The organism is Demequina subtropica, from assembly GCF_000971235.1.
GTDB lineage: Bacteria > Actinomycetota > Actinomycetes > Actinomycetales > Demequinaceae > Demequina > Demequina subtropica.
Map to the genome: position 1 here is coordinate 115,837 of NZ_BBMB01000011.1, position 112,763 is coordinate 228,599.

Genomic DNA, 112,763 nt, shown 5'->3' on the forward strand with positions numbered 1-112,763 from the left:
GGCCGCGGTGCGGGACCCTCCGTCTGGGACACTGGTGCGGTGACTCCCGCCTCCACCGACCTCCCCACGCTCGACGTGCTGCGCCAGCGCGCGGCCGGGCTGTGGGCCGCGCTGCCACCCGAGATCACGCGTCTCGCGGAGTCCTTCGCCGCCGCGGGTCACGAGCTCGCGCTCGTGGGCGGGCCCGTGCGCGACGCGTTCCTCGGGCGCTCGAGCGCCGACCTCGACTTCACCACCTCCGCACGCCCCGACGAGATCGAGCGGCTGCTCAAGCGCTGGACCGGCGCGACCTGGGACATGGGCCGCGAGTTCGGGACCATCGGCGGTCGCCGCGGCGACCTGGTGGTCGAGATCACCACGTACCGGGCGGACGAGTACGACGGCGAGTCGCGCAAGCCGGTGGTGGCCTTCGGCGACTCGCTGGAGGGCGACCTCGCCCGTCGCGACTTCACCGTCAACGCGATGGCGGTGCGCCTGCCGTCGCTCGAGTTCGTCGACCCGTTCGACGGGCTCTCCGACCTCGCGGGCGGGCTGCTGCGCACGCCGATCGCCCCCGAGATGTCCTTCGGGGACGACCCTCTGCGGATGATGCGCGCGGCGCGCTTCGCCTCGCAGCTGGGCTTCGAGATCGAGCCGGGGACGTTCGCGGCGATGTCCTCGATGGCCTCCCGCATCGAGATCGTGTCCGCGGAGCGGGTGCGCGACGAGCTGGCGAAGCTGCTCCTCGGGGCCTCCGTGCGCGAGGGCCTCGCCGCGCTCGTGGACTCCGGCATCGCGGAGCACGTGCTGCCCGAGCTGCCCGCGCTCAAGCTCGAGGTCGACGAGCACCACCACCACAAGGACGTCTACGAGCACACCCTCACGGTGGTCGAGCAGGCGATCGAGCTCGAGACCGGTCCGGACGGTGCGGTGCCCGGGCCCGACCTGGTGCTGCGGCTCGCGTCGCTGCTCCACGACATCGGCAAGCCGCCCACCAAGCGGCTCGAGCCCGGTGGCGGCGTCTCCTTCCACCACCACGAGGTGGTCGGCGCGAAGATGGCCGCCAAGCGGCTCAAGGCTCTCCGCTTCGACAAGGACACCATCAAGGCGGTCGAGCACCTCGTCTTCCTTCACCTGCGCTTCCACGGCTACGCGGATGCGCGCTGGTCGGACTCGGCGGTCCGGCGCTACGTGGTGGACGCCGGCGCGGAGCTCGAGCGCCTGCATCGGCTCACGCGCGCGGACGTCACCACGCGCAACAAGCGCAAGGCGGACCGCCTGTCCTTCGCGTACGACGACCTCGAGCACCGCATCGCGGAGCTGCGCGAGCAGGAGGAGGTCGACGCGATCCGCCCGGACCTCGACGGCACGCAGATCATGGCGATCCTGGGTCTCGCTCCCGGCCGCGAGGTGGGCGCCGCGTACAAGCACCTGCTCGAGCTGCGGATGGAGCACGGCCCGCTGGGCGAGGAGCGCGCGGAGGCGGAGCTCAAGGCCTGGTGGGAGTCGCGCCAGTCCTGACCCACTCAGGGCTCGGGACACTCAGCACTCCTCGATCCTCGAGGACCCCGTCTCGCGGGACGGTGAGCTCCGCGCGGTGCCTCTCCACAGATCCCAGCGGCCATCTGCCGCGCATCGAGGATCCGCGCCAGCATCGGTCCATGCCCACCGAGGATCTCGCGACGCGCATGAGCCGTTCGCTCGCGCCCTTCACCTACCACCAGATGCGCACGATGAGCAGCGCGCGCGGGATCGCGGGCGCCCTGGCCGCCGGGACCATCGAGCGGGTGCTGCCGAACCACTATGCCGCGGCGGTCCATGCGCGCTCGTGGGCGGTGCGGGCCCGGGCGGCGCTGTCATGGGCCGGACCGGAGTCGGCGCTGGGAGGGACCTCGGCTCTCTATGTGTGGGGTGCGTGGGACCAGCCCGCCGCGGTGTCGATCGCGGCGCCGTGGGAGACGCGCCCACGCGGGCCCTCGTGGTTGAGGATCCGCCGATTCGTGACGATGCCGGCGGCTCACCAGGTCGCCGGGCATCGGGCCGTCGATCCTGAGCTTGCGGTGGTGCTCGCGCACGAGCAGGTCGCGCCGCGCGATCGCGCGGAGGCGGTCTACCGGCCGATCCGCACGGGCATCGTCACGGCCGAGTCCCTGGCGGCGACCGTTGCCTCGACGCGGTTCGTCCGGGCGCGGCCCGCGCTCCTCAGGAGGATCGCCGCCGCCGGTGCAGGTGCCGAGAGCTACCTCGAGGAGACGGCCGGCGACCGTGTGCTCACCGGCCCGGATCTGGCGCACCTGGCCCGCCAGCATCTGATCGCGGTGCGCGGCGAGCTCGCCAGGATCGATGCGTTCGACCCTGCGACCCTCACGGCGTTCGAGTTCGACGGCCACGCGGCGCACGGATCGCGGAGCGCGCGGCGAGCCGACATCGCGCGGGATGCGCTGCTCGCGACGGTGGGGATCCAGACGGTGCGATTCGACTACCGGGATGTCATGGAACGGCCGCACTGGTGCCGTGAGGTGGTGGTCGAGACCCTCCGCAGGCGGCGACTCGCGCCGCCTGCGGAGGTGGATGTCCCGCGAGAAGGGGTCCTCAAGGATTGAGGAGTGCTGAGTGTCCCGACCCGTGAGGTCAGGCGCTGATCGCGTGGGCCAGGTGCGGGAAGATCGCCGCCACCGGCTCGTGGACGATGCTGCCGCCCACCGTCGCGAGGCCGCGGGCGAGCGCCGGGTCCTTGGCGGTGGCGACCTCCCAGCCGTCATTCGCGAGGCGCAGCGCGTAGGGGAGCGTCGCATTGGTGAGGGCCAGGGTCGACGTGTTGCCCACCGCGCCGGGCATGTTCGCGACGCAGTAGAAGGTCGATCCCTCGACCGTGTACGTGGGCGCCGCGTGCGTGGTGGGGCGCGAGTCCTCGAAGCATCCGCCCTGGTCGATCGCGATGTCGACCAGCACCGAGCCGGGCTTCATGCGCGACACCAGGTCGCGCGACACGAGCGTGGGGGCGCGGTCGCCCGCGACCAGCACCGCGCCGATCACGAGGTCCGCCTCGAGGCACGCCCGCTCGACCTCGTAGGACGAGGACACCACCGTCTTCACGCGGCCCGCGTAGAGCGCGTCGAGCTGACGCAGGCGCGCGATGGAGAGGTCGAGCACCGTCACGTCCGCGCCCATCCCCACGGCCTGCGCGATGGCGTTCTGGCCGGACATCCCGGCGCCGAGCACCGTCACCTTCGCGGGACGCACGCCGGGCACGCCGCCGAGGAGCACGCCGCGTCCGCCCTGCGAGGACTGGAGCGCGAAGGCGCCCACCATGGTGGCCATGCGTCCGGCGACCTCGCTCATCGGGGCGAGCAGCGGGAGGGAGCCGTCGGCGAGCGCGACCGTCTCGTACGCGATGGCCGTGGTGCCCGAGGAGACCAGGGCGCGCGTGAGGGCCTCGTCCGCGGCGAGGTGGAGGTACGTGAACAGCAGGAGCCCGTCACGGAGGTAGCCGTACTCGGACGCGATCGGCTCCTTGACCTTGATCACCATCTCGCACGCCCAGGCCTCGTCGACGGTGCCGAGCGTGGCGCCGGCGAGGGCGTAGGACTCGTCGGAGAAGCCGGACCCGCCGCCCGCGCCGGCCTGCACCACCACGGTGTGGCCCGCGGCGACGAGCTCGTGCACGCCCGCCGGGGTCGCGCCCACGCGGCGCTCGTTGTCCTTGATCTCTGCCGGGATGCCGATGCGCATCGCCGCTCCTCCCTGGCGCCCGGGGGCGCCGCTCCTTCATGACCTGAGTGCCGCTGCCGTACGTTCTTCGTCCGACTCCTACAATTCTTGGAGGAAGTTCTCCCAGATCAAGCAATCGTGAACCCGGGGCCGGATTCGGCCGGAAATGGAGAAGGATCGATGGAGCAGAGCCTGCGAGAGGGCCTCCGGGCGAAGGGTGTTCGGCTCGACGACCTCGACGAGCGGATCCTCTGGGAGCTCATGCGCGACGCCCGCATCCCCAACGCCGCGCTCGCGGCCAGGCTTCACGTCGCACCGTCCACCACGCATACGCGTGTCAAGGCGCTCCGCGAGGCCGGCGTGATCCGCAGCGCCCACATCGAGGTCGACTACGAGTCGCTCGGGCTCGACGTGCAGGGCATCGTCTCGGTCCGCCTCCGCGCGCAGGCGCGCCCCCAGATCAAGAGCTACGCCGCGAAGGTCATCACGCTGCCGAACGTCCTCTCGGTGTTCTTCGTGGGCGGCACCATCGACTTCCTCATCCACGTCGCGTGCACCTCGACCGCGCAGCTGCGCGACTTCGTGGCGAGCGAGCTCAGCATGGACCCGGCGGTCGCCTCCACGGAGACGAACATCGTCTTCGACCACCTCATCGGCCACGAGCACCTGGGCGCCGGCGGCCTCGCCGCCATGCGCGACACCATCAGGTAGGGACGATGCCGGGGCCGGGCGGGCGCATCGTCCCCCGTCACGCCGGAGAGGGCACGCGCGGTGCGCGCGAGAACAGCGCTGCCACCGCGAGGTAGGCGACGCCGATGCCCGCCATGACAGCGCTCGAGTAGCCCGTCGGGGGGAGCAGCAGGGCGGCCACCGCCGCGCTCGACACGAACGCGACGTTGTAGGCGACGTCGTAGAGGGTGAAGGCGCGACCGCGGAAGTCGTCCGCGGTGTCCCGTTGGACGATGGTGTCGACCGCGATCTTGGCACCCTGAACGGCGATCGAGACGATCACCGCGGCGGAGAGCAGCGCCCAGCGGGCCGACGAGGCCGCGAGCAGCGCCTGGCCCCCGGCGCCGAGCAGCAGCGCGCCGACGATCCATCGGTGCGGGCCCACGCGCGGCGCGAGCCACGGCGTGAGGACGGCGGCGGTGCCGAAGCCGACAGCGGCGAAGCCGAGCACGGTCGCGAACTCGCCGATGGACTGCTCGGGGTGCGCGGGATCGCCCAGCACGTGCCGCGACATGAGGATCGAGGCGACGAACATCATCCCGTAGAGGAGCCGCTGCGCCGCCATGACGGACAGCGCCTGCAGGGGGGTCACGCGGCGGTGCAGGTAGCGGACCCCCGAGGCGAGCTCGGAGGCGAGCGCACGCAGCTGGGCAGCGAGGTGGAGGGCCGCGAGCGGTTCTGTCGGGCCAAGCTGGCGACGCGAGAGCAGCGTGGTCGCCCACGCGGAGGAGGAGAACGCGAGGGCCGAGCCCACGAGCGCCGCGAGGGCGAGCGACGAGTCCGTCGCGGTCGGCACCACGAGCGTCACCACGCCGCCGACGGCCGCACCCGCGGCCGCGGCGATGGTGCCGAGCGTGGGCATGATCGCGTTGGCGGCGAGCAGCTCGCGCGCGGGCACCACGTTGGCGAGCCCGGCGGACATCGAGGCGAGCAGGAAGCGGTTGACCGACAGCGTGAGCAGCGCGAGGCCGTACTCGATCCAGGACGGGCCGTCGAGGAGCACCACGGCGCCGATGGTCAGCGCCAGCGTGGTGCGGACCAGGTTGCCGATCAGCAGGATCCGCTGCCGCTGCCACCGGTCGATGAGCGGGCCGACGAAGGGCCCGACCAGCGTGAAGGGGGCCAGCAGGATCGCGAAGCCGAGCGCGATCTGGCCCGGCGTCGCCGCCTCGGTCGGGTCGAAGAAGAAGGCGGTCGCGATGCCCACCTGGAACATGCCGTCGCCGGTCTGCGACAGCAGCCGCACGAGCGTGAGGCGGCGGAAGCCGCGTGCGTGCCACAGCCGGGCGAGGTCGCGGGCCAGTGTCACGGCACCCAGCGTAGGGGGAGGTGCCGACAGCGCCCGACGGTGCCCGCGGGATGCGCCGGATTCGTGGGCGATCCGGGTTGCAGCGCTGCAAGCGTCGGGCCAGGGTGGAGGTATGAGCATCCCGGCGCGCGTGGCGATCGTCGGTGGGGCCGGCAAGGTCGCCCGCCGCCTCATCCCCATCCTTCTTCACCGGGATCACGAGGTGGTGGCGCTCGCGCGCAGCGACGAGCAGCTGCACGAGCTCGCAGGCATGGGCGCGGCCGCGCGTCACCTCGACATCGAGGCGATGGACGAGCCGGACTTCGCGGCCGCCTTCGGGGGATGCCAGGCGGTGGTGTTCGCGGCGGGCGGGGGACCGGACGGCAACGCCGCACGCAAGCGCACCGTCGACCTCGAGGGCTCGCTCAAGGCGCAGGCGGGAGCGAAGCTGCGTGGCATCAAGCGGTTCGTGCAGGTGTCGGCCATCGGCGTCGACGCCGATCCCGACCCCGCGCGCGGCGACGTCTGGACGGCCTACGTCTACGCCAAGCGCGAGGCCGACATCGAGCTGCGACGCTCGGGGCTGCAGTGGACCATCCTGCGGCCCGGGATCCTCACCGACACGGTCGGCACCGGTGCGATCAGCATCGGCGACATGGTGGTGCCCGGACCCATCCCGCGCATCGACGTCGCGCAGACCATCGCCTCGTGCCTGTCCCGACCCAGGACGGCCGGGCACCAGTGGGAGATCGTCACCGGGCCGCACCCCATCGGGACCGTGCTCGACGAGCTGACCGCGACGTAGACACGCGCCTCGCCGCCGCCGCATTACCAGGCACCCAACCTTTTCGGTGCTTGCATCCCTCCTAGGGCCAGAGCCGTGAGGGGGGAGTGGCCATGGCGGCATGGGAGCCGATGCTCCAGGAGCTGATGACGGAGAGGTATCCACGTCTGCTGGCGCGCGCAAGGATGCTCGCGGTGTCGCGGGCCGAGGCGGAGGACCTGGTGCAGGACGCCCTCGTGGCGACCTTCCAGCGTCCCCGGCGCTTCGAGTCGATCGGGCAGGCCGAGCAGTACGTGAGGCGGGCGATCGTGACGTCCTTCGCCGCGGCCGCCCGCAAGGGCGTGCTCGAGCGCCAGCGGTGGGAGCGGGTGGAGGTCGCCGAGGCGGCTCCCGATCCGGCCGTGAGCGTCGCGGGCGCGCTCGACGCGGCCTCCGCCGTGGCGGCGCTGCCCGCCCGGGTGCGCGCGTGCATCGTCCTGCGGTACATGGACGATGCATCGATCGCCGATACGGCGCGCCTCCTGTCGCTGAGCGAAGGAGCGGTCAAGCGGTACTGCGCGGATGGCATCGCGGCGCTCAACGCCGCGCTCGGCACGGCCGCGAGCGTGGACGGACCGGTCGGCGTGCCGGTCACGGTGACGAAGGGGGGTGCCCGATGACCGGGCACGAGCTGGAGCGGATGCTTCAGGAGGCCGAGGACGCGTATGCCGCCGACGAGCTCGGGGCGACGATGCCGGAGCTGCGGGCGCACGCCACGATGAGGGCGGCGCGCCTCGCGAGGACCAGGCGGCGCGCGGTCTCGATCGCGGCGGCATCGGTCGCGGCGATCGCGTTCGGCGGGGTGGTCTGGGCCTCGCCCGCGTTGCGGACCGCGCCGGTTCCTGCGGTGACGCCGTCGTGGTCGGAATCGCCGACGCCGGTGGCGACCGCTTCGCCGACGCCCGAGCCGTCGGGCACTGCCGAGCCGCAGGCGACGCCGACCGCATCGTCCTCCTCGACGCCGGTTCAGGGACCGGTCTTCGACGAGGTTGCGCTCGCGGACCTGGTCGCGGGGCTGGATGCCTCGCTGTACCCGGCCGGGCTCGCGCCGATGACCGATGAGGTGTGGGCGACGGTCGATGCGACGTGGGTGCTCGCCGGCTACGAGCCGTCCGTGCTGTCCGGCGAGCCGCAGGGCCCGCAGCTGGTCCTCGCGCTCTCGCCCGCCGGTGAGGCGTACGCGGTCACCGCGCTGTCCGACGACCTGGTGGTCGTGGTGACCGCGTGGACGCCGGGCGAGACCCGGGTGTACGCGCACACGTACACCGAGCGTGTGCGGCGCGCCGGCGCGGAGGGTGAACCCGCGGTGCTCGACCTCGCGACGGGGGAGCTGGCGGGACCGGACGGGGCGGAGCCCGCCATGTCGGTGCTCTCCCTGGTCTCGGACGACTTCACGCGGCGCGGCTTCCAGGCGCAGGCGGGTGCGTACGACTGCCTGGAGCTGGCGGCGCTCGACGGCGGTCGGCTGGCCTTCTGCCACGACTCCGACGCGAGCATCTTCGACTCCGGGGTGACGTACGAGGACCTGGATCCGTTCGTCGGGGTCGTGGCGTTCGACGCCGACGAGACGGTGACCCGCCTCTACGCCCTCGACCCCGACGGGCTGTGGCCGTCGGGAGCAGTCGCGGGCCCGACCGGCGAGGTGGTGGTGACCGGCGAGCCCTCCTCGGGGTGGACCTCGGGGTACTACTACGGGGACGAGGTCCCCATGGTCGGTCGCGTGACGGAGAGCGGGATCGCCACCCTGGGCCGCGCCGACGAGCTGGGCGGCCTCACGCCCGAGGAGTGCGGCTTCAACGGCCTCGGGGCCGTCGGGGTCGACGGCGGGATCTGGGTCATGTGCGGCATCGGCCAGGAGCCCATGCCCGCGCCGGTGTTCTTCCTGCCGGATGCCGGAGCCGCCGCGGTCGCGGTGCCGCTGCCGGCGGACCCCTCGGTCCGGCTCAGCACCCTCTGGATGACCACCGCGACGCGCTAGCCGCGACGCGCATCGTGCCGGGAACGGCGAAGGCCCGGATCCCCCTCAGCGGGGATCCGGGCCTCGTGATGCCTCAGCGGGCCTGAGCGCTTAGCGCTCCACCTCACCGGCGATGAACGACTCGAGCTGGTTGCGGCCCTTCGTGTCCTCCATCTGGACCGGCGGCGACTTCATGAAGTAGGTCGACGCGGACAGGATCGGGCCGCCGACGCCGCGGTCCTTGGCGATCTTCGCCGCGCGCATGGCGTCGATGATGATGCCGGCCGAGTTCGGGGAGTCCCAGACCTCGAGCTTGTACTCGAGGTTGAGGGGCACCTCGCCGAAGGCCGAGCCCTCGAGGCGGACGTACGCCCACTTGCGGTCGTCGAGCCACGCGACGTAGTCCGACGGGCCGATGTGCACGTCGCGGCCGTCCTTGATGCCACCGAGCGGGCCGGTGAGGTTCGAGGTGACGGCCTGCGTCTTCGAGATCTTCTTGGACTCGAGACGCTCGCGCTCGAGCATGTTCTTGAAGTCCATGTTGCCGCCGACGTTGAGCTGGTACGTGCGGTCGAGGCGCACGCCGCGGTCCTCGAACAGCTTCGCGATCACGCGGTGCGTGATGGTCGCGCCGACCTGCGACTTGATGTCGTCACCGACGATCGGGACACCGGCGGCCTCGAACTTCGCGGCCCACTCGGGGTCCGAAGCGATGAAGACGGGGAGCGCGTTGACGAACGCGACCTTGGCGTCGATCGCGCACTGCGCGTAGAACTTGGCGGCCTCCTCGGAGCCCACGGGGAGGTAGCAGATGAGGACGTCGACCTCGCGGTCCTTGAGGACCTGGGTGACGTCGACGGGGGCCTCGTCCGACTCGACGATGGTCTGGCGGTAGTACTTGCCGAGGCCGTCGAGGGTGACACCGCGCTGGACCTGGACGTCCGTCTTCGGCACGTCGCAGATCTTGATGGTGTTGTTCTCCGAGGACTGGGTCGCCTCGACGAGCTCCTTGCCCACCTTGAGCGAGTCCACGTCGAAGGCGGCCACGAACTCGATGTCCGAGACGTGGTAGTCGCCGAACTGCACGTGCATGAGGCCGGGCACGGTGTCCTCGGGCTTGGCGTTCTTGTAGAACTCCACGCCCTGGATGAGGGACGTCGCGCAGTTGCCCACGCCGACGATGGCGGCACGAAGCTTGGCCATGGTGTTTCTCCTTGACTAGTGGTCCGCTGGCGCGGAGCCGTTGTTCTCACCGCCGCGGGCGGATCGTTCATTCTCGATGAGGCGGTCGAGCCACTGGACCTCGCGCTCGACCTGCTCGAGGCCGTGGCGCTGAAGCTCTGCGGTGTAGGCGTCGTGGCGCTCGTGCATGCGCTTGAGCCCGTCCGACACCTCCTCGAGCCGTTCGGAGAGCCGGCTGCGCCGCCCCTCCAGGATCCGCAGCCGCGTCGCGGCGTCGGTGTGTGCGAAGAGAGAGAAGCGCACGTCGAACGCGTCGTCGTCCCACGACGATGCGCCGGCGTTCGCCAGCTCCTCCGACAGTCGGGCGCGCCCCGGGTCCGTGAGGCTGTACGCGATGCGCGCGCGCCGGGACGATGCGGACGACGAGCCCGCGGGCTCCTCGCCGGAGGCCTCGATGAGGCCCGCCTCGACCATGCGACGCAGGCACGGGTACAGCGACCCGTAGCTGAGGGCCCGGAACGGGCCCAGCTCGGCACCCAGCCGCTTGCGGATCTGGTAGCCGTGGAGGGGCTGGTCGCGGAGGATGCCGAGGATCGCGAGGGTCAGGACATCGGTCTTGGCCATGCCATGCTCCTCCCGGCTCGGGGCCCGCATAGCGAGCCGATCTCACGAACAGTTATATCGCTCCGATACATCGGGCACCGTACATCACGAGATCGTGATCCGCGAAACCGGCTCGCCGGGTCACGATGCGGCGTCGCCGCGCGTTGGGGGAGCATCCGGGGCGCCGCCCCAGCCGGCGGGACGCGCGCATCGTCCCGGATCGGGGCGTGCGCCCCCTCAGTCCTTAAGGTGGTCACGTGACCGAACGACCCAGCTCGCCTCAGCGCGTCCCCACGCGCCGCCCCGTCTCGACGTCCTCGCGGACCGCTTCCGCGGGTCAGCAGCCCACGCGGCGCAGCACTCGGGCGACGCAGCCGACCACCGGGTGGGCGGCCACGGGCGTGGCGGAGAGCGCCCCGGTGACGCAGGCCAAGGGGTCCGGCGCGGGGTCCGGCGGCTCCGGAGGCAAGGGCTCGGGTGGCAAGGGCAAGGGCGACCAGCCGCGCTGGAAGACGATCCTCAAGATCACGGGCCTGTCGATGCTCGTGGCGCTGTTCGTCACGATCGCCGCCGGCGCCATCCTGATGATGGTCATCTACTCGAAGCTCGAGGTGCCGGCCGCGTCCGACGTCGCGCTCGCGCAGTCCTCGACCGTGTACTGGTCCAACGGCACCACCGAGATGGGCAAGGTGGGCGAGGTCGATCGCGAGATCATCGACTGCGCGGACCTCAACGACTACACGTCGCACGCCGTGGTCGCGGCGGAGGACCGCACGTTCTACACCAACCCCGGCATCGACTTCGCGGGCACGGCCCGCGCGCTGTACAAGACCGTGGTCCAGGGCGACAAGCAGGGCGGGTCGACCATCACGCAGCAGTACGTCGAGCGCTACTACGTCGGCGAGACCACCACCGACATCCCGGGCAAGATCAAGGAGGCGCTCCTCGCGCTCAAGGTGGACCAGGAGCAGAGCAAGGACGAGGTGCTCTGCAACTACATGAACACCATCTACCTGGGCCGCGGCGCGTACGGCATCGAGGCGGCGGCGCAGGCGTACTTCGGCAAGCCCGCGTCGGAGCTCACGCTCTCCGAGTCGGCGATGATCGCCGGCGTGATCCCCGCGCCGAGCGCCTGGGACCCGCGCGTGTCCCCCGCGAAGGCGGAGCAGCGGTGGAACTACGTGCTCGACGGCATGGTGACCACCGGCTTCATCACGCAGGCCGAGCGCGACGAGCAGGAGTTCCCCGAGACGATCGAGTACGGCGCCACCAACACGTTCGGCGGCACCGACGGCTACCTGCTGCGCACCGCGCTGGACGAGGCGGTCGGCCACCTCGACCTCACGCAGGAGGAGCTCGAGATGGGCGGCTACCAGATCATCACGACCTTCCGCCGGGGCGACCAGAAGGCCGTGGTCAAGGCGGTCACGGACATGCCCGACGACCACGCCGACAACCTCAAGGTCGCGGCCACCACGGTCGATGCGCGCACGGGGGCGGTGACGGGCATGTACGGAGGCCCCGACTACCTCACGGTGCAGCGCAACGCCGTGACCCAGGACGTCGCGCAGGCGGGATCCACCTTCAAGCCGTTCGCCATGATCGCCGCGCTGTCCAACGGCTACTCGCTCGACACCACCTTCCTGTCGAACAGCGACATGGTGATCGAGGGCTTCGAGAACCCGGTCCGCAACTACGGCGGGACCAACTACGGGTATATCGACATGGTCGAGGCGACCAAGCGCTCGGTGAACACGTACTACGTGCAGCTCGGCGAGGCGGTGGGCCCGCAGACGGTCATGGACACCTCGATCACCGCCGGCCTGCCCGAGGACACGCTGGGCCTCAACGCGGAGCCCTCGAACGTGCTCGGCGCCGCGTCCCCGACCGCGGCGCAGATGGCGCACGCCTACACGACCATCGCGTCGGGCGGTATCGAGAAGGAGAGCTACACGGTCCAGGAGATCATCGGACCGGACGGCGAGCCCGTGTACGTCCACCGCGACGACTCGGAGCGCGTGTTCTCCGAGGACGTCATGGCCGACACCACCTACGCGATGCAGCAGGTGGTCCAGGGCGGCACGGGCTGGAAGGCCGCCGAGCTGGGCCGTCCTCTCGCGGGCAAGTCCGGCACGGCGAACGACAACAAGTCGGCGTGGTTCATCGGCTTCAGCCCGCAGATCGTGGGCGTGGTCTCGATGTACCAGGTGGGCGAGGACGGTTCGGTCGAGTCGATCACGCCGTTCGGCGGCTACCAGTCGATGACGGGAGGCTCCGTGCCGCTCGACATCTGGGTCGAGATGATGGGACCTGTGCTCGAGCGGTTCAAGGTCGAGGAGTTCCCGGACCGCGCCGACGTGGGCACGGAGCTGAGCACCAGCCCCTCGCCCGAGCCGAGCGAGACCGTGTCGGAGGAGCCGTCGGCGTCGCCCACGCCGGAGCCCTCGGAGACGAGCACGCCCAAGCCGAGCAAGACGAGTACGCCCAAGCCGAGCAAGACGAGCACGCCCAAGCCGTCGAGCACCACGCCGGAGCCGGTGGTCACGCCGTCCGAGACGACCGATCCCGATCCGGTGGTCACCCCGACCGCCGACGCCGGCGGCGGGGCGGCGGACGGCGGCACGTGAGCCGGTCCGCCGTGGGGCTCAGCGGGCGACGGCCCGCTTGAGCCTCAGGGCGGCCACCAGCGCGCGGTAGCGGAGGGGCTTGAGCGGCACGTCCCAAGCGCCGTCGCACTCGACGATCTCGCCGAGCTGCTGCTTGAACTCGCGCACGCCCATGAGCTGCGGTGCGCGCGCGGAGCCCACGCCGAAGAGGTCGTACTCGCGCACGCCCTCCGCCTTGAGCGTCATGAGGATCTCCCACTTGATGCGCAGGGCCGCGTTGGTGTCGCGCGCCTCGAGGTTGTTGGCGGCGTAGTAGTCGGTGCCGCCGTCCTCGTGCACCACCGCGAGCACCCAGGCCACCGCGCGACCCGGCGCGAGCGTGCCGTCCTCGCCCGCATCGTGCCGCCGCGCGACCCAGATCCGGGTGTGCGGCGCGAGCGCGTCGAGCATCGTGAGGTACATGTCCGCCGGGAAGATGCCGAAGCCGGCGCCCTCCGCCGTCTCGCGGTAGATCGCGTAGAGCTCCTCGAACTGCTCGGCGCTCAGGCCGGTCTCCTCGGTCACCGTCATGGCCTCGTCCTTAAGGGTGCGGCGGATCTTGTAGCGGCCGCGCTTGGAGAACGTGGACATGATCGTGTCGCTGTCAGGGGTGAGGTCGATGATGACGGTGTGGTCGAACGTCACCGTCTGGAGCAGCTCCCGAAGGTCGGGGGCGGCGTGGCGCGCGTGCATGCGCAGGAACGTCGCCCACGGGTAGCGCACCTTGAGGTCGGCGACCAGCGCGTCGCGGATGGCCTTCTCGTTGCCCGGGGTCCGCTCGACGAGCGGGATGGGGCCGTGCTTGGCCCACACGTACGGGAAGCCGCGGACCTCGTACCGCGACACGGAGACCACCGCGACGGGCGCATCGTCCGCCGCCAGGACCGCGAGGCGGTCCAGGTGCTCGCGCCCGGGCACCGCGGCGTCGTAGGCGTCCCACGCCGGGGCCTGCTCGATCGGGACGGGGTGGTCGGCGCGACGCGCGAGCTCCAGGAAGCGCTCGTCGGACACGACCTCGACGCGCAGCGGCGTGGGAAGGCTCATGGGCCGAGCCTAACGGCGCTAGAAGCCCGAATCCGTGGGCCGCGGGTAGTGCTCGAGGTACTTCTGCACCAGCCGCAGGTCGAGCGCGCGGACCCACAGGCGGCGCTTGAGGGAGCCGTCGCCGCGGTAGCGCAGCGGGTGCGCGACGCCGTGGCGGCGCTTCGCGGCCTTGACCTTCGCGCGCAGCGCGGGGTCCGCGACGTAGCGCAGCAGGAACCGGTACGGCACCACGGAGTAGAGCACCTGGTCCTGAGGGACCTGCGGCGCCACGGGGGCCTCGCCGGTCACGGTCTCGGGCAGCAGGTCGCGCGCGACCACCTCGGCCACGTTGACGCCGGCGGCGGTGACGTAGAAGTTGTTGCGGCCGATGCGCGGGTTCACCTCGAAGAAGATGCTCTCGCCGGTGCGCGACGAGACCTTGTAGTCGAAGTTGGCGAAGCCCTGGTAGCCGGCGTGGTCGAGGAGGCGCGCGGCGGCGTCGAAGGCCTCCTGGTCGACGTGGGTGAGGATCGCGGCGGGGATCCCGAGCGTGCCGGGGGTGTGCTCCTCGAGCAGGACCTGGCCGCCGCCCACGAGCGTGACCGCGCCCGTGCGGTCGCGGTAGGCCGTGAGCGAGCGCATGCACGTCTCGTCGCCCGGGACGAACTCCTGGAGCAGGAACTCGCTGGGGTACGCCGCCGCCTCGAGGTGGCCGAGCACCGCGGCGATCTCCTCCGCGGACGTGAAGTGGTGGATCTTCTGCTTGCCCGGGAACTCGACCTCGAACCAGTCGGAGCTGTCCGCGGGCTTGCCGATCACCGGCCAGTCGAGCCCCGCCGACTCGAGCCGCGCGAGGGCGTCGGCGGTGGTCACCGCGCCGGTGGCGAGGGCCTCCGGCGTGAAGCCGACCGGGATCGTCACGGGGGTGCGGATGCCCACCTGGTCGCACGCGGCGGCGAACGCGACCTTCGAGGACACGGCGTCGAACATCGCGAGGTCGGGCAGCGGCAGGACCCATCGGGGGTCCAGGCGGTCACGATGCTCCGCGAGCAGGCGGACATGGAAGTCGAGGTTGGTGAAGAGCATGAGCACGTGCTCGGGGTGGTCCGTGGCGATCTCGTCGAGGCGGCGCAGCAGAGTCTCGGGCTCGAAGACGTCGGGCTCGATGATCCAGCGCGCGAGCGTCGAGTGCTTGCCGAACGTGGTGACGCGCGGGCCCAGGACCAGCGACTCCCAGCCGAGGCGCTCATGCGCGGCCCGCTGGAACGCATACGTCCCGATGTCGCCGCCGAGGCCCACGACCAGTACCTGCTTCACCTGCACCCCAATCCGTTGCGCGAGCCAGTCTACGGGCGCGTCCGCCCGGCGCCTCGAGGAACCAGGACGAACGCGCTGGACCGTTGTCGGGCGCAGACGGTATCCTTGACCGTCGCGTTCGACCCGGCCACCCGGCAGGCGAGGCGCGCAGCATCAACCCTCCTGCCACGGAACGTCCGTGGCCGCATGAGTCCAGAGGAGGTGGGTATCGATGCGTCAGTACGAGATGATGATCATCCTCGACCCTGAGATCGACGAGCGCACGGTTCAGCCGTCGCTCGACAAGTACCTTCAGGTCATCACCGGTGACAGCGGCACCGTCGACAAGCTCGACATCTGGGGCCGCCGCCGTCTGGCCTACCCGATCAAGAAGAAGAACGACGGCATCTACGCCGTCGTGAACTTCACCTCGGAGTCCGCCACCGCGAAGGAGCTGGAGCGCCAGCTGGGTCTCAACGAGACCATCCTCCGCACCAAGCTGCTCCGTCCGGACGCCCGCTAAGGGCTGCTCTCTCCCGACTCTCACCAGCACTCACGCGAAACCAAGGGGAACACAACATGGCAGGCGACACTCAGATCACCGTGGTCGGCAACATCACCGGAGACCCGGAGCTTCGCTTCATCTCCTCCGGTGCGGCCGTCGTCAACTTCACGGTGGCGTCCACCCCCCGCACGTTCGACCGTCAGTCGAACGAGTGGAAGGACGGTGACACCCTGTTCATGCGGTGCTCCCTGTGGCGTGAGGCCGCAGAGAACGTCGCAGAGTCCCTCACCAAGGGCATGCGCGTGATCGTCACCGGGCGCCTCGTGGCGCGCTCGTGGGAGCAGAACGGCGAGAAGCGCACCGTCATGGAGATGCAGGTCGACGAGGTCGGTCCGTCCCTCCGCTACGCCACCGCCAAGGTCACGCGCACGCAGCGCGGCGGCCAGGGCGGCGGCTTCGGCGGCGGGGGCGGCGGCGGCTTCGGCGGCGGCAACCAGGGCGGTGGCTACAGCAGCTCGCCGGCCGGCGGCTCCTCGAACGACCCGTGGGCGACCGCCCCGGCGTCGGACGAGCCGCCGTTCTGATCAGGTACTTTTCTTCAGGAGTCTTCAACATGGCTAAGCACGACATCCGCAAGCCGCGCAAGAAGGTCAACCCGCTCAAGGCCGCCAAGGTCGACAAGGTTGACTACAAGGACACCGCGCTGCTTCGCAAGTTCATCTCCGACCGCGGCAAGATCCGTTCGCGCCGCGTCACCGGTGTCACCGTCCAGGAGCAGCGCGAGATCGCGCGCGCGATCAAGGTCGCGCGCGAGATGGCGCTCCTTCCCTACTCCGGCTCCGGCCGCTGATCGGGGGATCTCACATGGCTAAGGTCATCCTGACCCACGAGGTCTCCGGCCTCGGCATCGCCGGCGACGTCATCGACGTCAAGGACGGTTACGCCCGCAACTACCTGGTTCCGCGCAAGCTCGCCACCCCGTGGTCGGCCGGCGCCGAGAAGCAGATCGAGGCCCTCCGCAAGGCGCGTCGCGCCAAGGAGATCGCCACCATCGAGGGTGCTCAGGCTGCGCGCGACGCGCTGCAGTCCGCTCCCGTCACCGTGTCGGCCAAGGCCGGCGAGGCCGGTCGCCTCTTCGGCGCCGTGTCGCCCGCCGACATCGCGGACGCCATCGGCGACCGTGCGACCGTCGACAAGCGTCGCATCCACATCGCGCAGCCCATCAAGGCGCTGGGCGAGTACCAGGTGAAGATCTCCCTTCACTCGGACGTGGCCGCGAACGTCACCGTCAACGTGGTGGCCGCCAAGTAGTTCCTGGTTCGCCAGGTCGCGAGGCCCGGGTCCTCCTTCGGGAGGCCCGGGCCTTTCGCATGCCCGGGGCTTCCCCTGCCCGAACCACGCTGCCCCGGCGGCGCCGCCCGCAAACTGGTAGCCCTTGGTCGCTTCCGAACGATCGTCGCGCGGCAGTGGTCGATGGGTGTCGCCGCCCCGGGGCCGGCGACCATGGGCCACCACGGTGAGGGCGAGAGCGGCGAGAACCGACCCAGGGCTACCACGTCGGGATGGTGGCGCCGGGGCCGGCTCCGGGCATTCCGGCGGCGCGAGCCCGGCCGCGTCAGGCCGTCGCCGGCCGCCGCGTGGAGAACGTTTGCGCGGAGATGTCCGAATTCGGGCACCCTGAGACGCGACACGCCGGGAGGCGACACGCCGGGGACTTGGGTCCACCGACTTATCCACAGCATCATCGCGACCGACCATGCAGGTATTGCGTCAGATTCTCCGTTCTCGACTGAGTCATCCACACCGTTGTCCACATGCCGTCACGCCTGTTGTCCACGGGCCCTCCCCAGGCGCGGCGGAGTTGTCCACGGGGTTGTCCACGGGAGCGTTCACGTTCGATTTGTGGGGCCGCGGATCGGGACCTACATTCGCGTGTCTGAGCCGGCTGTCACACCCCGGCGGGACACTGGATGTGGACCGGAGAGAGGAGCGGGATGTCCGTCGACGAGCTGGAGGCCGCATACGGGCAGGACCCGGGATCGCGCAACTCGTTCGACCGCCTGCCCCCGCAGAACCTCGAGGCCGAGCAGAGCGTGATCGGCGCGATGCTGCTGTCCAAGGACGCGATGGCGGACGTCATCGAGGAGATCCGCGGAGACGACTTCTACAAGCCGGCTCACGAGACGATCTTCCACATCGCGGTGAAGCTCTACAACGCCGGCGACCCGGTCGACGCCCTCACCGTCAGCGCGGAGCTCCAGCGCCAGGGCGAGCTGTCGAAGATCGGCGGCGCCGAGTACCTCCACACGGTCATCGCGTCCGTTCCCTCCGCGGCATCCGCGGGCTACTACGCACGCATCGTCCGCGAGCAGGCGATCCTGCGCAAGCTCGTCGAGGCGGGCACGCGCATCGCCAACCTCGGCTACGACGGCGAGGGCGCGGAGGTCGACCAGATCGTCGACGCCGCCTCGTCCGAGATCTTCGCGGTGACCGAGCGCCGCAACTCCGAGGACTACCTCCCGATCGGCGAGATCATGGAGCGCACGCTCGAGGAGGTCGACGCGGCATCGTCGCGCGACGGCTCGCTGCGCGGCGTCCCGACCGGCTTCCGCGCGCTCGACGATCTCACCGGTGGCCTGCAGCCGGGCCAGATGGTCGTCCTCGCCGCGCGTCCGGCGGTCGGCAAGTCCACGCTGGGTCTGGACATCGCGCGATCCTGCGCGATCCACCACAACCAGACCGCCGTCATCTTCTCGCTCGAGATGAGCCGCGAGGAGATCACCAAGCGCATGCTCTCCGCGGAGGCGAGCGTCAAGCTCTCGAACCTCACCAAGGGTCCGATGGGGCCGAACGACTGGGAGCGCCTCGCGCAGACGGCCGCGACCGTCGCGAAGGCACCGCTGTTCATCGACGACAGCCCCAACATGTCGCTCATGGAGATCCGCGCGAAGTGCCGTCGCCTCAAGCAGCAGCACGATCTCAAGCTGATCGTGGTCGACTACCTCCAGCTCATGACGTCCGGCCGCAAGGTGGAGTCCCGCCAGCAGGAGGTCTCCGAGTTCTCTCGTGCGCTCAAGCTCCTGGCGAAGGAGGTCGAGGCGCCGGTCATCGCGATCTCGCAGCTCAACCGTGGGTCCGAGCAGCGCGGCGACAAGAAGCCGATGCTGTCCGACATGCGTGAGTCCGGAGCGATCGAGCAGGACGCGGACATCGTCATCCTGCTGCACCGCGAGGACGTGTACGACCGTGACAACCGTCCGGGCGAGGCCGACTTCATCGTCGCCAAGCACCGTGCGGGACCCACCGACACGATCGAGGTGGCGTTCCGCAAGGACTACGCGCACTTCACCGACATGGCGCGGGACCTCTAGGACCCATCCACCTCGGTCCTCGCTCCGAACGCCTGGCGCGACACCACCGCGACGAGGAGGATGAGCCCATGCGACGAGCGACGATGCTGGCGGCAGCCGGGATGCTAGGGGTCGTGGGAGCCCTCGCGGGCTGCGCGACGGACGCCGAGGACGATGCTGCGGGAGCCGGCACCATGCAGGCGGAGGCCGGTGCCTCATCGGACGCGGCCGGGCCTTCCGACGAAGGAGGGTCAACCCCCGAGGCCTCGGGCGAGGAGATGGTCGACGACGAGTCGGCGTCCGCGTCGTCCGACCCGGACAACGCCTTCGCCTTCACCGCGACGACGACCACCGGCGAGGAGTTCGACGGCCTCAGCATCGACGACCGCGACGTCATCCTGTGGTTCTGGGCGCCGTGGTGCCCCACGTGCTTCGCGGAGGCGGGGGAGATCTCCGCCGCGCTGCCGCAGCTGCCGGATGGCATCGAGGTGATCGGGATGGCGGGGATGTCGGACGACCTCGACTACATGAAGCAGTTCGTCGACGACGCCGACGTGGGCGGCATGACGCACGTGGTCGACCTCGACGGCGCGCTGTGGCGCCGGTTCGACGTGGTGAGCCAGGCGACGATCCTGGTGATCGACGACTCGGGCGACGCGTACACGCTCGGCGGCGGAGTCACGGCGGACGACCTGGTGGACTACGCGGAGAAGATCGCCGCCACCTGAGGGGTCTGCTCGGGTGCGCGGTCCCGGTCGGGACGCAATAGCCTCGGGACATGAACTTCATCTCCGGTGACCAGATCACCCTGACCTCGGGCGACCAGGTCGCCACCATCGCGACCCTCGGGGCCGCGCTCCGCGAGTACACGGTCGGTGGCCGCGAGGTCGTCATCCCGTTCCCGGCCGACGAGCTCCCCGCGGCGTTCCACGGCATGGTGCTCGCGCCGTGGCCGAACCGCCTGCGCGACGGCCAGTACGAGTTCGGCGGACGCGAGCTGCAGGTGCCGGTGTCCGAGCCCGGCCGCGGCACCGCGCTGCACGGCATGGTGAGCTTCGCGCACTGGACCGTCGAGTCGCGGACCGACACCGACGTCACCCTCGCCTACGTCCTCGCCGCGAGCCCCGGCTACCCGTTCCAGCTCTCGCTCGCGACCACCTACGCGCTCGGCGAGGACGGTCTCACCATCACCACGGTCGCGCGCAACGTCGGCGCCGAGCCGCTGCCGTACGGCCTGGGCTTCCACCCGTGGTTCGCCCCGGGCGGCACGCCGCTCGACGAGTGCACCCTCCAGCTCGACGCGGCGTCCCGCGTCACCGTCGACGACCGCCTGCTCCCCACGGGCAAGGTCCCGGTGGAGGGCGACTTCGACCTCCGGGCCGCGTGGCCGCTCAAGGACGTGGCGTTCGACGATGCGTGGCTGGACGTCATCCCGGACGCCGAGGGCCGCTCGTGGGCGCGCCTGGGCTGGGCCGATGGCCGCACCGTGGAGATCTGGGCCGACGCCGAGGCCAAGGCCTGGCAGATCTGCACGGGCGACGAGGTCGCGGGCGTGCGCCGCGCCGGCGTCGCCATCGAGCCCATGACGTGCATCGCGGACGCGTTCCGTACGGGTGACGATCTCATCACGCTGGAGCCGGGCGCCGAGCACGCGCTGTCCTGGGGCATCCGCCTGGTCTGATCACCGCCGGGGGCGGGGCGCGCCTGAGACGCGTGCGTGTTCCGCCCCGCGCTCCGCCCGTCGCGCGGCGACCAGGACCGCCGCCGCGGCGAGCGCGGCGAGCGCGACCAGCGCGACCAGCACCGGCGTGCCCCAGGAACGGATCGCCAGCGTCACCGCCGACTGCCACCGGGACGTCGCGAGCAGCACGCCGTCGAGGGTGTGCACGCCGTGGCGCGGCAGGATCTCGGCGAGCGCGAACACGGCGACGTAGACGCCTGCGAGCATCATGAGCACGCCGCCGATGCGCATCAGGGCCGGGGTGCGCCGTCGCACGGCGGCCGCGAGTCCCGTCCCCGCGATCGCGGCCGTGAGCGACACGAGCACGACCGACGCGCCCATGCCGAGGCCGTACGCGAGGAACGGCGTCACCGTCGCCACAGGTCCGGCGGCGGCCAGCGCCTGCGTCACGACCACGAGGAACAGCCCGATGGTGCAGCTGAGCGACGCCAGCGCGAAGGTCGCACCGTAGCCCGCCTGCGACCAGAGGGTGCGCCCCGGCGCCCGGCCGGCACGCGCGAGCGCGCCCAGTCCGGGACCGCGGAGCTCCCCGTGGCGCGTCATGACGATGCCCAGCACGATCACCAGCAGGCCGAGCACGAGCGTCACCCACGACATGGACGGCAGCACCGTGGCCTGCAGGCCCAGGCTCACCCCGGCGAACAGCAGACCGAAGCCGGTGAACACGGCGACGAAGCCGAGCGTCATCGCGGCCGCGAAGCCCAGGGCGCGGCGGAGCGCGATCGCGCGCGGCACGGCCGCCTCGTGCGCCCCCGCGCTGCCGGTGATCAGGACCGTGAGGTAGGCCGGCAGCAGCGCGAAGCCGCACGGGTTGAACGCGGCGACCGCGCCGAGGAGCAGCGCATACGCCGCGTCCGATGCCTCCATGAGCGACCTCCTTGGCCCACGTTCGGAGCGTAGCCGCGCCCGGACGGGTCGGGCGGGATCAGTCGTCCTCTTTCATGATGTTGATAATCATTCCCGTTATCGTCTAAGGTGACGGCATGCGCCCGGCTGGGCGCGTCCACAGCAGCTAGGAAGCCTCACTCTCATGACCCTTACCCCGCTCGGGAAGCGCGCCGCCACCATGGCGGGCGCCTCGGCCCTCGTCCTCGCACTCGTCGCATGCTCGCCCGAGGAGGTGGAGGTCGCGGCCTCCTCCGACGCGGTCGAGCACGAGGCCCACGACGACCACGACCACGAGGCGGAGGGGGCGACCGCGGCCTCGACCGAGATGGCCGCCCAGACGCCGCGCATCGTGGTCACGTACGACGGCGGCATCCTGGTCCTCGACGCCAACACGCTCGAGACCGAGGCCGACATCGCGCTCGCGGGCTTCAACCGGCTCAACGTCGCGGGCGACGGCCGCCACGTGGGCGTCTCGACCACCGGCGGCTTTCAGATCCTCGACGCCGGCACCTGGAGCCAGGCGCACGGCGACCACGCGCACTACTTCACGTCCGAGCCCGTCCTCACCGATCTCATGATCGAGGCCGAGGTCCCCGGCCACCTGGTGGTCCACGACGGCCTCGCCGCGTTCTTCGACGACGGCACCGGACAGGTCACCGTGGTCGAGGCCGACGAGTGGGAGCACATGGTGGAGGAGGGGCACCTCGACGTGGTCCGCTCGTATGTCACCGCTGCCGCCCACCACGGCGTGGCGGTCGCGAGCGACGGCGGCGAGCTCCTGGTCACCCTCGGCGACGAGGACGGCCGCACCGGCGCGATGCTCCTGGGTGAGGACGATGCGGCGCTCGCCTCGAGCGAGCGTTGCCCGGGCGTCCACGGCGAGACCGCCTTCACCACCTCCGACGGCGACGAGCTCTTCATGGTCGGCTGCGAGGACGGCGCGCTCGTGTTCCACGGCGACCACGTGCACAAGCTCGACGCAGGCCTCGACTACGCGCGTACCGGCAACCTCTTCTCGGTGGACGGCCACAACATCGTCCTGGGGGACCGCAAGACCGACCCCGAGGGCGGCATCAACCTCACGGAGATCGTGCTGATCGACCCCGAGGCGGAGACCATCGACGTCGTCGATCCGTTCGAGGGGGCGGACGCCGAGTACACGTGGCGCGGCCTGGTGCGCGGTACGGGCGGCGAGTCCCTGGTGCTCGGCACGGACGGTGCGCTGCGCGTCATCGACTCGGCGAGCGGCGAGGTGATCCGCAGCATCGACGTCATCGACGCGTGGGAGGCGCCCGAGGAGTGGCAGACCGCGCACCCGGCCCTTACCGTCCTCGCTGGCATGGCCTACGTGACCGAGCCCGCGACCGGCACCATCCACATCGTCGACTACGTCGGCGGCGAGATCTGGAAGTCGGTCGAGGTCGGCGTCGCGACCAACGAGATCGTGGGCGTCACCGGCTGACCTTGCTCGCCCGAGCAGGGGCCCGGATCGTGGTGGGACGCGCCGCGATCCGGGCCTTCGGCTTGCTGCGGGTCAGGCCGACGGCACGAAGGCGTGCGACCAGATCTCCGAGCCGTCGGGGTTGAGGTAGGTGTAGACCACGGTCGGGTCCTCGGTGACGTCGTAGAGCGCCATCTCGTCGAACACCACGCTGTCGCACAGCTCCTGGAGCGTCGAGACCATCGCGTCGAGGCCTTCGGCGCCGAGGGCCGGGTCGACCTCGTCGGCGAACGTGTACGTGTAGATCACGGTCCCGGGCGCCTCGCCGGTCACCTCGAGAGAGTCGTACACCCCTCCGAACGACTCGAGGATGCTCGGGACGGTGTCCTCGACCAGGCTGATGTAGGTCCCGAGCGACTCTGCGGCGGAGGTGCCAGTGTCGGCGACGTCCTCGACGGCGGGCTCGGTGGTCTCCTCTGCGGCGGGCTCGGCGGTCTCCTCCGGGACGGTGTCGACGGCCGGCGCGTCCTCCTCGGGCTCCGGGCCGCAGGCGGAGAGTGCGAACGTGAGCGCGGTGGTGGCGAGCAGCGCCGCGGCGGCGCGTCCGAACGTCATGGTCATGGTGATATCCCCCCAGGTCTGGTGGCCACACCCTAGCGGCAAGGCTTCCCGCGACATGGATGCGTCACGCGTCGTCGTCGAGCCTCGCGAGCAGGTCGACGGCCGCCTGGGCGTAGGCCCCGATCCACCGGTCGTGGATCCGCTTGATCGGGAGGGGCGACAGGGTCAGGTGGCGCTCCCGCCCGACCCGGCGCCCGGAGACGAGCGCCGCGGCCTCCAGGACCTTGAGGTGCTGGAGCACCGTGGTCCGGTCGAGCTCGGGGAGCGCGGCGCACAGCTCGCCCGTCGTCCGCGGCGCGTCGCGCAGTGCGTCGAGCATGCGTCGCCTGAGGGGGTTGGCGAGCGCCTTGAACACGCGATCGTCGTCGGAGGCCTTGTCGTCCCGGTCCGTCATGTTGTAAAACTACAACATGAACGATATGCCTGAGAAGCTCTCGTTCACCGTGTCCGGCAGGATCGCGCGTCCCGCCGCCGCCGTGTACGAGGCCATCGCCGATCCTGCACAGCTCTCCCAGTACTTCGCCACCGGCGGCGCGCGCGGCCGGCTCGAGCCCGGCGGCGAGGTCACCTGGGACTTCGCCGACCATCCCGGCCGCTTCCCGGTGACCGCGGTGGAGGCCGACCCTCCCCGACGCCTGGTCATCGCATGGGACGCGATCGCGGGCGTCGCAGACCAGACCACCGTGGTCTTCGAGCTCGAGCCGGTCGACGCGGGTGCCCGCACGCTCGTCACCATCACCGAGTCGGCATGGCGCAACACCCCCGACGGCTCGCAGGCCGCCTTCCGCAACTGCATGGGGTGGACCCAGATGCTCGACTCGCTCAAGGCGTGGATCGAGCACGGCATCGTCCTGCGCGACGGCTACTACTCCTGACCCCCGCCCGGACTGCGCATCCCTCCACCCATGCGCGACGATGGGGGGAGGAGGGCGACGATGCGTGCCACGGCGGTCGAACGCGCGATGCCGGGTCTGCGCATCGCCCGCGAGTACCGCCGCGCATGGCTGTGGCCCGACGTGCGCTCGGGCGTGGTGGTGACCGCGCTGCTCATCCCGGCGGGCATGGGCTACGCGCAGGTCGCGGGGCTGCCGCCCGTCACGGGGCTGTACGCGACCATCGTGCCGCTGCTGGTCTACGCGGCGTTCGGGCCGTCCCGCATCCTGGTGCTGGGCCCGGACTCGGCGCTCGCGCCCATCATCGCGGCGGCCATCCTGCCGCTCGCGGGCGGCGACGCCGACCGTGCGGTGGCGCTCGCGGGGCTCCTCGCGATCCTGGTCGGGGCGTTCATGCTCGTCGGCGCGCTCCTGCGGCTGGGGCTCGTGACCGATCTGCTGTCGAAGCCCGTGCGGGTGGGCTATCTCAACGCGATCGCCGTCATCGTGATCCTCACGCAGCTCCCGGCGCTGCTGGGCTTCACGATCGAGCGGAAGGGCCCGTGGGGCAACGCGGTCGCGATCGCGGACGCGGTCGGTGCCGGGGACGTGGCGCCGCTCGCCGCGGCCGTCGGGGTCGCGTCGCTCGCGACCATCCTGGTGCTGCGGCGCGTGCGCTCGCCGCTGCCCGGCGTCCTCGTGGCGGTGGTGCTCGGCATGGTCGCGGTCGCGGCGTGGGGCCTGGAGGACCGCCTCGCGGTGGTCGGTCCGCTTCCCCAGGGCCTTCCCGCCCCGGCGCTCGGGGGCCTCCGCTGGGACGATGCGCTGGCGCTGCTCGCGCCTGCCGCGGGCATCGCGCTGGTCGCCTTCACGGACAGCGCCGTGCTGTCGCGCACGCTCGCCGCCCGCCGCGGCGAGTCCGTGAGCGGGAACGCGGAGCTCGCCGGGATCGGCCTCGCGAACATCGGCGGCGGCCTGCTGGGCGGGTTCCCGGTGAGCGCATCGTCGTCCCGCACCCCGGTCGCTGACGCCGCCGGGTCGCGCACCCAGCTGACGGGCGTGGTGGGCGCGGCGCTCATCGTCGTCTTCATGCTCGCGGCGCCGGGCCTCACCCGGTACCTGCCCGAGCCCACGCTCGCCGCGGTGGTCATCGCCGCGGTCCTCACCCTGATCGACGCGCCGGCCGTCGTGGCGCTGTGGCGGATGAAGCGCGTCGACGCCGCACTGTCGCTGCTCGCGACGGTGGGAGTGCTGGTAGTGGGCGTGCTCGAGGGGATCCTGGTCGCGGTGGTGCTGTCCCTGCTGACCTTCGTCGACCGGTCCTGGCGGCCGTACCGCGCGCGGCTGGGTCGCATCCCGGGCAGGCGCGGCTATCACGACCTCTCACGCCACCCGGGGGAGGCCGTGCCGATCCCCGGCGCCCTGGTGCTCCGCTTCGACGCGCCGCTGTTCTTCGCCAACGGCGGCGTGTTCGCGGACTGGGTGCGCGCCGAGGTCGCCGAGGCCGGGCCCGAGGTGCGCACCGTCATCCTCGCCGCCGAGCCCATCACGGACGTCGACACCACCGCGATCGATGCGCTGCTCGAGCTCGACGACTCGCTCGCGGCGCAGGGGATCCGGCTCGTCCTCGCGGAGGTCAAGGGCCCGGTCAAGGATGTTCTGCGCCGCTATCGGGCCCTGGGGCGCTTCGAGCCGGACAGGCTCGCCCCCACGGTGGGCGCCGCGGTGGACGAGGTCACGGGAACGCTCCGGGGCGACCTCGGCGGGGCGCCCGGCGCCTAATCGGCGTTCTGTGCAGGGGTCGCCCGGTTCCCGCCGAGCGAGGAGCGGCCGCTCCTAATCTGAAGCCGCTCACGACGAGGTGAGCACCACTGATTGGACGGTCCCCCCATGACGTACTCTGCACCCCGCATGTCCCGGGCGAGCGGAAGGCGGCGCGCGGCCGTCTTCGCGGCGGCGATCACCGGGCTCGCGCTCGCGGCCTGCACCCCCGCCGGCACCGAGGAGGCCGGTCCCTCGGACTCCGCCACGGGCTCCGGCGGCGACGCCGGCGAGATGGAGACGATCACGATCGGCTACATCGCGCCCGCGACCGGAGCGCTCACCGGATTCACCGACGGCGACCCGTACATGCTCAGCGTGGTCCGCGAGCAGTTCGCGGACGGCATCACCATCGACGGCACCACCTACGCGGTCGAGATCATCGACCGCGACTCGGGCTCGGACGCGGCGAAGGCCGGCGAGCTCGCGCAGGAGCTCATCACGGAGGAGAAGGTCGACCTCCTCATGGCGACCTCGACGCCGGAGACGGTCAACCCCGTGGTCGCGCAGTGCGAGGCGCACGGCACGCCCTGCCTCACCGCGAACGCGCCGTGGCAGGCCGTCGTGTTCGGCGGCGGCTTCGGGCCCGACAAGCCGCTCGAGTGGACGCACCACTTCTTCTTCGGCATCGAGGGCTTCGGAGACGTCGACCCGCTCGCGTGGGACCAGGTCGAGACCAACAAGAAGGTCGGCGTGCTGTGGCCCAACGACTCGGACGGCGGCGCCTTCCGCGACCCCGACACCGGCTACACGCCGCTCGTCGAGGCTCACGGCTACACGGTGGTCGACCCGGGCGCGTACGAGAACGGCACGCAGGACTTCACGTCGATCATCCAGACCTTCAAGGATGAGGACGTCGAGATCATCGCGGGCATCCCGATCCCGCCGGACTTCGTGACGTTCTGGACCCAGGCCGCGCAGCAGGGCTTCGAGCCCAAGGTCGCCACCGTGGGCAAGGCGCTGTTCTTCCCGACGACGGTGCCGTCGATCCCCGACGACCTGGGCCAGGGGCTCGCGTTCGCGACCTGGTGGGGTCCCACCTTCCCGTACGAGTCCAGCTTCGACGGCACCACGCCCGAGGAGTGGATCGCGGACTTCGAGGCGAGCCCCGAGGGCGAGGGCCTGGTGTGGAACCAGGCCACGCCGCTCAACGGCTCGCTCTTCGAGGTCGCGAAGGTGGCGCTCGAGGCGTCCGGCGACCCGTTCGACAAGGAGGCGCTCGTCGCGGCCTTCGACGACATCAACATGATGACGCTGGGCGGCCAGATCGACTTCACCAGCGGGCCGTTCCCCGGCATCGCGACGATCCCGACCGCGATCGGCCAGTGGGAGAAGACCGACGACGGCGGCTGGGACTGGGTGGTGGTCGACGCGGGCACCGTCCCGGATCTCCCGGTCGACCGTCCGCTCGAGCTGCTCGAGTGGTGATGCCGGGCACGGTGGGGACCGGCGAGGTCCTCCTCGAGGTCGACTCGGTCGCGAAGTCGTACGGCGCGCTCGACGTGCTCACGGCGGTCGACCTGTCGGTCCCCACCGGGCAGGCGTTGGGCATCGTCGGCCCCAACGGGGCCGGCAAGTCCACCCTGCTGAGCGTCATCAACGGCACCGAGCGCGCCTCGGCGGGCACGGTCCGGTTCGCGGGCCGCGACGTCACCGGCCTCAGGGCCGATGCACGGGCCAGGGCCGGCATGGGCCGGACCTTCCAGATCCCGCGGCCCTTCACCCACCTCACGGTGTTCGAGAACGCCCTCGCGGGCGCGACCGCCGGCGCGGGCCTCCACGGGCGCGCGGCCGACGATCGCGCGCTCGAGGCGCTGGTGATGGCGGACATGCTCGACGTGGCGAACACGCCGGCGGGGGCGCTGCCGCTCCTCGGCCGCAAGCGCCTCGAGCTCGCCCGTGCGCTCGCGACCGATCCGCGGCTGCTCCTGCTCGACGAGATCGCGGGTGGCCTCACCGAGGCCGAGTGCGACAGCCTGGTGGAGACCATCCGCTCCCTCCATGCCGGTGGCGTCACCATCATCTGGATCGAGCACGTGGTCCGCGCGCTGCTCGCGGTGGTCGAGAGGCTCGTGTGCCTCGCATCGGGCGTGATCGTGGCCGACGGGGAGCCCGACGCGGTGATGCGCAGCGACGAGGTGCGCGCGGTCTACCTGGGAGGTGGCCTGTGACCGCCCTGCTGGCCGCCGAGTCGATCACGGCCGGATACGGCGACTCGCGCGCGGTGTCGGAGGTGTCGCTCGCGGTCGAGCGCGGCGAGGTGCTCGCGCTCGTCGGCGCCAACGGCGCGGGGAAGTCGACGCTCCTCCGCGTGCTCGCCGGCGCGCATCGTCCCACCGCGGGACGCGTGCACCTGCGTGGCGAGGACGTCACGGACGTGCGCGACTTCGAGCGCAGCCGCCGCGGCGTGTGCCTGGTGCCCGAGGGGCGCCGCCTGTTCGCGAGCCTCACGGTGCGCGAGAACCTCGAGGTGGGCGCGGGCTCGCGGCGCGCGGGGCGGTGGAGCGTCGACACGGTGGTCGAGGCGCTGCCGATCCTCGGACCGCTGCTGGACCGCAACGCGTCGCAGCTGTCCGGCGGGCAGCAGCAGGCCGTCGCGATCGGCCGCGGCCTCATGACCAACCCGGACGTGCTCCTGCTCGACGAGGTCTCGCTCGGCCTCGCGCCCATCGTGATCGACGAGCTCTACGCGTCGCTCGCCGGGGTCTGGGGAGGCGGGCTCGGCATCGTCCTGGTCGAGCAGGACCTCGAGCGCACCCTCGCCGTGGCCGACCGCATCGTGTGCATGCTCGAGGGACACGCGGTCCTCGAGGGCACCCCCACGTCGCTCACGCGCGAGCAGATCACCGACGCCTACTTCGGCCACGAGGTGGCGTCATGGTGATCGTCAACGCGCTCCTCCAGGGAGTGCTGCTGGGCGGCCTCTTCGCGATGGCGGCGCTCGGGCTGTCCATCGCCTTCGGGATCCTCCGCGTGGTCAACCTCGCGCACGGCGAGATCATGACCATCGGCGCCTACCTCGCGGCCGTCGGGCTGTCGAGCCTGGGCGTGAGCGTCTGGGTGAGCCTTCTCGCGGTGGTGCCGCTCATGGGGGTGGTCGGCTACTGGGTCCAGCGGCTGCTGCTCCAACGCGCGCTGACCCTGGGCGAGCTCGCGCCGCTGCTGGTGACGTTCGGCATCGCGATCATCATCCCCAACGCGCTCATCGAGCTGTTCACCACCAACAAGCAGGCCATCTCCACCGGCGACCTCGCGGTGCGCAGCATCAAGCTGGCGGACGGGCTCTACGTCGGAGTGCTCCCGCTGCTCACCATGGCGGTCGCGATCGCGCTCATCGCCGGCACCCAGCTGCTGCTCGCGCGCACCCGCATCGGGCGCCACATGCGTGCGGCCGCCGACGACTCGGAGACGCTGCGCCTTCTGGGCGTCGACCACCGCAAGGTGTACGCGGCCGCGATGGGCCTCGCCTTCGCGATCGCGGCGCTCGCGGGCGTCTTCTTCGGCATGCGTCAGGGAGGCGTGACGCCGTTCGACGGCCAGCTCATGGTGCTGTTCGCGTTCGAGGCGGTGATCATCGGCGGGCTCGGCTCGCTGTGGGGCACGCTCGCGGGCGGCATCGTCCTCGGCGTCGCGCAGACCCTTGCGGGCGTGGTGAGCCCCGAGCTGCCGCTGCTCGTCGGCAACCTCGTCTTCCTCGCGGTGCTGGTGCTCCGCCCGACCGGCATCGTCCGATCCAAGGTGGTGGTCTAGATGGCGGACCTGGTCCCCGGCGCGGTGCGCGTCGACCGGCTGCGCCGGCGCATGATCACGGTGCAGATCATCGGCGCGGGCGTGATCCTGCTGCTCGCGATGGCGCCGTACGTGTTCGAGCCGTCGGTGACGAGCCAGTGGATCAAGCTCTTCTACCTCATCACCCTCGCGACCTCGTGGAACCTGCTCGCGGGCTTCGCGGGGATGGTGTCGGTGGGGCAGCAGGCCTACATCGGCCTCGGGGCGTACGGGGTGTTCGTCTTCAACGACCTGGGCCTCGACCCGTACACGAGCGCGCTGGTCGCCTCGGTCGTGATCGGCGCGGTCGCCTTCGGGCTGTCCTTCATCGCGTTCCGCCTGCGCGGCGGCTACTTCGCGATCGGCACGTGGGTCATCGCGGAGGCGGTCCGGCAGATCGTCATCCGTTTCGACTCGCTCGGTGCCGGTCGCGGGCGGGGCATCGAGGACTACACGGCGGATCCCGTGCTGCGGAACCTCTTCACGTACTGGCTCGCGCTCGGGATCCTGGTGGCCACGCTCATCGGGAGCCTGTTCCTGCTGCGCAGCCGCATGGGGGTGGCCCTCCAGAGCATCCGCGACAACGAGGTCGCCGCACGCGCGGTCGGCGTCGACGTCACCCGGGCCAAGCGCATCGTCTTCGTGCTCGCCGCCGTCATGGCCGCGCTCGCGGGCTCGGTCATCTGCCTCCAGCAGATCGGCGTGCAGTCGCCCTCGCAGATCTTCTCGGTGAGCTTCTCCGCGTTCATGGTCTTCATGGTCCTGATCGGCGGCATCGGCACGCTCGAGGGCCCGATCATCGGCGCGGTCGTCTACTACGTGATGGACCTCTACTTCAGCCAGATGGGGCTCTGGTACCTCGTGGTGCTCGGCTGTCTCGCGATCGTCGTGACGCTCTTCCTGCCCCGGGGCCTCTGGGGCGAGCTGCGCGCTCGCTTCGACATCACGCTCTTCCCCGTGGGCCACCGCGTCGTCGCGCTGCCGCGCCCCGCGGAGCCGGACGCCTCGGCGTCGGCGCCGGCACCACGGACCTCTCCTCGTACGGACGCAACGGCCACCACGGCCTCGACGGAAGGATGACCATGGGCTTCTTCGCACAGCATGACTGGGAGGGCCGCACCTACCTGGGCGGCTGGATCGAGCTCGGCGCCACGGCCGATGCGGTGTCGCCGTCGACGGGCGAGAGCCTCGCCTCGTTCGCGGTCGCGTCGCCCGCGGACGTCGAGACGGCTACCGACCTCGCCGTGAGCGCGCAGCGGACGTGGGCGTCGACGTCGCCTGAGGAGCGCTCGGCGGTGCTGCGCCGCGCCGCGGCGATCCTCGAGGACCAGCGCGGCGTGCTCGAGCGGTGGCTCCAGGACGAGGCCGGCTCCGCACCCGGGAAGGCGGCCTTCGAGGTCGGGCTGGTCGCATCGGAGCTCCATCTCGCCTCGGCCACCGCGATGGTGCCGTACGGCCAGGTGCTGCGCAGCGGCCGTCCGCGCCTGAGCCTCTCGCGGCGAGTGCCGGTCGGCGTGGTCGGCGTCATCTCGCCGTTCAACTTCCCCGCGATCCTGGCCATGCGCTCCATCGCGCCCGCGCTCGCGCTCGGCAACGCCGTGGTGCTCAAGCCCGACCCGCGCACCACCATCGCGGGCGGTCTCCTGCTCGCGGCGGTGCTCGAGGAGGCGGGGCTTCCCGTGGGCGTGCTGAACGTGGTGCCGGGCGGCACCGAGGTGGGCGCGGCGCTCGTCGACGAGCCCCGCGTCCCCGTGATCTCCTTCACCGGGTCGACGCCGGCGGGGCGCGCGATCGCGGAGCGCGGCGGGCGGCTGCTCAAGCGGGTGCATCTCGAGCTGGGCGGCAACAACGCGCTCGTGGTCCTCGAGGACGCGGACGTCGAGGCAGCCGCCTCGGCCGGCGCGTGGGGCTCCTTCCTCCACCAGGGCCAGATCTGCATGACCACGGGGCGCCACCTGGTCCACGAGAGCCTCTACGACCGCTACGTCGCGCTGCTCTCGGAGAAGGCCGCGCGCATCCCCGCGGGGCCGCCCGCCTCCGGGGCGCCGCTCGGCCCGATCATCGACGCGGGTCAGCGCGACAAGGTGCACTCCGTGGTGACGCGCAGCGTCGACGCGGGGGCGCGGCTGACGGCGGGAGGCACCTACGAGGCGCTGTTCTACGCGCCGTCCGTGCTCGCCGACGTCGCGCCGGGTCACGCGGCCTTCGAGGAGGAGATCTTCGGGCCTGTCGCGTCCATCACGCCCTTCTCCACCACGGATCAGCTGGTGCAGCTGGTGAACTCCTCCCCGTACGGGCTGTCGATCGGGATCCTCACCGGCGACGCGTACGCCGCGTTCGAGCTTGCCGAGCGGCTGTCGAGCGGCATCGTCCACATCAACGACCAGACGGTGGACGACGAGGCTCAGGCGCCGTTCGGAGGGGTCGGCGCGTCCGGCACGGGCGTGCGGTTCGGCGGTCACGAGGCGAACATCGAGGCGTTCACGGAGACCCAGTGGGTGACCATGCAGGCGCGCATCGCCGAGTACCCGTTCTGAGCGGGTCTCGCTTCCGTCACAATGTTGCCAAGATTGTTGACAATGATGAGGGGCCGCCCTAGTTTGCGTGGAATCAGCGCAAGGAGGCGGTGATGGTCGTTCACTCCGTGGGCTCCGCGGACGAGTGGCAGGACGTGGTCCGGCGGTGCTTCGTGCCGATCAACTGCGGCGCGTTCGAGCCCGGCTTCCAGGGCCGGATGGACCAGCTCGAGCTCGACGACAGCATCTCGATCGCATGCGTCGCGACCGACGGCCACACGGTCGACAGGTCGGAGCGCCTGGCCGCGCGGGCGGAGGGCGACGCGCTCCACCTCTCCCTTCAGCTCGCCTCGCGGGGGACGGTGCGGCAGGGCCGTCGGATGGTCTCGGTGCGGCCCGGTCGCGCCTTCATGTACGCCACGGACGTGCCCTACTACCTCGACTACTCGGAGCCGGGTCAGCGCCAGCTCATCATCCAGGTGTCGCGCGCCGCGCTCGACGCTCCCCGCGCCGACATGGCCGACGGCCTCGGACGGCTCGCGATGCCCGCGACGGACGCGACGCGCGTGCTGTTCACGTATGCGCTCGATCTGCACCGGCACGGGGGGACGGTCGCCGACGGCGGGACCTCGGAGTCGGCGGAGGTGCTCAAGGACCTCGCCTCGACGATGATCCGCGCGGCTGCCGAGGGAACGCGCGTGCTGCCTCGCACCCGCGGGGGCCTCCTGCGCGCGATCGAGGACTTCGTGACGGTGAACCTGCCGCGCGTGCGGGTCGAGGACATCGCGGCGGAGTTCTTCATCTCACGGCGCACGGTCTATCACGTGTTCGAGGAGGTGGGGACGACCCCGAGCGACTACCTGCGCCGGCAACGGCTCGAGCTCGCCGCGCGGCATCTCGCGGATCCCGAGCACGCCGCGCAGTCGATCGCGGAGGTCGCGAGCGGGGCCGGCTTCGACGACGCGACCACCTTCACGCGCGCCTTCCGCCGCCAGCACGGCGTGACGCCGCGCGAGTGGCGGGCCGCCGGGGGATCCGGGGTGACCGTCGCGTCCTGACGCGGGGCGCATCGTGCCCATATGTTGGACTCGTGACGGTTCCTGGTGACCCTGCCTTCCTCGCGGCGCAGCGCGCGGGCCTGCTGCGCTTCATGACGGGGGCCGCGCGACCCGACGGGTTCGGGTGGCTCGACGAGGACGGCCGCGTGGACGTCTCGCGGCCCGTCGAGCTGTGGATCACGTGCCGCATGACCCATGTCGCGGCGCTCGGGTCGCTCGCGGGGGAGGCGCCGGCGGCGGACGGCCCAGCGGTGTCCGCGCTGCGTGGGCTCGCCGCGCACGGCGTGGCGGCTCTCGCGTCCGGGGCGCTCCACGACGACGCGCACGGGGGATGGTTCGCGGCCGCCGTCGACGGCGTGCCCACGGTGACCACCAAGCAGGCGTACGGCCACGCGTTCGTGGTGCTGGCCGCATCGTCCGCCGTGGCGGCGGGGATCGAAGGCGGCGAGGAGCTGCTGGTCGAGGCGCTGCAGGTCTCCCAGGACCGCTTCTGGGACGAGGCCGCGGGCCTGTCCGTGGAGGAGTGGGAGCGCTCGTGGACGGCGCTCGACGAGTACCGGGGCGTCAACGCGAACATGCACACGGTGGAGGCGTACCTGGCCGCCGGCGACATCACGGGCGACCGCAGATGGCACGAGCGCGCGGGGCGCATCGCGGACCGCGTGGCGGGCTGGGCCCGCGCGAACGCGTGGCGCATCCCCGAGCACTTCGACGCCGCCTGGGAGCCGATGCTCGAGCACCACCGCGACGAGCCCGCGCATCCGTTCCGTCCCTACGGCGCGACCGTGGGGCACGGGCTCGAGTGGGCGCGGCTGATGCTGGCGGTGGACGCGTCGCTCGGGCGGTCCTCGCTGCGTGACGCTGCGGTGGCCCTGTACAACCGTGCGGTCGACGACGGCTGGGACGCGGACGGCGCGGTGGGGTTCGTCTACACGACGGACTGGGCGGGCACGCCCGTGGTGCGCGAGCGCATGCACTGGGTGCTCGCGGAGGCGGTCAACGCGGCGGAGGCTCTACGGCAGGCGACGGGCGAGGCGCGCTACGCGGCGGACGCCGCCGCCTGGTGGGCGTACGCCGCGGAGTACCTCATCGACCACCACCGCGGCTCGTGGCATCACGAGCTCGACCCGCACAACCGTCCCGCCGGCACCGTGTGGCCGGGCAAGCCCGACGTCTACCACGCGTACCAGGCGGCGCTGCTGCCCGCGCTGCCGCTGGTGCCGTCCTTCGCGGTGGCGCTGCGCGACCGCGGCGGGCTGGGCGACAACCTGGGCGGATAGCGGCGCTGCCCTCGCCCCGATCCTCGCAACATGTGCGGATCGTGTCGTCTCCCGACCCCGTCGCAGCTCAACGCGTGCGGATCGTGCGGCCGGGGCGACGCGTCGAGGAGTGCGCGCTGGCGGGACATGAGGGTCGGATTCACGGAGAATCCAGCCCTCATGTCCCGCTGCGGCGCATGCCCCGGTGCGGTGCCGCGATGTCCGACCTATCCTCGAAGCGTCGCCGCAACGCTCGCGCACCAAGGAGACCCCATGGGCCGGATCAGCATCGACCTGTTCACCACGCTCGACGGAGTCGCGCAGGCCCCGGGCGCCCCCGACGAGGACCCCTCGGGCGGGTTCGCCTTCGGCGGATGGCAGGCGCCGCTCCCTGATCCGATGGTCGGGGAGAGCGTGATCGAGGGCATCCGCGGGCTGGACGCGCTGCTGCTCGGCCGGCGGACCTACGACATCTTCGCCGGGTACTGGCCGCATCACCAGGACGGTCCCGCCGGCGAGATCGGACGGAAGTTCTCAGCGGTGCCCAAGTACGTCGCCAGCCGCGGCGCTCCCGACCTCTCCTGGGAGGGATCCACGCGCATCGGCGCCGACCTGGTCCGCGAGGTGCGGGAGATCCGGGACCGGCACCAGGACGTGCACGTCATCGGCAGCATCGACCTGGTGCAGACGCTGCTCGCTCACGACCTCTACGACGTCCTCACGCTGTGGGTCTATCCCGTGGTCCTCGGGCAGGGACGCAAGGTGTTCCCGGACGGGGCGGCGCCGGCGACGATGCGGCTGCTCGAGCCGGCCGCGACAGGGGAGGGCGGCGCGGTGCAGCTGCGCTACGGGCCCACGGGTGCGCCGCCGGCGACCGGGGTGATGGGCGACTAGGCGTAGCGCTCGTCCGACACCCCTACAGCTCCCCGGTGCGCTCCAGGTACTTCATGGCCACGTACCCGAGCGGGATCCGCAGCCAGTAGGTGAGCAGGCGGTAGACCAGCGTCGCGGACACCGCGATCGGGTAGGGCACGCCCGCACCGGTGAGGCCCGTGGTGAGCGCGATCTCGACCGCGCCCAGACCACCGGGCGTCGGCACCGCGGCGCCCACGGCGTTCGAGACGAAGAACAGCACCGCGGAGTCGATGATCGCCATCTCGTAGCCGAAGGCGAGCAGCGAGGACTGGAAGGCGCCGACGAAGCCGATGGTGAGCAGCAGGTTGCCCGCGAGCCCCAGCGCGAGCCGCCACGGCTGGCCCAGCACCTGGGTGAGGCGCGGCCAGGTCTGGCGCAGCATGGGCATCACGCGCTGCAGGGCCCACGTGCGGACCCATGGCACCAGCAGGGCCGCGCCGATCACCAGGACCACTGCGGCGAGCGCGACCACGACGGCCGTCGACGGCAGCGCCGAGAGCGCGCCCTTCGACCCCGAGGCGAGCGTGAGCGCGAGCAGTCCCAGCACCGTCACCACCACGGCGCTCACCTGGACCAGCGCGACGGTCGCGACCGCGAGAGGTGTCGCGACCTTGCGCTTGGTCAACAGGCGCAGGTTCAGCGCCGCCGGTCCCACGCCGGCGGGCACCGCGACCGACACATACGCCGCCGCGACCTGCGTGAGGAGGACGCGGCTGAACGGCAGGTGCACCGGGCTGAACGCGGCGAGGGCGAGCGCCGCGCCCACGAAGGTGAGGAGCGCCCAGCCGAAGCCCGCGACCATCCACCCGGGGTTGGCCTGCTGCACGGCCTCGATGAACTTCTCGGTCTGGAAGCCCGCGAGGATGACCACGGCGGCGATGAGGCCGAGCGCGATGGTCATGATGGCGCGCCATCCGAAGCGCGTGATGTTCACCGAGGCGACCTCGGCATCGGGCGAGCGCTCGAGGATCTCCTCGCGCACCGCCTCGAGCACCTTGTCGTACGGGCTCGCCTTGACGGCGGCGCGCGTGATGGGCGGCAGCACCACCGTCTGGAGGACGGGCGCGGCCTGCTCGACGTGCTCGGCGCCGAGCGACCGGAACGCCGAGTCGACGGCCCGGTCCGGCCCCACCAGCGCCGCGGACATCGCGAGCACCTGCGCGACGTCGATGCGCTGGGCGATCACGCTCGTCGCGGCCTCCCCGAGCTCCCATGACGTCAGCCAGACGGTCGGCTCGTCCTCGGACGCATCGGTCCCCACGAGCACGGTGTCCGCGTCGAGATGACGATGCGAGATGCCGGCGCCGTGCGCGCGTCCCACCTCGGTCCAGATCGCGTCGAGGAGCGTGTCCGAGATCTCCGCGGGGTCCAGCGCGGAGAGCGGCATCGTGGCCGGTGGGCGCTGGTAGACCAGCAGCATCGTGTCGCGGATCTGCCCCATGCCCAGGACGCGGCCGGTGCGCACCCCGGCGACGCGTGCCGCATGCGACACGAGCGCGGTCGCCTCGGCGGTCTGGCGCAGCGAGACGTCGGCGCGGGTGTCGATGCCGCGCAGGCGCAGCGACGACCACAGCTTGGAGACGAAGCCCGCCGCCTGCTGGTCGCCGTCCATCGCGACCACGAGCAGCCGGTGGTGCTCGACCGTGGTGAGCGCGTACACGCGTCCTTGTCGCGTGCGGGCGAGTGCATCGGTCGCGGCGTCGAGCTCGGGGTACTCGTCCTCGTCGTGCTCGACGTCTGCCCTGATCAGGGACAACGGCTGGAAGCCCGCACGCCGCAGGCCCTCGACCAGCGTGTCGCCGTACGCGCGATCCGCGGTCGAGCCCAGCCAGTACCGCAGCGCGAGCCCTCCGAGGCGCCCGAGGAGCACGGTGAGCAGAACGGCGGGGATGGTCACGACGCCGAAGATCACGGCGATCGCGAGGCCCAGCCACATGATGTTCCACGACATCCCGAGGGAGCGCCGTGCCGAGCGGCGGCCCGCGGCGGTGAGCAGGCCCGAGATCGCGGCGACGTACGCCGGCAGCTGGATCTGGTCGAAGCCGCGGGGCGTGAGGCTCGCGGTGAGCTCCTCGGTCGCGAGGTTGAGGAGCGCGAGCGCCGCGACCAGCGTGAGGATCACGCCGATCACGCCGGCGGCGAGCGACTCGACGAGTCGGCGCGGCTCTCGGCGGACCAGCAGGTCGATGATCATGATCCCGGGGATCACGATCGCGAGGATCGCGGTGAAGAGGTTGACCGGCGCGACCAGGAGCTGCTGGAGGAACGGCGAGATCGACGAGATGTCCTGCGTCAGGCCCTCGGTGGTGCCGATGAGGAACTCGCCCACCAGCAGCACGGCCGCGATGCCGACCACGGTCGCGAGCATGCCGATGACATCGGTGAACCGACGGACGCGGGTCTCCGGCTCGTCGACGATGCGGACGGGCAGCGCGTGCTCGCGCGTCTCGTCCACCTCGGCAGCCATGCGGCGAGTCTACGGGCGCGCGCGGACCGGAACCGGGACTACGCGACGCCGAGCGACACGAGCCATTCGTGCGGCACCACCTCGGGGCCGATGAAGGCGACGGCGTCGAGCGTCCAGTGGGCGAGGACCAGGGGCGCGAGACGGCCCCGACGCACGTACACGTAGCCGAAGACCAGGCCCATCACCATGTTGCCCAGGGCCATGGGCCAGCCTTGGTAGAGGTGGTAGGCGCCGCGCAGGAGGGCCGCGAGCACGATGGCCGTCCACGGCGAGCGCCCCAGGTCCCGCAGACGCGTGAGCACGAAGCCCACCACCACGAACTCCTCGAGCACGCCGGCGGCGGCGGCGGACAGCAGCAGGATGGTCGCGGACCACCACATGTCCGGGAGCCCCGACGTGTCGACCGTGACGGTCTGGCCGAGCGCGCGCGAGATCGCGTACAGCGCGAGGCCAGGCAGGCCGATGCTCGCGGCGAGGATCGCGCCCCACCCGAGATCCCGCCACCACGCGCGCGCGGGCCCGACGAGGCCCAGCCGGGCGCGCCACGAGGCGCCGTGCTGGCTCAGCAGGTAGAGCGCCAGCGCCACCGGCACCAGCGCGAAGCCGATGCTCAGCACCTGCCGGATGAGGTCGATCACGTCGATGCTCGAGCGGCTCGGGTTGAGCGTCGTGGTCTGCGAGGAGATCGGCGTGGTGTCCAGGTACCGCTCGACGAGCCGCACCGCGGCGTAGACGGCGGTCTGCCCGAGCGACAGCCCGAGCACGATCCACACCTCGGCGCGCATGCGGCCCTTGCCGGGCAGGATCAGCCCGGGCTCGCGGGCGGGCGGCTCCGACGGGGGAGCGGCGGCTTCGGTGCGGGGCGCGGTGTCCATCGTCACGACACTCTAACGAGCGGGGGTTCCCGTCCTACGCTGGCGGCATGCGCATCGTCTCGCTGCACCGCTTCCCCGTGAAGGCCCTGGGCGGGGAGTCGCCGTCCTCCGTCGAGGTCGACGCACGCGGCCTGGTGGGTGACCGTGCGCTCGCGGTCGTCGACGCGGACGGGCTGTACGCCGCCGGCAAGCGCGGCAGCAGGTGGCGGCCCATCGAGCCCGTTCTCGCCTACGCCGCGGCGATGACGGACGATGCGGTGGTGGTGTCGCATGGCGAGCGGACCTGGGTGGCCGGCGGGGCGGCGTTGGATGCCGAGCTGAGCGGGGCGGCCGGAGAGCCCCTGCGCATCGTGCCCGAGACCCCGGGCGAGCGCCCGCACTTCGACTCGTCGCCCGTGTCCCTGGTGGGCACCGCGACCCTGGACTGGTGCCGTTCCGAGCTGGGCGCGGATGCCGACCCCCGGCGTCTGCGCGTCAACATCGTGGTGGAGACGGACGAACCGTTCGTCGAGGAGACCTGGCTGGGCTCGCGGCTCAGCCTGGGCGGCGTGGTGCTCGAGCTCACCAAGCGCAACGAGCGCTGCCGCGTGATCGACCTCGCGCAGAACGGCGTCGAGCAGACCACGCGCTGGCTCAAGCCGCTCGGTGAGCGGCGCGATGCCTGCGTGGCGGTCTACGCGCGGGTGGTCGAGCCGGGCCGCGTCAGCGTCGGCGACAGGGTCGCGCTTCCCTGACCGTTGCGGCTCCGCCACACCGATACGCGGCTCCGCCACACACTGCTCGGCGTGTCGTCGGTGTGTCGCGGCCGCGGAGGCCTCGCGGCCGATCGCCGCGGCCCCGCTGTGTGGCGGAGCCGCAGCCGCAGAAGGTCAGGCCAGGTACTCGTCGACCAGCTTCTCCGCGAGGCCCACATAGGTGCCGGGGGTGAGCTCCGACAGGCGCGAGGCGGTCTCCGCCGGCAGCCCCAGGCCGCCCACGAAGTCCCGGATCGCGCCGGCGTCGATCTGCTGACCACGCGTGAGCTCCTTGAGGCGCTCGTACGGGTCCTCCATGCCGGCCACGCCCGCGACGGCGGCCGCGCGCATCGCCGACTGGATCGGCTCCGCGAGCACCTCCCACGAGGCGTCGAGGTCCGCGGCGAGCGCGGCCTCGTTCACGGAGAGCGTCCCGAGCCCGCGGCGCACGTTGTCGATCGCGAGCATCGAGTGGCCGAAGGCGACGCCGATGTTGCGCTGCGAGCTCGAGTCCGTGAGGTCGCGCTGGAGGCGCGACGTCACGAGCGTCGCGCCGAGCGTGTCGAACAGCGCCGCCGAGATCTCGAGGTTCGCCTCGGCGTTCTCGAAGCGGATGGGGTTGATCTTGTGCGGCATGGCCGACGAGCCGATCGAGCCCTTGGTGGTCGCCTGCGCGAAGTAGCCGAGCGAGACGTACGTCCAGACATCGGTCGCGAGGTTGTGCAGGATGCGGCCGAAGCGCGCGACGTCCGCGTAGAGCTCGGCCTGCCAGTCGTGCGACTCGATCTGCGTGGTGAGCGGGTTCCAGGTGAGCCCCAGCCCCTCGACGAACGTCCGCGAGACCTCGACCCAGTCGGTGCCGGGCACCGCGGCGGTGTGCGCGCCGAACGTGCCGGTCGCGCCGTTGATCTTGCCCAGGTACTCCTGCGCCTCGACGCGGCGCAGCTGTCGCCCGAGGCGGTGCGCGAGCACCGCGAACTCCTTGCCCAGCGTGGTGGGCGTCGCGGTCTGGCCGTGCGTGCGCGACAGCATCGGGACGGCCTTGGCGGCGCGCGCCAGGTCGGCGACCTGAGAGACCAGCGACGATGCGGCGGGCAGCCACACGTCGCGCACGGCGCCCTGCACCATGAGCGCGTAGGAGAGGTTGTTGATGTCCTCGGACGTGCACGCGAAGTGCACCAGCTCGCGCAGCGGGTCCAGGGACGTGCCCTCGATGCGGCGCTTGATGTAGTACTCGACGGCCTTGACGTCGTGGACCGTGACCTTCTCGATCTCGGCGTGCTCGGCGATGCCGGCGGCGTCGAAGCCCGCGGGGATCGAGCGCAGCAGCGCGACCTCGTCCTCGGTGAGCGGGCGGGCGCCGGGCACGGCGTCGCGCGCGCACAGGTGGATGAACCACTCGACCTCGACGTGGAGGCGCATGCGGTTGAGCGCGGGCTCGGAGAGGTGGTCGACGAGCCCCGCGACGGCGCCGCGGTACCGGCCGTCCAGGGGTCCGAGGGCGATGGCGGGCTCGAGGGCGGCGAGGGAGGTCCAGTCGTTCACGCCGCACATTCTTCCACGCACGGGTGACGGCGGCTCCGGCGGCGGTGTCCACGGCCTCAGGGACGATGCGCGACCTCCCCAGCCCGCGCATCGTCCCCCGGCGCCGCACCGGGCGTCGCGCCTAGCGTCGCGGCATGGATGACGTCCCGACGCTCGTCGCGCAGGCCCGGCTCGCGATCGAGATCGCGCATGCGCGGCTCATCGCCGCGCGGCGCGCTCCTTGGCAGGGGATCCACGGCGAGGCCTACCGGGACGAGCTGTCCGCGGCCGCTGCGCGCGTGACCGCGGTGAGCGAGACGGTGCGGATCGCGGCGCTCGCGGGAGACGGCCTCCCGTGAGCGAGCCCGCGTGGACCCGGGGCGGACGCGGCGGGACCGCCGCGGTGCTGGGCGACCTCGAGGTGGCGGTCGGCGCGCTGCGCGAGGCGGCCGACTGGCTGGGCGAGGCCGCGCTCGCGCTCGCGACGGCCGCGCTGGTCGCCCCGCAGCGCGCGCCCTGGCTCCAGGACCCCGCGATGGCGTGCTCGCGCGAGGCCGAGGGGCTACGGGACCTCTCCCGGAGGCTCCGCGGTGCGGTCGATGCGTACCGTGCGGCGGAGTCCGGCGCGCACCACGGCGTGAGCGCGGAGACCTACGCGCTCGACGTCCTCGGCGACCAGCTGGGGCGCATGTGGCTGGGGGTGCGGGAGACGGTGCTCCACGGGCCCGCGGGGCTGATCGGCGCGATCCCGCGCATGCCGACCACGGGCACGGTCAACGAGGCGACCGCGAACGTCGGCCTGGGCCTCACCGGGGACGCGTACGGCACGGTGGTCGCGCATGTGCGCGCCGCGGTGCGCGCGGCGGAGCGCTCGCTCGAGCCCGCGCTGGCCGGGGTGGAGGTCGACGGCCCGGGCTTCTCCGCCGGCGCGCCGCGCACGGTCGAGGAGCTCATGGGCCGCCTCGACTGGCTCGGCGTCCAGGGAGGCGGCAGGATCGCGATCGAGACGGTGACCGATGCGGCCGGCACGCATCACCTGGTCTACATCCCCGGCACGCAGGATCCGACCCTGTGGGATGCGAGCCCCGCGGACCTCGAGGCGGATCTCGCGGCGGTCACGGGCGAGTGGTGCGACGCGGCCCAGGCGGTGGTCGAGGCGATGCGTGCCCACGGCATCGGCGCCGAGGAGCCGGCCATGCTCGTGGGACACAGCCAGGGCGGGATGATCGCCGCGGTGGTGAGCGCGACGCTCGCGAGCACCTACCGGATCACCCAGATCGTCACCGCGGGGTCGCCCACGGGGAGGATCGCGCTGCCGGCGACCGTCGATGCCCTCCAGCTCGAGAACCTGCGCGACGTGGTGCCGGGCCTGGACGGTCGCCCCAACCCGGCGACCCCGACGCGCACCACGGTCACGCACGACCGCCGCCACTCCGCGCAGGACGATGCGCCGGACGCGTCCCACACGGTGCTGCAGGCGCACGGGCTCCCGGGCTACGCCCAGACGGCGCGGCTGGTGGACGGGGGCCTCGACCCGTCGACGCGGGCCTGGGTCGAGGGCGCGGCGCCGATGCTCGCGGGCGGGAGCTCGCAGATGCGGCTCTACGCCCCGGTCACCGAGGCGGCCTCGGGTGCGTCGCGGTGAGGGTGGGGTTCAGCGGCGCGCGCCGGGGATCACCGCGGACAGCACCGACGAGATGATGCTGATGAGCAGGGCAGCGCCCAGGGTCTCCCAGAATGCGCCGATGGTGAGCTCGGCCCACGGCACGAGCGTGGTGAGCCAGGCGGTCACCCACAGCATGAACCAGCTCACCACCAGGGCGAAGAGTCCGAGCGTGAGGATCTTGAACGGCAGCGCGAGCGCGTCGACGATGGGCCGGATGAAGGCGTTCGCGGCGGCCATCACGGCACCGATGAGCAGGAAGACGCCCACACGCGCCCACGGGCCGGCGTCGCCGCCCGAGACCTCGACGTCGAGGGGGAGGAAGGTGACCAGCCAAACGGCGACGGCGGAGATCGTGGACGTGAGGACGAAGCGCATGGCCGTCATTGTTCCACGGGGGTGCCATCCTGGTTCCCATGCTCGATGCGCACCTTCCCGACCTGCCTGCAGCCCGCCCCGCGATCGCCGCCCTCCCCGCCTACGTGCCGGGCGCGCGCGGAGCCGCCGACGCCGCCCCGCCGGTGAAGCTGTCCTCCAACGAGAGCCCCGACGCGCCCCTGCCCTCGGTGGTCGAGGTGCTCGAGGGCGCGGCGCGCGGGATCAACCGCTACCCGGACATGGGCGCGACGGACCTCACCGCCCGGATCGCGCGCGAGGTCGGCCGCGAGGCGTCCGAGGTGGTCGTGGGTGCCGGCTCGGTCGCGGTGCTCGCGCACATCCTCCAGGCCTACACCGGGCCGGGCGACGAGGTCATGTTCGCGTGGCGCTCGTTCGAGGCCTACCCGATCCTGGCGCGCATCGCCGGTGCCGAGCCCGTCATGGTGCCGCTCACGGCGGAGGCCCGCCACGACCTCGGCGCGATGGCCGCCGCGGTGACCTCGCACACGCGCGTCATCATGCTGTGCTCGCCGAACAACCCGACCGGCCCGACGCTCAGCCAGGCCGAGCTCGACGCGTTCATGGCGTCGGTGCCGTCGCGCGTGCTCGTGGTCCTCGACGAGGCCTACCTCGAGTACGTGCGCGCCGAGGACGTCGCGGACGGCCCCGCCTCGCTCGACCGGTACCCGAACCTGGTGCTGCTGCGCACGTTCTCGAAGGCCTACGGCCTCGCGGGCCTGCGCGTCGGCTACGCCGTGGGCCCCGCCGCGCTCATCGCGCCGGTGCGCGCCTGCGTCACCCCGTTCTCCGTGTCCGGCCCGGCGCAGATCGCGGCGATCGCCTCGCTCGACGCGCGCGACGAGCTCGAGGAGCGCGCCGCGCGCGTGGTCGCCGAGCGCACCCGCGTGGTCGAGGCGCTGCGCGCCGACGGCCGGGACGTCCCCGACGCCCAGGGCAACTTCGTGTGGCTCGCGGTGGGCGACGCCACGGCGGACCTCGCGGGACACCTCGGCAGCGCCGACCCGGCCGTGCTGGTGCGCCCGTTCGTGGGCGAGGGCGTGCGCGTCACCATCGGCGCCCCTGCCGAGAACGACGCGTTCCTCGCGCGCCTCGCCACGTGGGAGCGCCCGGCGTGACCCCCGCATCGTCCGTGGCGCCGCTGCGCGCCTCGTTCGTCATGCCCGTGCTGAACGAGGAGGACTACGTCGCGACCGCCGTCGCGAGCGTGCTCGCGCAGGACGGCCTGGACGAGCGCGAGCTGCTGCTGGTGCTCGGCGCGTCGACGGACCGGACGGACGAGGTGGTCGCGGGGCTCGCCGCCGCGCACCCCGAGATCCGCGTGCTGCACAACCCCCGCAACGCGATCTCGATGTCGATGAACATCGGCATCACGGAGGCGCGCTTCCCCGTGGTGGTCCGCGTCGACGCGCACTCGGTGCTGCCGCCCGGCTACGCGGTCACCGCGCTGCGCTCGCTGCGCACGTCGGGCGCGGTCAACCTGGGCGGACGCATGCACGCCGAGGGGCTGACGCGCTACGAGCAGGCGGTGGCCTGGGGCTACAACTCGCCCGGCGGGCTGGGCGGCGCCGTCTATCACACGGGGGGCGAGGCGGGCCCCGCGGAGTCCGCCTACCTGGGCGTCTTCGACCGCGCGGCCGTGCTCGCGATCGGCGGCTTCGACGAGTCCCTCTCGCGCGGCGAGGACTGGGACCTCAACCGCCGCCTCATCGCGCGCGGCGGGCTCGTGTGGTTCGAGCCGGCGCTCGACGTCATCTACCGCCCGCGCTCGTCGGTCCGCGCGCTCGCCAAGCAGTTCCACGCGTCCGGACGCTGGCGCGGGGAGATCATCCGCCGCCTCAAGGGACGCGTCCCCGTGCGGTACTACGTGCCGCCGGTGCTGGTCGCGGGGCTCGCCTTCGGTGCCGCGCTGGTGCTGGCCGGCGCGATCACCGGAGGCGCCGCCGGCATCGTCCTGGCCGGGATCGGCCTGCTCCCAGCGCTCGTGTACGGCGCCTGGGTGGCCCTCACCGCGCTGCGCGCGGACGTCCCCGGACCCGTGCGCCTGCGGCTGCTCGGCGTGCTTCCCACGATGCACCTGTCTTGGGGTGTCGGATGCCTCTTGGGTATCCTCATGCCGAGCAGGGGGCACAACGCCTTCGCAGGACGTTGAGGCATCCACCCCGAGGAGACGTGTGACCGACATCGACTACCCCGCGCTGGCGCGGGAGGCGGGACTCAAGCGCGTCGGTGAGCGTCCGCCGCTGGGCGCCTACGTCGCCGAGGCCTGGCGCCGCCGCGACTTCGCGTACACGATTGCGAAGTACCGTATCCAGGCGAAGCTGGGCCAGCACTACCTGGGACTCGCCTGGGTGGTGCTGCAGCCGATCCTCACCGCGGCGATGTACGGCCTGGTGTTCGGCATCATCATGCCGAGCGACTCGCGTCCGGACAACTTCGTCCCGTTCCTGGTCGCGGGAATCTTCATCTTCCAGTACTTCTCGCACAACTTCCTGGCCGGCGCCCGGACCGTGCGCGGCGATGCGGGGCTGGTGCAGAGCCTGAGCTTCCCGCGCATCCTGCTGCCGCTATCGCTCGTCATCGAGAACACGCTGCTGCTCATCCCGCAGATGGCCGTGATGCTCATCATCCTCGTCGCGTTCGGCGAACCGATCACGTGGGCCTGGCTGCTGCTGCCCGTGCCGCTCGCGATCATGTCCCTGTTCTGCCTCGGGGTCGCGCAGATCAGCGCGCGTGCCGCGTTCAAGATCCCGGACCTCCTGAACGTCTTCCAGACGTTCAACCGCCTCGTCTTCTACGGCTCGGGCATCTTCTACTCGCTCGACCTCGTGCTCGCTGACCAGCCGAAGCTGCTGTTCCTCGTGCAGTTCAATCCGGTGCACGACTACATCTCGATCGTCCGCGGGCTAGTCGTCTCGGGCAATCCGATGTTCACCATCCAGTGGGTGATCGCGATCGCGGCGGCCGTCGTGACGCTCGTCGGAGGCACCATCTACTTCTGGCTCGCGGAGGAGGACTACGGAAATGTCTGAAGCCTCCCCGTCGAGGCCGCTCGGTCCGCCCACCGTCGTGGTCGACAACCTCCACATCAAGTACCGCACGTTCGCATCGGGCAAGGCGCAGAGCTCGCGCACCTCGTTCGCGACGCGCTCGCGCGGCGGCACGCGCTGGGTGCACGCGCTCAAGGGCGTCTCGTTCGTCGCCTATGAGGGCGAGTCGATCGGCGTGATCGGCTCGAACGGCTCGGGCAAGTCCTCGCTCATGCGGGCGATCGCGGGTCTCAACCCGCCGGCGGAGGGCGCGGTCTACGCCGCCTCGCAGCCCGCGATGCTGGGCGTCGGCTCGGCACTCATGCCCGGGCTCGCGGGCTCGAAGAACGTTATGCTCGGCGCGCTCGCGCTCGGCCTCTCGCCGCGCGACGTGCGCGAGAAATACGACGGGATCGTCGAATACGCGGAGATCGGCGACGCGATCGACCGCCCGATGAAGACCTACTCGTCGGGCATGAAGTCGCGCCTGCGCTTCTCGATCGCGATGGCCCGCGAGCACCAGATCCTGCTGGTCGACGAGGCTCTCGCAGTGGGCGACAAGGGCTTCCGTAAGAAGAGCGAGCAGAGCATCCGCGACCTCCGTGACACCGCGGGCACGGTGTTCTTGGTGAGCCACTCGATGAAGTCCATCCGCGACACCTCGACGCGCGTGATCTGGATCGAGAAGGGTCACCTCGTCATGGACGGCGACCCCGAAGAGGTGTGCTCGGCCTACGAGGCGTCGGAGTAGCGCGCGTGGCATCGTCCGGGGATGCGCGCGTCGCCTGGGTCGAGTCGCCGCTCCAGCTCCTCAACGCGATCGAGTGGGCGGCTGCGACCGGCGAGCCGCTCGACATCATGGCGCGCGCGGGACTGGTGCAGCTCGATCGCACGGTAGCCGCGCTCGTCGGGCATCTGCCGGCCGGCGTGACCATCGACTTGAGCGCGGGCTCGGCGGTCAACCCACGCATGCGGGGTGCGCACTCCTGGCTCCTGGGTGACGTCTACTCGGGACAGGTGAAGGCGATGCTCGCCGCGACCGGCGTGCGCGACACCGTGATCGTGGACGACGGCTCCGCCGCGACCTCGATGGCCGATGCGCTGGCGGCGCGTGCAGCGCTCAGCCGTCCGGGCGTCGCGGAGGGGCTCGGGCATCGTGCCCTGGGGTTGGCCGGCTCGGCGCGCCTGGCCGCGGCGGCCCGCCGCGGGCGGGTGGGCTTCTTCACCGCGTACCCCGACGCGCCAGGGTTCGTCGCGCTCGCCGCGGCCGGGGCTGACGTGCGCCGCAACGCCTACGCATGGACCCGCGCCACCCGACCCGTCGATGCGGTCTACGCGGAGCACGTTGTCGTGGGCACCGCCCTCATCGCGGACGGACATGTGAGCCGCGACGCCTATCGGGAATGGCTCACCGGACACGCGGACCCGTCCACGGTGTACATTCCGCACCGACGTGAGGATGCGGAGCTCGCGCTCATCGCGGACCTGGGCCTGACGGTCCTGCCGGTGGACGTGCCGATCGAGATCGCGCTCGCCGGCTCGCCCACCGTCCGCCGGGTGTCGACGCTGCCGTCGAGCGTGGTCGCGACGTTGAGGGTGATCCTGGACCCGGAGGTCGAACTCGACGTGGAGGTCATCCCGTCACGCTGGTGGGAGCCGGGCGTCGATCCGCGCTTGCGGGCGATGCTCGAGGCGCTCGCCGAGGACCGCTGAGCGGCGCGTCCCTGACTGCCATGAGATTCTGAGGAGACGATGACCGACCGACCGACCGCCGTCCCGCCGGGGACGCGCATCCTGCACGTGGGGATGCACAAGACGGCCACGACGGTGATCCAGAACGCCGCACGCGCCCATCGGGACGATATGTGGCGCCACGGCGCCTGGTATCCGGGCCACGGCAAGGACCACATCGACGAGACGCGCGCGCTGTGGCAGGACTCGGCGAGCGCCGAGGTCGAGGAGGCCAACGAGGATCGCTGGCAGGACTTCGCCGCAGAGCTGTCCCGCAATCCCGACCGCCGCACCCTCGTGAGCGCCGAGCACCTCGCGGGCCTGTCCGAGGCGAACCGCCGCCGCCTGGTGGCCGCCGCCGGCGGGGAGCCCCACATCGTCATCACCGCACGCCCGCTCGCCGCGATGCTCCCGTCGATCTGGCAGCAGATCGTCAAGGAGCGCCGCGAGGTGAGCTTCGAGACCTGGCTCGAGAAGATCTTCGCCGAGCCGCGCAAGCGCCACTTCGTGCGGGCGTTCTGGCAGCGGCACGACCTGGGCGCGCTCGCGGAGGGCTGGGCGCGGGTCACGTCGCCCGACCGGGTCACGATCGTCATGCTCGACAAGCGCCGACCGCAGCTGCTCTACGACGCCTTCGAGGGCTTCCTCGGGATGCCTGAGGGCTCGCTCGTGACCGAGGGGCTCGACGCCTACCGGTCGAACCGCGGCCTGTCTGTCGAGGAGGTCGACCTGCTCCGCCGCGTCAACCGTCAGCTCGACGGCGCCGCGAACGCGGGCGGCCACTACTACCGGCTGGTCCGCAACGGCATGGTCGGCGGGATGCAGCTCTGCCGTCGGCCGGGGCCGGAGGAGGGCGTGCTTGCCGTTCCCGAGCGCTTCATGGACCTCGCGACCGACGCCGCGCGCGACGCGATCGCCCAGATTCGAGCGACCGGCGTCCGCGTGATCGGGGACCTCGACACGTACGCCGAGCCGTCGAGGCCCGCGACGGTCGAGACGTTCGAGCCGCGCGACATCGGCACCGACGTGCTCGTCGAGGCGCTCGCCGGCATCGTCGCGTCGTCGACGCGCAGCGGCGTGGGCTTCGAGCGGGCGCCGATGCGGGAGGGCGCCGAGCGTTTCGTCGGGGCGAAGGCCCAGGCGGTGCCGATCGAGCCGCATGACGGCACGGTGACGCTCACCTTCGGAGGCGCCCCGGATGCGGTCGCGACCGCCGCTGATGCCGTGGCGGCCGTCGGCGACGCCGCGGCGGTCGCAATCGCGCTGCCGCATCTGTCCGACGAGGTCTTCGGCGCGTGGGAGCACGCGCTTGCACGCGGCGAGGAGCGACCCTTCGATGCGTGGCTCGCGTGGGCGGCGTCGCGTGAGGCGTGGGGCGCTCGCGGAGCGCTCGCGGACCCCGGGGCGCTCGCGTCCGTGGTCGCGGCGCTGCGCGACGCACGGCCGGACGCGGACGTCAGCGTGGGGCTCGTGCCCGAGGACGGTGGCTGCCTCCCCGGCCCGGTCGCGTCCGTGCTCGGCCGCGTGGGTGCGCGCTCGGCCCGTCGCGGCATCGCGGTCGACGAGTATGAGGAGCTGATCGCGGGCGCGCTCGCGTCGCTCAAGGCCGGCGATGGCGGTCGCAGCCCGCTGACCGAGCCGCTGACCGGAGGGTTGCTCGAGGACTACCGCGCCGCCCGTGGCGCGGCCCTCGCGCAGCTGCCCGACGGGCTCATGCCCGAGGAGGGTCAGGCCTGGGCGAAGCAGCAGGCGGTCATGCCGACCGAGGTCCCTACTGAGCGGATCCGCACGGTCGCGGCGGCGAGCCTGTGCGTCGGCGCGATCCTCGCGTCGCGTGACGCCTACGAGGCCGCGCATCGTCATCCCGACGATGCGCTCGCCGCCAGCGCCGCCCCCGGTGCCGCGCGACCGCGGTCCGTGCCGCAGCCGTCGCGGCTGCCGAGCCCGATCCGGCGCCTGCTGCGCGCGACCAGAGGACGATGAGCCACGGCGCGCACGCGCCCGCGAGAGGAGAACGATGAGCGAGACGAAGCCCCAGGTGGTCGCGGTGATTCCTGCGCGCGGCGGGTCGAAGGGCGTGCCCGGCAAGAACGTCGCGCCGGTGGGCGGTGTGCCGCTGATCGGCCGCGCGATCCGTGCCGCGCTCGCGGCCGGCAACGTCGACCGCGTCTACGTCAGCACGGACGATGCGGCGATCGCCGCCGTCGCCGCCGCCCACGGGGCCGCCGTGGTCGAGCGTCCCGCGGAGATCGCGGGCGACACCGCGAGCTCGGAGGACGCGCTGCTGCATGCGCTCGACGCGATCACCGACGGCGGGCAGGACCCCCGGATCCTGGTCTTCATGCAGGCGACGTCCCCGTTCATCGACCCGACGGCGATCCGCGACGCCGTCGATCGCGTGCGCGAGGGCGAGGAGGACGTGGTCTTCTCCGCGTTCGAGACGTATGCGTTCCTGTGGCGCCGCGGCGAGGCCGGTGCCGAAGGTGTCAACCACGACCACTCGTTCCGACCGCGTCGCCAGGACCGCGAGCCGCACTACCAGGAGACGGGCGCGTTCTACGTGCTCGACGTCGCGGGCTTCCGCGCCTCGCGCTTCCGCTTCTTCGGGCGCGTCGGCATCGCCCAGGTGGACGCGGCGACGGCCGTCGAGATCGATGAGCCTCGCGAGCTCGAGCTGTCGCGCGCGCTCGCGCCGTTCCTCGACGCCCCCGAGCCGATCGCGGCGAAGGCCCTGGTGATGGACTTCGACGGGGTCCACACCGAGGACCTCGTGACCGTCGACCAGGACGGGAAGGAGGCCGTGACCGTGAGCCGTTCCGACGGCATGGGCATCGGCCTGCTCCGCGCCGCGGGGGTGCCCATGCTGATCCTGTCCAAGGAGCGCAACCCGGTGGTGACCGCACGTGGCGCGAAGCTGCGTGTCGAGGTCCGCCAGGGCATCGACGACAAGGTCGCGGTGCTGCACGCATGGTGCGAGGAGCAGGGCCTCGACCCGGCGGATGTCGCCTATGTGGGCAACGACGTGAACGATGCGGGCCCGCTCGCCGCCGTCGGGTGGCCGGTCGTGGTGCCGGATGCGCACCCCGCGGTCGCCGGCCTGGCGAGGATCCGGCTCACCACGCCTGGCGGGCGCGGAGCGTTGCGCGAGCTCGCGGATCGCATCCTCGCGGCGGACCCAGCGGGATCTCCCGCGCGCTGAGACCCCGCTACCGCACGTAGGCTTGCCTCCGAGGGGCCTACAATCGAGTGCTTGCGCCGATGGCAGGAGCCGTCGCGAGAGGCGTGGCCGCGGCCCATGTGCGCGGCCGAATCCATGTGAGGAGAAGGTGGAGAACATGACCGATGCTGTGAAGATCGGTGAGGACTATGTCGGTGATGGTCACCCGGTCTATGTCATCGCTGAGATCGGCCTGAACCACAACGGTTCCGTCGAGAACGCCAAGAAGCTCATCGACGTCGCTGTCGAGGCCGGCGCCCAGGCCGTGAAGTTCCAGAAGCGCACGCCGGACATCGCGACGCCCGAGCACATGAAGGCGACCCCGCGCGAGACTCCCTGGGGCACGATGACGTACCTCGAGTACCGCTACAAGGTCGAGTTCGAGCAGGCCGAGTACGCCGAGATCGACGCTTACTGCAAGGAGAAGGGCGTCGTCTGGTTCGCCTCCCCGTGGGACGAGCCGAGCGTGGACTTCCTCGAGTCGATGGACGCGGTCGCGTACAAGATCGCCTCGGCCTCGGTCACCGACCTGGGCATGCTGCGCAAGATCAAGGCGACGGGCAAGCCCGTCATCCTGTCGACCGGCATGTCGACGATCGAGCAGATCGACACCGCGGTGGAGACGCTGGGCAAGGAGAACCTCATCATCCTCCACGCCACGTCGACCTACCCGCTGCCTCCTGAGGAGGCGAACCTGAACATGATCACGACGCTCAAGGAGCGCTACGGCGTTCCGGTGGGCTACTCGGGTCACGAGCCGGGTCTGCAGATCTCCATCGCCGCGGTCGCGCTGGGCGCGGTCGCCGTCGAGCGTCACATCACGCTCGACCGCACGATGTGGGGCTCGGACCACGCCGCGTCGCTCGAGCCCAAGGGCTTCATCTCGCTGTGCCGCGACATCCGCATCATCGAGAAGGCCATGGGCGACGGCGTCAAGAAGGTGTTCCCGGGCGAGCTCGCACCGCTGAGCAAGCTGCGCCGCGTCGACGGCTAGGAGCCGCCATCAACGCAGGAGTCGAGGGCGTGCGTGAGCGCGCTCAGAAGTCGGCGTCGGTGACCGTGATCGCGGTCGCCGACGCCGACTCCTACCTGAAGTGGGTCGCGCACACGGTCGCCCAGCTCCCGCAGGACTGGAGCACCACGGTGCGCGTCGTCGAGGGCGCCGCGACGCCGTCCGTCGCGCAGATGCAGGCTCAGCTGCTCGGCTCGGGCGTGGAGGCCGAGGCATGCGAGATGCGCACGCTCGACGCCCTCGCCGACGAGATCCGGGCGCTCGAGCCCGACGTGGTGCTGCTGGGCACCCGCGGACCGACCGCCTGGCTCGTCATGGAGCGCGCCATCGCGACGATGGAGCGTCGCCCCGTCGTGGTGACGGGGCTGCCGGGCATCTCGATCCCGGCCAAGCGTCTTGGTGTCACGTTCCGCTCCGGTGCCGACCTCTTCCTCCTGCACAGCCGCCGCGAGATCCGCGCCTACGAGGAGATCGCGGCTGACGGAGCGCTCGCCGGCACGTTCGCGCTCGCGACGCTGCCCTTCGTGGCCGATGTCGCCGAGGTCGCGGACGGCGCCGCTCCGCGAGGCAGCGAGGTCATCTTCGCCGCCCAGGCGCTCGTGCCGCGTCTCGCGTCCGAGCGCATGCGGATCCTCGAGTCGCTCATCCGGCTCGCCCAGGAGCGCCCCGACCTCACCGTGGTGGTGAAGGTGCGCGCGGCGCCGGGCGAGGCTCAGACGCATGCAGAGAAGGACGCGTACCCCGACCTGCTGGACCAGATGCGGGCCGAGGGCGTCGAGGTCCCGTCGAACCTCGTGGTGTCCGCCGAGTCCATGGGCGCGCACCTCGAGAGGGCCTGCGGACTGGTGACGGTCAGCTCGACCGCCGCCGTCGAGGCCGTCGCGAGCGGCGTCCCCACCCTGGTGCTCAGCGACTTCGGCATCCGGGACGCCGTCATCAACCCGGTCTTCTACCGGTCCGACCTGCTGGGCAACCTCGGTGACCTCGAGGAGGCACGGTTCTTCTCGGTGCGCCGCGACTGGTTGCAGGACAACTACTTCCATGACCGCGCCGACAATGACTGGGAGCCGCGCCTCGAGGCGCTCGTCGCGCGCAGGCGCGAGTCCGGGCTTCCGCCCGTGTCGGTGGTGGCGCGCGACGAGCTCACCGTGATGCAGCGCAAGCACGCCGAGGTGAGCGCGCTCGGCGCGACCGGCGGCCTCGGCTCTCGCACGGTCGCCCGCACGCTTCCGGTCGTCCGCGCCGTGGCATGGCGGCTGCGCGGGGTGCGAAAGCTCCTCTGGTAGCCGTCCGGTCGGGCTCGCACCCGGTCCGTCAGCCGGGAAGCCTGCGACGGAGGCCGCGCGCGATGCGCCGCAGCCCCCGGGGCCGAGGCACCGACGGGGTGGGCGGGGCCGTGCGCGCCGCGACGCGCTGCCGGTGCATGGGGAGCATGGCTGCGGCCGCCTCGTCGTCGATGTCGCGCATCATCACCGCATCGGTGTCGGCATCACGTACCGCGGCTGCGGCCCGCGCGCCAAGCATGGCGGTCGCCAGCAGCGCCGTCGAGCCCGCGCCGAGTGTGCGGACGCCAGGACGTGCCGCGGCTGCGAGGGCGCGGGGGCCCCAGCCGATCACGTCGACGTCGGTGCCCTGCGCGGCGAGCGCGAGCCTGACATCGGTGTGGCGCGAGTCGTGCCCCGGGTGTGCGAGAGCGACCGCGACCGAGGCGCATCCCGCGGCCGCTAGCAGGGCGGCCGCCGCCGCGGTCCGCTCGAGGGCGTCGGGCAGGAACGGATCCGTGTCGGCGATGACGAGGCCGTCGGGGTGGATGGACGCGTCATCCGGCACCGTCGCGGCAACGGCCGAGGCAGGGATCTCCTCCGGATCGAATTCGAGACCGAGCCGGGGCATCCTCGCGCCGGGCACGAGCGGGACCGCGAGGTGGCCGGTCACCCTGAATGCGACGGAGGCGGGCGCCGGCGGCAGGTCCCGTGTCCACGCCGCGACATCGCACGAGAAGAGCGTCACGGGCGAGGTGGTGAAGAGGTCGAGCAGCGTCGAGGCAGGGCGCGCAGTGAGGCTCGGCACCACGAGCCGCGTGACATCGTGCGCACCGAACGCCGCGACGATCGCGTCGACGAGGTCGTGCTTGTTGCGAGACGGCGGCGCATAGTGGGCCGGGTGGTACGGCTCCATGGCGGCGTTGAGGTCGAGCACCGCGCGGAAGCGTCCGTCGAGGAACGCGGGAGGCTCATCCGTCCACCAGTGCGCGACCTCGGGCACCTCGGCGCACGAGGCAACCAGCAGCACCCGGTCCGTGTCGACGTCCACCAGCCCCGCGTCGATCGCGGCGACCATGACGGCCGCCGTCCACGGTCCGTCGGCGAGCCACAGCTCCATGGCTACCCCCTGCCCGTCTCGATGAGCGCGCCCAGCAGGTCGCGCGCATGCGGGTCGAAGACGCGCAGTGCCCGGTCGACAGAGTCCTGCGGTGCGGCGGCGAGCATCGCGGCGGACCGCGCCCGCAGATGCTCCTGCAACTCGGGTGTGAGGCGCTCCTCGCGCTCGAGGTGGAAGTCGACGAGGAACATCGCGCTGTGGACGGCGCGATCGATCGCCCGCGGGTCCCCGCTCGCGAGGGCGAGCGAGGTGATCGACTCGCTCGCGCCGATGAAGTCGAGCGTGCTGACGTTCCCGGCCTGCGTGAGCGCCGTCGCGTTGGTGGTCTTGCGGTAGAAGTACGTGTTGAGGGGCACCACCGCGGTCGACTCGGCCTCGAGGTAGACCTGCCACATCCACGGACGGTCGCTCGCCGTCCGCAGGCGGGCGTCGAAGTCGAGCCCCGTCAGGTCGATGCGCTCGAGGTCGTAGATGCCGGCCCAGATGTAGAGATAGTTGAGCGCGCAGCGCTTACCCAGGAAGCCGAACGCGCTCGAGGTCGCGTGGGGGATCCGGCGCCTCATCTCGGGCACGCGCGAGAGGCGCCGCTCGTGGCCGTCGACCACCACGTGGTCGGTTCGGACGAAGTCGACCTGGAGGTCCTTGATCGAGGACACGAGGTGCTCGAGGTGGCCCGGCCCGTACCAGTCGTCTGCGTCGAGGTACGTGAGATAGCGGGCGTCGACGGCACGATGCGCACGGTTGCGTGACGCCGCGACTCCCTGATTGACCTCATTGGTGAGGACCGTGAGGTGCGGCACGGTCGCGGACGCGCGCTCGAGCTGCGCGGCAGTCGAGTCGGTCGAGGCATCGTCGACCACGATCCACTGGATGCCGTCGCGGCTCTCCCTCGCCATCGAGGCGAGGCTGGTGCGGAGGAACTCTCCCGCGTTGTGGGCAGCGATGACCACGGCGAGTTCGTGTGCTGGCACGTGCGGGTTCTCTCTTTTCGGCGGGCGTGGCGCTGCGCACCATGATGCCACGCCGCCGCCGGGACGCGGGTCCACGGCCCCGTGGGCGCCTCTCGCCTGTGGGAGAATCGACGTGATTCGCCTGATGAGGGAGGTGCTCGGCGTGACGCGTGACCGGGGAAGAGTGGAGATCCACGACCATCCGCAGCACTGGACCCTGGCCGAGGACGCACCGATCTTTCGGAACCCGCCGCGACCGCCCGAGAAGCGCGAGCCCGGCTACATGGAGCGCTACGACTCGCACACCGTCATCTACGACGCCGTGCTCGGCGAGCAGGAGATCCGCGTCATCGGACCGGGCATGCGGAACCTCGGACCGCTGGTCCGGGAGTCGCGATGGTCCCTCGACGGCGTCGAGGTCGAGCCGAGCATCACCGCGCGGCCCAAGAGCCTCCGCGTGGACGTGCGGCTGCCCGAGGGTTTCGAGCCTCGCGCCGAGGGTCACCGGCTGGAGATCGACGGTCCGCTGGGACCCGTGTCGCTCGGCTTGAGCCCGCGTTCGACCGGCATCTTCAAGGGGCGCCGCGTGCTGCTCACGCTCCAGAAGGACAACGACCTCCAGTGGATCCGTGACTGGCTGCGCTTCTACGCGCGCGAGCACGGGGTCGACGCGGTGCTCGTCTATGACAACGGCAGCACCGCCTACACGCCCGAGGAGCTGCGAGAGGCGATCGAGTCGGTCGACCAGATCGAGGCCGGCGTGGTCGCGGTCTGGCCGTTCAAGTTCGGGCCCGCGAGCTGGGCGGGCGTCCCTCACGACTCGAAGTACCTCCAGCTGGCCGTCATGGTGCACTCGCGATACACGTACCTGGCCGAGGCGGTCGGCGTCATCAATGCGGACATCGACGAGCTCGCGATCGTCGAGGGCCGGCGGACGCTGTTCGACCTCATGGAGGAGTCTCCCGACCGCGCGCTCCTGTACCAGGGGCGATGGATCGAGAACGCGAGCGTTGCGCCCGTCAGCGATCCCGCGCGCTTCACCGACTTCGCCTACTACGACCCGCAGGGCGAGCCCACGCGCAAGAAATGGGTGTCCGACCCGACCTCACGCGGCCCGGGCCGCTGGTACATCCACGGGATCAACGCGCTGAAGGTCAAGGACCCCGACCCGCGGGTGACGCTCTGTCACTTCCGCGGCATCAGCACCGGATGGAAGTACGACCGCAGCCAGGTGCCGCTCGAGGGGCTGGTGAGGGACGACGTCCTGGTCGAGGTCCTGCGCGAGCACTTCGGGCACCACTCGGCTGATGCGGCCGACGTTGCCCCGGCGGACCCCGCGCCGAGGCGCCGATGGTGGCGACCGGGCCGCTGACCGCGAGCGGCGATCGCGGGGAGACCGCCTCGCTGACGCGGAACGTCAGCGAGGCGTGACCGTCAGGGCGCCCGAGCTGATCGACGCCGTGACGTGCTGGAACACGCCCGTGCGCGTCGCGCCGCTCCGCACGCTGTCGCCCAACGGCCATCCCCACGGTCCGGTGGGACCGCCGCTCGCGAGGTACTCCTTGGTGAGGATCCATGATGCCGTGTAGTAGGAGACCTTGCCGGAGGAGGTGCGGAAGAGGTAGCCGTTCGTGAGCTGCTGGTAGGTGCCGCCTCCGGGCGTGATCGCGGCGGCGACCGCGCCGGTGGTGAGGTCGTAGTCGAACCAGGTCTGCTCGAGGGCCGAGGCGATGGGCACGGTCGAGGTCCGCACCTCGCCGGCGTAGGCGTAGGCCGTGAGCTTGGAGAACGGGATGCGGTAGATGCCGTTGGCCTTGGACGAGGGTCCGGTGGGCCAGCCCCAGGTGCCTGCGGGTCCGCCGGAGGCGAGGTAGGCCTGGACGATCACGCCGTTGGTGCCGAGCTCGATCTCGGTGCCGCTGGGGTTCATGAACAGGACCGAGCTGACGAAGGTCTGGTACTCGCCGGTGCCGACGGTGGTGGCGTTCGCGGTCGGGTAGCCGGGTCCGCTGATGCCGCCTGCGGCGGTCCACTGGTCGAGCATGTCGCCGACCACGGCGTGGAGGGTGCCGTTGCGTCCGAAGGCCATGGCGTCGTCGAACTCGTAGGTGTAGACGCCGTCGATGACCTGCTGGTCGCCGTGGGGCCATCCCCAGTCGCCTGCGGGTCCGCCCGCGGCGAGGTACGCCTGGGACAGGCGCCAGTCGGACGGGAAGTAGGCGCTCTCACCCGAGGCCGTGAGGTAGAGGTAGCCGGAGCGCAGACGCTGATAGGTGCCCTTCGCGGAGACCACGGGCTTGGCGATCGCCCCGCTCGCGTCGTCGTAGCCGTACCAGGCGGCCTCGAGCTCGTCCGCGAGCGGAACCCTCGCGGCCCGCACGTCGCCGTTGCGGTTGTAGGCGGTGATCTTGGTGAACGGCACGCGCCAGATGCCGTTGGCCTTGGTCGAGGTCGCGGTGGGCCATCCCCACGAGCTCGACGGGCCGCCCTCGGCCAGGTACACCTTGGTGAGGATGCCTGCGGAGGTGAGCTCGACCTTGACGCCCGACGGGCTGATGAACAGCACCGAGTTCTCGAACTCCTGGTAGACGCCGCCGTCGACCGACCTCATCGCCGAGGTCGGATAGCCCGGGCCGTCGTCCCCGCCGAGGCTCGACCAGTAGGACTTGATCGCGGTGCCGACCGTGAACACGGGCGAGCCGAACCAGTCGGAGTAGTAGGCGAAGAAGTTCCGGTTGCCGTAGGACGAGCACGAGTTCCCGGTGCCGTACCCGGCGTTCAGCGCGGCCTGGTTGGGCGTGTACGGCGTGTAGATGTAGAGCCCTGCGGTGGCCTGGTTGCGGATGTCGACGGACTTGCGGCCGCAGCTGCTCTTGGGGTGGTACAGGATCCGGTTCGTGTATCCCGCGACGTAGCCATAGCTGTTCGGATAGGCCTGGTAGATCTTGTACTGGCGGGCCGCGGAGTACAGCTGGTTGAAGAAGCCGTAGTACTGCGTGTCGCACGGCGCGGTGTCGGGGCACGCGAAGCCGGTGGCGCGGTCGTAACGCCACTCGCTCGGGTAGGTGTGCGTCACGAGGCCGGTCTCCTTCTGGAGGAGCACCAGGAGGACCTTCTGGCTCACGCCGCAGCTGCGCGCGACGCCGTTGATGATCTGCGCGGCTGTCTGGGTCTTGGCCGTGTAGCCGTCACAGAACGCATCCGCCGCCTTGTAGGTGGTGGTCTGCGAGTAGTTCTTGAGGCACACGATCGGGTCGTTGGCGCCGGCGGACCACTCCTCGTGGCACGTGGGGACCTTCCCATTCAGGAAGGACTGGACCTGCGCCGCGGTCATCGCGTCCGAGTCGTAGAAGTTCGCATCGGAGATGATGTAGCCGGGGTCGAAGTCCGACAGGTCCGCGGCGGCGGCCTCCGTGGGCGTCGCGACGATCGCGGCGAGCGCACCCACGGTGCCGGCGAGCACCGCACCCGCGAGTCCGAGGATCCGAAGGCTCGTGCGGCTCATCGGGCCACCTCCACCGGCTCGGAGCTGCCCTTGTAGGCGTCGGAGTCGTAGGCGAGGACGACGGTCAGCGTGCCCGAGAGCGCCGCGACGTCCACGTCGAGGCCCGAGCCGCACGCCATCGTCCCTGCGGACCGCGTCGCGGGCCCGCTCGCGGAGGCCGTGGCGGATCCCGTGCTCACCGTGAGGGTGCAGGTCCCGTCCTCTTCGACCACGTCATAGACCACGCCGCCGCCCGAGAGGGTATCGCCGGTGATCGCGTACCGCGTGAGTTCCACCTCGACGTCCGCCTGGGAGCCTCCCGTCGGCGCCGGCGTCGTGGACGGCTCACGCGTGGGGATGCCGGCGGCCTGGCTCGAGTCCGGGGTCGAGGACGCTGCGGGAGAGGTCGTGGACGACTCCTCAGGGGTGGCCGCGGTGCTGGCGGCGGCCGTGGCGGTCGGGTCCGGCGTCGGCGTGCCGGCCGCCGCGAGGTCGCCGTCGTCGCCTGTGCAGCCAGTCGCGAGCACAGCGATCAGGACGGCGCCGACGGTGCCGACAAGGTGACGCGCAACCTTCACAGGATTCCCCGCAATCTCCGCAGATAGTTTCGAACTCCGCGACATTCTCGCATGCGGGTAGGGGCGATCCCCGTTCCTGCGCGCGTGGCGAGGAAGCTCTGGGAGGGTGCGTCAGCGGCCCACGAGCGCCCGCGCGCGGCGGCGCGCCCGCCGCAGGAGCTCGCGCACGAGCGTCCCGCCCGAGGCCTGCCGCACCGTGGGGGCGGACGGCGCCGCAGGCGCTACGGCAGCCGGTCGCGCCGCCGTGGAGGCCTTCGCGGGCTTGCCGGCCGCAGGGGCGAGCGCCTTGCGCTTGGGCCCGTTCGCGGCCGCGAACATGCCCGTGAGGGCCTCCACGGCGATCGCGGTGTCCACGGTGGGCGCGGCGTCCAGCGCATCGTTCGGCATCGTGCGCGAGCCCTCGACCAGGCCGTCCAGGTCGCCTACCACACGAGCGCCGGAGGCGACGATGTCCTCGATGAGCAGGCGCCCTGCGTCCTGGCAGGCCGGCAGCGCCCACTCGGGCAGTGCGAGCCTTGGTTCGTCCTGCTGCGGCTCACGCCGTGCGAGGACCCGGTCGTATGAGCCCATCCACAGGAGCTGGCGCAGGTCGAGTCGCTCGGCCCCCTCGCCCTCGAGGTACCGGTTCACCTGGAGCGCGAACGCGGCCTCAGGGACGGTCATGCCGCGGTTCGTGTCATGGCCGTCCACCGGTGCCGAGGCGAGCAGCCCGTCGGGAAGCCCGAGCAAGGACTCGAAGGCTCCGAAGAGCGGGCTGGGCCCCGACGGCGGGAGCACGATCACCGTGACCTGGTCGGCGCCGAACACCTCGGTCCAACGGCTCACGAGCCCTCGACCGTCGGTGCGGTGGAACGCGTCGGAGCCGCCGATGCGCACCACGGGCTGCTCCCGGAGCGCATGGTGCAGGAAGTCGTCGAGCGATCCCGCGTAGCCGGTCTTGAGCCACTGCTGCCACATCGACGGGAGCAGGGAGGCGAAGCTGCGCACCACGATTACGATGTGGACGTCGCCATCCATCTCGGCCCGCACCTTGCGCACCGCATCGATGTCGGCCTCGCAGATGACCTCGAAGCTCACGAGCGTGCGGCGGTCCGGGTGCGCCCCGATCGCGGCTTTGAGGTCGAGCCACCACTCCTCCTTGGCGTGCGCCCCGCCCCACGCCTCGGCGGTGCGGCCGATGAGGTAGCTGGTGCCGCGCTGGTGGTTCAAGCCCTTGAGCGGGTAAGTGACGCCGGCGTCGGCGAGCTGCGGGCGCAGCTTCGAGGCGGCGCTCTGGAGCGCGGTGCTGCCGGTCTTGGGGGCGCCGATGTGGAGAAGGGTCGCGCCCTCGGGGATCAGCAGCTCGGAGGGGTCGGGCGCGGCCATCCCAGCAGTATAGGTAGTCACCGCGCGGCGTCCTCGATGGGATCCGGGAGGCCACGCTCGAGGCCGAGCAGCGCCGTGAAGCGGCCGCTGACGGTCAGCGGCCGATGGTCCTCGAGGAACGCGTCGAAGTCGGCGTCGGTGATCGCGTCGCGATCGAGATCGCCGAGGACGCGCGCGAGCGACGCCGCCCCCTCCGCACGGTCGAAGAACCGCACCCAGGCCTGATCGCCGAACTCGTCCACGAGGTGAGGGATGTCGGGCAGCACCACGGGCACGCGGTACGTCGCGGCGAGGTGGAGGCTGCCGCTGTTGAGTACGGCCTCGTACGGCAGCACCGCGACGTCCGCGGCGGAGTACCACGTGCCCAGATCCTCGTCCGAGATGCGCTCGAGCTGCGCGACCGTGCCGGGGACCGAGTCGACCAGCCGTCCGAGCTCGTCCAGATACTCCTCGTTGACCCCGCCGCCGAGCAGCAGCGTGCAGCCGCGTCCGGCCTGCACGGCACCCACGGCCTCCGCGAGCGTCCAGAGGCCCTTGTACGGGCGCAGGTGGCCGGCGTGGAGGACGGTGAGGCCCGTCGCCGGTGCGCCGAGCATCGTGCGCGCCTGCGCACGATCGAGCCGGGGAGCGTAGAGACCCTCATAGCTCGGGTGTGCGATGCGCGTGGTCTTCGCCGGGTCGATCGCGTAGAACTCGCCGACGACCTCGGCGGTGTGCGGCGACATGATGTGCACCGCATCGGCCTTGTCCGCGAGCATCCGGTGGACCGCGACCTCGGCGTCGAAGTAGTTCGTGTCATGCGACAGCGCGTTGTGCACGGTCCACAGCACCCGCACGCCGCGGGCCCGCGCCTCATCGAGGAGCGTCGCGACGGTGTCGATGTTCGCCCACGCCTCCTCCTCGGACTCGGCCGCGTCCACGATGGGTCGCGGCCAGTGGAGGTGCAGCACGTCACCGCTCGTGAGCTGGGGGACGCGGCGCACCAGGTCCCCCATGGTGAGCGCGGACTGGATATCCGCGCCGCCGAGCGTCGCGTCGAGGTAGACGATGTTGAGGAACGGGTTCGAGCGCCAGTACGGGAACACGAGCACGCGCGGGGCGGGCGCGTGCTCGATCGACCGCGGCACGGACTCGGACTCGACCGGCACGATGCCGAGCGTGTCCCCGCCCTCGAGGCGCAGCGTCGCGCGCATCTCGAAGGCCTGGACGGTGACCTCGGAGGCCGGCTCCACGCCCGCGACGGGCACATTGAAGCCACCGAGCTCGGGGTGCTCGATGCGGAGCTTGATGCCGGAGACGGCGGTTCCGGGACGGGCCGAGAGGCGCGCTCGCCACCGCCACTCGCCGTCGACCTGCCAGGCGGCGGCGGGGCTGCGGACCTCGGGGCCGTCGGCAGGACGGTGCGCGACGTGGATCGAGGCGCCGACCGCGAGCGCGACGCCGAGGTCGAGAGTGGAGGTGCCCGCGAGAGCGAGCTCGAGCCCCATCCCGGAGACGCGGACCGCCTGCGCGCGGTCGCCGGCCGCGCGGGCGGCCGCGACGAAGGCGCGCAGATCGGCCGCATCGTCCGTCCAGCCGCGCCAGTGCCACGCTCCGTAAGAGTTCAGGTCGCGCGGTCCCCAACCGCCGTCGGCGAGCGCCGCGAGCGCGTCGCGCGCCGCCTCACCGAGCTCGTCGGGGGCGAGGCTCGCGGAGTTGAGCACCCGCGAGTTGATGATGCCCGCTCCCATGCGTCGCAGCTCGGGGTCCTGCCGGTCGAGCGCGAGGACTCCCCGTGCGGCGTCCGCGATGGCGGACGCGGTCGCGAGGTCGGGCGCGAGCGGGCATGAGTCGAGGCCCAGCGAGTCCCATGCGGCGGGCAGCGTGCCGTCGAGCAGGCGGCGCGCCGCGGTGAGCTTGCCGGACTGCACGGGCACCTGCAGGTCGACGATCTGGGTCACCGCATCGTCGAGGAGCGCCTCGAAACGGGCCCGCTCCGCCGCGTCGTCGAACTCGGTGAAGCGCTGCAGGCGCGTCCACAGCTCGACGTTGAACAGCCGCCCGAGGTAGGTGGTGAGCACCTCAGGGTCACCGATCGAGCGCACGAAGCCGAGAGTGTCCTCGGTCTGCGTGAGCCAGTCGCCCATGATGCGGCCGCTGATCACCTGCTCCGTGATTGCGCCCGACCGGCGGCGGTGATGGTAGATCGGCGCCGGCACGACGTCGACGGACCGTGCGAGCGCGTAGGCGCGGGTCGTGTGCGCGACGTCCTCGCACAACGTGTCGACCGGGTAGTCGAGCCCGTTGTCCACGAGCAGCGCGCGGCGGAACACCTTGTTCCACGCCGTGTGGTCGAGGATCAGTCGCGGCTCCGAGGCCAGCGTGACGCCCAGGCGCGGCTCGTCGAACAGCGTGGTCGTGTGCGCCCAGTAGCGCCTCTCGCGGCCGTCCTCGAAGAAATCCGTCGCCGGCGCGGTCACGATGTCGGCAGCGGACTCGTCCGCCGCCGCCATGAGCAGGGCGAAGCAGTCGGGGGCGAGGACGTCGTCGGAGTCAGGGAAGATCACGTACTCCCCGGTCGCGAGCCGCAGCCCGCGGTTGCGGGCCCTGCCCAGCCCGCCGTTGTCGAACACGTGCACCACGATGCGCGGGTCGCGCGCGGCGTGCTCCCTCGCGATCGCCTCGCAGCCGTCGGGGCTGCCGTCGATGACCAGCACGGCGTCCCAGTCCTCGAAGCTCTGTGCGACGAGGCTGTCGAGGAACTCCGGGAGCCACCGCTCGACGCCGTAGATGGGGACCACGACCGAGAGTCGCGCGGCCCGGGGGGCAGGCTCGGAGGCCGAGGAGAGAGGGGTGATGTCCGATATCATCAGGGCACCATGATAGGCATCTCGACTCAGCGCTCGGCCCGTCCCGGAGCCGGCGGAGGGCCTGTCGAGGAACCCCTCATCTCGGTCATCGTCCCGACCTACAACGTGGCCGGGTGGATCGACGACCTGATGCGCAGCGTGCTGCGGCAGACGCACGGCCACCTCGAGGTGATCGCGATCGACGATCACTCGACGGATGGGACGTTCGAGACGCTCGAGCACTACGCCGCCGAGGACCCTCGGGTCCGCGTGATGCGCAACCCTGGTCGTGGAGGGGGTGCCGCGCGCAATGCCGGGGTGGCCGAGGCGAGCGGCGCGTATCTCGCGTTCGCGGACGGCGACGACATCGTCCCCCATGACGCGTACGCGACGATGCTGGACAGGCTCGAGGGCTCGGGCAGCGACATGGCCGTGGGCAACTTCGCGGTGTTCGGCCCGTCGCACCTCCGCACGCGCAGCAGGTCGGTGCCCACCTACGACGCGCCGCTGTCGCACGCCACGGTGGGCGAGGTCCCGTCGCTCCTGCGCGACCGCGTGTGCTGGAACAAGCTCTACCGGGCCGATTGGTGGCGCTGGAACGGCATCGAGTTCTCGACGTCGCGCCGCTCGAACGACATCTACGCCGGGACCCTCGCGTACGCGTGTGCGCAGGTCGAGATCCTCACCGAGGCGGTCTACGTGTACCGCCAGCGTGTCGGGGGCTCCTCGATGACATCGTCCAAGACGAGCGCGCCGTCGATGCTCGACCACTTCCGTGAGGAGCGCAAGTGCGCCGCCGCGGTGGCCACCATGAGCGCGCCGGCCGTGGCGTACTACTACGAGAACGTTCTGCGATTCGACTCGTGGGCGCACCTTCAGGGCCTGTGGGCGGCGCCGGAGGGTGAACCCGCCCCTGAGGTCTCCGAGATCCTCGAGATCATCCGCGGGCTGGTCGACGCGGCCCCTGAGGAGACGTTCGCGGGGCTGAAGAAGGCGCAACGGTGGGTGTATCGGCTGATTTCCGGCGGGGCGGTCGAGCTGCTGCGCTTCGGCCAGGCGGCGTCGGTGAGCGAGTTCTACCTGCTCACCATGACGGATCCCGACGGCTGGGACGCGGTGGACCAGGCGCTCGGGGACGACGCCGCGGAGTTCTTTGCGTACGTGATCCAGGACGAGCTCCCCGAGCTCATGCTGGAGACCGCCCAGTCGGGTGACGGGATCGAGGCGCTGATCGAGGCGATCGCGGCCGCGGATTGCCGCTACGGGCTCGCGCGACGCAGCGGACCACTCGGTGGGGAGATCATCCGTTCCGCGCACGCCTGCCACGTCGAGGACTCGCTCGCGCTGGCCGCCGTGCAGCGCCGACGCGCGAGCATCGTGGTGACCCGCGCCTCCGCCACGCACGTCGAGCTCGACGTGCTTCCCGTCGACGCGACCTTCGTGCTGCGCCACGAGGGCGGCGCGACCGTGGCCCCCATCGCGGGCGCGGCGGGCCGGCTCGAGATCGATGTCGAGCGGCTGGAGCCGGGCACGTGGAGGCTGCTCGCGACCGTCGCGCTGTCAGACCGCGTGGTCGAGTACCGTCCCCGTCTCAAGTCGCGTGACACGCCCAAGGTCGCGGGCGACCGCTTCCGCGTGATCGAGGGACGCCACGGCGCGATCGATGTCGAGGTCCCGCGTGAGCCCGGCACGCTCGAGGTCCTCGGACGTCGTGCCCGCAGGGCCGCCGGCGACCTGCGCCGCCGCCTTCGCGGCTAGCGGCGCCCGGGCCGGGCCCTCGCCCCCTCGACCGGGCCGTCAGAGGTGGAACGGCGGCTCGTAGCCGAGGACGCGGTAGTCCTCGCGGTAGAAGTTGGACACCAGCTGCTTCACGCGGTCGGAGATCTCGATGTCGGCGCTGCGCACGTTCGCGATCTTGCTGCTCTCGAGCGAGTGCTTGATGTCGGTGGGGACGTCGAAGCCGGTCGCCGCGCGGAGTCGCTCCATCGCCGTGCCCAGGCCGTCCTCGAACTTGTGGACGTGCGCGAGCGGGTGCAGGTACTCGACCTGCGGACGCATGTGGTTGTCGAGCACCCACGGGTTCGCGATCGCGCGACGGAGCGTCTTCTCGGCCCAGACCTCGAGCGCAGCCGCCGAGGTGTCGACCGTCTTGTCGTTGCGCATCGACCAGATGAAGTCCGACACGAACCGGCGCAGCGGGTCGCGCACCACGGTGAAGATGGCGTCGAAGCGTTCGAACATGAGCCAGCTCTCAAGGACCTCGGTGTGGAAGTGCTGCGGACTCACGCGGCGCACCCAGTTGGGGTTCGCCTTGCCGGAACGGCCGTCGCGAAGCTCGGTATTCCAGCCCGCCGCCTCGAACGCCCGCTCGATCGACGTGCCACCGGTCTTGGGGATGTGCAGGAACAGGACCGACGTGTCGCCGGTGCGGAAGATGGGCATCGTTCTCCAGGAGGGGCTGCGCCCGGCGGACCGGGATGGATGACATCAGTATGGCGCGCCGCGCGCGAGGCGCCGGCAGCGTCGGGCTGGGTGCCCGTCAGATCATGTAGCTGGGCTCGGCATGGAGCACCGCGCGCAGCACGGCCTCCGCGGCGTCCTCCACGCTCTCGTCGCGGTCGCCGACCACGACGTCGGCATCGGCGGGCGCCTCGTAGGGGTCGGAGATGCCCGTGAACTCCTTGATCTCGCCGGCACGCGCCTTCGCGTAGAGGCCCTTGCGGTCGCGGGCCTCGCACACCTCGAGGGGCGTCGCGACGTGCACGAGCACGAACCGGCCGTGCTCCTCGGCCATGGCGCGCATCTCGGCGCGCATCGTCTCGTACGGCGCGATGGGCGCGCACACCGCGATGCCGCCGTGGGCCGCGAGCTGGGCCGCGACCCAGCCGATGCGACGCACGTTGAGCTCGCGGTCCGCGCGCGAGAAGCCGAGCCCGGAGGAGAGCATCGCGCGGACCTCGTCGCCGTCGAGCAGGGTGACGCGCTGGTGGCTCTCGGCGCGCAGGCGACGCGTGAGCTGACGCGCGATGGTCGACTTGCCCGAGCCCGACAGCCCGGTGAGCAGGATCACCATGCCGGTGCCGCGCGAGCGGCCTCCGCCGCGGCGCGTGGCGACGGACGAGGCGAAGAGCACCTCCGCGAGGTGCGTGAGCAGCGCGTCCGCATCGTCGCCGACCAGGTGCGCGGCCGCGGGCCGCGGCAGCACGCGGACCTCGCGCGAGGCGCGCGTCGCGGCACCGACGGCGCGCGACAGGGACTCGGCGTCGCCGGAGTCGACCAGCACCAGGTCGCCGTCGCGGTCGCTCACGTCGTTGCCGAGCGACAGCGTGACGTGGTCGAGCAGCGGCAGGCCCGCGGAGGGACGATGCTCGGCGAAGGGCGCCGTCGCAGGCTCGCGCAGCATCGTCACCTCGCCGGCGACCCAGGTCCCCGCCGAGGTGGTGTGCGACTCGCGGACGTCGACCCGGGCGATGGGGGTCGCCTCGGTGTCGAGCAGCTCGATGCTCGCCGGCACGGCGATGTCGGAGACGCGAAGGGTCGCGACATGGGCGTCGCGCGTGGGGAGCTGGTAGCGGACGTCGGCGCCGTAGGCGCCCGCGCGCATGAGCTCGAGCTCGTTGAGCTGGGGTCGGGTCAGTCGCAGCTGCACGTCAGCCTTCCTTGCCGCCGGGTTCCGCCGCCTCCGCGCGCTTCGCCTGCTCCGCGGCCCTGGCGCGCTTGGCCTGCCAGATGAAGAGCGGGAAGCCCATCTGCCGGCGGATGAGCGCCCAGGCGAGCGTGCCGCCCACGAGCGCGAGCAGCAGGGCGGCGAGCGTGGCCTGGTTGGACACCCCGAGCATCTTGAGACCCGAGATGAGCAGCACCATGGCGAGGGCGCGGCGCACGAGGCCGCCGCCCACGCGCGAGGAGAGCTGCGCGCCCAGGTACGTGCCGGGGATCGACCCGAGGATCACCGGGATGGTGACCTCCCAGTCGACGTCCCCGAACATGAGGTGCGCGATCGCGGCGGACACCACGAGCGGGACCGCCTGCACCAGGTCGGTGCCGACCAGCTGCGAGGCCTTGAGCGCGGGGTAGAGCGCCATGAGCGCGATGATGATGAGCGAGCCCGACCCCACCGAGGTGAGGCCGACCATGACGCCGCCGATGACGCCGACGATGATGGTCGGGATCGGGCGGGGCACCACGTCGGGGCGCTCCTTGGGGAGCGGCGCCGCCGAGCCGTCACGGGCCCGCGCACGCTCGCGCAGGCGCATGTAGGCGCGCAGCAGCAGGCCCGCGGACGCGACGATGAGCGCGATGCCGAGCGCCTTCTTGGTGAAGGCCTCGACCGCCTCGGGGTTGCCCACCGCGTGCTGCAGCAGCACGCCGAGGAAGGCCGCTGGCACGGAGCCGTAGACGAGCAGCCGGACCAGCTGCCAGTTGACGGTCTTGTTGCGGATGTGCACCCATGAGCCGAAGGGCTTCATCGCCGCCGCCGCCACGATGTCCGAGGACACCGCGACGGGGGCGGGGATGTTGAAGAACAGCACGAGCGTGGGCGTCATCAGCGCCCCGCCGCCCATGCCGGTGAGACCGACCACGACGCCGATGGCGGCCGCAGCCGCCATCAGGCCGAAGCTGAAGTCCATCAGTGCTCGCGCACGAAGCCCGCGCCGACCGTACGGTTGGTCGCCTCGTCGATCAGGATGAACGAGCCCGTGGTCCGGTTCTCCGCGTAGTCGTCGACCAGCAGCGGGCTGGTGACCCGGAGCTTGACGCGACCGATGGAGTTGAGACCCAGCTCGTGCACCTCCGCGTTGCGGTGGAGCGTGTTGACGTCGAGCTCGTACACCACGTCCTTGACCATGGCGCGTGCCATGCGGGTGGTGTGGAGGATGCCGAGCTTGCGGCCCACCATGAGCGCGTCCTGATCCATCCAGCAGATGGTCGCGTCGATGTCCTGCGTGGGCTCCGGGTGGTTGCCGGCGCGGCAGATGACGTCGCCGCGCGACACGTCGATCTCGTCCTCGAGGCGCAGCGTGACCGACATCGGCGGCGCGGCCTGCTCGAGCGGGCCGCTCGGGCCGTCGATCGCGGCGATGCGCGACGTCATGCCCGAGGGCAGCGCCATGACCTCGTCGCCGACCTTGAGGATGCCCGAGGCGACCTGGCCCGCGAAGCCGCGGTAGTCGTGGACCTCGTTGCGCATCGGCCGGATGACGTACTGGACCGGGAAGCGCGGGTCCTGCAGGTTGCGGTCGGACGCGATGTGCACGTGCTCGAGGTGGTGCATGAGCGACGCGCCGCCGTACCACGGGGTGTTCACCGAGCGCTCGACCACGTTGTCGCCGAGCAGCGCCGAGAGCGGGATCGCGGTGAGGTCCGCGATGTCGAGCTTCGCGGAGAACGCCGTGAACTCCTGGTAGATCTCGTTGAAGCGCTCCTCGGACCAGCCGACCAGGTCCATCTTGTTGACCGCGAGCACGATGTGCGGCACGCGCAGCAGCGAGGCGATGGTCGCGTGGCGACGCGACTGCTCGGTGAGGCCCTTGCGGGCGTCGACCAGGATGATCGCGAGGTCGGCGGTCGAGGCGCCGGTCACCATGTTGCGCGTGTACTGCTGGTGGCCGGGCGTGTCCGCGATGATGAACTTGCGCTTGGGCGTCGCGAAGTAGCGGTACGCCACGTCGATGGTGATGCCCTGCTCACGCTCGGCGCGCAGGCCGTCCGTGAGGAGCGCGAGGTCCGTGTACTCGGTGCCGCGCGCCTTCGAGGCGGCCTCGACCGACTCGAGCTGGTCCTCGAAGATCGACTTGCTGTCGTAGAGCAGACGGCCGATGAGGGTGGACTTGCCGTCGTCGACCGAGCCAGCGGTCGCGAAACGGAGAAGATCCATCAGAAGTACCCTTCCTTCTTGCGGTCCTCCATCGCGGCCTCCGACACTCGGTCGTCGCCGCGGGTGGCACCGCGCTCGGTCAGCCGCGTCGCGGCGGTCTCGGCGATGATCTGGTCGATCGTGGCCGCGTCGGACAGCACCGCAGCGGTCAGCGTCGCGTCGCCGACGGTGCGGTAGCGCACCGTGCGACGCTCGATCATCTCGCCCTCACGCGGGCTGCAGAACTCGTTCGCGGCCATCCACATGCCGTCGCGGTGGAACACGTCGCGCTCGTGCGCGAGGTAGATCGAGGGCACCTCGATGCCGCGCGAGTTGATGTAGTCCCAGATGTCCAGCTCGGTCCAGTTGCTGAGCGGGAAGACGCGGATCGACTCGCCCATGTGGACGCGACCGTTGTAGAGGTTCCACAGCTCGGGACGCTGGTTGCGCGGGTCCCACTGGCCGAACTCGTCGCGGAAGGAGAACACGCGCTCCTTGGCGCGGGCCTTCTCCTCGTCGCGGCGGGCGCCGCCCATGCACGCGTCGAACCTGTTCTTCTCGATGGTGTCGAGCAGCACGGGGGTCTGGATGCGGTTGCGCGAGCCGTTGGGCTCCTCACGCACGAAGCCGCGGTCGATCGCCTCCTGCACGGAGCCGACCACCAGGTTGAGGCCGTACTTCTCGACCACGCGGTCGCGGTACTCGATGACCTCGGGGAAGTTGTGGCCGGTGTCCACGTGGACGAGCGGCATGGGAAGCCGCGCCGGGGCGAAGGCCTTGAGCGCGATGTGCAGCAGCACGATCGAGTCCTTGCCGCCCGAGAACAGGAGGGCAGGGCGCTCCATCTGCGCGACGACCTCGCGCACGATGTGAATGGCCTCTGCCTCCAGCGCGTCGAGCTGGCTGAACGAGGTTGCCGTCATCAAGAGTCTCCGTCGGTGTTCTCGGCGATCGCCGCGAGGATGCGCGGCGCCAGGCCCGGACGGCACGCGACCAGGTCCGGGAGGTACGGGTCCGGGCCATTGTAGAGGAGCGGCGAGCCGTCGACGCGGGACGTGAACAGGCCCGCGGCCCGGGCGAGCGCGATGGGGGCGGCCGAGTCCCACTGGTACTGGCCGCCGGCGTGGACGTAGGCGTCCACCTGTCCGCGGACCACCGCGGCGATCTTGACGCCTGCGGAGCCCATGGGGAGCAGCTCGGCATCGAGCGCGGCGCGGACGGGCTCGGTGACCGCCGGCGGGCGCGAGCGCGACACCGCGAGGCGCACCGGCGCATCGTCCGCCGCCTCGGGGGCGGGGGCGACGGTCGCGGACGAGAGCACGAGCTCCTCGCCGGGGATCCCGACGACGCCGAGCGTGAGCTCACCCTTCTCCCACAGCGCGATGTGGACCGCCCAGTCGGCGCGTCCCTCGGAGTACTCCCGCGTGCCGTCGAGCGGGTCGATGATCCAGACGCGGTCGGCGCTGAGGCGGGCCTCGGAGTCCTTGGCCTCCTCGCTCAGCACCGCGTCGTCCGGCCGGTGCTCGGTGAGCAGGCCCGCGAGCAGCGCCTGAGCGGCCGCGTCGCCTGCGTTCCCCAGCTCCTTGCCCTCGAGCCCGGACTCCCGGCGGACGCGGAGGAGCTCGTCCCCCGCGGCGCGCGCGAGCAGCTCGCCAAGAGCCGCATCGGTCAGCGCGTCAGTCATCGGTCCTCCAGTCCTCGTGCCCCGTCGAGCGGGCACGCGTGAGGCCAACGGTACAGGCTCGCCCCGAGGGGGTCACCAGCCCGATACGCTCCGATTGCTAACCTACGGTACCGTAGCCTACGCTGGCGTAGGTTATTCAGGGGCCCCCTCGCCCCGCTCGCAGGACGGAAGGAGGAGCGCGTGAGCACTCACGGTCCGCTCTCGGAGGAAGGCCTGGTAAGGCTGCTCAGCCACACCGGGGAGCGCCTCGATCATCCCGACTTCGGACGCTACGCCTCCGAGCTCGACGCGGCGCGGTTGCGCCGCATGTGGCACGACATGACGGTGGTCCGCGCGTTCGATCAGGAGGCGACCAGCCTCCAGCGCCAGGGCGAGCTGGGCCTGTGGGTCCAGGCGGTCGGGCAGGAGGCCGCTCAGATCGGCTCGGGGCACGCGCTGCGATCCTCGGACTTCGTCTTCCCGTCCTACCGCGAGCACGGCGTCGCCCACACCCGCGGGGTGGACCTGCCGGAGATCCTGCGCATCTTCCGTGGGCTCCAGCACGGCGCGTGGGATCCGGCGGCGCACGGCTTCCACCTCTACACGCTGGTCATCGGCGCGCACGCGCTCCACGCGACCGGCTACGCCATGGCGATGGCCCGCGACGGGCTCGTCGGCACGGGGCAGGAGACCGACGGCGCGGTGGTCTGCTACTTCGGCGACGGTGCGACCAGCCAGGGAGACGTCAACGAGGCGCTCACGTTCGCGGCCGTGAACGATGCGCCCATCGTCTTCTTCGTCCAGAACAACCAGTTCGCGATCTCCGAGTCGACCACGCGCCAGAGCCGTGTCCCGCTCGCGCAGCGCGGCGCGGGCTTCGGGGTGCCGTCCGTGCGAGTGGACGGCAACGACGTGATCGCCTCCTACGCCGTGACGCAGTGGGCGCTCCAGCACGCGCGCTCCGGAGCGGGGCCGGTGCTCATCGAGGCCTTCACCTACCGCATGGGCGCGCACACCACGTCCGACGACCCGACGCGGTACCGCTCCCACGCGGACGAGGCGTACTGGGCCGAGCGCGACCCGATCGCGCGGCTCGAGACCTACCTGCGGGGCATCGGCGAGCTCTCCGACGAGGCCGTCGAGGCGGCGCGCGCCGAGGCCAAGGAGCTGGGCCGGCGCACGCGCGAGACCGTCAAGGCATGGGGGCGCCCCGAGACCGCGACGATGTTCGACCACGTTTACGCCGAGCCGCACGCCACCGTGGCCGCCGAGCGCGCATGGTTCTCGCGCTACGAGAGGTCCTTCGCCGATCAGGGGGCGCACGCATGACCACGATGACGATGGCGGGCGCGATCAACCGCGGCCTGCGCGCCGCGATGGAGCGCGACCCCAAGGTGCTGCTCATGGGCGAGGACATCGGCCAGCTGGGCGGCGTGTTCCGCGTGACCGACGGCCTGTGGAAGGACTTCGGCGGCGACCGCGTCATGGACACCCCGCTCGCGGAGTCCGGGATCGTGGGCACGGCGATCGGCATGGCCATGCGCGGCTACCGTCCCGTGGTCGAGATCCAGTTCGACGGCTTCATCTTCCCGGCCTACAACCAGATCACCACGCAGCTCGCGAAGATGCACTACCGCTCGCAGGGCATGATCACGCTGCCGGTGGTCATCCGCGTGCCGTTCGCGGGCGGGATCGGCGCGGTCGAGCACCACTCGGAGAGCCCCGAGGCGCTGTTCGCGCACACCGCCGGGCTGCGCGTCGTCTCCCCGGCGACGCCGCAGGACGCGTTCGACATGATCCAGCAGGCGATCGCCTCGCCCGACCCGGTCCTGTTCCTCGAGCCCAAGGCCCGCTACTGGGACAAGGGCGAGGTGGACGAGTCCCGCGTCGCCGCGCAGCTCGAGGGCGAGCACGCGGCCTCCGCCGCGACCGCCGAGATGTCGCGCGGCCGCGTCGCGCGCGAGGGCTCGGACGTCACGCTCGTGGCGTACGGCCCGACGATGCGCCTGGCCCTGCAGGCGGCCGAGGTCGCCGGCGCGGACGGGACCAGCGTCGAGGTGATCGACCTGCGCTCGGTGTCCCCGCTCGACTCCGACACCGTCCTGCGGTCCGCCAAGCGCACCGGGCGCGTGGTCATCGTCCACGAGGCGCCCACCGCCTTCGGCCCCGGCGCCGAGCTCTCCGCGCGTGTGACCGAGCAGGCCTTCTTCCACCTGCATGCGCCGGTGCTCCGCGTGGGAGGCTTCCACGCGCCCTACCCTGGGTCGAAGCTCGAGCACGACTACCTGCCCAGCCTGGACCGCGTGCTCGACGCCGTCGACCGCGTGATGACGCACTGAGAGGGCCCGCATGCCTACCTTCGAGACCTTCCACATGCCCGACGCGGGCGAGGGCCTGACCGAGGCCGACGTGGTCACGTGGCGCGTCGCCGTGGGCGACACCGTCGAGGTGAACCAGCCGCTCGTCGAGATCGAGACCGCGAAGTCGCTCGTCGAGCTTCCATGCCCCGTGGACGGCGTGGTGACCGAGCTGCTGGTCGCCGAGGGCGACACGGTGGATGTCGGCGCTCCCATCGCGCGCTTCGACGTGGATCCCGGGGGTGAGCCGGAGGTCAGCGTCCCGGGAGAGGTGTCCGGAGCGGATTCGGGAGTGCTGAGCGTCCCCACCCCGGAGGCGGAGGCGGAGGCGGCGGCGCCCGCCGCATCGTCCCCCGCTCCGGTGGAGGAGGCCTCCGGCGCGGTGCTGGTCGGCTATGGCGTCTCGGCCGGGTCCGCGCGGCGACGTCCCCGCAAGGAGGGCGCGCTCGAGCCCGTCGGCGGCGCGGGCGAGGTGTCGGACTACCCGGTCCTCGCGAAGCCGCCCGTGCGGAGGCTCGCCCGCGAGCTGGGAGTCGAGATCACCACGGTGACGCCGTCCGGACCGGGAGGCCTGGTGACGCGCGAGGACGTCGAGCAGGCGGCCAAGGCGAAGTCGGCGCGCTCGCTCGCGACCTACGCGGGCGACGAGCAGCCGTGGCTCGAGTCGGGCTACACGGCGGACGGCGGCCGCTCGACCCGCGTGCCCGTGAAGAGCGTGCGCAAGCGCACCGCCGAGGCGATGGTGAAGTCCGCCTTCACCGCGCCGCACGTCACGGTGTTCCACACCGCCGACGTCACGGCGACGATGGACCTGGTCAAGCGCCTCAAGGTGGACCGCGACTTCTCCGACGTGCGCGTGACGCCGCTGCTCATCGTCGCGAAGGCGCTGCTGCTCGCGGTGCGACGCCACCCGGAGATCAACGCGAGCTGGGACGACGAGGCGCGGGAGATCGTCTACAAGCACTACGTCAACCTCGGCATCGCGGCGTCGACCCCGCGCGGGCTCCTGGTGCCGAACATCAAGGACGCGCACCGGCTGCCGCTGCACGAGCTCGCGCTCGAGCTCGGCGAGCTGACCGCGCTCGCCCGCGAGAACCGCACGCCTCCCGCCGCGCTCAGCGGCGGCACCATCTCGATCACCAACGTCGGCCCGCTCGGCATCGACACCGGCACGCCCATCCTCAACCCGGGCGAATCGGCGATCCTGGCCTTCGGCGCGATCCGCGAGCAGCCGTGGGTCCACGAGGGCGAGATCAAGATCCGCTGGGTCACGCAGCTCGCGCTGAGCTTCGACCACCGTCTGGTGGACGGCGAGCTCGGCGCGCGCGTGCTGGCCGATGTGGGACGTGTGATGAGCGACCCGGCGCAGGGCCTCGTCTGGGGGTGACCCCTCACCCCCGCCGACGCTGCGCACGGATCTCGGGGCGACACGCCGCCGTTCCGGGCGCGCGGCGCGCGTTCCCCCGGCGTGTCGCGCTCAACTCCGTGCGCGCTGTCGGGGTGGGGTGGCCCAGGTGACGGTGACCGGGAGTCCCACGAACGCACCGAACGGCGAGAGCGCCCGCTCGCACCGCTGTCGGTCCCGACGGGACAGGCCGACGATGTCGTGCGCCTCGACTTCGACGGAGTGCGCCCTCAGGGTGCGCCTCCACGTGCCGACGACGCGGCCGTCGAGCACGAAGGTCGAGCGGAAGACGCCGTTGCCTCCCGGCACCACGGACGGCTCATGCGCCTTGTCGAGCTGCGCGCTGCGATCGGCGTAGCCCAGCACTAGCTCGTCGAAGCCCGGCAGCGCGAGGTCCTCGAGGTCGACCGCCGGTTCCTCGAGCGCGGCGGGCGCCACGAGCATCGGCCCCGCCTCAGTCTCGACCGCCTCCACCGAGGCCTCCGCCCCCGCGATCCCCGCGCGGCAGTCGCGCAGCGGCAGGCCCGTCCAGCGCGCGAAGTCCCTCTCGGTGACCGGCCCGTGCGAGCGCACGAAGCGCGTGGCCAGGGTCGCCAGGCCCTCGTCGCGCGAGGGGTGCGCGGGATCGGGGGCCCATTCGTCGAGGCGCGCGAAGAGCTGCTCCTTGCCCTCCTCTCCCGCGAGGCACACCGCTCCGGACTGCGCCGCGTCGACGATCACGTGGTAGCCGCGCTGCCCCGCGGGCGAGACCCCTGCCTCGTCGAGCGCCGCGAGGCAGGCGGCGCGCGTGAGCCGCGTCCCGGTGAGCGCCTCCCGCAGCGCCTCTGTCCCGCGCGCGACGTCGGCGTCGGTGAGTCCGAGCGCGGCACGGCGTGAGGCGGCCGCTGCACGCGGTCGGCGGCTCATGAGCGCGGTCATCCACGCGGCGTCGCGGGACGGCACCAGGTGGATCGTGCCGCGCATGGGCCAGGTGCGCAGCACGTAGCCCCGGTCGATCGCGGCCACGACCTCGGCCTGCGGCGTGCCGGGAAGGCGTACGCCGAGCGACCAGCGGGCCGAGGCGACGTCCTGCGCCTGCATCGCCCCCAGGTGCTCGACCACGCACGCCACCGCGCTCGCGCCGCCGTCGAGGACCAGCCCGCGCGCGCCGGTGAGCAGCAACGCGCGGAGGCGCAGCGCTCGGACTTGTGCGAGCGTGAGAACGGTCACGGGGCCACGCTACGCGCCGAGGCGAGGTGCACTATTGTCAAGTCTCGGCAAAGTTGCGGCCAGGGAGGCGGAATGGAGCGATGGCTCGCGGATCACGACGGCGACCTCGAGCGGCTCGCGGAGGGCCTGCGCGCGTGGATACCGTTCGCCGCCGACTCGCCCCTGTACGACCTGCTCGCGCGCCGGATGGTCGATGACGCCGAGGTGCTCGCGGTGCTCGCCCGCATCCCGGCGTCGCCGCCAGTGAACGTGCTGCTCGCCGCCGTGCAGATGCTGGTCACCCCGGACGATGCGCTCGCGGCCTGGTACCCGAGTCGGGTCGCCGCGCCGCGGGAGCCCGACGCCGCGGCCTACCAGGCGTTCCGCGACTTCGTGCTCAACCGCGCGGGCGCGATCGAGGAGATCGGGCGCACGCGCACCACCCAGACCAACGAGGTGCGCCGATGCGCCGTTCTCATGCCCGCGGTGGCCGAGGCCATCGCCCTTCAGGGCTGGGAGGTCCCCGTGCACGCCGTCGAGATCGGCGCGGCCGCCGGTCTCCTGCTCGGCATGGACGCGCTCGCGTACCGCTACGGCGACGTGCGGCTCGGTGGCGGCGCTCTCGAGGTCGGATCCGACCTGCGCGGCGGGCTGCCCCTCCCCGCGCGGGTGCCGAGCCTCGCGACCCGCATCGGGCTCGACCTCGCGCCCATCGACGTCTCCGCGCCCGCCGAAGTGGCGTGGCTCGAGGCGCTCGTATGGCCCGAGCAAGCGGAGCGCCGCGCGCGGCTCGAACAGGCGATCGCGCTGCGGCGCACCCTTGACGTGCGGATGGTGGCCGGAGACGCCGCCGTGACGCTGCCGCAGGTCGCGCATGCCCTGCCCTCGGGGCCGCTCGTGCTGTGGCACTCGATCGCGCTTTACCAGCTCGAGGATGCGCGACTCGATGCGATCGACGATGCCGTCGCGGCGGTCGCGCGCGAGCGCCCCGTCACGAGGGTCGCGTTCGAGCCCGCGCCCGGCGGCGCCGCGGACGTGCGCATCGGCCTGCGGCCGAGGGAGGTCGAACCGATCGCCACCGCACATGCGCACGGTGCGTGGATCGACGCCCCCTGACTCGCGTCGGTCAGGCGGAGGAGCCGACCAGGAAGGCCTCGGGCGTGCGGTCGATCACCTCGGGCGTGAGCGTGGTGGCCCACAGCGGCGTCATGTGGCTCTGGTCGCGGTAGACGAGCACCCCGCCCACGACCGGCGAGCACGTGTCGTCGGAGCAGTAGGTGTCGGTGAGGTCGAGCACCGTGACCTCACCGGGCGAGAAGCCTGCCGCAGCATCAGCCTGCGGATCGAAGGGGAGCGCCTCGGAGCGGTCGTGCGCACAGCGCTCCGCGCCCTCGAGGCCGTGGATCGCGGCGCACTTCTGGACGTCCTCGACCGGATGGGGCAGGTCCGTGAACGCGAGGACCCGGGCGCCGGAGTCGACCGCCACCTGCCACGCCTCGGTGAGGCCCGCGACGCCCGCATCGTGCTGGTTGTCCGCGCCCGCGAGCTCCCACTCGACGCCCGAGAGCCCGCTCGTGATGATGAGGTCGTAGTCGCCGGTGCGGATCTCGTCGGCGGCGGCATGCTGCCACTCGGTGCACAGGCGGGTGGTGAGCGGTCCGAACGTGGTGCGCTGCGCGAACGTATAGGCGCAGCTCGCACGGAAGGACATGCTCACGTCCCAGTCGTATTCCTGGGCCAGTGAGTGGACGATGGGCTTGAGCTGGTTTGCGTGGGAGTCGCCCACGACGAACACCCTCGGGCCCTGGCCCGTGCCGCCCGTCGCGTGGCACGTGCTGAAGCCCTCCTCCTTGTAGGCGTAGAAGCAGTCCTGATCGCCGATCCAGCGATCGATCTCCTCGCCGCCTGCGCCGGTGTCGCCGAGCGCGGGCAGCAGCGCCGCCGGCTCGACCCCGGCGCACTCGGGGCCACGCGTGACCGCGGCGGCACCGAGGCAGTCGTCGCCATGCGAGACCGCGAGCTGGACGGCCTCGGCGTTGGCCTCGGCCTCGCGGTCGGCCCGCGCGATGGTCGCGACCGGCAGCGAGAGCACCGCGAGCGTGCCGATCAGCAGAATCGCGAGCGTGCGCCGGCCGGTGAACAGGCGGTCGCGCGAGGGGGCGAGGTAACGCTGCTCGACGAAGCGGTAGCTGATCGCGGCGCATGCGAGGGAGGCCGCGAGCTGCCCGGCCACGAGGAGCCTGTGGGGGGCGTCGGGGAACGCGTAGCCCGAGATGATGATGATCGGCCAGTGCCACAGGTAGAGGGAGTACGAGACGTCCCCGAGCCACTGGATCGGACGCGTGCCGGCGATGCGGACCGCGTCCCAGCGCAGAGCGGTGCTGCCTAGGCCGAGGATCAGCGCCGTCGCGACGGTCGGCACGAGAGTGGGGTAGCCGGGGTGCGCGGTGCCGGCGGTGAACATCACCATCGCGCCGATGATCGCGAGCCACGAGGCCCACACGAGCGGCGCGCGCACCATGTCGGGCACGCGAATGCGCACCCCGAGCGATGCCAGCAGGGCCGGCAGCAGGGCGACCACGCCGCCGAGCGCGAACTCCCACACGCGCATGGTGGTGGGGTAGAAGGTGTCGGTCTGCGCATCGGCGAGGCCGTGCAGCGCCCAGGCGAACGAGGCGACGAAGGCGACGACCAGCACGGTCGGGGCGGCGACCGCGAAGCGGCGCGCACGGCGACGGACCAGTAGCCAGAGCAGCACCATCAGCACGGGGATCGCGATGTAGTACTGCTCCTCGACCGACAGCGACCAGAAGTGGCGCGCCGGCGAGGCGGAGAGGTCCTCGCTGAAGTAGTCGGAGCCCGCCGCGGCAAGCTGCCAGTTCTCGACGTACAGCGTCGCGGCGATGGCCTCCTCGCTGAACTGGCGCCACATCGCGTGCGGGACGACGAGGGCGGTCGCGACCGCGGTCGCGAGCACGACGAGGAACGATGCCGGCATGAGCCTGCGCACGCGACGTCCCCAGAACGAGGCGAGGGAGAAGCGGTGCGCCGTGATGTCCCGCGCGATGATCCCAGTGATGAGGAAGCCCGAGATCACGAAGAACACGTCGACGCCGATGTAGCCGCCGGGGAGGCGCCAGCCGACGAGATGGTTGATCAGCACGCCGCCGATCGCGAGCGCGCGCAGGGCCTGGATGTCCTTGCGGTGGCCTCCGTGCGAGCGCGCCTTCGGCGACTCGGGGGCGCGCCCGGGTGTGACGCGAGCGTCCTCGATCGTGGTCGACGTGGCCATGCGGAAGCCTTCCCCCCAACGCCGCCGTTCAGATGGCGACGCTCAATGCCGAAATTCGGGGTCCATCATAGCGTGGACATGTTTCATTCACGCCGCACGCATCGTACCTGGCAGCCTCCTTGAGGGCCGCAAGGTGTGCCGCTAGGGTGGCGGCACCAGCACGGGGGGTGCCGATGCCGCACGAGGACACGTTCTATCCGGATCCGGACGACTCGTTCGCGTCGCTGCCGGTCGCAGCGGAACCGGAACCCGCCGCTGAGCCCGCACCCGATCCGACCTGGCCGCCGCAGACGCCGGCATCGTGGGACGAGCAGCCCGCGTACGAGCCCTACGAGCCGCCGGCGCGCCAGGAGAGCGCCCAGGAGCAGATCCGCGGGCGCGGCATCAGCATGGAGCTCAACCACTATGCGCACGCGTCGGTCGGGTTGGGCGGCGCCGCGCTCGTCGCGACCCTGATCATGTTCGTCGCGGGCGGCGTGCTCTGGGTCTACGTCGGCGCGGGTCTCGCGTCGGTCTACTACGGCGTGCGCGGGTGGAACGCCGCCGCGCGTCGCTTCGCCACGAACGGCCGGACCGCCGCCGTGGGCATCGCGCTGGGCTGCCTCACGCTCCTCGGCGCCGTCGCCTATGTGATCGCCTCCGTCCTGGAGGCCGCGGCCATCGTCGGGGAGGCGACCGGCGCGTAGCCGCAGCGCTCTACTCTGGTCCGCATGACGGTCGAGACGCTCGTGACGCTCAGCGCCGCGGCGAGGGACCTGTCCATCGCCGCGACCACCGGCGCGCTGCTGGTGATCGCGGGCGTCCTGCCCGCCGGCCACCGCGCGGTGGGGCGTGCGTCCCTGATCGCCCGGCTCGGCTCGATCGGCTGGGTGCTCGGCGCCTTCGCGCACTCGATGGCCACCTACGCGAGCATCCGCGGCACCCTGCCCGACGCGTCGCGCTTCGTCGAGGAGTGGTGGAGCTACTCGATGTCCGTCGACCTGCTCCAGGCGTACCTCCAGGTGCTCGGCGCGGGCCTCGTGGCCTCGGTGCTGTGCACGCTCGTGCGCACGCCGGCCTTCGCGGCCTGGTCCCTGGTCCCCGTCGCGTGGGCGCTCGCATGGCTCGCGCAGACCGGGCACGCCGCGGGTGCCGCGGACCACCACCTCGCGACGTCCGCGATGTTCCTCCACCTGGTCGGCGCGACCGTCTGGACCGGCGTCATCGGGGTGATGCTCGCGCTGCGGGGCGTGCTCGGCACGCTCGCCAAGGACGCGATGATCCGCGCCTCGCGGATGGCGATCTGGGCCGCCGCCGCGGTGGTGGTGTCCGGGCTCGCGAACGGCTGGATCCGGCTGTCCGCGGTCTCGGACCTGTGGACCACGCCGTACGGCCGCCTGCTGCTGCTCAAGACCGGCCTCATGGTGGTCGCGATCTCCCTCGCGGTGCTCCACCGCCGCGTCGCGCTGCCGCGCCTGTCCGAGCGCGATGTCGCGTCCCGATTCTGGCGGCTCATGATGGTCGACGTCGGCGCGCTCGTGGCGGTCATGGGGGTCGCGGCGGTGCTCGCGTCGACGGCGCCGCCCGTGCCGATCGTCGCTCTCGAGGAGCCGAGCCCCGCGTACCAGCTCACGGGCTACGAGCTCCCGCCCGCGCCGTCCTTCGCGAACTGGATCGGGCTGTGGCGGCTCGAGATCATCGCGGCGTTCGTGCTTGCGGCGCTCGCGGTGGTCTACGTGCTCGGCGTGACCCGGCTGCGCCGCCGCGGCGACGCGTGGCCGTGGCATCGCACCGCGAGCTGGATGGCGGGCATCGTGCTCATGGTGTGGATCACGCAGGGCGGTCCCACCGTCTACGGCATGACCACCTTCTCGGGGCACATGCTCGAGCACATGCTGCTCGTCATGGTCGCGCCGCTCGCGCTGACGTTCGGTGCCCCCATCACGCTCGCGCTCCGGGCGCTGCCGCCGCGTGGAGACGGGTCGATGGGGCCGCGCGAGTGGATCCGCACGGTGGTCGAGTCCCGCTGGATGCGATTCTGGGCGCACCCGATCGTGGCCGCCGTGAGCTTCGCGGGCTTCCTCATCGTCTTCTACTACTCGCCGCTGTTCGAGCTCGCGCTGCGCAACCACGCGGGCCACCTGTGGATGACCCTGCACTTCACGGTGGTCGGGTACCTGTTCGTCAACGCGCTCGTGGGGATCGATCCCGGGCCCACGCGGCCGGGCTACCCGCTGCGCATCGTGCTGCTGTTCGCCACGATGGCGTTCCACGCCTTCTTCGGTGTCGCGATCATGATGTCGACGGTGCTGCTCGCTCCCACGTACTTCGGCCTCATGGGCCGCGACTGGGGCCCCGACGCGATCACCGATCAGCAGTACGGCGGCGGCATCGCGTGGGGGATCGGCGAGCTGCCGGTGGTGGCGCTCGCGATCGGGATCATCGTCGCCTGGCGTCGCGCAGACGCGAAGGAGACCCGCAGGCGCGACCGCAAGGCCGACCGCGACGACGACGCCGAGCTGAGGGCCTACAACGCGATGCTCGCGGCGACGGCCGAGGAGGACGCGCGCACCGAGCGTTGAGCCCGTGCCGTGAGCGCGCGGCTCAGCCCTCGAGCACCGTCCCGTCGGGGATGGTCTCGGCCTTGCCGGTGTCCTCGAGCGTCACCTCGCCGCGGCACACGACCCCCGCGCCGAAGGTCCAGTCGCCGCGCACGGTCAGCGCCGTCGCGTCCCGGAGCGACGGGGCGCCGTGCGGGAAGCGCGCCTCGAACGCGGACATCGTCTTGTAGTGCTTCGAGTCGAGGTCCACGAGCGGGGCGGCCGGCAGCGCGAGCCGCAGGCCTCCGTCCTCGCCCAGGTCGTATGCGTCGGAGCGCAGGAGCAGCAGGTCGTTCGTGGTCTTCACCGGGAGGAACCTGTCGCGTCCGACCACGATGGACGTCGCGCCCTCGAACACCTCGATCGCGGCGCCCATGGCCGTCTCGATCTGGAAGACCTCGGGGCTGCTCGAGTCGGTGGGGTCCACGTTCTTGACGTTGCGGATGAGCGGCAGCCCCAGCACTGCGCCGCGCTCGGTGAGCGCCGCGTACAGCTTCTCGAGGTCGAACCACAGGTTGTTCGTGTGGAAGAACGGGTGGTGGTGCTCGTCCGTGAAGTAGTGCATCTCCTCCGCGGCGGTCTGCGCGGTGTCGCGCAGGATGAGCCGGCCGTCGGCCTTGCGGATCGCGAGGTGGCCGCCCTTGCGGTCGGCCGCCGTGCGGCGGCACAGCTCCGCGGCGTACGGGGCGCCCGAGGCCGCGAACCAGCCGGCGATGCGCGCGCTGGGGACGGCGCCCAGGTTGTCCGAGTTGCCTGTGGAGGCGTAGCGGTAGCCCGCGTCGAGCAGGGCCTTGAGGATCCCCGAGCCCAGGAGCGCGGTGTAGATGTCGCCGTGCCCCGGAGGGCACCACTCGAGCGTGGGGTCCTGCGGCCACTCGACCGGCATGAGGCCGTCGACCAGCAGCTTGGGCTCGGCGTTCTGGAGGAAGTCGAGCGGGAGCCCGTCCACGGCGAGGTCCGCGTACGGCGCGAGCGCCTCGAGCGAGTCCTCCTGGGTGCGGAAGCTGTTCATCAGCACGAGCGGCAGCGACGCCCCGGTCGCGGCGCGCGCCTGCTGCACCTGGGCGACGATGAGGTCGAGGAAGGATCGCCCGTCTCGCACCGGTAGCAGGGACTTCGCCTTGTCCATGCCCATCGAGGTGCCCAGTCCGCCGTTGAGGCGGATGATCGCGGTGCGAGCGAGCGCCTCGCGCGCCTGCGCGTCCGAGACCTCGACGCCCTCGAGGAAGGGAGGGTCGAGCAGCGGCTCGATGGTGTCCTCGCGGATGAGCCCGGTGGCGCCGGCCTCGAGCTCCCCGAAGTAGTGGGAGAACACGTCGATGGCGGTCTGGTCGACCCCGGCAGCGGCCATCTTGGCCTGGGCGGCGATGAGTCCAGGAGCGGTCGTCATGCCCCCGAGCGTACGGGTGGAGGGGCCTCGCGGCCAGGGCATCGTGCGAGGTTCGCGAGTTGCAGGCATCACATCGTTTCCACAGATTTCATCCACAGGTGTGGGTAAAACCTCGAGTCTCCGCACGATTCATGTGGATGAACATGTGGGCGCGCGGTGGACAGGAGAACCCTGTCCGGTACCCCTTGCAGTGCTCGCCGGACGCGAGTAGAAACGCGGTTAGCGAGAAGGTGCGACGCGCGCCGACGGGGGACGTGAGAGCGCTCCCCGAGGCCGTCGGACCTACCGGGCGACGGCGACGGCGTGCGGTGGGGGCGAGGGTGAGGCGCACGAGATCCTGATCGGACTCCTCGGACAACGGCGGCCCATGTCCGCAGCCTCGACGCGGCTGCGCGACCTGTGGGTGACGGCACAGGGCAGACGGGCCCGGGGAGTCGGCCGAGAGGTCGTCGCCGCGTTGCGGGTGCCCCCCTGCCGTGGTCTCTCGTGCTTCAGGCAAGGCCCCCCGGACCCGAATTCCGGGGGGCCTTCGCTTCTCCTCGTCGCCGCGCATCGTCCCCCGCGGCCCCGTGCGAGACTGTGCCGGATGCGAGGCGAGAGCGAGGACGGGATGGTCGACACGATCGAGCGCGAGGTCGCGGACGATGCGCCCGGCGCCCCACGTGACGGGATCGGCATCGCGGCGTTCGTGACGGGATGCCTGGGCCTGGGCCCCGTGGCGATCGTGCTGGGCGCGATCGGGCTGCGGCGCTGGGGCGCGGGCGCGGCGAGCCGTCGGTCCTGGCCGCTCGCGGGGCTGGTGCTCGGGGTCGTCGGCTCGCTCCTGTGGCTCGCGGGCTGGCTGATCCACGCCGGCACGGAGAGCTCCGACGGCACGGTGGTCGCGCACGCCCAGGTCGACGCGATCACGGTGGGCAACGCCGTGGTCGCGCGCTTCGCCGAGGACCCCGCCGCCACGGCGGTGGCGGTCGAGCTCACCGATGATGCCTACCTGGTCGACGGCGTCGCGGTCGCGCGCACCTCGCCCGACGTGGTGGCGGTGACCTACAGCGGCTCCACCGCCGCCGACTGGTGCCTGACCTTCGACACGGACGCGGCGGGCGAGCGCGCGGTCGCGTACGCGGCGACCGAGGGGCTCGTCGACTCCTGCGCGCCGTGACGCGCCGGGCGGCGCACCTGCGCCCGTGACGGCTGCCTGACGACTCCTCACACGCGTCGCCCCGGGGTCGATGGGGTGCCTGCGGACTGCAGTCCGCACCGCAGTCCGCAACGACCGGAGGGGGTGCCATGCCACGCGCGCCGATGCGCCCCTCGCGCCTCCACGTCTACATCGGCGTGATCATGGCGGCCGGTCTCGCGACGTTCGCTGTCTCGGTGGTCGCGACGCCATGGGACCAGGTGCTCGAGCTGAGCCCGCTCTGGGCGGTGGCCTTCCTGATGCTGAGCGCTCTCGCGGGCGAGGTCAGGCCCGTGGTGCTGCACGTGAGCGGCACGGAGAAGCGATCGCTCGGCACCTCGATGCCGTTCGTGCTCGCGCTCATCCCGGTCGCGGGGGCGACGACCGCGATGATCGCGCAGCTCGCCGCGGGCTTCCTCATCGCCGCCCGTCACCGGATCCCGGTCACCAAGCTGCTGTTCAACATCGGCCAGAACGTGCTCATGGTCGCCGTGGCCGCGTGGGTGTACGCGGCGATCGCGGGCACCGATCCGCTGGCACCGGGCGGGGAGATCGGCACGCGGCATGTGGCCGCGCTGCTCGCGGGCGGGATCGCCATGGTCGTCGCCAACCAGCTCATGGTGAGCGCGGCCGTCGCGCTCGCGGCATCGCGTCCGCTGCTCCACCTGGCGCGCCAGGACTTCGGGTTCCTGTCGCTGTCCCAGCTGGTCCTCATCGCGGTCGCCGGAGCGGCCGTCGACCTCGCGCACCACGGGCTCCTGGGGCTCGTCCTCCTCGGCGCCCCTGTGGCGGCCGCGCATGTCTTCGCCGCCATGGGCGCCCGGCATGCGCACGAGGCGCGCCACGATCAGCTCACGGGGCTCGGCAACCGCGGACGCCTCGGCGACGAGCTCCGTGCCGCGCTCTCGACCTCCCGTCACCGCGCCGACGCCGGTCCCGGGCTCGTGCTGCTCGACCTCGACAACTTCAAGGACTTCAACGATGCGCTCGGGCATGCCGTCGGCGACGGCATCCTGCGCGAGGTTGCGAAGCGGCTGGTCCTGGAGGCGCCGCCGTGCGCCTCGGTGCACCGGCTCGGCGGGGACGAGTTCGCGATCGTGGTGCTCGGCGGCCTGTCGGAGACCCAGCGCGTCGCCCGCGCCGTGCTGGCGTCGCTCGCCACCCCGCTCGCCGTGGACTCGCTCGAGCTCCTGGTGAGAGCCTCGGCGGGCGTGGCGGTCGCGCCGCTCCATGGGGGCGATGCCGCGTCGCTCATGAAGAACGCGGACATCGCGCTGTACCACGCCAAGCTCGAGCGCGATCGGGTGAGCACCTACTCGCCCGAGTTCGCCGTCAACACCGTCGAGCGCCTCCAGCTCCTCGTGGACCTGCGCGCCGCCCTCCACGAGCGCGCCCTTCACGTCGCGTACCAGCCCCAGGTGGACCTCGCGACGGGCCGCACCGTCGGCGTCGAGGCGCTCGCCCGGTGGAACCATCCCGAGCGTGGTGCCGTCGGCCCCGACGAGTTCGTGCCGCTCGCGGAGGACTCGGGGCTCATCTACGCGCTCACCGACATCGTGCTCGACGCGGCGCTCGCGGACCTCGCGCGATGGCGCGACGCGGGCCATGAGCTGCGCCTCGCGGTCAACATCTCGGCGCGCCATCTCTCCGACCTCGCGACGCCCTCGATCATGCGGGCCGCGCTCGACCGCCACGGGGTGCCCGCATCGTCGCTGGTGCTCGAGGTGACCGAGACCGCGATCTTCACCGACCCCGTGCGGGCCGACCTCGTGCTGGGGGCGCTGCGCCAGCTCGGCATCGCGATCGCGATCGACGACTACGGCACGGGCAACGCCTCGCTCAACTACCTGCGACGCCTCAAGATCGACGAGCTCAAGATCGATCGGTCCTTCGTACGCGGGGTGGGTGGCGACCCGCAGGACCTCATCATCGTGCGGTCGACCGTCGAGCTCGCGCTCGCGCTCGGCCTGCGCGTGGTCGCGGAGGGCATCGAGGACGCGGACGCGGGTGCGGCCGTGCGGGCGCTCGGCCCCGTGATCGGCCAGGGCTACCACTACGGACGTCCGATGTCGGCGTCGGAGATCGACCTCCGCCTCGGCGCGGAAGCCTCAACACCGGCCCTCGACCGTCGATAGGACGCCCGGAGGGCGTTCTCCTCAGCGTCGCCTCCCGGGGGAAGCTCGAGGGCCGCGACCGCGCCTCATGCCGATGACCCAGGAGGGATGACGATGCGACACCAGCCGCGCCGACGCCTGCTCCTCCTGTACATCACCGCCGTCTCGGTGATCGGCATCGGCGGCACCGCCGCGACGGCCCTGACGCGCGAGGCTCCCCCTGAGCTCAACGGCACCAGGATGATCTCGATCGCCTTCCTCGCGGCGTTCGCGATCGTCGGCGAGATCCGCCCGATCGTGATCGTGCGCAAGGGCGAGGAGACGCGCAAGCTCTCGCTCGCCACGCCCGCCGTGCTGGCGGTGCTCGCGGTGAGCGGGCCCGTGATCGCGATCGGGGTCCAGGTGCTCAGCACCCTGATCGACGACGTCCGCACGCGACGGCCGTGGCACAAGATCCTGTTCAACGGTGCGCAGTACGCGGTCTGCATCCTCATCGCCAACGGGATCTACGATCCGCTCGCACGCGACCTCGGGGGAGTCAGGACGCCCGGCGCCCACGCGCTCCGCATGGGTGCGCTCATGCTCGCCGGCCTGGTCATGATCATGCTCAACTGGGTGATCGTCGGGCTCGCGATCGCGCTGTCGACGGGCCAGCCCGTGCGCGCCCCCCTGCGCACCGAGGCCGGCGAGTTCATCGCGACCCATGCGGTGCTCATGACGCTCGGCTGCATCGCGGCCGACATCGCCCCGCACGGCATCGGCGTCCTCGTGCTGCTCATCCCTCCCGCCATCGCGGCGCGTCGGTTCGCCTCGGCCGGGGCTCGGCACGCGCATGCGGCCGCGCACGATCCGCTCACGGGCCTGCGCAACCGCAGCGAGCTCAACTGTGCGCTCGAGGACGCGCTCGGCGCGGGGCCCCGCCACGCGGGCCAGGGGCCGGGCCTCATCCTGCTGGACCTCGACCTGTTCAAGATCTTCAACGACACGCTCGGGCACCCGGTGGGCGACCAGATCCTGTGCGTGGTCGCCGACCGCCTCGCCGCGGCGGTGCCGGACGCGTCGCCGGTGCACCGCCTCGGAGGGGACGAGTTCGCGGTGGTCGTGGACGGCACGGTCGAGGACGCGCGAGCGCTGTCCGCGCGGATGCTCGCCGCGCTCGACGACCCGGTGCGCATCGACGATCTCGAGCTGCTGGTGCGGGCGAGCGCCGGCATCGCGGTCGCGCCGATGCACGGGGACGACGTCGCGGCGCTCATGAAGAACGCCGACATCGCGCTCTACCACGCGAAGCTCGAGCGGGACCGCATCAGCATCTACTCGCCCGAGTACGACGTCAACACGGTCGAGCGCCTGCGGCTGCTCGCCGACCTTCGCATCGCGATCGACCACGGCAGCCTCGACGTCGTGTACCAGCCCCAGCTCGACATCGCGGCGTCGCGTCTGGTCGCCGTCGAGGCGCTCGCGCGCTGGAACCACCCGACGCGCGGCCCCATCGGCCCCGATGTGTTCATCCCGCTCGCCGAGGACTCGGGCCTGATCTTCCGCCTCACCACCGTGGTGCTCGACCAGGCGCTCGCGCAGCTCGCGCAGTGGCGCACCAAGGGCCACGACGTGCGGATGTCGGTCAACCTCTCCGCGCGCCATCTGTCCGACCTGGGCGTGCCCCAGCAGGTCGCGCTCGCCCTCCAGCGCCACGGCGTGCCCGCATCGTCGCTGGTGCTCGAGGTCACCGAGACCGCCATCCTGTCCGACCCGGCACGCGCCAACCTGGTGATCTGCGGGCTGCGCGCGCTCGGCATCACCATCGCGATCGACGACTACGGCACCGGCAACGCGTCGCTGAGCTACCTGCGCCGCCTCGAGGTCGACGAGCTCAAGATCGATCGCCTGTTCGTGAGCAACATCCGTGCCGAGGGCCACGACATGATCATCGTGCGCTCGACCATCGCGCTCGCGCTCGAGCTCGGGCTCCGGGTGGTCGCCGAGGGCGTCGAGGACCAGCCGACGATCGACACCTTGCGAGGCTTCGGCGAGGTGGTCGCGCAGGGCTACCACGTGGGCCGCCCCGGCCCGGCCGATGCGGTCGAGGCGATGCTGATCCGTGTCAACGGTCTGCCGACGCAGGCCCATGCGTGAGCACCGGGTGCCCGCACCTCGCATAAGGTGTCGTGACCCGCACCACCCTGGCGGGCCTGCCGGTGATGGGCCAGAATGACCATCGACCGGGACCAATCCGGTCGACAACCAGGCAGGACGATGTCGTGTGTGGTGATCATCGGACATTTCGGACACCTCAGCCGTTCGAACGGTCCGTCTCTGCCAACGGCGTCGTCGACACAAGGGAGAGAATCATGAACAAGTGGACCAAGGTGAAGAACAGCGCGATCGTCAAGGCTTCGGCGGGCGCGGGCACCCTGATCGCGGTCGCCGTCGTGGCGGGCGCCGGATGGAAGTGGGCGTGACCCTAGACGGTCCAGACAGCGGCGCCGGGACGCGTGTCCCGGCGCCGCCGTCGCGCGTGACGGCGTACATCGTCGCCGTCTGCGTGCTCGGCTACGCCGGTGTGCTCACCATGCTCGTGGCGACCCCGTGGACGCACGCGGTGCATGCCGGCGCGGTGTGGCCCACCGTGTTCCTCGTCGCGGCGGCGATCGCCGGAGAGGTGAAGCCGATCCGTCTGCTGCATGGCTCGGGCGACGCGCGCACCCTCTCCACGTCCGCGCCCTTCGTGCTGGCCCTCGTGCCCGTCGCCGGAGTCGTCGTCGCGGTCCTCACGCAGGTCGCGGCGAGCCTTCTCGACGACGCGGTGCACCGACGCGACCCCAGGAAGTCGATCTTCAACACCGCGCAGTACGCGGTGAGCGTGCTCGTGGCCGCCGTCGTGTACGCGGCCCTGTCCGGGACGGCCCTGCTCGGCGCGCCCGACCCGGCGCATCCGGCGCACATCCCCTCGCTGCTCGCCGCGGGCCTGTGCATGATCGGGACCAACTGGGTCCTCGTCGCGGGCGTCATCTCGCTGTCGTCGGGGCTGCCCATCGGCCGGGTGCTGCGCGAGGACCTGCGCGACTTCCTCCTGATGAACATGGTTCTGCTCTGCGTCGGCGGCGTGGCGGCGGACGTCGCCGCGGACGGCGTCGCCGCGCTCGTGCTGCTGGGAGCGCCCGTCGTCGCGGCCCACATGTTCGCGGCCGCGGCCGCGCGTCATGCGCATGACGCGACCCATGACTCGCTGACCGGGCTGCGGAACCGCAGCCAGCTGTACTACGAGCTCGACCGCGCGCTCGAGGCGCGGGGGATCGTCGTCGCCCAGGGACCGGGCCTCGTCCTGCTCGACCTCGACCACTTCAAGGACTTCAACGACACCCTGGGCCATCCCGTGGGTGACGAGATCCTGCGGCAGGTCGCCGTGCGCCTCGTCGACGTCGCACCCGAGTCCGCCTCGGTCCATCGACTCGGCGGGGACGAGTTCGCGGTCGCGGTCCACGGCTCCGTCGTCGACGCGCGCCAGGTCGCCTCCGACCTGCTGGCCGCGCTCGACAAGCCGCTCCGCATCGACGGGCTCGAGCTGCTCGTGCGGGCCAGCGCGGGCGTCGCGGCTGCCCCGGTGCACGGCGATGACAGCGAGGCGCTCATGAAGAACGCGGACATCGCGCTCTACCACGCGAAGCTCGAGCGCGACCGCATCAGCACGTTCTCCCCGGAGTTCGACATCAACACGGTCGAGCGGCTGCGCCTGCTCGCGGACCTGCGCGGCGCGCTCGACTCCGGCCAGCTCCACCTGGTCTACCAGCCGCAGATCGCGCTCGCCGAGGGTCGGGTCGTGGGCGTCGAGGCGCTCATCCGTTGGCGGCACCCCGAGCGCGGGCTCGTGCGTGCAGACGAGTTCATCCCGCTCGCCGAGAACTCCGGGCTCATCTTCCCGCTCACCGCATTCGTCCTGGAGGAGTCGCTCGCTCAGGTCGCGCGTTGGCGCGCTGCGGGTCACGACTTCCGCATCGCCGTCAACCTCTCGGCGCGGCACCTGTCCGACCAGGGTCTGCCGCAGCAGGTCGCGCTCGTCCTCGCGCGTCACGGGGTGCCCGCCTCGTCGCTCGTGCTCGAGGTGACCGAGACCGCGATCCTGTCGGATCCCGCCCGCGCCGACCTGGTGCTGAGGGCCCTGCGCCACCTCGGGGTCGCGATCGCGATCGACGACTACGGCACCGGCAACGCCTCGCTCAGCTACCTCAGGCGCCTCGAGATCGACGAGCTCAAGATCGACCGCTCGTTCGTCAGCAACATCGGCGCCGACCACCACGACCTCATCATCGTGCGCTCGACCATTGCGCTCGCCCTCGAGCTCGACCTGCGTGTGGTCGCCGAGGGCATCGAGGACGCAGCCACCGTCGACGAGCTCCGAGGCCTGGGCGAGGTCATCGGCCAGGGCTACCACCTGGGCATGCCCGTCGTCGCCGCGGAGCTCGACGACTACCTCGGTGCGGTGATGTCCGTGCGGGCCGACGCGGGCGGTCCGGGCGAGGAGGCCTGACGTGCTCGTGATGGCGGCGTGCCTCCTCGCGGTGCTGTCGCCTCTCATCGCGCTGCGATGGCCCGCGGGACTGCTGCTGCGCAGCTGGCGTCTCCCCGTCCTCATCTGGGCGGCGCTGGTCGCGCAGATCGTCCTCATCGAAGTGCCTCTGCCCGAGGGTTTCGCCCCGGCCCTGCACCTCGCGACGTACGTCGCCGCGCTCGCCTTCCTGTGGCTCAACCGCGCCGTCCCCGGCGTTCTCGTCGTCGCCGCGGGCGCGGTCTCGAACGGCGTGACCATCGCGCTCAACGGCGGTGTGCTGCCGGCGAGCGCACAGGCGACCGCCGCCGCCGGCATCGACCCCGATCACGCCTTCGCCAACACCGCCGTGATAGACAACCCCGTCCTGCCGTGGCTCGGCGACGTGTTCGCGTGGCCCGAGCCGCTTCCGCTCGCCAACACCTTCAGCGTCGGCGACGTGCTCATCGTCGTCGGCGTCGCGATGGTCGCGTGGGCGGGCGCCCGCCCGCTGCGCGCGGGCCGTCCGGCGCGTTCCGAGGACGAGGCGGCGCCGGCCCCGTCGGACGGATGACCCCGCGCTCGCGGGGAGCCCTCGCGGCCGCGCTCGCGGTCTACCTGGTCGCGCTCGCGCTGCGCCCCGCGCAGACCGCGGTGGGCCCCGTGCTCGGCGACATCGGCGCCGATCTCGGCCTGGGCGAGGGTGCGCTCGGGCTGCTCGGCGCGCTGCCGCTGCTGGGCTTCGCTGCCGTGTCGCCTCTGGTCCACCGCCTGTCGCGACGGTGGGGGGCCGAAGGGACGCTCCTTGCGGCGCTCGTGGGCCTCGTCATCGGCGTCGTGGTGAGGTCGTGGACCGGCGTGCCCGGCCTGTGGCTCGGCACCGCGGCGATCGGTGCGACCGTCGCGGTCGGCAATGTGCTCGTGCCCGTCATCGTGAAGCGCGACCTCCCCGACCGGATCGCCGTCGCGACGGGCGCCTACTCGGCGGTGATCGCGGGCGCGGCGGCCGTCGGCGCGGCGGTCGCGGTGCCGCTCGCGGAGATCGGCACCTGGAGGCTCTCGCTCGGGGTGTGGGCCGCGCCCTTCGCCGTCATCGCCGTCGCGTGGTGGCTCCGCACGCGGGTCGCCCATGATCCCGCCGCGACCGTGGCCGAGGCGCACCTCGCCCATGCGAGCACGTGGCGGTCGGGAACGGCCTGGCTGGTCACCGCCTTCATGGGGCTGCAGGCGACCAGCTTCTACGTCATGGTGACCTGGCTCCCGACCATCGAGGCCTCCCTCGGCGTCTCGGCGCACACCGCAGGCATCCACCTGTTCGTCTACCAGATCGTCGGGATCGGAGGCGGGTTGCTGATCCCCTTCGCCATGCGCCCGAGCAGCCAGGCCGGCGCGGCGGTGACCGCCACCGTGCCGCTCGCCATCGGCATGGCGGGCCTGCTGGTCGCGCCCGGCGTCCCTCTGCTCTGGATCACGATCGCGGGTGTCGGGTCCGGCGCCTCGCTCGTGATGGCGCTGTCGCTCATGAGCCTGCGGGGGCGGACGTCCGCCGAGACCACGCAGCTGTCCGGCATGGCGCAGTCGATCGGCTACCTGCTCGCGGCGGCCGGGCCCGTGGCCGCTGGCGTGCTCGCGCAGGCGACCGGGTCCTGGACGCCCACCTTGGTGCTCCTGCTCGTGTTCGCCGCGGGGCAGCTGGCGGTGGGGGTCGCGGTCGGCGTCGATCGCCGGCCCGGTGCGGGCACATCCGCCGCGACTGCCTCCGAGAACGCGGAAGGCCCCTCGTAGGAGGGGCCTTCACCAGCGAGCGGGTGACGGGAATCGAACCCGCGCTATCAGCTTGGGAAGCTGAAGTTCTACCATTGAACTACACCCGCGTGCGCGGCCCGGAGGCCGTGCGTCACCCATTGTAGGGGGTCCCACGAGCGCCCAGCACGACGCCACGGCGGCTCCTCCGGGTATCGAGCCCCGGCTCGACGCGCCAGAATGGCTCCCATGCCGCCTCGTCCCACGCGCCGTGCCGCCCTGATCGTCGCGGCGGCCCTGCCGGTCCTCGCGGGCTGCTCCGGAGCGCCGGCCTACCCGATCCTCGCGACCACCGCGCCCGCCCAGGTGCCCGAGCACATCTACGCGACGCGCGCGCTCGAGGTCACGCTGAGCAACCCGTCGAGCGAGCCGGTCCTGGTCGAGGGAGGCACGATCTTCTCGCCGTACTTCGAGCGCGTCGACGCCGTCGGCATCGACGTCACGCTCACGCCGGGCGACGAGGCGGTGGTGACGCTCCCGCTCGGGGTGGTGACCTGTCCGGCGGGGGGCGGCGAGACCACCGCGCAGGTGGTCCTCGAGGTGGGCGGCGAGGAGCTGCTCCAGAGCGTGACTCTCGAGGCGAAGGGGCTCAAGGCGCTCAACCGCGAGGCGTGCGCGGTCATCGCCGACGACGAGGCGTGAGCGCCGCCCCTATTCCCGGCCGCACGCGATTGCATCCTCCCTGGTAGATCGGCCAGACAGACGGGGTGCCCCGACCTCCTCGAGGCTTCCTCCCTGGCACATGCGCGTTGTCGATCGTGGCGGGTCCGCGCTGAGGCGCCCCGCCGTCGGACCGTCCGGCGGCGCGGAGAGGGCTCGCGGGAGGAACTGAATCATGGCTCTGGGTACCGGAATCTTCCTCATCGTGGTCGGCGCGATCGCGGCGTTCGCGATCAACGACTCCGTCGACGCCGTCGACCTGGTGATGATCGGCTGGATCTGCATGGGCGCGGGCGTGGTCGCGATCATCGTGTCGCTCATCGCGAACCAGCAGCGCAGCAACACCACCCACCGCGAGATCCGCGACGAGCACGTCGACGAGCACCGCGTCGAGGGCTGATCGCGCCGCGCCCTTGACCCTCCCATGGGGGGAGGGTCCAGGGTGAGGGCATGCACTCGGATGAGCTCCTCAGCATCGGCGAGTTCGCCGCGCTGAGCCGCCTGACCGTCAAGGCGCTCCGGCACTACGACGAGCAGGGCCTTCTCGCCCCCGTGCGGGTCGACCCCGTCACGTCGTACCGCTTCTACGCCCCTTCCCAGGTGCGTCGCGCGAGCCTCATCGGCACCATGCGCCGCATGGACGTGCCCCTCGCGATCATCCGCGAGGTGCTCGACCACGCCGCCGGTCCCGAGGAGGCGACCGAGGCGTTCTCCGCCTGGTGGGCCGAGCAGGAGCGTCGCCATGGCGAGCGGCGGGCGATCGGCCGGTACCTCACCCGACACCTGCGACACCAGGGAGCCCCGATGGACATCTCGACCCGCACCGTCCCCGAGCGCACGCTCGCCGTGATCGGTCGCGAGCTCTACCAGCCCGAGCTGGAGGCCTTCATCATGGAGGCCTTCTCCACGCTCTTCCAGCACGCCGAGGCCCATCCGGGCCTGCGCGCGCTCGACACCACCGTCGACGAGCCGACCTACGTGCTCTACCACGGCAGCGTCACGCCCGACTCGAGCGCGCTCGTCGAGGCGTGCGTCGTCGTCTCGCCCGATGCGCGCCCCGCCCCGGGCATCCAGATCCGCCTCGAGCCCGCGCACGAGGAGGCCTACACGACCCTGACCTCCGCGGAGGTGGAGTTCCCCGACATCCTCGACGCGTACGACGCCGTCGCGGAGCACGTCCTCGCACACGGCTCGATGCGCGAGGACCTGCCGTCGAGGGAGGTCTACTTCGCCGACGTGATGGCGGCGGCGCCCACCGACCCGGTGTGCGACATCGCCTTCCCGTTCACGGGGCGCTGAGGCCGATCAGGCACGATGCCGCGGCCGGGACGATGCACCGTCCCGGCCGCGCGCATCGTCCCCGGCGGACGTAGCCTGGCCGGTGGCATCGTCGCCGCACCCGCACGGGAGGAAACATGGCCAGCGTCTCGACGTATCTCAACTTCGACGGCACGTGCGAGGAGGCCTTCGCCTTCTATCGCGACGTCTTCGGCGGGGACTTCGTGGACCCGCCCATGCGCATGGGCGACGCTCCCGCGGACCCCGCCATGCCGGCCCTGAGCGAGGAGGAGAGGGCCCGCATCATGCACGTCGCGCTCGACATCGTCGGCGGGCATCGGCTCATGGGCTCCGACATCATGCTGTCGATGGGGCATGTGCTGACGCCGGGCAACGCGATGTACGTCGCGGTCTCGTTCGACGACGAGGACGAGGCGCGCGACGCCTTCGCCCAGCTCTCCGAGGGCGGCACCGTCTCGGTCGAGCCGACGCCGATGTTCTGGGGGGACCTCTACTCGGACTTCGCGGACCGCTACGGCATCCAGTGGATGGTGATGGCCCCGCTCACCGAGGGCACCGGGCTGGCCTGAGCCGAGCGCCCCGCGTCAGCCGCGCGAGCGGTCGCGGTAGGTCGACTCGATCGCGTTGAAGAACGCGTCCGCGAGATCCTGGAACGAGTCGCGGTCGAGCTCGATCGCGTCGCCCGCCTCGAGGCCCAGCACCGTGGCGGCCGGGTCGAGCGCGGAGCCCGCGGGAGGCTCGAAGCGCCCGCCGTTGCCGTGGATCGACTCGGCCACGGCGCGGACCTCCTGGAGCGGCCCGCCGGGAGCCTCGAGGGCGCGGCGCCGGTACGCGAACATGCCCTCCATCTGGCCCACGAGCGCGACCAGGAGCTCCGCCTGGAACTCCTCGAGCTCCGCCTCGAACGCATCGTCCGACGGGGCCTGCGCCACCAGGCGGTCGAACGCCGCGAGCTCGACCTGGATGCGCCAGCTGCAGGAGTCGATGTAGGTGCCGCGGAACACGTCGATCTCTTCCATGGATGACCTCCTGGGGCCAGTATGGCCGCTGCGGCGGCCCCGGTCACGGTTGCGCGGAGCGGTCCTCGAGCTGCTGCGCGAGGATGTCCTCGGCGGCCCGGACGCGGGTCTCCTTCTCGAGCTCCTCCGGGGTGGGATAGCGCACGCGGACGAACGGGCGGCTCAGCTGGTAGCTCACGGTGAGCCGCGAGTCGCGGACCACCCAGGCGGCCGCCCCGAGCGAGACCGCGAGAGCGCCGACGGCGCCGACCCCGATCGACCAGCGAGGGCCCGCGTGCTCGCCGATCCACCCGACCGCGGGAGAGCCGATGGGCGTGGCCCCCATGAGCACCATCATGTAGAGCGCCATGACGCGGCCGCGCATGCGTGGCGACGTGGTGGTCTGGACCGTCGCGTTCGCCGAGGTCAGCATGGTGAGCGCGGTGAAGCCCACCGGCACGCAGGTCACCAGGTAGACCTCGTACGTGGGGGACAGCGCCATGAGCGTCGCGGAGACGCCGAAGGCGAAGGCCGCTCCCACGACGAGCCGGAGCCGCGGGCGCTTCCGGCGGGCCGCGAGCAGCGCTCCTCCGAGCGAGCCGATCGCGGTCACCGAGCCGACCAGGCCGTAGGCGCCGGCGCCCTTGTCGAACGCGTTGGCGGCCATGAGCGCGCTGGTCATCTGGAAGTTGAGGCCCACGGCGGACACCACGCCGACCACCACGAGGATCACGACGATGTCCGGCCGTCGCCTCACGTACCGCACGCCCTCGCGAAGCTGTCCGCGGCCGCGCCTCACCCGTTCCTGGTGCTGGAGCTCGCCGCCGCGCATGACGGCGAGCGCGATGATGGTCGCGGCGTAGGACACGGCGTTGAGCACGAAGACCCAGCCGCTCCCGATCACCGCGATGAGGAGCCCCGCGAGCCCCGGCCCGATGAGCCGCGCGGCGTTGAACGATGCGCTGTTGAGGCCCACCGCGTTGGGCAGGCTCGCCGGCGGCACCAGATCCGACACGAACGTCTGGCGTGCGGGGCCGTCGAAGGCGGACACGATGCCGAGCAGGAGAGCGAACACGTAGACGTGCCAGAGCTCGACGTGGCCGAGCAGGGTCATCGCGCCGAGCGCGAGGCTGAGCACTCCCTGCCCCAGCTGGGTGATGACGAGCAGCTTGCGGTGGTCCATCCTGTCCGCGACCACGCCGGCCCACGCGGACAGGAGCAGGAAGGGGAGGAACTGGAGCGCGGTGGTGATGCCGACGGCGAACCCCGAGTTGGCGCTCAGCACGGTGAGCACCAGCCAGTCCTGCGCGACCCGCTGCATCCACGTGCCGATGTTCGACACGAGCGCGCCCGCGAACCACAGGCGGTAGTTGAAGAAGCGCAGCGAGGCGAAGGTCTGTGACATGCCACCTGTTCAACCGGCTGACGCGGGCGGTTCTTCCGCGGCGTCGCGTCGGCACGTGCGCCCTCCTCACCCTACGCCCGCGCATCGTCCGTCCCGCCCGCGGGGGGACGGTGCTCGACCGCGCGCTCGGATGAGTCAGGCGCCCGCTGCGTCGAGCTCCTCGAGCTGCTCGGGGGTGAGCGCGACGTCGATCGCCTCGGCGCACTCGAGGTACTGGTCGAAGGTGCGGGCGCCGATGAGCGGCAGCACCGTCGGCGACTCCTGCGCGAGCAGCCACGCGAGGACCACCTGGTTCCCGGTCGCGCCCGTCGCCGCGGCGACGCGGTCCACCGTGGCCAGCCGCGCCTCGGCGTCGGGGCCCGCGTACGCGCTCATCGCCCAGAAGGCGGGGTCACGCCGCTCGGGTGCGGAGAACAGGCCCTTGAGCACAGGCGAGTACGCGACCAGCTGGAGGTCGGGGTGCTCCGCGAGGTAGTCGCGCTGCTCGGCGCCCACGATGCTGCGGCTGTCGAGCCCCGCGCGCGGCCGCAGGTAGCTGTGCTGCTGCTGGACGGCGACCGGCTGCGGCCAGCCCTCGGCGTCGCACAGGGCGCGGATCTCCGCGAGGCGCCATGCCGGCACGTTGGACCAGCCGTACGAGCCCACCAGCCCCGCCTCGACGGCGCTCGCGAGGAACCCGAGCGTCTCCCGCAACGGCGTCCGGCGGTCGTCGACATGGACGTAGTACAGGTCCACCGAGTCGAGACCGAGGCGCCCCAGGGATCCCGCGAGGGCGTCGCGCAGGGTGCTCGCGCCGGCGCCGACGTAGCGGGTGCGGGCCACCTCCCAGTCGGCGGCGCCGTCGACGAAGACCCCGTCGACGCTCGTGAGCATGGCGGAGCCCTTGGTAGCGAGGTGCACGCTCGGACGCGCCCCCGAGTCCGCGAGCCACTGGCCCAGGAGCCGCTCGGAGTGGCCGCCCGTCGAGCCCTCGTCCTCCCACCAGCAGTAGCAGTCGGCCGTGTCGATCATCCCGGGCACCGCGGCGCCGTCCGGTGCGGCGAAGCGCGGCACCACCTCGGTGACGAAGTGGTCGAGGATGCGCCGCGACTCGTCCTCGGGGGTCCGGGTGCCCATGAGCATCGCCCCCACGCCCAACGGCGCGACGTGAAGGCCCGAGCCGCCCAGGCGTCGCGACGTGCGGATCTCATCGGTCGAGGTCATGATCTCGACGCTACGTCGGTGCGCGCGCGGGCGCGCGGTGGGACGATGCGGGGGAGGGGCCCGCGCGCGGCGGGCGCCCGGGGGAGGTCGGCCATGAGGTACCTGCTGCTCGTCTGCACCGAGGAGATCGATGATCCCGCGGGCGGCCCCGACGACATCGAGCGGTGGGTGTCGACCCATGACGCGAGCGGCGCGCGCGTGTGGGGCGACCGCCTCGCCGACGTATCCGAGTCGCGTGTGGTCCGCGTCCGCCACGGCGGCACCACCGTGGTCCCCGGCGCGCTGCATCGCGACTTCGCGGCGATCGCGGGGATCGACATCCTCGAGTGCGCGTCGCTGGACGAGGCGATCGCGGTCGCGATCGACCACCCGATGGCGCGTCACGGGGTGCTCGAGGTGCGCCCGTTCTACGACTGGGACGGCGACGCCTGATCCCGCCGCTCACGCGGCGCGAGCCGCCCGATAGCCTGGCGGCATGACGGATCTCCTGGTGCTCGGCGGCACCGCCTGGCTGGGCCGCGAGATCGCCGCGCAGGCGGTCGCACGCGGCTGGGACGTTACGTGCCTCGCGCGTGGCGAGTCCGGCATCGTCGCCCCCGGCGCGACGCTCGTGACCGCGGACCGGGACCGGCCCGGCGCGTACCGGGAGGTCGCGGGCCGCGACTGGGACGCGGTCGTCGAGGTGAGCTGGCAGCCCCGGCAGGTGCGCGAGGCCGCCCAGGCGCTCGCCGCACGCGCGCTGCACTGGACCTACGTCTCCTCGGTCGCGGCGTACGCCCCGAGCCGGGAGGTGGTTGCGGAGGACGCGCCTCTGCGCGCGCCGGCGGGTCCCGACGAGCGCGTCGACGGCTCGCGCTACGACGCCGCGAAGGTCCGATGCGAGCTGGACACCCTCGTGGAGGCGCCCGAGGCGCTGCTGGTGCGCGCGGGCGTGATCATCGGACCGGGCGACCCGACCGAGCGCTTCGCGTACTGGCCGCGTCGGGCCGCGCAGGCGGGAGCGGAACCGATGCTCGTGCCCGCCGCGCCCGCCCATCCGTGGCAGCTCATCGACGTGCGCGACCTCGCGGCATGGAACCTCGACGCGATCGAGGCCGGCGTCGGTGGTCCTGTGAACGCGGTGGGCGAGCAGCGCGAGCTCTCCTACGTGGTCGAGCTCGCGCGCGAGGTCGCCGCGGCCGTGGGCCCGCAGGTCGACGTCGACGGCTCCTGGCTGGTCGAGCACGGCGTCGCACCGTGGAAGGGCCCCGGCTCGCTGCCCCTGTGGGTGCCCGACGATGGCGGCGCCGCGCGCACGGGCTACCACTCGGGCGCGCGGTTCGTCGCGACGGGAGGCCACCGGCGCTCGCTCATGGAGTCCATCCGCGACGTCCTCGCCGAGGAGCGTGCGCTGGGACTCGACCGCCACGTGGACGGCGGTCTCACGCGCGAGCGCGAGCTCGCGCTGCTCGAGGCGTGGGCGCGACAGGCGGTCTAGGAGGCTTCCCCGGCGACCGCATCGTCCACCCGCGGGACCGCGCCCGTTGGTGTCTGCCTCCCGGCTCCCAGGTAGAGGAACGTCGACCCGGGCAGCGGGAGGAACCGCTGATCGGGGGAGACCAGGCGGAAGGCGCCGGAGGCGTCGATCGCGCCGACCGGGATCGCGTCGGCGTCGCCGCCGAACCGCTGCGCGAGCTCGCGGAGCCCGTACTGCTTGGTGAGGTGGGTCGCGTGGATGCGCCATCCCTCCGCGACGCGGGCGTCGAGCGTCGCGAGATCGGTCCTCCCGTCGAACGCGTACGAGGCGCGGCGCTCGAACGTGAGCGCGCGGCGCTCGCCCGTGCCCTCCGCGGGCGCGAGCTGGAAGGACCGGTGGAAGCCGTACTCGGTGCCCAGGCTGCGCGCGACCAGCGCGTTGTAGTAGTCGTTGTCGGTGGCCGCGAGGACATGGCTCACACCTGACTCGGCGAGCGCATCGTCCGCGTGCTCGGAGAGCACCTCGCCGAAGTACGTGCGGATGCCGGCCATCCGCATCGGCTGCAGGCTCTGGTAGCGGCCGTCCGCGACCGTCACCTGGATGCCGCGCGCAGCAAGCGCCTCCGCGAGCTCGAGCGCGAAGCGCGAGGCCCCCACGAGCAGCAGGCCGTTGCGTGCGCCCATGGTCAGCCCGAGCCTGCGCGCGAGCGGCGCGAGCGTGAAGCCGTGCGCGACGACCGTGACGATGATCACCAGGAAGACCGTGGGCACCAGCTGCGCGCCGTCCGGGTAGCCCGCCTCGACCATGGCGGGCCCGAAGGATCCCGCGGTCGCGGCCGCGACGATGCCGCGGGGGGCGATCCACGCGAGCAGCTTGCGGTCGGGATCCGGGACGTCGGAACGGGTGGTGACGAGCCAGATGGTGGCGGGACGCACCACGAGCATGAGGACCGCGACGAAGGCGACGATGCGCCAGTCGAGCGCCCGGAGGTCGTCGGCCGTGAGGGTGGCCGGGATGACGATGAACAGCGAGCTCACCAGGACGACGGTGAGCCCCTCCTTGAAGTGCAGCAGCTGCTCGCGCTCGGCGAGGCGCATGTTGCCCAGCACCAGGCCCATCGCGGTCACCGCCAGCAGCCCCGTCTCGTCCTGGAGGTGGTTCCCGAGCCCCGCCACCAGCAGCACCGCGACCAGCAGCAGGGGCGACTTGAGGTGGGCGGGCACCCATCCGCGGCGGAACGAGACGCCGAGCAGCAGGCCCGCGGCCGCGCCCATGCCGCCGCCCACGATCACCGCGTAGAGGACCCCGCCGAGGATCGAGCCCACGCCGCCCTCGGACAGCGCGAACAGCTGGAAGGTGAGGAAGGCGAGCGTGACGCCGATGGGGTCGTTGACGATCCCCTCCCACTTGAGCAGCGCCGCCGAGTCGCGCCTCAGCCCCGCCTGACGCAGCAGAGGCGCGATCACCGTGGGCCCGGTGACCACGAGGATCGCGCCCAGGACCAGCGCGACGGGCCAGTCGAAGCCGCCGATCCAGTGCGCCGCGGCCGCGGTGAGCGCCATCGCGACCGGGGGCCCGGGGATGGTGAGCCGCCGGATGCCCTTGCCTACGCGCCGGAACTCCGCGAAGCGCAGGCTCATGCCGCCCTCGAACAGGATGACCGCGACGCCCAGCCCGATGAGCTCGGAGAGCTGCTCGGGCTCGAGGTCGACCGTCACCAGGCCCGTGAAGGGGCCCATGGTCAGGCCGACCGCGATGAGGATCACGATCGCGGGCACGCGGAGCCGCGCGGCGAGCAGCTGGGAGGCCATCCCGGCCGCGAGGACCAGCACCAGGCTGGTGGCGAGCGTCATGAGCCGATGCTAGAGGCGGGAGGCGGCCCGCCGTCAGTCCCAGAAGCCCTGGTGCGGCACGGCAGCCTCGTCCTCGAGGAGCGGACCGGTCACCGTGATCTCGCGCGCGCCCGCACCCAGCACCGTGCGGCACGGCAGCGCGAGCGTCGGGTTCTCGTCGTGCGCGCCCGTCATCGCGAGCAGGCTCGTCTCCGCGAGGCCGTAGACCACGGCGCCGATGCCGGACCAGTAGATCGCGCCCGAGCACATCGCGCACGGCTCGCAGCTGGTCACCAGGGTGGAGGACGCGAGCTCGTCGGGGTCGAGCTGGTTGCTCGCGAGCCTCACCAGGTTCGTCTCGGCGTGGCCCGTGGCGTCGCGATGCGTCACCACGGTGTTCTCCGCCTCGAGGACGATGCGTCCCTCGCCGTCGACCAGGACCGCGCCGAAGGGGTGGTTGCCGTGGTCGCGCGCGGACTGCGAGACGGCGATCGCGCGGCGCACGTGCTCGAGGTGGTCGCTCATGCAGCCAGCGTAGGTGGGCCGCCGCCCCTCGGATGTCGGGACGCTCAGCACTCCTCGATCCTTGAGGCCGCCACCTCGCGGGACGCTCACCTCTCGCCGCGACCTAGGCTGGTGGGCGGTTCCACACGTAAGGAGACATCATGACCCTGCCCACCATCACCCGCGACGCGAACGGCGCGCCGAGCATCGACTTCGCCGGCGCCGAGAAGCCCGAGGGCCTCGTCGTCGAGGTCCACGAGGCCGGCTCCGGTCCCGCAGTGGCCGAGGGCCAGCACATCACCGTCCACTACAGCGGCTGGCTGTGGGACGGCGCGAAGTTCGACTCGTCGTGGGACCGCGGCGAGTCCATCTCCTTCCCCATCGCGTACGGCTCGCTCATCGACGGCTGGGTCGACGGCATCGTGGGCCAGCCCGTGGGCTCGAAGCTGCTGCTCGTGGTCCCGCCGGAGTCCGGCTACGGCTTCCGCCCGATGGGCCCGATCCCCGCGGGCTCGACGCTCGTCTTCACGGTCGACGTCCTCGAGGCCCGCTGACCCACCCCTCCTGACAGTCGCAACGGATCTCGCGGCGACACGCCGCGATCCGGGCACGATGCGCGGGTGCGGCCCGGCGTGTCGGGACCAGCTCCGTTGCAACTGTCAGGAGGGGTGAGGGCTCAGACGCGGGCGAACGCCTCGATGTCCTCCGCGAACTCCGTGGCGGCGTCCTCCGACACCGTGGTCCGGGTCTCCGACGCGGCGGCAAGGTAGTCGACCGTGCCGGGACCGTCATCGTCCCCGCCGTCCACCGCCGACTCGAGCGCGGACTGGTTCGCGCGCCGTGCCGCGAACTCGATGTCCGCGGGAGTGAAGCCCGCCGAGGCCTCGACCAGCGCGCCCACCGAGACGCCCGCGGCGGCCGGCGGGATGAAGCGCGACCAGATCGCCGCGCGCGCCTCCGCATCGGGCAGGCCGATCGGGATGACGTAGTCGAAGCGGCCGTGTCGCAGGAACGCGCTGTCGAGCGAGCGGATGAAGTTGGTCGCGCACACCAGCAGCCGGTCGGGGCGCTCGCGGAACGCGGGGATGAGCTTGAGCAGCTCGTTGGTGACGCCCTGGAGCGGCGACGGCGGGTCGCCGCGGCGGTGCGAGGCGATCTCCTCGACCTCGTCGATGAGCACCACCGCGTGCTCGAGCTCCGCGATCCGGTGGAACGTGTCGCGCAGCGCCCCCGCGAGGCCGGCGGGGTCCGCCGCGAGGCGTGACGGGAACACCTCGACGAACGACCAGTCGAGGCGCGACGCGATCGCCTTCGCGAACGTGGTCTTGCCGGTGCCGGGCGGCCCGAACATCACCACCGCGCGCGGGGGAGCGACGCCGTAGCGATCCGCGAGAGCGGGCTCCGCGAGCGGCAGCACCAGGCGCTTCTCGATCAGCTCCTTCTCCCGCCGCATGCCGGCGACGGACTCCCACAGGCCGCGCGGCAGCACCCGTCCGCCCAGGTCCTCGAGCAGCGCCATCTCCTCGCGCTGCACGCGGATGCGGCGCTCGAGGTAGCGGACGGCCTTCTTCTCGGAGAAGCCCGCATCGCGGAAGGCGTCGAGGTGGGTCTGCTCGGCGGGCACGAGCGCGGACAGCGTGCTGGGACCCGCCTCCGCGACGCGCGACTCGACCGCCGCGAGCAGCCCGGGCCCGATGCCCTGGCCGTGCCACGCATCGTCCACGCCGTGGAACACCACCCAGGCCTGGTTGTGCGCGCGCCGGGCGACGGCCGCGCCCACGATCTCCTCGCCCGCGCTCGCGACCACCGCGATGTCCTCGGACGCGGAGGAGAGCACCTCGGCGAGCGCATAGACGGGCTCGACCCCGCCGGCGCGCGAGCCCTCCCACAGGCGCACGACCGCCTCGAGGTCCTCGGCGTGCGCGTCACGGATCCGCCACGTGGGCATGTCGGCCTCCTCGTACATCGGCGTACCGGGGTCGCCTCCGACGGTACCCCAGGGGGGTATGCCTGCGCCCGGTCGCGCCACCTGGCCGCCACGCTCACCGAGCCGGGACGCGCGTCTGTCCTTGTGCCGGGAGCCGCCCGGCGGCAGGGTGGAGGGATGGCGTCCGACGCATCGTCCGCACCCAAGGCCTTCGTCACCGTGCTGCACGTCGCCGCGGTCGGCGCCTCTCTGGCCTTCCTGTCCTCCGGGGTCCACACGTGGTTCGGCGGCGACCTGTCCGTCGCGACGCCGCTCCGCCGCACGCTCGTCGGGGTCCTCGCCGTCGTGTACCTGATCCGCCTGCTCGTCACGCAGTACGTGATGGTGAAGCGCCCGTTCCCCTGGCCCGAGGCGCTCGCGGTGGGACCGTGGGTGGTGATCCTGCAGCTCACGATGGCGTGGTTCGGCGGCACCACCGAGGCGCCCGTCGACTGGGTGGTGTGGGTCGGGGTGGGGCTTTACGCGCTCGGATCGTGGCTCAACACCTGGTCCGAGGAGCAGCGGCGGCGCTTCAAGAAGGACCCCGCGCACCGCGGCGTGCTCTTCACGGGCGGGCTGTTCTCCGTGGTGATGCACCCGAACTATCTGGGCGACACACTCCTGTTCACCGGCTTCGCGATGGTGGCCGGCGGGTGGTGGCCGCTGCTCGCGCCGGCGATCATGGCGGCGAGCTTCGCGTTCGGGCACATCGCCCGGCTCGACGCCCACCTCGAGGAGCACTACGGGGACGCGTTCCGCGCGTACGCCGCGCGGACAAGGAAGTTCATCCCGTTCGTGTGGTGAGCGGTTGCGGGGCGCGCGCTCCGGGCGTAACGTACAACCAAATGGTTGTAGATGAACTCTCACAAGCCGACGTGGACCGTATCTTCCACGCGCTGGCAGACGCGACCCGCCGCGACATCGTGCGGCGGACGCTCACCCAGGAGGCCTCGGTCACGGAGCTGGCCCAGGCCTACGACATGTCCTTCGCCGCGGTGCAGAAGCACGTGGCGGTGCTGGAAGGAGCGGGGCTCGTGAGCAAGCACTCCCGAGGCCGCGAGCGGATCGTCCGTGGCGACGCCGCGCAGATCGCGCGCGCCCGCACCCTCCTCGCCCAGCTCGAGGAGCTGTGGCGCTCGCGGTTCAGCCGGCTCGACGCCGTGCTCGCGGACCCGGACGCCCCCGCGCCTCCCCCCGCCTGACCAGGCATCGAAAGACGCCGTCCCCAAGGAGCAGCCATGCCTCTCACGTCCGTCGCCTCCGATCCCGAGGCCCTCACCATCACCGTCGTCGGCGAGTACGCCGTGCCCGTCGAGCGCCTCTTCGCCGCCTACCTCGACCCCCGCCAGCTCGAGCGCTTCTGGGGGCCCGTCGAGTGGCCCGCGACCTTCTCAAGGCACGATGCGGTGCCCGGCGGCCGTTCCGAGTACGTCATGACCGGCCCCGACGGCGAGCGCGCGGGCGGCTACTGGAAGTGGATCGCCATCGACGCGCCCCGCTCCTTCGAGGTCGAGGACGGCTTCGCGAACGAGGACGGCACCGACAACACCGACCTGCCCGCGATGCGGATGGTCTTCACCTTCGACTCGCTCCCCGACGGCTCGCGCTTCACCTCCGTCACGCACTTCGGCACGCTCGAGGCGCTCCAGACCGTGGTCGACATGGGCATGGAGGAGGGCCTGCGCTCCGCGATGTCGCAGATGGACGCGGTGCTCGCGGACCTCGAGTCCTTCGCCGCGGGCCGCGCCGTCGACGCACAGATCCTCTCCGACACCAAGGTCCGCGTGAGCCGCATCATCCGCGGCACGGTCGAGCAGGTGTGGCGCGCCCACCATGACGCGGAGCTGATGAAGCGCTGGCTCCTGGGCCCCGAGGGCTGGACGATGCCCGTGTGCGAGGTCGCCGAGAACGTGGGCGACACCTATCGCTACGAGTGGGCGCCGACCGTGGGCGGACCCGCCGACGGGGCGCCGCCGTTCGGCTTCACGGGCGAGCTGCTCGAGTCCGCCTCGCCGTACCGCGAGGTCACCACGGAGAACATGATCGGGATGGAGGGGCCGGGCACCACCAACGAGCTCACGCTGACCCCGGTCGTGGGCGGCACGCTCCTGAGCCTGGTCATCACCTACCCGAGCCGGGAGCTGCGCGACATCGTGCTCGGCACCGGCATGACGGACGGCATGGAGACCAGCTACGCGCGTCTCGAGTCCGAGCTCGTCGGGGTCTAGGCGCGCCGCGCGACCACGACGACGGCGCCGAGGTCCTCGTCCCGCTCGATGCCGGCCGCGAAGCCCGCGTGGGCCGCAGCGGCGAGCGTGAGCGGGGCGAGCGCCTCGCTCGTCTCGAGGATCACGACCCCGCCCGCGCGCAGCAGCCGGGACGATGCGGCCAGCACCTCCCGCTGCAGCGCGGTCCCGTCGGGGCCGCCGTCGAGTGCGAGGCGGGGCTCGTGGTCGCGCGCCTCGCGCGGCATCAGCGGGATCTGAGCGGTCGGCACGTACGGCGGACAGGCCGTCACCGCATCGACGCGCCCCGCGAGGTGCCCGAGCGCGCCGTCCATGTCGGAGACCATGCACGATGCGCCGAACGGCGCGAGCGTCCGGCTCGCCAGCGCGACCGCGGCCGGGTCGATCTCCGCGGCGGTCACCTCGAGGTCGGGGCGCGCGTGCGCCACCGCCGCCGCGATGGCCCCGGTGCCGCTGCACAGGTCCACCACGGTGCCGCCGGGCGGGCTGAGGGCGGCCGCGAGGCGCGCGACCAGCTCGGTGCGCCGCCGAGGCACGAACACCCCTGCGGCGGCGGGGATGCGAAGGCCGGCGAACTGGGCCCACCCGAGCACCACCTCGAGCGGCTCGCCCGCGAGGCGGCGGCGCAGCAGGGACTCGTGAACGCCGGCATCGTCACCTGCGGCGTCGGCGATCAGCCGCGCCTCCTCCTCGGCGAGCACGCAGCCCGCCGCGCGCAACCGCGCCACCGGATCGTCCACCGTCACGCTCGCACGCTACCGCTCCGGTTGCGCGCTCCGGGAGGGGAGGGACACTGGCAGTCATGGACCCGGACCAGCTCGACCCTGCCCACGAGGGGCACGTCCTCTCGCCCGACGACGGCGACTATCTGCGCTTCGAGCGCACCTTCGCGAGCCCGCCCGGCGAGCTATGGGCGGCGCTCACCGATCCCGACCGCACCGCCGCGTGGGGGTTCCGCACCGGGTTCGAGCCGCGCGCCGGAGGGGTCGTCACCATGTCCGACGGCGGTGCGGGCGAGGTGCTCGCGTGGGACGAGCCGCATGCGCTCGAGTACGCGTGGGAAGGCTACGGCGGCCGATGGCACGTGCGCATCGCGATCGCCGAGCTGCATGAGGGCGCGCTGCTCACATTCGATCACGTCGCGCCCGACCCCAACAGCCCCGACATCGCCGCCGGATGGCACTGGCACCTCGACCGCCTCGAGCTGCATCTGGCCGGGGGCACGCCTCCCGCGGTCGACTCCGACGCCCACTTCGAGGAGCTCCAGCGGCTGTACGCGCACGCCGAGGGCTGAACTCGCCGGCGTCACCCCAGCCGCGTGCGGGCGAACGCGCGCACCGAGGCCCACGCCGCCAGACCGGCGAACGCCGCGGCCGCGAGGAGCGAGGCGGGACCGATCGCCGCGGCCTCGGCGGGCCCGCCCGCGCCGGCCCACATCGCGGGGGCGATGTACGGCACCCATGCGCCCAAGCCGAGCATGGCGAGGATCTGGCTCGCGGCCGTGACGGCGATGATCGCGCCGGCGGCCCCCAGGTAGCCGCGGAAGCGCACCGCGACCCATCCGAAGCCGAGCGCGAGGGCCGCCATGAGCAGCCCGGCGACCCAGACCCGGGCGAGCTGCCCCGCCACGGCGCCGGTGAACGACCCGGGATCCGCGAGGGCGAGCGCGCCCGCCGTGAGCGCCATCGCGAGGGTGATGCACGCGGCCGACCACGCCGCGATCACGAGGAGCTTCGCGCGCGCGATCTGCCCGCGCGTCACGGGTAGCGCGAACAGCGAGCCCAGGGTCCGGTCCGCCCACTCGCGGCCCACGAGCCACGCGACAGCGAACCCGACGCCGATGAGCGCGACCACGCTGACCACCTGGCCGGAGAGCGCCGTGACGGCCTCGCCGATCGTGCCGTCGCGGTAGGGCGCCAGCTTCGCGGCCGCGGGTCCCGCCGCATCGGCCGCGCGCGCGATCATCACCATCCCGACCGACATGAGCGGCGGGAAGGCGACGAGCAGCACGGTCGTGAGCCGCGCGGTGAGCGAGCGCGAGAACGTCGCGACCTGCAGCGCCCACGCGGCGCTCATGCGTGCGCCTCCGCCCGGACGCGCGCATCGTCGCGGTGATCGGCGTCCCACGCGCGCACCACCTCGAAGAAGCGGTGCTCGAGGTCCGTCTGGCCGGGCTGAAGCGTCCCGACCACGCGGCCGGCGTGCACCACGGTGATGCGGTGGGCCATGCGCGAGACCTCGTCGAGGTGGTGGCTGGAGACCAGCACGCCCGCGCCCCGCGCCGCCGCGGCGACCAGCACGTCGCGCAGCAGCAGGACCCCGGCCGGGTCGAGCGCGTTCGTCGGCTCGTCGAGGATCAGCAGATCCGGGGCATGCGCCGCGATGCACGCGAGCCCGAGCCGCTGGCGGTTGCCGAGCGACAGCCCGCGCGCGCCGCGCCCCGCCCAGCGGCCCAGCTCGAGCCGGGCGATCCAGGACGATGCGGCGGCCTCCGCGTCCGCCCGGTCCAGCCCGTGCAGGCGGGCCGCGAGGACGATGTTGGCGCGCACCGTGAGCTCCGGGTAGCCGAAGGGCTGGTCGATCGCGAAGCCCACGCGGGCGAGGGTCGTGGGTGCGGCGTGCGCGACGTCCTCCCCGAAGATCCGCACGGTGCCCTCGTCGAGCGCGGTCTGGCCGACCATCGCCTTCATCGCGGTCGTCTTGCCCGCGCCGTTGAGCCCGATGATCGCGTGGATCTCGCCGGGCTCGACGCTCAGGCAGAGGCCGTCGAGCGCCCGCAGGCCGCCGTAGGTGCGGACCGCATCGCTCAGCTCGAGGGCGCTCATGACGCGGCTCCCGCGTAGGCGGGCACGGCCGCGTCGGAGAGCGCCGGGACCACCGTGGTCATCGCGTCGCCGACCAGCGCGCCGAGCGTGCGGCGCGAGCCGTCCGTCGACCAGTCGAGCAGCACGGCTGTGACCGCCGCGAGGCATGCGGCGGCGGCGATGCGCATCTCGGTCTCTTCGCCGGCCGGGGCGGCGGCCTCGACGATCGCGCGCTCGGTCGCCGCGGTGTTCGCCGCCATGCCGGCCTGCAGCTCGGGCTCGCGTGCGGCGATCGCGATCGCGCGCCGCGCCGACTCGGTGGGCTCCTGGTCCAGGAGGGGGACGAGCGAGAGGAGCCCGCGGGCGACCCGCTCGATCGCGGGCGTGCCGTCAGGCTGGGCCGCGACGGCGGCGGCGATGACGGGGTCGAACGGGTCGTCGAGCAGGACCCGCTCCTTGGTGGGGAAGTGCCGGAAGAACGTCATGTGGCTGACGCCGGCGGCGGCCGCGATCTCCTCGACCGTGACGGCGCGGTAGCCGCGCTGCTCGAACAGGTCGAGCGCGGCGGACTGGAGGCGGGCCCTGGTGGCCTCGGCGCGGGTGGTCATGCCACAAGTGTTAGTCACTAACATCTGTTGCGCAACCGGTGGCCGCGTTACCGTCGCCGAATGAGCGATTACCAGGTGCTGGAGATGGGCGCCCTCGAGGGATGGCGCGATCACCACGGCGGCTTCCAGCCGCACACGCAGCGCGACGGCCGCCGCGTGGTGGATCACGAGATCTCGATGCAGTACATCGGGATGACCGCCAATGCCTTCGTCCCCGGCGAGGAGGCGGGCTACTGGCACACGCACGCCGAGATCGAGGAGCTCTACGTCTTCCTCGCGGGCCGCGGCCAGATGGCGCTCGACGGCGAGATCGTCGAGGTCGGCCCCGGAACCGCGGTGCGCGTGGGCCAGGGCGTGTGGCGCACCTGGCGGTGCCTGCCCGACAGCCCCGAGGTGATGCGCTGGTTCTGCATCCGAGCGGGCGGCGGCGAGCTCCCCCACCTCCCGGACGATGCGACGCGCGACGAGGGCCGCCCCTCGCCCTGGTGACGAGGTCCGTCGCGGCCGGCCGTGCTTGGCGCGGTGGGCCGGACGGGTTCGTTCCCGCAACGAGCGCCTGGGCGCACCCTCGAAGGGTGTGTGACGGGGTGCTGGCACCTTTCCTGCACGAAGGGCTGGCGCGGGAGGAGCGGATTCCCGGCGTGTGAGCGGCCGCTCGTGCAGGAAAGGTGCGAGTACTGCGCAACGCACATGTCGATGGCGCGGGGCGCGGGGCGCGGGGCGCGGGCGTGGGCGTGGGCGTGGGGGCGCGCCGATCCGCCCGCCGCTCATGTGGCGACGGGCGGATGAAGGCGGCCTGGCTCAGGCGGGCACGAGCGTCGCGGGTGCTCCCGCCGCAGCGGGTGCGGGGGTCCCGCCGAGCTCCACGCGACGCGACGGCAGCAGCGTCGCCACGACCGTGGTGACCGCGAGGATCACCGCGCCCCACAGCACCGCCGTCTGCGCGGCGTCCGTGTAGCCGGTCGGGCTGAGCTCGCCGCCGACGCCGGTGAAGATCGCCGTGAGCGTCGCGATGCCCAGCGCGACACCGACCTCGCGGACGGTGGCGTTGGTGCCCGAGGCCTTCGCGTGGTCCTCGTCGCGCATGCGTGCCAGCACGGCCGTCGCGAGAGGCGCGAACACGAGCCCCATGCCCACGCCGCACGCGACGAACCCGGGGACCAGCTGCGCGTAGGCCACGTCGGGATCGAGCGACAGCCCGATCCACGCGAGGCCCGCCGCCTGCAGCCCCACCCCGCCGGTGATGAGGGCTCGCGTGCCGACCCGCGGCGCGATGAACCCCGTGAGCGGCGCGACGAACAGCGGCGCCATGGTCCACGGCATCGTCATCACGCCGGCCTCGAGGGGCGACCTCCCCTGCACCACCTGCATGAACTGGATGAGGATGAAGACCGCGCCGAAGATGCCGACGGAGAACATCAGGCCGACGGCGTTGGCCACGGAGAACGAGCGGTCGCGGAACAGCGACAGCGGCAGCAGCGCGTCGCGGCGTCCGCGCTCCCACGCGAGGAACGCGAGCAGCAGCACCCCGCCGCCGATCAGCCCGGCGAGCACCTGGGTCGAGGTCCAGCCCGCATCGTTGCCTCGGACGATGCCGAAGACCAGGCCGAACACGGCCCCCATCCCGAGTGCGAGCCCCGTGAGGTCGAGCCGCACCGCATCGCCGCGCGTCTCCGTGAGGAACGCGCGCACGAGCACGATCGCGAGGATGCCCACCGGCACGTTGAGCCAGAAGATCGCGTGCCACGTGAGGCCCTCGACCACCGCGCCGCCGATGAGCGGGCCGACGGCCACTCCGAGCCCCGCCACGCCGCCCCAGATGCCGATCGCCATGGGGCGCATCTTCGCCGACACGTTGGTGGACAGGATCGCGAGCGAGAGCGGCATGAGCGCCGCGCCGCCGATGCCCTGGAGCACGCGGGCGGCGATGAGCGCCTCGGCGCTCGGGGCGAGCGCGCACAGGATCGAGGCGACCGTGAACAGCGCGATGCCGCTCGAGAACACGCGGCGACGCCCGAACCTGTCGCCGAGCGCGACCGCCATGAGGATCATGCTCGCGAAGGCGAGCGAGTAGCCGTTGATGAACCATTGGAGCTGCTCGAGCGACGCGTCGAGATCGGTGGCGAGCACCGGCAGCGCGTTGGTGACGACGAGGTTGTCGAGGCTCGCCATGAAGGCCGGGATCGACGCCGCGAGGATCACGAGA

103 protein-coding genes and 1 tRNA gene (1 of these 104 running past the window's edge) are annotated in these 112,763 nt (G+C 72.0%); 64 read left to right on the plus strand and 40 right to left on the minus strand.

Annotation, left to right across the window (positions count from 1 at the left end):
- Positions 1-39 precede the first annotated feature (39 nt).
- Together AOM06_RS10195 and AOM06_RS10200 are read left to right on the plus strand one after the other, a co-directional pair.
- Complete coding sequence (locus AOM06_RS10195) at positions 40-1,500, plus strand: CCA tRNA nucleotidyltransferase (protein WP_062305454.1); 1,461 nt, start codon at positions 40-42, stop codon at positions 1,498-1,500.
- A gap of 140 nt (positions 1,501-1,640) precedes the next feature.
- Positions 1,641-2,582, plus strand: coding sequence for a hypothetical protein (locus AOM06_RS10200; RefSeq protein ID WP_062305456.1), 942 nt, complete (start codon positions 1,641-1,643; stop codon positions 2,580-2,582).
- Positions 2,583-2,610: 28 nt separating this feature from the next.
- On the opposite strand, the gene ald is transcribed toward AOM06_RS10200, so the two are convergent.
- Complete coding sequence (gene ald / locus AOM06_RS10205; RefSeq protein WP_062305459.1) at positions 2,611-3,711, minus strand: alanine dehydrogenase; 1,101 nt, start codon at positions 3,709-3,711, stop codon at positions 2,611-2,613.
- Positions 3,712-3,870: 159 nt separating this feature from the next.
- Here ald and AOM06_RS10210 point away from each other — a divergent pair, with 159 nt between their 5' ends.
- The gene (locus tag AOM06_RS10210; protein ID WP_062305461.1) at positions 3,871-4,401 is read left to right on the plus strand and encodes an Lrp/AsnC family transcriptional regulator; all 531 of its coding nucleotides are present in this window, start codon (positions 3,871-3,873) and stop codon (positions 4,399-4,401) included.
- A gap of 37 nt (positions 4,402-4,438) precedes the next feature.
- Here the strand turns inward: AOM06_RS10210 and AOM06_RS10215 are convergent, their stop codons facing one another.
- Positions 4,439-5,728 (minus strand): MFS transporter, encoded by a 1,290-nt coding sequence (locus AOM06_RS10215; RefSeq protein ID WP_062305464.1) that lies wholly within the window; start codon positions 5,726-5,728, stop codon positions 4,439-4,441.
- 112 nt (positions 5,729-5,840) lie between these two features.
- On the opposite strand from AOM06_RS10215, the gene AOM06_RS10220 reads away from it, so the two are divergent.
- The 3 genes from AOM06_RS10220 (at position 5,841) to AOM06_RS10235 (ending at position 8,508) form a co-directional block, all read left to right on the plus strand.
- Positions 5,841-6,512: an SDR family oxidoreductase gene (locus tag AOM06_RS10220; RefSeq protein ID WP_062305466.1), complete on the plus strand. Its 672-nt coding sequence runs from the start codon at positions 5,841-5,843 to the stop codon at positions 6,510-6,512.
- Between the two features lie 92 nt (positions 6,513-6,604).
- Entirely contained in the window at positions 6,605-7,150 is a 546-nt protein-coding gene (locus AOM06_RS10225; protein WP_062305469.1) for a sigma-70 family RNA polymerase sigma factor, read from the plus strand.
- A complete protein-coding gene (locus AOM06_RS10235) occupies positions 7,147-8,508 on the plus strand; it encodes a hypothetical protein (RefSeq protein WP_156163672.1) in 1,362 nt (453 codons plus the stop codon). Before AOM06_RS10225 ends, AOM06_RS10235 begins: the two co-directional genes overlap by 4 nt.
- A gap of 90 nt (positions 8,509-8,598) precedes the next feature.
- On the opposite strand, the gene AOM06_RS10240 is transcribed toward AOM06_RS10235, so the two are convergent.
- A complete protein-coding gene (locus tag AOM06_RS10240; RefSeq protein WP_062305476.1) occupies positions 8,599-9,690 on the minus strand; it encodes an inositol-3-phosphate synthase in 1,092 nt (363 codons plus the stop codon).
- Between the two features lie 15 nt (positions 9,691-9,705).
- The gene (locus AOM06_RS10245) at positions 9,706-10,293 is read right to left on the minus strand and encodes a PadR family transcriptional regulator (protein ID WP_062305478.1); all 588 of its coding nucleotides are present in this window, start codon (positions 10,291-10,293) and stop codon (positions 9,706-9,708) included.
- Between the two features lie 236 nt (positions 10,294-10,529).
- On the opposite strand from AOM06_RS10245, the gene AOM06_RS10250 reads away from it, so the two are divergent.
- Positions 10,530-12,899, plus strand: coding sequence for a transglycosylase domain-containing protein (locus tag AOM06_RS10250; protein ID WP_156163673.1), 2,370 nt, complete (start codon positions 10,530-10,532; stop codon positions 12,897-12,899).
- A gap of 18 nt (positions 12,900-12,917) precedes the next feature.
- On the opposite strand, the gene AOM06_RS10255 is transcribed toward AOM06_RS10250, so the two are convergent.
- Both AOM06_RS10255 and AOM06_RS10260 read right to left on the minus strand, forming a co-directional pair.
- A complete protein-coding gene (locus AOM06_RS10255; RefSeq protein ID WP_062305483.1) occupies positions 12,918-13,961 on the minus strand; it encodes a lipid II:glycine glycyltransferase FemX in 1,044 nt (347 codons plus the stop codon).
- 18 nt (positions 13,962-13,979) lie between these two features.
- Positions 13,980-15,257, minus strand: coding sequence for a carboxylate--amine ligase (locus AOM06_RS10260; protein ID WP_082105524.1), 1,278 nt, complete (start codon positions 15,255-15,257; stop codon positions 13,980-13,982).
- 211 nt (positions 15,258-15,468) lie between these two features.
- Between AOM06_RS10260 and rpsF the strand changes: the two genes are divergently transcribed.
- The 7 genes from rpsF (at position 15,469) to AOM06_RS10295 (ending at position 20,772) form a co-directional block, all read left to right on the plus strand.
- Positions 15,469-15,759: a 30S ribosomal protein S6 gene (rpsF, locus tag AOM06_RS10265; RefSeq protein ID WP_062305488.1), complete on the plus strand. Its 291-nt coding sequence runs from the start codon at positions 15,469-15,471 to the stop codon at positions 15,757-15,759.
- A gap of 56 nt (positions 15,760-15,815) precedes the next feature.
- Positions 15,816-16,325, plus strand: coding sequence for a single-stranded DNA-binding protein (locus AOM06_RS10270; protein WP_062305491.1), 510 nt, complete (start codon positions 15,816-15,818; stop codon positions 16,323-16,325).
- 29 nt (positions 16,326-16,354) lie between these two features.
- Positions 16,355-16,591 (plus strand): 30S ribosomal protein S18, encoded by a 237-nt coding sequence (rpsR, locus tag AOM06_RS10275; RefSeq protein ID WP_062290299.1) that lies wholly within the window; start codon positions 16,355-16,357, stop codon positions 16,589-16,591.
- Between the two features lie 14 nt (positions 16,592-16,605).
- Positions 16,606-17,052 carry a 50S ribosomal protein L9 gene (gene rplI, locus AOM06_RS10280; protein ID WP_062305495.1) on the plus strand — a complete coding sequence of 149 codons (447 nt, stop codon included), beginning with the start codon at positions 16,606-16,608 and terminating at the stop codon, positions 17,050-17,052.
- A gap of 683 nt (positions 17,053-17,735) precedes the next feature.
- Positions 17,736-19,112 (plus strand): replicative DNA helicase, encoded by a 1,377-nt coding sequence (gene dnaB, locus AOM06_RS10285; protein ID WP_062305498.1) that lies wholly within the window; start codon positions 17,736-17,738, stop codon positions 19,110-19,112.
- Between the two features lie 68 nt (positions 19,113-19,180).
- Positions 19,181-19,819: a redoxin domain-containing protein gene (locus AOM06_RS10290; RefSeq protein ID WP_062305500.1), complete on the plus strand. Its 639-nt coding sequence runs from the start codon at positions 19,181-19,183 to the stop codon at positions 19,817-19,819.
- Positions 19,820-19,869: 50 nt separating this feature from the next.
- Positions 19,870-20,772 carry an aldose 1-epimerase family protein gene (locus tag AOM06_RS10295; protein ID WP_062305503.1) on the plus strand — a complete coding sequence of 301 codons (903 nt, stop codon included), beginning with the start codon at positions 19,870-19,872 and terminating at the stop codon, positions 20,770-20,772.
- On the opposite strand, the gene AOM06_RS10300 is transcribed toward AOM06_RS10295, so the two are convergent.
- Positions 20,773-21,699 carry a cytochrome c biogenesis CcdA family protein gene (locus AOM06_RS10300; protein WP_062305506.1) on the minus strand — a complete coding sequence of 309 codons (927 nt, stop codon included), beginning with the start codon at positions 21,697-21,699 and terminating at the stop codon, positions 20,773-20,775.
- A 163-nt stretch (positions 21,700-21,862) separates the two neighbouring features.
- On the opposite strand from AOM06_RS10300, the gene AOM06_RS10305 reads away from it, so the two are divergent.
- Positions 21,863-23,182 carry a hypothetical protein gene (locus tag AOM06_RS10305; RefSeq protein ID WP_062305509.1) on the plus strand — a complete coding sequence of 440 codons (1,320 nt, stop codon included), beginning with the start codon at positions 21,863-21,865 and terminating at the stop codon, positions 23,180-23,182.
- A 72-nt stretch (positions 23,183-23,254) separates the two neighbouring features.
- Here the strand turns inward: AOM06_RS10305 and AOM06_RS10310 are convergent, their stop codons facing one another.
- Both AOM06_RS10310 and AOM06_RS10315 read right to left on the minus strand, forming a co-directional pair.
- Entirely contained in the window at positions 23,255-23,782 is a 528-nt protein-coding gene (locus AOM06_RS10310) for a hypothetical protein (protein ID WP_062305512.1), read from the minus strand.
- Between the two features lie 64 nt (positions 23,783-23,846).
- Positions 23,847-24,176 carry an ArsR/SmtB family transcription factor gene (locus tag AOM06_RS10315; RefSeq protein WP_062305515.1) on the minus strand — a complete coding sequence of 110 codons (330 nt, stop codon included), beginning with the start codon at positions 24,174-24,176 and terminating at the stop codon, positions 23,847-23,849.
- Positions 24,177-24,192: 16 nt separating this feature from the next.
- Here AOM06_RS10315 and AOM06_RS10320 point away from each other — a divergent pair, with 16 nt between their 5' ends.
- The 11 genes from AOM06_RS10320 (at position 24,193) to AOM06_RS10370 (ending at position 35,970) form a co-directional block, all read left to right on the plus strand.
- Positions 24,193-24,657 carry an SRPBCC domain-containing protein gene (locus AOM06_RS10320; RefSeq protein WP_062305518.1) on the plus strand — a complete coding sequence of 155 codons (465 nt, stop codon included), beginning with the start codon at positions 24,193-24,195 and terminating at the stop codon, positions 24,655-24,657.
- Positions 24,658-24,717: 60 nt separating this feature from the next.
- On the plus strand, positions 24,718-26,436 hold the full coding sequence (locus tag AOM06_RS10325) for a SulP family inorganic anion transporter (protein ID WP_062305520.1): 1,719 nt from the start codon (positions 24,718-24,720) through the stop codon (positions 26,434-26,436).
- Between the two features lie 108 nt (positions 26,437-26,544).
- A complete protein-coding gene (locus AOM06_RS10330) occupies positions 26,545-27,903 on the plus strand; it encodes an ABC transporter substrate-binding protein (protein ID WP_082105498.1) in 1,359 nt (452 codons plus the stop codon).
- A complete protein-coding gene (locus AOM06_RS10335; protein WP_062305526.1) occupies positions 27,903-28,646 on the plus strand; it encodes an ABC transporter ATP-binding protein in 744 nt (247 codons plus the stop codon). The genes AOM06_RS10330 and AOM06_RS10335 overlap by 1 nt, the downstream gene beginning before the upstream one ends.
- Positions 28,643-29,359 (plus strand): ABC transporter ATP-binding protein, encoded by a 717-nt coding sequence (locus AOM06_RS10340; protein WP_062305528.1) that lies wholly within the window; start codon positions 28,643-28,645, stop codon positions 29,357-29,359. Before AOM06_RS10335 ends, AOM06_RS10340 begins: the two co-directional genes overlap by 4 nt.
- The gene (locus AOM06_RS10345; RefSeq protein WP_062305531.1) at positions 29,353-30,225 is read left to right on the plus strand and encodes a branched-chain amino acid ABC transporter permease; all 873 of its coding nucleotides are present in this window, start codon (positions 29,353-29,355) and stop codon (positions 30,223-30,225) included. Before AOM06_RS10340 ends, AOM06_RS10345 begins: the two co-directional genes overlap by 7 nt.
- Positions 30,226-31,323, plus strand: coding sequence for a branched-chain amino acid ABC transporter permease (locus AOM06_RS10350; protein WP_062305534.1), 1,098 nt, complete (start codon positions 30,226-30,228; stop codon positions 31,321-31,323).
- A 2-nt stretch (positions 31,324-31,325) separates the two neighbouring features.
- Positions 31,326-32,780 (plus strand): aldehyde dehydrogenase family protein, encoded by a 1,455-nt coding sequence (locus AOM06_RS10355; protein WP_062305536.1) that lies wholly within the window; start codon positions 31,326-31,328, stop codon positions 32,778-32,780.
- Between the two features lie 92 nt (positions 32,781-32,872).
- Entirely contained in the window at positions 32,873-33,817 is a 945-nt protein-coding gene (locus tag AOM06_RS10360; protein WP_062305538.1) for an AraC family transcriptional regulator, read from the plus strand.
- 32 nt (positions 33,818-33,849) lie between these two features.
- Complete coding sequence (locus AOM06_RS10365) at positions 33,850-35,097, plus strand: AGE family epimerase/isomerase (protein ID WP_062305541.1); 1,248 nt, start codon at positions 33,850-33,852, stop codon at positions 35,095-35,097.
- A gap of 252 nt (positions 35,098-35,349) precedes the next feature.
- Positions 35,350-35,970, plus strand: coding sequence for a dihydrofolate reductase family protein (locus AOM06_RS10370; RefSeq protein ID WP_062305544.1), 621 nt, complete (start codon positions 35,350-35,352; stop codon positions 35,968-35,970).
- 22 nt (positions 35,971-35,992) lie between these two features.
- On the opposite strand, the gene AOM06_RS10375 is transcribed toward AOM06_RS10370, so the two are convergent.
- Both AOM06_RS10375 and AOM06_RS10380 read right to left on the minus strand, forming a co-directional pair.
- Positions 35,993-38,458, minus strand: coding sequence for a lysylphosphatidylglycerol synthase transmembrane domain-containing protein (locus AOM06_RS10375; RefSeq protein WP_062305547.1), 2,466 nt, complete (start codon positions 38,456-38,458; stop codon positions 35,993-35,995).
- A 38-nt stretch (positions 38,459-38,496) separates the two neighbouring features.
- A complete protein-coding gene (locus AOM06_RS10380; protein ID WP_082105499.1) occupies positions 38,497-39,333 on the minus strand; it encodes a CPBP family intramembrane glutamic endopeptidase in 837 nt (278 codons plus the stop codon).
- A gap of 47 nt (positions 39,334-39,380) precedes the next feature.
- Here AOM06_RS10380 and AOM06_RS10385 point away from each other — a divergent pair, with 47 nt between their 5' ends.
- On the plus strand, positions 39,381-40,067 hold the full coding sequence (locus tag AOM06_RS10385; protein WP_062305550.1) for an MOSC domain-containing protein: 687 nt from the start codon (positions 39,381-39,383) through the stop codon (positions 40,065-40,067).
- A 135-nt stretch (positions 40,068-40,202) separates the two neighbouring features.
- On the opposite strand, the gene purB is transcribed toward AOM06_RS10385, so the two are convergent.
- A complete protein-coding gene (gene purB, locus AOM06_RS10390; RefSeq protein ID WP_062305553.1) occupies positions 40,203-41,621 on the minus strand; it encodes an adenylosuccinate lyase in 1,419 nt (472 codons plus the stop codon).
- 125 nt (positions 41,622-41,746) lie between these two features.
- On the opposite strand from purB, the gene AOM06_RS10395 reads away from it, so the two are divergent.
- Together AOM06_RS10395 and AOM06_RS10400 are read left to right on the plus strand one after the other, a co-directional pair.
- On the plus strand, positions 41,747-41,950 hold the full coding sequence (locus tag AOM06_RS10395; RefSeq protein ID WP_062305557.1) for a hypothetical protein: 204 nt from the start codon (positions 41,747-41,749) through the stop codon (positions 41,948-41,950).
- Positions 41,947-43,236 (plus strand): alpha/beta hydrolase family protein, encoded by a 1,290-nt coding sequence (locus AOM06_RS10400; protein WP_062305563.1) that lies wholly within the window; start codon positions 41,947-41,949, stop codon positions 43,234-43,236. Before AOM06_RS10395 ends, AOM06_RS10400 begins: the two co-directional genes overlap by 4 nt.
- Positions 43,237-43,245: 9 nt before the next feature.
- On the opposite strand, the gene AOM06_RS10405 is transcribed toward AOM06_RS10400, so the two are convergent.
- Positions 43,246-43,632: a phage holin family protein gene (locus AOM06_RS10405; RefSeq protein WP_062306025.1), complete on the minus strand. Its 387-nt coding sequence runs from the start codon at positions 43,630-43,632 to the stop codon at positions 43,246-43,248.
- A gap of 38 nt (positions 43,633-43,670) precedes the next feature.
- Between AOM06_RS10405 and AOM06_RS10410 the strand changes: the two genes are divergently transcribed.
- The 9 genes from AOM06_RS10410 (at position 43,671) to AOM06_RS10450 (ending at position 53,925) form a co-directional block, all read left to right on the plus strand.
- Complete coding sequence (locus tag AOM06_RS10410) at positions 43,671-44,768, plus strand: histidinol-phosphate transaminase (protein WP_062305565.1); 1,098 nt, start codon at positions 43,671-43,673, stop codon at positions 44,766-44,768.
- Positions 44,765-45,802: a glycosyltransferase family 2 protein gene (locus tag AOM06_RS10415; RefSeq protein WP_228372927.1), complete on the plus strand. Its 1,038-nt coding sequence runs from the start codon at positions 44,765-44,767 to the stop codon at positions 45,800-45,802. The genes AOM06_RS10410 and AOM06_RS10415 overlap by 4 nt, the downstream gene beginning before the upstream one ends.
- Before the next feature lie 22 nt (positions 45,803-45,824).
- On the plus strand, positions 45,825-46,682 hold the full coding sequence (locus AOM06_RS10420; RefSeq protein ID WP_062305569.1) for an ABC transporter permease: 858 nt from the start codon (positions 45,825-45,827) through the stop codon (positions 46,680-46,682).
- The gene (locus tag AOM06_RS10425) at positions 46,675-47,430 is read left to right on the plus strand and encodes an ABC transporter ATP-binding protein (RefSeq protein WP_062305571.1); all 756 of its coding nucleotides are present in this window, start codon (positions 46,675-46,677) and stop codon (positions 47,428-47,430) included. Before AOM06_RS10420 ends, AOM06_RS10425 begins: the two co-directional genes overlap by 8 nt.
- A 5-nt stretch (positions 47,431-47,435) precedes the next feature.
- Complete coding sequence (locus AOM06_RS10430; RefSeq protein WP_062305572.1) at positions 47,436-48,392, plus strand: hypothetical protein; 957 nt, start codon at positions 47,436-47,438, stop codon at positions 48,390-48,392.
- A gap of 39 nt (positions 48,393-48,431) precedes the next feature.
- Positions 48,432-50,393 carry a hypothetical protein gene (locus tag AOM06_RS10435; protein WP_062305573.1) on the plus strand — a complete coding sequence of 654 codons (1,962 nt, stop codon included), beginning with the start codon at positions 48,432-48,434 and terminating at the stop codon, positions 50,391-50,393.
- A gap of 34 nt (positions 50,394-50,427) precedes the next feature.
- Complete coding sequence (locus AOM06_RS10440) at positions 50,428-51,609, plus strand: acylneuraminate cytidylyltransferase (protein ID WP_062305575.1); 1,182 nt, start codon at positions 50,428-50,430, stop codon at positions 51,607-51,609.
- Positions 51,610-51,745: 136 nt separating this feature from the next.
- Positions 51,746-52,621 carry an N-acetylneuraminate synthase family protein gene (locus AOM06_RS10445; RefSeq protein ID WP_062306030.1) on the plus strand — a complete coding sequence of 292 codons (876 nt, stop codon included), beginning with the start codon at positions 51,746-51,748 and terminating at the stop codon, positions 52,619-52,621.
- 29 nt (positions 52,622-52,650) lie between these two features.
- Positions 52,651-53,925: a DUF6716 putative glycosyltransferase gene (locus AOM06_RS10450; RefSeq protein WP_062305577.1), complete on the plus strand. Its 1,275-nt coding sequence runs from the start codon at positions 52,651-52,653 to the stop codon at positions 53,923-53,925.
- Positions 53,926-53,953: 28 nt separating this feature from the next.
- On the opposite strand, the gene AOM06_RS10455 is transcribed toward AOM06_RS10450, so the two are convergent.
- Together AOM06_RS10455 and AOM06_RS10460 are read right to left on the minus strand one after the other, a co-directional pair.
- Positions 53,954-55,021: a hypothetical protein gene (locus tag AOM06_RS10455; RefSeq protein ID WP_062305582.1), complete on the minus strand. Its 1,068-nt coding sequence runs from the start codon at positions 55,019-55,021 to the stop codon at positions 53,954-53,956.
- A gap of 2 nt (positions 55,022-55,023) precedes the next feature.
- Entirely contained in the window at positions 55,024-55,992 is a 969-nt protein-coding gene (locus AOM06_RS10460; RefSeq protein ID WP_169747758.1) for a glycosyltransferase family 2 protein, read from the minus strand.
- A gap of 142 nt (positions 55,993-56,134) precedes the next feature.
- On the opposite strand from AOM06_RS10460, the gene AOM06_RS10465 reads away from it, so the two are divergent.
- Entirely contained in the window at positions 56,135-57,343 is a 1,209-nt protein-coding gene (locus AOM06_RS10465; RefSeq protein ID WP_156163674.1) for a hypothetical protein, read from the plus strand.
- 45 nt (positions 57,344-57,388) lie between these two features.
- On the opposite strand, the gene AOM06_RS10470 is transcribed toward AOM06_RS10465, so the two are convergent.
- The 4 genes from AOM06_RS10470 to AOM06_RS10485 all read right to left on the minus strand — a co-directional run bounded on the left by AOM06_RS10470 (position 57,389) and on the right by AOM06_RS10485 (position 64,247).
- Complete coding sequence (locus AOM06_RS10470) at positions 57,389-59,476, minus strand: LGFP repeat-containing protein (protein WP_062305593.1); 2,088 nt, start codon at positions 59,474-59,476, stop codon at positions 57,389-57,391.
- Positions 59,473-60,033 carry a hypothetical protein gene (locus tag AOM06_RS10475; protein WP_062305597.1) on the minus strand — a complete coding sequence of 187 codons (561 nt, stop codon included), beginning with the start codon at positions 60,031-60,033 and terminating at the stop codon, positions 59,473-59,475. Before AOM06_RS10475 ends, AOM06_RS10470 begins: the two co-directional genes overlap by 4 nt.
- Before the next feature lie 111 nt (positions 60,034-60,144).
- Positions 60,145-61,398 carry a hypothetical protein gene (locus AOM06_RS10480; protein WP_062305600.1) on the minus strand — a complete coding sequence of 418 codons (1,254 nt, stop codon included), beginning with the start codon at positions 61,396-61,398 and terminating at the stop codon, positions 60,145-60,147.
- 17 nt (positions 61,399-61,415) lie between these two features.
- The gene (locus tag AOM06_RS10485) at positions 61,416-64,247 is read right to left on the minus strand and encodes a glycosyltransferase (protein ID WP_062305603.1); all 2,832 of its coding nucleotides are present in this window, start codon (positions 64,245-64,247) and stop codon (positions 61,416-61,418) included.
- 9 nt (positions 64,248-64,256) lie between these two features.
- Here AOM06_RS10485 and AOM06_RS10490 point away from each other — a divergent pair, with 9 nt between their 5' ends.
- Entirely contained in the window at positions 64,257-65,984 is a 1,728-nt protein-coding gene (locus tag AOM06_RS10490; protein WP_062305608.1) for a glycosyltransferase family 2 protein, read from the plus strand.
- Positions 65,985-66,023: 39 nt separating this feature from the next.
- Here AOM06_RS10490 and AOM06_RS10495 read toward each other — a convergent pair whose 3' ends face one another.
- The 6 genes from AOM06_RS10495 to AOM06_RS10520 form a co-directional block, all read right to left on the minus strand.
- Entirely contained in the window at positions 66,024-66,668 is a 645-nt protein-coding gene (locus AOM06_RS10495) for a sulfotransferase family 2 domain-containing protein (protein ID WP_062305611.1), read from the minus strand.
- Between the two features lie 97 nt (positions 66,669-66,765).
- Positions 66,766-67,875: an adenylyl-sulfate kinase gene (gene cysC / locus AOM06_RS10500; RefSeq protein ID WP_062305614.1), complete on the minus strand. Its 1,110-nt coding sequence runs from the start codon at positions 67,873-67,875 to the stop codon at positions 66,766-66,768.
- Between the two features lies 1 nt (position 67,876).
- Positions 67,877-68,857 carry a sulfite exporter TauE/SafE family protein gene (locus AOM06_RS10505; RefSeq protein ID WP_082105503.1) on the minus strand — a complete coding sequence of 327 codons (981 nt, stop codon included), beginning with the start codon at positions 68,855-68,857 and terminating at the stop codon, positions 67,877-67,879.
- Positions 68,857-70,104 carry a sulfate adenylyltransferase subunit 1 gene (locus AOM06_RS10510; protein ID WP_062305615.1) on the minus strand — a complete coding sequence of 416 codons (1,248 nt, stop codon included), beginning with the start codon at positions 70,102-70,104 and terminating at the stop codon, positions 68,857-68,859. Before AOM06_RS10510 ends, AOM06_RS10505 begins: the two co-directional genes overlap by 1 nt.
- The gene (cysD, locus tag AOM06_RS10515; protein ID WP_062305618.1) at positions 70,104-71,006 is read right to left on the minus strand and encodes a sulfate adenylyltransferase subunit CysD; all 903 of its coding nucleotides are present in this window, start codon (positions 71,004-71,006) and stop codon (positions 70,104-70,106) included. The genes AOM06_RS10510 and cysD overlap by 1 nt, the downstream gene beginning before the upstream one ends.
- Positions 71,006-71,767 (minus strand): 3'(2'),5'-bisphosphate nucleotidase CysQ, encoded by a 762-nt coding sequence (locus AOM06_RS10520; protein WP_062305621.1) that lies wholly within the window; start codon positions 71,765-71,767, stop codon positions 71,006-71,008. Before AOM06_RS10520 ends, cysD begins: the two co-directional genes overlap by 1 nt.
- A 180-nt stretch (positions 71,768-71,947) precedes the next feature.
- Here AOM06_RS10520 and AOM06_RS10525 point away from each other — a divergent pair, with 180 nt between their 5' ends.
- From AOM06_RS10525 to AOM06_RS10535, 3 genes are read left to right on the plus strand one after another with little or no spacing between them, the layout of a single operon-like run.
- Positions 71,948-73,075, plus strand: a complete 1,128-nt coding sequence (locus AOM06_RS10525; RefSeq protein WP_062305624.1) for a thiamine pyrophosphate-dependent enzyme — start codon at positions 71,948-71,950, stop codon at positions 73,073-73,075.
- Positions 73,072-74,085 carry an alpha-ketoacid dehydrogenase subunit beta gene (locus tag AOM06_RS10530; RefSeq protein ID WP_228372928.1) on the plus strand — a complete coding sequence of 338 codons (1,014 nt, stop codon included), beginning with the start codon at positions 73,072-73,074 and terminating at the stop codon, positions 74,083-74,085. The genes AOM06_RS10525 and AOM06_RS10530 overlap by 4 nt, the downstream gene beginning before the upstream one ends.
- A gap of 10 nt (positions 74,086-74,095) precedes the next feature.
- Entirely contained in the window at positions 74,096-75,490 is a 1,395-nt protein-coding gene (locus tag AOM06_RS10535) for a dihydrolipoamide acetyltransferase family protein (RefSeq protein ID WP_062305631.1), read from the plus strand.
- A gap of 90 nt (positions 75,491-75,580) precedes the next feature.
- On the opposite strand, the gene AOM06_RS10540 is transcribed toward AOM06_RS10535, so the two are convergent.
- Positions 75,581-76,717, minus strand: a complete 1,137-nt coding sequence (locus AOM06_RS10540; RefSeq protein ID WP_062305634.1) for a winged helix DNA-binding domain-containing protein — start codon at positions 76,715-76,717, stop codon at positions 75,581-75,583.
- A 72-nt stretch (positions 76,718-76,789) separates the two neighbouring features.
- Here AOM06_RS10540 and AOM06_RS10545 point away from each other — a divergent pair, with 72 nt between their 5' ends.
- On the plus strand, positions 76,790-77,812 hold the full coding sequence (locus tag AOM06_RS10545; protein WP_062305638.1) for a DUF2332 domain-containing protein: 1,023 nt from the start codon (positions 76,790-76,792) through the stop codon (positions 77,810-77,812).
- A gap of 10 nt (positions 77,813-77,822) precedes the next feature.
- Here the strand turns inward: AOM06_RS10545 and AOM06_RS10550 are convergent, their stop codons facing one another.
- Positions 77,823-79,988, minus strand: a complete 2,166-nt coding sequence (locus AOM06_RS10550; protein ID WP_062305641.1) for an acyltransferase family protein — start codon at positions 79,986-79,988, stop codon at positions 77,823-77,825.
- A 173-nt stretch (positions 79,989-80,161) separates the two neighbouring features.
- Between AOM06_RS10550 and AOM06_RS10555 the strand changes: the two genes are divergently transcribed.
- Together AOM06_RS10555 and AOM06_RS10560 are read left to right on the plus strand one after the other, a co-directional pair.
- Positions 80,162-80,674: a hypothetical protein gene (locus AOM06_RS10555; protein WP_156163675.1), complete on the plus strand. Its 513-nt coding sequence runs from the start codon at positions 80,162-80,164 to the stop codon at positions 80,672-80,674.
- 24 nt (positions 80,675-80,698) lie between these two features.
- A complete protein-coding gene (locus tag AOM06_RS10560) occupies positions 80,699-82,549 on the plus strand; it encodes a bifunctional copper resistance protein CopD/cytochrome c oxidase assembly protein (protein WP_062305647.1) in 1,851 nt (616 codons plus the stop codon).
- Between the two features lie 22 nt (positions 82,550-82,571).
- Here the strand turns inward: AOM06_RS10560 and AOM06_RS10565 are convergent, their stop codons facing one another.
- A complete protein-coding gene (locus tag AOM06_RS10565; RefSeq protein ID WP_062305651.1) occupies positions 82,572-83,957 on the minus strand; it encodes a UTP--glucose-1-phosphate uridylyltransferase in 1,386 nt (461 codons plus the stop codon).
- Positions 83,958-84,543: 586 nt separating this feature from the next.
- Here AOM06_RS10565 and AOM06_RS10570 point away from each other — a divergent pair.
- The 6 genes from AOM06_RS10570 (at position 84,544) to AOM06_RS10595 (ending at position 93,558) form a co-directional block, all read left to right on the plus strand.
- Positions 84,544-85,116, plus strand: a complete 573-nt coding sequence (locus AOM06_RS10570) for a DUF4190 domain-containing protein (RefSeq protein WP_156163676.1) — start codon at positions 84,544-84,546, stop codon at positions 85,114-85,116.
- Positions 85,117-85,244: 128 nt separating this feature from the next.
- Positions 85,245-87,269, plus strand: coding sequence for a putative bifunctional diguanylate cyclase/phosphodiesterase (locus tag AOM06_RS10575; RefSeq protein WP_156163677.1), 2,025 nt, complete (start codon positions 85,245-85,247; stop codon positions 87,267-87,269).
- Positions 87,270-87,356: 87 nt separating this feature from the next.
- Positions 87,357-89,384, plus strand: a complete 2,028-nt coding sequence (locus AOM06_RS10580; protein WP_062305660.1) for a putative bifunctional diguanylate cyclase/phosphodiesterase — start codon at positions 87,357-87,359, stop codon at positions 89,382-89,384.
- A 322-nt stretch (positions 89,385-89,706) separates the two neighbouring features.
- A complete protein-coding gene (locus tag AOM06_RS10585; RefSeq protein WP_169747759.1) occupies positions 89,707-91,776 on the plus strand; it encodes a putative bifunctional diguanylate cyclase/phosphodiesterase in 2,070 nt (689 codons plus the stop codon).
- Positions 91,777-91,786: 10 nt separating this feature from the next.
- Positions 91,787-92,347: a DUF5317 family protein gene (locus AOM06_RS10590; RefSeq protein ID WP_228372941.1), complete on the plus strand. Its 561-nt coding sequence runs from the start codon at positions 91,787-91,789 to the stop codon at positions 92,345-92,347.
- Complete coding sequence (locus AOM06_RS10595; RefSeq protein WP_062306033.1) at positions 92,344-93,558, plus strand: MFS transporter; 1,215 nt, start codon at positions 92,344-92,346, stop codon at positions 93,556-93,558. Before AOM06_RS10590 ends, AOM06_RS10595 begins: the two co-directional genes overlap by 4 nt.
- Positions 93,559-93,576: 18 nt before the next feature.
- On the opposite strand, the gene AOM06_RS10600 is transcribed toward AOM06_RS10595, so the two are convergent.
- Positions 93,577-93,647, minus strand: a tRNA-Gly gene (locus tag AOM06_RS10600).
- A gap of 118 nt (positions 93,648-93,765) precedes the next feature.
- Here AOM06_RS10600 and AOM06_RS10605 point away from each other — a divergent pair.
- The 4 genes from AOM06_RS10605 (at position 93,766) to AOM06_RS10620 (ending at position 96,104) form a co-directional block, all read left to right on the plus strand.
- A complete protein-coding gene (locus tag AOM06_RS10605; protein WP_062305669.1) occupies positions 93,766-94,218 on the plus strand; it encodes a hypothetical protein in 453 nt (150 codons plus the stop codon).
- A 193-nt stretch (positions 94,219-94,411) separates the two neighbouring features.
- Positions 94,412-94,636, plus strand: a complete 225-nt coding sequence (locus tag AOM06_RS10610) for a DUF6458 family protein (protein WP_062305671.1) — start codon at positions 94,412-94,414, stop codon at positions 94,634-94,636.
- 50 nt (positions 94,637-94,686) lie between these two features.
- Positions 94,687-95,535, plus strand: coding sequence for a MerR family transcriptional regulator (locus tag AOM06_RS10615; protein ID WP_062305675.1), 849 nt, complete (start codon positions 94,687-94,689; stop codon positions 95,533-95,535).
- 116 nt (positions 95,536-95,651) lie between these two features.
- Complete coding sequence (locus AOM06_RS10620; RefSeq protein ID WP_062305677.1) at positions 95,652-96,104, plus strand: VOC family protein; 453 nt, start codon at positions 95,652-95,654, stop codon at positions 96,102-96,104.
- 15 nt (positions 96,105-96,119) lie between these two features.
- Here AOM06_RS10620 and AOM06_RS10625 read toward each other — a convergent pair whose 3' ends face one another.
- The 3 genes from AOM06_RS10625 to AOM06_RS10635 form a co-directional block, all read right to left on the minus strand.
- Positions 96,120-96,554, minus strand: coding sequence for a hypothetical protein (locus AOM06_RS10625; protein WP_062305681.1), 435 nt, complete (start codon positions 96,552-96,554; stop codon positions 96,120-96,122).
- 43 nt (positions 96,555-96,597) lie between these two features.
- Positions 96,598-97,938, minus strand: coding sequence for an MFS transporter (locus tag AOM06_RS10630; RefSeq protein WP_062305683.1), 1,341 nt, complete (start codon positions 97,936-97,938; stop codon positions 96,598-96,600).
- 135 nt (positions 97,939-98,073) lie between these two features.
- Positions 98,074-99,141, minus strand: coding sequence for an aldo/keto reductase (locus tag AOM06_RS10635; protein ID WP_062305686.1), 1,068 nt, complete (start codon positions 99,139-99,141; stop codon positions 98,074-98,076).
- Between the two features lie 93 nt (positions 99,142-99,234).
- Here AOM06_RS10635 and AOM06_RS10640 point away from each other — a divergent pair, with 93 nt between their 5' ends.
- Entirely contained in the window at positions 99,235-99,573 is a 339-nt protein-coding gene (locus AOM06_RS10640) for a YciI family protein (RefSeq protein WP_062305689.1), read from the plus strand.
- Positions 99,574-99,616: 43 nt separating this feature from the next.
- Positions 99,617-100,618 (plus strand): NAD-dependent epimerase/dehydratase family protein, encoded by a 1,002-nt coding sequence (locus tag AOM06_RS10645; protein WP_062305693.1) that lies wholly within the window; start codon positions 99,617-99,619, stop codon positions 100,616-100,618.
- Here AOM06_RS10645 and AOM06_RS10650 read toward each other — a convergent pair.
- Complete coding sequence (locus AOM06_RS10650; protein ID WP_062305697.1) at positions 100,615-102,450, minus strand: cation:proton antiporter; 1,836 nt, start codon at positions 102,448-102,450, stop codon at positions 100,615-100,617. The two genes, AOM06_RS10645 and AOM06_RS10650, sit on opposite strands and share 4 nt — an antisense overlap.
- A gap of 33 nt (positions 102,451-102,483) precedes the next feature.
- Positions 102,484-102,954, minus strand: a complete 471-nt coding sequence (locus AOM06_RS10655; protein ID WP_062306036.1) for a nucleoside deaminase — start codon at positions 102,952-102,954, stop codon at positions 102,484-102,486.
- A 140-nt stretch (positions 102,955-103,094) separates the two neighbouring features.
- On the opposite strand from AOM06_RS10655, the gene AOM06_RS10660 reads away from it, so the two are divergent.
- On the plus strand, positions 103,095-103,487 hold the full coding sequence (locus AOM06_RS10660; RefSeq protein ID WP_062305700.1) for an FKBP-type peptidyl-prolyl cis-trans isomerase: 393 nt from the start codon (positions 103,095-103,097) through the stop codon (positions 103,485-103,487).
- A 122-nt stretch (positions 103,488-103,609) separates the two neighbouring features.
- Here the strand turns inward: AOM06_RS10660 and AOM06_RS10665 are convergent, their stop codons facing one another.
- Positions 103,610-104,881 (minus strand): ATP-binding protein, encoded by a 1,272-nt coding sequence (locus AOM06_RS10665; RefSeq protein ID WP_062306038.1) that lies wholly within the window; start codon positions 104,879-104,881, stop codon positions 103,610-103,612.
- Positions 104,882-105,037: 156 nt separating this feature from the next.
- On the opposite strand from AOM06_RS10665, the gene AOM06_RS10670 reads away from it, so the two are divergent.
- From AOM06_RS10670 to AOM06_RS10680, 3 genes are read left to right on the plus strand one after another with little or no spacing between them, the layout of a single operon-like run.
- A complete protein-coding gene (locus AOM06_RS10670) occupies positions 105,038-105,703 on the plus strand; it encodes a methyltransferase family protein (protein WP_062305703.1) in 666 nt (221 codons plus the stop codon).
- Between the two features lie 41 nt (positions 105,704-105,744).
- Positions 105,745-106,101, plus strand: coding sequence for an ArsR/SmtB family transcription factor (locus tag AOM06_RS10675; protein ID WP_062305707.1), 357 nt, complete (start codon positions 105,745-105,747; stop codon positions 106,099-106,101).
- Between the two features lie 36 nt (positions 106,102-106,137).
- Positions 106,138-107,127, plus strand: coding sequence for an SRPBCC family protein (locus AOM06_RS10680; RefSeq protein WP_062305710.1), 990 nt, complete (start codon positions 106,138-106,140; stop codon positions 107,125-107,127).
- On the opposite strand, the gene AOM06_RS10685 is transcribed toward AOM06_RS10680, so the two are convergent.
- Positions 107,124-107,891, minus strand: coding sequence for a methyltransferase (locus AOM06_RS10685; RefSeq protein WP_062305712.1), 768 nt, complete (start codon positions 107,889-107,891; stop codon positions 107,124-107,126). The two genes, AOM06_RS10680 and AOM06_RS10685, sit on opposite strands and share 4 nt — an antisense overlap.
- A gap of 56 nt (positions 107,892-107,947) precedes the next feature.
- Between AOM06_RS10685 and AOM06_RS10690 the strand changes: the two genes are divergently transcribed.
- Positions 107,948-108,439, plus strand: coding sequence for an SRPBCC family protein (locus tag AOM06_RS10690; RefSeq protein ID WP_062305715.1), 492 nt, complete (start codon positions 107,948-107,950; stop codon positions 108,437-108,439).
- A gap of 11 nt (positions 108,440-108,450) precedes the next feature.
- On the opposite strand, the gene AOM06_RS10695 is transcribed toward AOM06_RS10690, so the two are convergent.
- Genes AOM06_RS10695 through AOM06_RS10705 form a run of 3 tightly spaced genes read right to left on the minus strand, consistent with a single transcriptional unit; the run spans position 108,451 to position 110,557 of the window.
- A complete protein-coding gene (locus tag AOM06_RS10695) occupies positions 108,451-109,221 on the minus strand; it encodes an ABC transporter permease (RefSeq protein ID WP_062305718.1) in 771 nt (256 codons plus the stop codon).
- Positions 109,218-109,970, minus strand: a complete 753-nt coding sequence (locus tag AOM06_RS10700) for an ABC transporter ATP-binding protein (protein ID WP_062305722.1) — start codon at positions 109,968-109,970, stop codon at positions 109,218-109,220. The genes AOM06_RS10695 and AOM06_RS10700 overlap by 4 nt, the downstream gene beginning before the upstream one ends.
- The gene (locus AOM06_RS10705; protein ID WP_062305725.1) at positions 109,967-110,557 is read right to left on the minus strand and encodes a TetR/AcrR family transcriptional regulator; all 591 of its coding nucleotides are present in this window, start codon (positions 110,555-110,557) and stop codon (positions 109,967-109,969) included. The genes AOM06_RS10700 and AOM06_RS10705 overlap by 4 nt, the downstream gene beginning before the upstream one ends.
- Before the next feature lie 60 nt (positions 110,558-110,617).
- Here AOM06_RS10705 and AOM06_RS10710 point away from each other — a divergent pair, with 60 nt between their 5' ends.
- Positions 110,618-111,046, plus strand: a complete 429-nt coding sequence (locus tag AOM06_RS10710) for a cupin domain-containing protein (protein ID WP_062305728.1) — start codon at positions 110,618-110,620, stop codon at positions 111,044-111,046.
- Positions 111,047-111,358: 312 nt separating this feature from the next.
- Here the strand turns inward: AOM06_RS10710 and AOM06_RS10715 are convergent, their stop codons facing one another.
- Positions 111,359-112,763 carry the 3' portion of a DHA2 family efflux MFS transporter permease subunit gene (locus AOM06_RS10715; RefSeq protein ID WP_062305730.1) on the minus strand. It continues 32 nt past the right edge of the window, so 1,405 of the gene's 1,437 nt are visible here — the last part of the coding sequence; the start codon falls outside the window, past its right edge; its stop codon occupies positions 111,359-111,361.

Excerpts from the sequence above, each read along its gene's own strand:
- AOM06_RS10200 (WP_062305456.1), top strand. The coding sequence starts at position 1,641 with ATGCCCACCGAGGATCTCGCGACGCGCATGAGCCGTTCGCTCGCGCCC.
- ald (WP_062305459.1), bottom strand. The coding sequence starts at position 3,711 with ATGCGCATCGGCATCCCGGCAGAGATCAAGGACAACGAGCGCCGCGTG.
- AOM06_RS10210 (WP_062305461.1), top strand. The coding sequence starts at position 3,871 with ATGGAGCAGAGCCTGCGAGAGGGCCTCCGGGCGAAGGGTGTTCGGCTC.
- AOM06_RS10220 (WP_062305466.1), top strand. The coding sequence starts at position 5,841 with ATGAGCATCCCGGCGCGCGTGGCGATCGTCGGTGGGGCCGGCAAGGTC.
- AOM06_RS10225 (WP_062305469.1), top strand. The coding sequence starts at position 6,605 with ATGGCGGCATGGGAGCCGATGCTCCAGGAGCTGATGACGGAGAGGTAT.
- AOM06_RS10235 (WP_156163672.1), top strand. The coding sequence starts at position 7,147 with ATGACCGGGCACGAGCTGGAGCGGATGCTTCAGGAGGCCGAGGACGCG.
- AOM06_RS10240 (WP_062305476.1), bottom strand. The coding sequence starts at position 9,690 with ATGGCCAAGCTTCGTGCCGCCATCGTCGGCGTGGGCAACTGCGCGACG.
- AOM06_RS10245 (WP_062305478.1), bottom strand. The coding sequence starts at position 10,293 with ATGGCCAAGACCGATGTCCTGACCCTCGCGATCCTCGGCATCCTCCGC.
- AOM06_RS10255 (WP_062305483.1), bottom strand. The coding sequence starts at position 13,961 with ATGAGCCTTCCCACGCCGCTGCGCGTCGAGGTCGTGTCCGACGAGCGC.
- rpsF (WP_062305488.1), top strand. The coding sequence starts at position 15,469 with ATGCGTCAGTACGAGATGATGATCATCCTCGACCCTGAGATCGACGAG.
- AOM06_RS10270 (WP_062305491.1), top strand. The coding sequence starts at position 15,816 with ATGGCAGGCGACACTCAGATCACCGTGGTCGGCAACATCACCGGAGAC.
- rpsR (WP_062290299.1), top strand. The coding sequence starts at position 16,355 with ATGGCTAAGCACGACATCCGCAAGCCGCGCAAGAAGGTCAACCCGCTC.
- rplI (WP_062305495.1), top strand. The coding sequence starts at position 16,606 with ATGGCTAAGGTCATCCTGACCCACGAGGTCTCCGGCCTCGGCATCGCC.
- dnaB (WP_062305498.1), top strand. The coding sequence starts at position 17,736 with ATGTCCGTCGACGAGCTGGAGGCCGCATACGGGCAGGACCCGGGATCG.
- AOM06_RS10290 (WP_062305500.1), top strand. The coding sequence starts at position 19,181 with ATGCGACGAGCGACGATGCTGGCGGCAGCCGGGATGCTAGGGGTCGTG.
- AOM06_RS10295 (WP_062305503.1), top strand. The coding sequence starts at position 19,870 with ATGAACTTCATCTCCGGTGACCAGATCACCCTGACCTCGGGCGACCAG.
- AOM06_RS10300 (WP_062305506.1), bottom strand. The coding sequence starts at position 21,699 with ATGGAGGCATCGGACGCGGCGTATGCGCTGCTCCTCGGCGCGGTCGCC.
- AOM06_RS10305 (WP_062305509.1), top strand. The coding sequence starts at position 21,863 with ATGACCCTTACCCCGCTCGGGAAGCGCGCCGCCACCATGGCGGGCGCC.
- AOM06_RS10310 (WP_062305512.1), bottom strand. The coding sequence starts at position 23,782 with ATGACCATGACGTTCGGACGCGCCGCCGCGGCGCTGCTCGCCACCACC.
- AOM06_RS10315 (WP_062305515.1), bottom strand. The coding sequence starts at position 24,176 with ATGACGGACCGGGACGACAAGGCCTCCGACGACGATCGCGTGTTCAAG.
- AOM06_RS10320 (WP_062305518.1), top strand. The coding sequence starts at position 24,193 with ATGAACGATATGCCTGAGAAGCTCTCGTTCACCGTGTCCGGCAGGATC.
- AOM06_RS10325 (WP_062305520.1), top strand. The coding sequence starts at position 24,718 with ATGCGTGCCACGGCGGTCGAACGCGCGATGCCGGGTCTGCGCATCGCC.
- AOM06_RS10330 (WP_082105498.1), top strand. The coding sequence starts at position 26,545 with ATGACGTACTCTGCACCCCGCATGTCCCGGGCGAGCGGAAGGCGGCGC.
- AOM06_RS10335 (WP_062305526.1), top strand. The coding sequence starts at position 27,903 with ATGCCGGGCACGGTGGGGACCGGCGAGGTCCTCCTCGAGGTCGACTCG.
- AOM06_RS10345 (WP_062305531.1), top strand. The coding sequence starts at position 29,353 with ATGGTGATCGTCAACGCGCTCCTCCAGGGAGTGCTGCTGGGCGGCCTC.
- AOM06_RS10350 (WP_062305534.1), top strand. The coding sequence starts at position 30,226 with ATGGCGGACCTGGTCCCCGGCGCGGTGCGCGTCGACCGGCTGCGCCGG.
- AOM06_RS10355 (WP_062305536.1), top strand. The coding sequence starts at position 31,326 with ATGGGCTTCTTCGCACAGCATGACTGGGAGGGCCGCACCTACCTGGGC.
- AOM06_RS10360 (WP_062305538.1), top strand. The coding sequence starts at position 32,873 with ATGGTCGTTCACTCCGTGGGCTCCGCGGACGAGTGGCAGGACGTGGTC.
- AOM06_RS10370 (WP_062305544.1), top strand. The coding sequence starts at position 35,350 with ATGGGCCGGATCAGCATCGACCTGTTCACCACGCTCGACGGAGTCGCG.
- AOM06_RS10375 (WP_062305547.1), bottom strand. The coding sequence starts at position 38,458 with ATGGCTGCCGAGGTGGACGAGACGCGCGAGCACGCGCTGCCCGTCCGC.
- AOM06_RS10380 (WP_082105499.1), bottom strand. The coding sequence starts at position 39,333 with ATGGACACCGCGCCCCGCACCGAAGCCGCCGCTCCCCCGTCGGAGCCG.
- AOM06_RS10385 (WP_062305550.1), top strand. The coding sequence starts at position 39,381 with ATGCGCATCGTCTCGCTGCACCGCTTCCCCGTGAAGGCCCTGGGCGGG.
- purB (WP_062305553.1), bottom strand. The coding sequence starts at position 41,621 with ATGTGCGGCGTGAACGACTGGACCTCCCTCGCCGCCCTCGAGCCCGCC.
- AOM06_RS10395 (WP_062305557.1), top strand. The coding sequence starts at position 41,747 with ATGGATGACGTCCCGACGCTCGTCGCGCAGGCCCGGCTCGCGATCGAG.
- AOM06_RS10405 (WP_062306025.1), bottom strand. The coding sequence starts at position 43,632 with ATGCGCTTCGTCCTCACGTCCACGATCTCCGCCGTCGCCGTTTGGCTG.
- AOM06_RS10410 (WP_062305565.1), top strand. The coding sequence starts at position 43,671 with ATGCTCGATGCGCACCTTCCCGACCTGCCTGCAGCCCGCCCCGCGATC.
- AOM06_RS10425 (WP_062305571.1), top strand. The coding sequence starts at position 46,675 with ATGTCTGAAGCCTCCCCGTCGAGGCCGCTCGGTCCGCCCACCGTCGTG.
- AOM06_RS10435 (WP_062305573.1), top strand. The coding sequence starts at position 48,432 with ATGACCGACCGACCGACCGCCGTCCCGCCGGGGACGCGCATCCTGCAC.
- AOM06_RS10440 (WP_062305575.1), top strand. The coding sequence starts at position 50,428 with ATGAGCGAGACGAAGCCCCAGGTGGTCGCGGTGATTCCTGCGCGCGGC.
- AOM06_RS10445 (WP_062306030.1), top strand. The coding sequence starts at position 51,746 with ATGACCGATGCTGTGAAGATCGGTGAGGACTATGTCGGTGATGGTCAC.
- AOM06_RS10455 (WP_062305582.1), bottom strand. The coding sequence starts at position 55,021 with ATGGAGCTGTGGCTCGCCGACGGACCGTGGACGGCGGCCGTCATGGTC.
- AOM06_RS10470 (WP_062305593.1), bottom strand. The coding sequence starts at position 59,476 with ATGAGCCGCACGAGCCTTCGGATCCTCGGACTCGCGGGTGCGGTGCTC.
- AOM06_RS10480 (WP_062305600.1), bottom strand. The coding sequence starts at position 61,398 with ATGGCCGCGCCCGACCCCTCCGAGCTGCTGATCCCCGAGGGCGCGACC.
- AOM06_RS10485 (WP_062305603.1), bottom strand. The coding sequence starts at position 64,247 with ATGATATCGGACATCACCCCTCTCTCCTCGGCCTCCGAGCCTGCCCCC.
- AOM06_RS10490 (WP_062305608.1), top strand. The coding sequence starts at position 64,257 with ATGATAGGCATCTCGACTCAGCGCTCGGCCCGTCCCGGAGCCGGCGGA.
- AOM06_RS10495 (WP_062305611.1), bottom strand. The coding sequence starts at position 66,668 with ATGCCCATCTTCCGCACCGGCGACACGTCGGTCCTGTTCCTGCACATC.
- AOM06_RS10505 (WP_082105503.1), bottom strand. The coding sequence starts at position 68,857 with ATGGACTTCAGCTTCGGCCTGATGGCGGCTGCGGCCGCCATCGGCGTC.
- AOM06_RS10510 (WP_062305615.1), bottom strand. The coding sequence starts at position 70,104 with ATGGATCTTCTCCGTTTCGCGACCGCTGGCTCGGTCGACGACGGCAAG.
- cysD (WP_062305618.1), bottom strand. The coding sequence starts at position 71,006 with ATGACGGCAACCTCGTTCAGCCAGCTCGACGCGCTGGAGGCAGAGGCC.
- AOM06_RS10520 (WP_062305621.1), bottom strand. The coding sequence starts at position 71,767 with ATGACTGACGCGCTGACCGATGCGGCTCTTGGCGAGCTGCTCGCGCGC.
- AOM06_RS10530 (WP_228372928.1), top strand. The coding sequence starts at position 73,072 with ATGACCACGATGACGATGGCGGGCGCGATCAACCGCGGCCTGCGCGCC.
- AOM06_RS10535 (WP_062305631.1), top strand. The coding sequence starts at position 74,096 with ATGCCTACCTTCGAGACCTTCCACATGCCCGACGCGGGCGAGGGCCTG.
- AOM06_RS10545 (WP_062305638.1), top strand. The coding sequence starts at position 76,790 with ATGGAGCGATGGCTCGCGGATCACGACGGCGACCTCGAGCGGCTCGCG.
- AOM06_RS10550 (WP_062305641.1), bottom strand. The coding sequence starts at position 79,988 with ATGGCCACGTCGACCACGATCGAGGACGCTCGCGTCACACCCGGGCGC.
- AOM06_RS10555 (WP_156163675.1), top strand. The coding sequence starts at position 80,162 with ATGCCGCACGAGGACACGTTCTATCCGGATCCGGACGACTCGTTCGCG.
- AOM06_RS10560 (WP_062305647.1), top strand. The coding sequence starts at position 80,699 with ATGACGGTCGAGACGCTCGTGACGCTCAGCGCCGCGGCGAGGGACCTG.
- AOM06_RS10565 (WP_062305651.1), bottom strand. The coding sequence starts at position 83,957 with ATGACGACCGCTCCTGGACTCATCGCCGCCCAGGCCAAGATGGCCGCT.
- AOM06_RS10570 (WP_156163676.1), top strand. The coding sequence starts at position 84,544 with ATGCGAGGCGAGAGCGAGGACGGGATGGTCGACACGATCGAGCGCGAG.
- AOM06_RS10575 (WP_156163677.1), top strand. The coding sequence starts at position 85,245 with ATGCCACGCGCGCCGATGCGCCCCTCGCGCCTCCACGTCTACATCGGC.
- AOM06_RS10580 (WP_062305660.1), top strand. The coding sequence starts at position 87,357 with ATGACGATGCGACACCAGCCGCGCCGACGCCTGCTCCTCCTGTACATC.
- AOM06_RS10590 (WP_228372941.1), top strand. The coding sequence starts at position 91,787 with ATGGCGGCGTGCCTCCTCGCGGTGCTGTCGCCTCTCATCGCGCTGCGA.
- AOM06_RS10595 (WP_062306033.1), top strand. The coding sequence starts at position 92,344 with ATGACCCCGCGCTCGCGGGGAGCCCTCGCGGCCGCGCTCGCGGTCTAC.
- AOM06_RS10605 (WP_062305669.1), top strand. The coding sequence starts at position 93,766 with ATGCCGCCTCGTCCCACGCGCCGTGCCGCCCTGATCGTCGCGGCGGCC.
- AOM06_RS10610 (WP_062305671.1), top strand. The coding sequence starts at position 94,412 with ATGGCTCTGGGTACCGGAATCTTCCTCATCGTGGTCGGCGCGATCGCG.
- AOM06_RS10615 (WP_062305675.1), top strand. The coding sequence starts at position 94,687 with ATGCACTCGGATGAGCTCCTCAGCATCGGCGAGTTCGCCGCGCTGAGC.
- AOM06_RS10620 (WP_062305677.1), top strand. The coding sequence starts at position 95,652 with ATGGCCAGCGTCTCGACGTATCTCAACTTCGACGGCACGTGCGAGGAG.
- AOM06_RS10625 (WP_062305681.1), bottom strand. The coding sequence starts at position 96,554 with ATGGAAGAGATCGACGTGTTCCGCGGCACCTACATCGACTCCTGCAGC.
- AOM06_RS10630 (WP_062305683.1), bottom strand. The coding sequence starts at position 97,938 with ATGTCACAGACCTTCGCCTCGCTGCGCTTCTTCAACTACCGCCTGTGG.
- AOM06_RS10635 (WP_062305686.1), bottom strand. The coding sequence starts at position 99,141 with ATGACCTCGACCGATGAGATCCGCACGTCGCGACGCCTGGGCGGCTCG.
- AOM06_RS10640 (WP_062305689.1), top strand. The coding sequence starts at position 99,235 with ATGAGGTACCTGCTGCTCGTCTGCACCGAGGAGATCGATGATCCCGCG.
- AOM06_RS10645 (WP_062305693.1), top strand. The coding sequence starts at position 99,617 with ATGACGGATCTCCTGGTGCTCGGCGGCACCGCCTGGCTGGGCCGCGAG.
- AOM06_RS10650 (WP_062305697.1), bottom strand. The coding sequence starts at position 102,450 with ATGACGCTCGCCACCAGCCTGGTGCTGGTCCTCGCGGCCGGGATGGCC.
- AOM06_RS10655 (WP_062306036.1), bottom strand. The coding sequence starts at position 102,954 with ATGAGCGACCACCTCGAGCACGTGCGCCGCGCGATCGCCGTCTCGCAG.
- AOM06_RS10660 (WP_062305700.1), top strand. The coding sequence starts at position 103,095 with ATGACCCTGCCCACCATCACCCGCGACGCGAACGGCGCGCCGAGCATC.
- AOM06_RS10665 (WP_062306038.1), bottom strand. The coding sequence starts at position 104,881 with ATGCCCACGTGGCGGATCCGTGACGCGCACGCCGAGGACCTCGAGGCG.
- AOM06_RS10670 (WP_062305703.1), top strand. The coding sequence starts at position 105,038 with ATGGCGTCCGACGCATCGTCCGCACCCAAGGCCTTCGTCACCGTGCTG.
- AOM06_RS10675 (WP_062305707.1), top strand. The coding sequence starts at position 105,745 with ATGGTTGTAGATGAACTCTCACAAGCCGACGTGGACCGTATCTTCCAC.
- AOM06_RS10680 (WP_062305710.1), top strand. The coding sequence starts at position 106,138 with ATGCCTCTCACGTCCGTCGCCTCCGATCCCGAGGCCCTCACCATCACC.
- AOM06_RS10690 (WP_062305715.1), top strand. The coding sequence starts at position 107,948 with ATGGACCCGGACCAGCTCGACCCTGCCCACGAGGGGCACGTCCTCTCG.
- AOM06_RS10695 (WP_062305718.1), bottom strand. The coding sequence starts at position 109,221 with ATGAGCGCCGCGTGGGCGCTGCAGGTCGCGACGTTCTCGCGCTCGCTC.
- AOM06_RS10700 (WP_062305722.1), bottom strand. The coding sequence starts at position 109,970 with ATGAGCGCCCTCGAGCTGAGCGATGCGGTCCGCACCTACGGCGGCCTG.
- AOM06_RS10705 (WP_062305725.1), bottom strand. The coding sequence starts at position 110,557 with ATGACCACCCGCGCCGAGGCCACCAGGGCCCGCCTCCAGTCCGCCGCG.
- AOM06_RS10710 (WP_062305728.1), top strand. The coding sequence starts at position 110,618 with ATGAGCGATTACCAGGTGCTGGAGATGGGCGCCCTCGAGGGATGGCGC.